The organism is Methylophilus sp. DMC14 (assembly GCF_056314085.1).
Genome location: NZ_JBQUZA010000004.1, coordinates 115,343 through 230,685, shown reverse-complemented (window position 1 = coordinate 230,685; position 115,343 = coordinate 115,343). Strand labels below are relative to the sequence as shown.

106 protein-coding genes and 1 tRNA gene (2 of these 107 running past the window's edge) are annotated in these 115,343 nt (G+C 50.1%); 50 read left to right on the top strand and 57 right to left on the bottom strand.

All coding sequences use genetic code 11. From position 1 onward, the window contains the following. Window positions 1-649: the 5' end (the start) of a tetratricopeptide repeat protein gene (locus ACT53C_RS10170; protein ID WP_476145881.1), read on the bottom strand. The gene continues 947 nt to the left of window position 1, outside the view; only the first 649 of its 1,596 coding nucleotides appear in the window; the start codon lies at window positions 647-649; its stop codon lies off the left edge, out of view. 64 nt (window positions 650-713) lie between these two features. Beyond that, on the bottom strand, window positions 714-1,079 hold the full coding sequence (gene fliE, locus ACT53C_RS10165) for a flagellar hook-basal body complex protein FliE (RefSeq protein WP_476145879.1): 366 nt from the start codon (window positions 1,077-1,079) through the stop codon (window positions 714-716). A gap of 280 nt (window positions 1,080-1,359) precedes the next feature. Between fliE and fliF the strand changes: the two genes are divergently transcribed. The 13 genes from fliF to fliR all read left to right on the top strand — a co-directional run bounded on the left by fliF (window position 1,360) and on the right by fliR (window position 12,914). Continuing rightward, the gene (gene fliF / locus ACT53C_RS10160; protein WP_476145878.1) at window positions 1,360-3,081 is read left to right on the top strand and encodes a flagellar basal-body MS-ring/collar protein FliF; all 1,722 of its coding nucleotides are present in this window, start codon (window positions 1,360-1,362) and stop codon (window positions 3,079-3,081) included. Between the two features lie 3 nt (window positions 3,082-3,084). Beyond that, on the top strand, window positions 3,085-4,080 hold the full coding sequence (gene fliG / locus ACT53C_RS10155) for a flagellar motor switch protein FliG (RefSeq protein WP_476145876.1): 996 nt from the start codon (window positions 3,085-3,087) through the stop codon (window positions 4,078-4,080). Between the two features lie 24 nt (window positions 4,081-4,104). Beyond that, window positions 4,105-4,773 carry a flagellar assembly protein FliH gene (locus ACT53C_RS10150; protein WP_476145874.1) on the top strand — a complete coding sequence of 223 codons (669 nt, stop codon included), beginning with the start codon at window positions 4,105-4,107 and terminating at the stop codon, window positions 4,771-4,773. Between the two features lie 30 nt (window positions 4,774-4,803). Continuing rightward, window positions 4,804-6,285, top strand: coding sequence for a flagellar protein export ATPase FliI (gene fliI, locus ACT53C_RS10145; RefSeq protein ID WP_476145872.1), 1,482 nt, complete (start codon window positions 4,804-4,806; stop codon window positions 6,283-6,285). Between the two features lie 18 nt (window positions 6,286-6,303). Then, entirely contained in the window at window positions 6,304-6,750 is a 447-nt protein-coding gene (gene fliJ, locus ACT53C_RS10140; RefSeq protein ID WP_194746927.1) for a flagellar export protein FliJ, read from the top strand. Between the two features lie 18 nt (window positions 6,751-6,768). Beyond that, window positions 6,769-8,145 carry a flagellar hook-length control protein FliK gene (locus ACT53C_RS10135; RefSeq protein ID WP_476145870.1) on the top strand — a complete coding sequence of 459 codons (1,377 nt, stop codon included), beginning with the start codon at window positions 6,769-6,771 and terminating at the stop codon, window positions 8,143-8,145. 150 nt (window positions 8,146-8,295) lie between these two features. After that, window positions 8,296-8,910, top strand: coding sequence for a flagellar basal body-associated FliL family protein (locus tag ACT53C_RS10130; RefSeq protein ID WP_476145868.1), 615 nt, complete (start codon window positions 8,296-8,298; stop codon window positions 8,908-8,910). Window positions 8,911-8,925: 15 nt separating this feature from the next. Beyond that, complete coding sequence (fliM, locus tag ACT53C_RS10125; RefSeq protein ID WP_194746924.1) at window positions 8,926-9,930, top strand: flagellar motor switch protein FliM; 1,005 nt, start codon at window positions 8,926-8,928, stop codon at window positions 9,928-9,930. A gap of 59 nt (window positions 9,931-9,989) precedes the next feature. After that, a complete protein-coding gene (gene fliN, locus ACT53C_RS10120; protein WP_194747501.1) occupies window positions 9,990-10,415 on the top strand; it encodes a flagellar motor switch protein FliN in 426 nt (141 codons plus the stop codon). 21 nt (window positions 10,416-10,436) lie between these two features. Beyond that, window positions 10,437-10,958 (top strand): flagellar biosynthetic protein FliO, encoded by a 522-nt coding sequence (gene fliO / locus ACT53C_RS10115; protein ID WP_476145866.1) that lies wholly within the window; start codon window positions 10,437-10,439, stop codon window positions 10,956-10,958. 111 nt (window positions 10,959-11,069) lie between these two features. After that, window positions 11,070-11,834, top strand: coding sequence for a flagellar type III secretion system pore protein FliP (gene fliP / locus ACT53C_RS10110; protein WP_379076741.1), 765 nt, complete (start codon window positions 11,070-11,072; stop codon window positions 11,832-11,834). Window positions 11,835-11,858: 24 nt separating this feature from the next. Further along, a complete protein-coding gene (gene fliQ, locus ACT53C_RS10105) occupies window positions 11,859-12,128 on the top strand; it encodes a flagellar biosynthesis protein FliQ (protein WP_379076738.1) in 270 nt (89 codons plus the stop codon). 18 nt (window positions 12,129-12,146) lie between these two features. Continuing rightward, window positions 12,147-12,914 carry a flagellar biosynthetic protein FliR gene (gene fliR / locus ACT53C_RS10100; RefSeq protein WP_476145863.1) on the top strand — a complete coding sequence of 256 codons (768 nt, stop codon included), beginning with the start codon at window positions 12,147-12,149 and terminating at the stop codon, window positions 12,912-12,914. Window positions 12,915-13,068: 154 nt separating this feature from the next. On the opposite strand, the gene flgL is transcribed toward fliR, so the two are convergent. The 11 genes from flgL to flgB form a co-directional block, all read right to left on the bottom strand. Continuing rightward, on the bottom strand, window positions 13,069-13,977 hold the full coding sequence (flgL, locus tag ACT53C_RS10095; RefSeq protein WP_476145861.1) for a flagellar hook-associated protein FlgL: 909 nt from the start codon (window positions 13,975-13,977) through the stop codon (window positions 13,069-13,071). Between the two features lie 41 nt (window positions 13,978-14,018). Further along, a complete protein-coding gene (flgK, locus tag ACT53C_RS10090; RefSeq protein WP_476145859.1) occupies window positions 14,019-15,662 on the bottom strand; it encodes a flagellar hook-associated protein FlgK in 1,644 nt (547 codons plus the stop codon). Window positions 15,663-15,764: 102 nt separating this feature from the next. Continuing rightward, entirely contained in the window at window positions 15,765-16,841 is a 1,077-nt protein-coding gene (gene flgJ / locus ACT53C_RS10085; protein WP_476145857.1) for a flagellar assembly peptidoglycan hydrolase FlgJ, read from the bottom strand. 13 nt (window positions 16,842-16,854) lie between these two features. Next, complete coding sequence (locus ACT53C_RS10080) at window positions 16,855-17,940, bottom strand: flagellar basal body P-ring protein FlgI (RefSeq protein WP_476146055.1); 1,086 nt, start codon at window positions 17,938-17,940, stop codon at window positions 16,855-16,857. An 87-nt stretch (window positions 17,941-18,027) separates the two neighbouring features. Beyond that, the gene (locus ACT53C_RS10075) at window positions 18,028-18,678 is read right to left on the bottom strand and encodes a flagellar basal body L-ring protein FlgH (protein ID WP_476145855.1); all 651 of its coding nucleotides are present in this window, start codon (window positions 18,676-18,678) and stop codon (window positions 18,028-18,030) included. Window positions 18,679-18,718: 40 nt separating this feature from the next. After that, window positions 18,719-19,501 (bottom strand): flagellar basal-body rod protein FlgG, encoded by a 783-nt coding sequence (flgG, locus tag ACT53C_RS10070; protein WP_476145854.1) that lies wholly within the window; start codon window positions 19,499-19,501, stop codon window positions 18,719-18,721. A gap of 53 nt (window positions 19,502-19,554) precedes the next feature. Further along, on the bottom strand, window positions 19,555-20,298 hold the full coding sequence (gene flgF / locus ACT53C_RS10065) for a flagellar basal-body rod protein FlgF (protein WP_476145852.1): 744 nt from the start codon (window positions 20,296-20,298) through the stop codon (window positions 19,555-19,557). A gap of 44 nt (window positions 20,299-20,342) precedes the next feature. Next, complete coding sequence (flgE, locus tag ACT53C_RS10060; protein ID WP_476145850.1) at window positions 20,343-21,575, bottom strand: flagellar hook protein FlgE; 1,233 nt, start codon at window positions 21,573-21,575, stop codon at window positions 20,343-20,345. 38 nt (window positions 21,576-21,613) lie between these two features. Continuing rightward, the gene (locus ACT53C_RS10055; RefSeq protein ID WP_476145848.1) at window positions 21,614-22,282 is read right to left on the bottom strand and encodes a flagellar hook assembly protein FlgD; all 669 of its coding nucleotides are present in this window, start codon (window positions 22,280-22,282) and stop codon (window positions 21,614-21,616) included. 20 nt (window positions 22,283-22,302) lie between these two features. Further along, window positions 22,303-22,710 (bottom strand): flagellar basal body rod protein FlgC, encoded by a 408-nt coding sequence (gene flgC / locus ACT53C_RS10050; protein WP_194746913.1) that lies wholly within the window; start codon window positions 22,708-22,710, stop codon window positions 22,303-22,305. Between the two features lie 19 nt (window positions 22,711-22,729). After that, the gene (flgB, locus tag ACT53C_RS10045; RefSeq protein ID WP_476145847.1) at window positions 22,730-23,152 is read right to left on the bottom strand and encodes a flagellar basal body rod protein FlgB; all 423 of its coding nucleotides are present in this window, start codon (window positions 23,150-23,152) and stop codon (window positions 22,730-22,732) included. Between the two features lie 262 nt (window positions 23,153-23,414). Here flgB and flgA point away from each other — a divergent pair, with 262 nt between their 5' ends. The 3 genes from flgA to ACT53C_RS10030 all read left to right on the top strand — a co-directional run bounded on the left by flgA (window position 23,415) and on the right by ACT53C_RS10030 (window position 25,152). Continuing rightward, entirely contained in the window at window positions 23,415-24,182 is a 768-nt protein-coding gene (flgA, locus tag ACT53C_RS10040) for a flagellar basal body P-ring formation chaperone FlgA (protein WP_476145845.1), read from the top strand. Between the two features lie 161 nt (window positions 24,183-24,343). Continuing rightward, window positions 24,344-24,664 carry a flagellar biosynthesis anti-sigma factor FlgM gene (gene flgM, locus ACT53C_RS10035; RefSeq protein WP_476145843.1) on the top strand — a complete coding sequence of 107 codons (321 nt, stop codon included), beginning with the start codon at window positions 24,344-24,346 and terminating at the stop codon, window positions 24,662-24,664. Window positions 24,665-24,669: 5 nt separating this feature from the next. After that, the gene (locus tag ACT53C_RS10030; RefSeq protein ID WP_476145841.1) at window positions 24,670-25,152 is read left to right on the top strand and encodes a flagella synthesis protein FlgN; all 483 of its coding nucleotides are present in this window, start codon (window positions 24,670-24,672) and stop codon (window positions 25,150-25,152) included. 72 nt (window positions 25,153-25,224) lie between these two features. On the opposite strand, the gene ACT53C_RS10025 is transcribed toward ACT53C_RS10030, so the two are convergent. The 11 genes from ACT53C_RS10025 to ACT53C_RS09975 all read right to left on the bottom strand — a co-directional run bounded on the left by ACT53C_RS10025 (window position 25,225) and on the right by ACT53C_RS09975 (window position 39,392). Further along, window positions 25,225-27,132, bottom strand: a complete 1,908-nt coding sequence (locus tag ACT53C_RS10025; protein ID WP_476145839.1) for an ATP-binding cassette domain-containing protein — start codon at window positions 27,130-27,132, stop codon at window positions 25,225-25,227. Between the two features lies 1 nt (window position 27,133). Further along, window positions 27,134-29,050, bottom strand: coding sequence for a polysaccharide biosynthesis protein (locus tag ACT53C_RS10020; protein ID WP_476146053.1), 1,917 nt, complete (start codon window positions 29,048-29,050; stop codon window positions 27,134-27,136). A 17-nt stretch (window positions 29,051-29,067) separates the two neighbouring features. Next, complete coding sequence (locus tag ACT53C_RS10015) at window positions 29,068-29,643, bottom strand: sugar transferase (protein WP_476145837.1); 576 nt, start codon at window positions 29,641-29,643, stop codon at window positions 29,068-29,070. Then, window positions 29,633-30,520: an NAD-dependent epimerase/dehydratase family protein gene (locus ACT53C_RS10010; protein ID WP_476145835.1), complete on the bottom strand. Its 888-nt coding sequence runs from the start codon at window positions 30,518-30,520 to the stop codon at window positions 29,633-29,635. The genes ACT53C_RS10015 and ACT53C_RS10010 overlap by 11 nt, the downstream gene beginning before the upstream one ends. Further along, on the bottom strand, window positions 30,517-31,416 hold the full coding sequence (locus tag ACT53C_RS10005) for a glycosyltransferase (protein WP_476145833.1): 900 nt from the start codon (window positions 31,414-31,416) through the stop codon (window positions 30,517-30,519). Before ACT53C_RS10005 ends, ACT53C_RS10010 begins: the two co-directional genes overlap by 4 nt. An 11-nt stretch (window positions 31,417-31,427) precedes the next feature. Further along, window positions 31,428-32,393, bottom strand: a complete 966-nt coding sequence (locus ACT53C_RS10000; protein WP_476145831.1) for a glycosyltransferase family 2 protein — start codon at window positions 32,391-32,393, stop codon at window positions 31,428-31,430. Continuing rightward, window positions 32,383-33,711 carry an MATE family efflux transporter gene (locus tag ACT53C_RS09995; protein WP_476145829.1) on the bottom strand — a complete coding sequence of 443 codons (1,329 nt, stop codon included), beginning with the start codon at window positions 33,709-33,711 and terminating at the stop codon, window positions 32,383-32,385. Before ACT53C_RS09995 ends, ACT53C_RS10000 begins: the two co-directional genes overlap by 11 nt. A gap of 5 nt (window positions 33,712-33,716) precedes the next feature. Then, entirely contained in the window at window positions 33,717-35,579 is a 1,863-nt protein-coding gene (locus tag ACT53C_RS09990) for an acyltransferase family protein (protein WP_476145827.1), read from the bottom strand. Next, a complete protein-coding gene (locus tag ACT53C_RS09985) occupies window positions 35,579-36,334 on the bottom strand; it encodes a glycosyltransferase family A protein (RefSeq protein WP_476145825.1) in 756 nt (251 codons plus the stop codon). The genes ACT53C_RS09990 and ACT53C_RS09985 overlap by 1 nt, the downstream gene beginning before the upstream one ends. Next, a complete protein-coding gene (locus tag ACT53C_RS09980; protein WP_476145824.1) occupies window positions 36,331-37,269 on the bottom strand; it encodes a hypothetical protein in 939 nt (312 codons plus the stop codon). Before ACT53C_RS09980 ends, ACT53C_RS09985 begins: the two co-directional genes overlap by 4 nt. An 83-nt stretch (window positions 37,270-37,352) precedes the next feature. Then, window positions 37,353-39,392: a UvrD-helicase domain-containing protein gene (locus ACT53C_RS09975; protein WP_476145823.1), complete on the bottom strand. Its 2,040-nt coding sequence runs from the start codon at window positions 39,390-39,392 to the stop codon at window positions 37,353-37,355. Window positions 39,393-39,538: 146 nt separating this feature from the next. Here ACT53C_RS09975 and ACT53C_RS09970 point away from each other — a divergent pair, with 146 nt between their 5' ends. Continuing rightward, on the top strand, window positions 39,539-40,804 hold the full coding sequence (locus tag ACT53C_RS09970) for a GGDEF domain-containing protein (protein ID WP_476145822.1): 1,266 nt from the start codon (window positions 39,539-39,541) through the stop codon (window positions 40,802-40,804). A gap of 31 nt (window positions 40,805-40,835) precedes the next feature. On the opposite strand, the gene ylqF is transcribed toward ACT53C_RS09970, so the two are convergent. Beyond that, window positions 40,836-41,771, bottom strand: a complete 936-nt coding sequence (gene ylqF / locus ACT53C_RS09965) for a ribosome biogenesis GTPase YlqF (RefSeq protein WP_476145820.1) — start codon at window positions 41,769-41,771, stop codon at window positions 40,836-40,838. A 162-nt stretch (window positions 41,772-41,933) separates the two neighbouring features. After that, window positions 41,934-43,016 (bottom strand): DUF481 domain-containing protein, encoded by a 1,083-nt coding sequence (locus tag ACT53C_RS09960; protein ID WP_313988880.1) that lies wholly within the window; start codon window positions 43,014-43,016, stop codon window positions 41,934-41,936. A gap of 276 nt (window positions 43,017-43,292) precedes the next feature. On the opposite strand from ACT53C_RS09960, the gene ACT53C_RS09955 reads away from it, so the two are divergent. After that, the gene (locus tag ACT53C_RS09955; protein WP_338657473.1) at window positions 43,293-44,123 is read left to right on the top strand and encodes a class I SAM-dependent methyltransferase; all 831 of its coding nucleotides are present in this window, start codon (window positions 43,293-43,295) and stop codon (window positions 44,121-44,123) included. Between the two features lie 119 nt (window positions 44,124-44,242). On the opposite strand, the gene ACT53C_RS09950 is transcribed toward ACT53C_RS09955, so the two are convergent. From ACT53C_RS09950 to ACT53C_RS09930, 5 genes are all read right to left on the bottom strand, one after another. Then, window positions 44,243-44,944, bottom strand: coding sequence for an OmpW/AlkL family protein (locus tag ACT53C_RS09950; protein ID WP_338657474.1), 702 nt, complete (start codon window positions 44,942-44,944; stop codon window positions 44,243-44,245). Between the two features lie 216 nt (window positions 44,945-45,160). After that, window positions 45,161-45,472 (bottom strand): hypothetical protein, encoded by a 312-nt coding sequence (locus tag ACT53C_RS09945; protein WP_476145817.1) that lies wholly within the window; start codon window positions 45,470-45,472, stop codon window positions 45,161-45,163. Window positions 45,473-45,571: 99 nt separating this feature from the next. Beyond that, window positions 45,572-46,867, bottom strand: a complete 1,296-nt coding sequence (locus ACT53C_RS09940; protein WP_476145815.1) for a cytochrome-c peroxidase — start codon at window positions 46,865-46,867, stop codon at window positions 45,572-45,574. A 66-nt stretch (window positions 46,868-46,933) separates the two neighbouring features. Continuing rightward, on the bottom strand, window positions 46,934-47,530 hold the full coding sequence (locus tag ACT53C_RS09935; RefSeq protein ID WP_476145813.1) for a PEP-CTERM sorting domain-containing protein: 597 nt from the start codon (window positions 47,528-47,530) through the stop codon (window positions 46,934-46,936). Window positions 47,531-47,541: 11 nt separating this feature from the next. After that, entirely contained in the window at window positions 47,542-48,732 is a 1,191-nt protein-coding gene (locus ACT53C_RS09930) for a metallophosphoesterase family protein (RefSeq protein WP_476145811.1), read from the bottom strand. Between the two features lie 239 nt (window positions 48,733-48,971). Between ACT53C_RS09930 and ACT53C_RS09925 the strand changes: the two genes are divergently transcribed. Further along, window positions 48,972-50,027, top strand: a complete 1,056-nt coding sequence (locus tag ACT53C_RS09925; protein ID WP_476145809.1) for a succinylglutamate desuccinylase/aspartoacylase family protein — start codon at window positions 48,972-48,974, stop codon at window positions 50,025-50,027. 23 nt (window positions 50,028-50,050) lie between these two features. Here the strand turns inward: ACT53C_RS09925 and ACT53C_RS09920 are convergent, their stop codons facing one another. From ACT53C_RS09920 to ACT53C_RS09855, 14 genes are all read right to left on the bottom strand, one after another. Next, window positions 50,051-51,319 carry a DUF3526 domain-containing protein gene (locus ACT53C_RS09920; RefSeq protein ID WP_476145807.1) on the bottom strand — a complete coding sequence of 423 codons (1,269 nt, stop codon included), beginning with the start codon at window positions 51,317-51,319 and terminating at the stop codon, window positions 50,051-50,053. Then, window positions 51,316-52,722, bottom strand: coding sequence for a DUF3526 domain-containing protein (locus ACT53C_RS09915; protein ID WP_476145805.1), 1,407 nt, complete (start codon window positions 52,720-52,722; stop codon window positions 51,316-51,318). Before ACT53C_RS09915 ends, ACT53C_RS09920 begins: the two co-directional genes overlap by 4 nt. After that, a complete protein-coding gene (locus ACT53C_RS09910; RefSeq protein ID WP_476145803.1) occupies window positions 52,719-53,429 on the bottom strand; it encodes an ABC transporter ATP-binding protein in 711 nt (236 codons plus the stop codon). The genes ACT53C_RS09915 and ACT53C_RS09910 overlap by 4 nt, the downstream gene beginning before the upstream one ends. Then, window positions 53,426-55,483, bottom strand: coding sequence for a TonB-dependent receptor (locus ACT53C_RS09905; protein WP_476145801.1), 2,058 nt, complete (start codon window positions 55,481-55,483; stop codon window positions 53,426-53,428). Before ACT53C_RS09905 ends, ACT53C_RS09910 begins: the two co-directional genes overlap by 4 nt. 318 nt (window positions 55,484-55,801) lie before the next feature. After that, window positions 55,802-57,916, bottom strand: coding sequence for a TonB-dependent receptor (locus ACT53C_RS09900; RefSeq protein WP_476145799.1), 2,115 nt, complete (start codon window positions 57,914-57,916; stop codon window positions 55,802-55,804). Window positions 57,917-57,979: 63 nt separating this feature from the next. Then, on the bottom strand, window positions 57,980-58,324 hold the full coding sequence (locus ACT53C_RS09895) for a hypothetical protein (protein ID WP_476145798.1): 345 nt from the start codon (window positions 58,322-58,324) through the stop codon (window positions 57,980-57,982). A 101-nt stretch (window positions 58,325-58,425) separates the two neighbouring features. Continuing rightward, window positions 58,426-59,130 carry a DUF1826 domain-containing protein gene (locus ACT53C_RS09890; RefSeq protein WP_476145796.1) on the bottom strand — a complete coding sequence of 235 codons (705 nt, stop codon included), beginning with the start codon at window positions 59,128-59,130 and terminating at the stop codon, window positions 58,426-58,428. A gap of 1 nt (window position 59,131) precedes the next feature. Beyond that, a complete protein-coding gene (gene zigA, locus ACT53C_RS09885; protein WP_476146051.1) occupies window positions 59,132-60,370 on the bottom strand; it encodes a zinc metallochaperone GTPase ZigA in 1,239 nt (412 codons plus the stop codon). Between the two features lie 11 nt (window positions 60,371-60,381). Then, a complete protein-coding gene (locus tag ACT53C_RS09880) occupies window positions 60,382-61,362 on the bottom strand; it encodes a CobW family GTP-binding protein (RefSeq protein WP_476145794.1) in 981 nt (326 codons plus the stop codon). Beyond that, window positions 61,359-62,150, bottom strand: a complete 792-nt coding sequence (locus tag ACT53C_RS09875) for a ZIP family metal transporter (RefSeq protein ID WP_476145792.1) — start codon at window positions 62,148-62,150, stop codon at window positions 61,359-61,361. Before ACT53C_RS09875 ends, ACT53C_RS09880 begins: the two co-directional genes overlap by 4 nt. Window positions 62,151-62,349: 199 nt before the next feature. Next, window positions 62,350-63,459, bottom strand: a complete 1,110-nt coding sequence (locus ACT53C_RS09870; RefSeq protein ID WP_476145791.1) for an aminomethyl transferase family protein — start codon at window positions 63,457-63,459, stop codon at window positions 62,350-62,352. Window positions 63,460-63,678: 219 nt separating this feature from the next. Beyond that, complete coding sequence (locus tag ACT53C_RS09865) at window positions 63,679-65,367, bottom strand: APC family permease (protein WP_476146049.1); 1,689 nt, start codon at window positions 65,365-65,367, stop codon at window positions 63,679-63,681. A 337-nt stretch (window positions 65,368-65,704) separates the two neighbouring features. Next, a complete protein-coding gene (gene narL / locus ACT53C_RS09860; protein WP_412010824.1) occupies window positions 65,705-66,346 on the bottom strand; it encodes a two-component system response regulator NarL in 642 nt (213 codons plus the stop codon). A gap of 14 nt (window positions 66,347-66,360) precedes the next feature. Continuing rightward, window positions 66,361-68,205 (bottom strand): histidine kinase, encoded by a 1,845-nt coding sequence (locus ACT53C_RS09855; RefSeq protein ID WP_476145789.1) that lies wholly within the window; start codon window positions 68,203-68,205, stop codon window positions 66,361-66,363. Between the two features lie 41 nt (window positions 68,206-68,246). Here ACT53C_RS09855 and ACT53C_RS09850 point away from each other — a divergent pair, with 41 nt between their 5' ends. Then, window positions 68,247-69,626 (top strand): PAS domain-containing protein, encoded by a 1,380-nt coding sequence (locus ACT53C_RS09850; protein WP_476145787.1) that lies wholly within the window; start codon window positions 68,247-68,249, stop codon window positions 69,624-69,626. A gap of 55 nt (window positions 69,627-69,681) precedes the next feature. Here the strand turns inward: ACT53C_RS09850 and ACT53C_RS09845 are convergent, their stop codons facing one another. The 4 genes from ACT53C_RS09845 to ACT53C_RS09830 form a co-directional block, all read right to left on the bottom strand. Then, the gene (locus ACT53C_RS09845; RefSeq protein ID WP_476145785.1) at window positions 69,682-70,719 is read right to left on the bottom strand and encodes a heme-dependent oxidative N-demethylase family protein; all 1,038 of its coding nucleotides are present in this window, start codon (window positions 70,717-70,719) and stop codon (window positions 69,682-69,684) included. An 11-nt stretch (window positions 70,720-70,730) separates the two neighbouring features. Then, complete coding sequence (locus tag ACT53C_RS09840; RefSeq protein WP_476145783.1) at window positions 70,731-71,684, bottom strand: PDR/VanB family oxidoreductase; 954 nt, start codon at window positions 71,682-71,684, stop codon at window positions 70,731-70,733. Continuing rightward, on the bottom strand, window positions 71,681-72,286 hold the full coding sequence (locus tag ACT53C_RS09835) for a dimethylamine monooxygenase subunit DmmA family protein (RefSeq protein WP_476145781.1): 606 nt from the start codon (window positions 72,284-72,286) through the stop codon (window positions 71,681-71,683). The genes ACT53C_RS09840 and ACT53C_RS09835 overlap by 4 nt, the downstream gene beginning before the upstream one ends. A 97-nt stretch (window positions 72,287-72,383) precedes the next feature. Beyond that, window positions 72,384-73,850: an NAD(P)-binding domain-containing protein gene (locus ACT53C_RS09830; protein ID WP_476146047.1), complete on the bottom strand. Its 1,467-nt coding sequence runs from the start codon at window positions 73,848-73,850 to the stop codon at window positions 72,384-72,386. Between the two features lie 332 nt (window positions 73,851-74,182). Between ACT53C_RS09830 and ACT53C_RS09825 the strand changes: the two genes are divergently transcribed. Continuing rightward, window positions 74,183-76,507 (top strand): DUF1989 domain-containing protein, encoded by a 2,325-nt coding sequence (locus ACT53C_RS09825; RefSeq protein WP_476145779.1) that lies wholly within the window; start codon window positions 74,183-74,185, stop codon window positions 76,505-76,507. Between the two features lie 93 nt (window positions 76,508-76,600). On the opposite strand, the gene ACT53C_RS09820 is transcribed toward ACT53C_RS09825, so the two are convergent. The 3 genes from ACT53C_RS09820 to ACT53C_RS09810 all read right to left on the bottom strand — a co-directional run bounded on the left by ACT53C_RS09820 (window position 76,601) and on the right by ACT53C_RS09810 (window position 79,208). Further along, window positions 76,601-77,017: a thiol-disulfide oxidoreductase DCC family protein gene (locus tag ACT53C_RS09820; protein ID WP_476145778.1), complete on the bottom strand. Its 417-nt coding sequence runs from the start codon at window positions 77,015-77,017 to the stop codon at window positions 76,601-76,603. Between the two features lie 123 nt (window positions 77,018-77,140). Continuing rightward, complete coding sequence (locus ACT53C_RS09815) at window positions 77,141-77,614, bottom strand: Fur family transcriptional regulator (RefSeq protein ID WP_476145776.1); 474 nt, start codon at window positions 77,612-77,614, stop codon at window positions 77,141-77,143. Window positions 77,615-77,621: 7 nt separating this feature from the next. Then, window positions 77,622-79,208, bottom strand: a complete 1,587-nt coding sequence (locus ACT53C_RS09810) for a protein adenylyltransferase SelO (RefSeq protein ID WP_476145774.1) — start codon at window positions 79,206-79,208, stop codon at window positions 77,622-77,624. Here ACT53C_RS09810 and ACT53C_RS09805 point away from each other — a divergent pair, their 5' ends adjacent. The 9 genes from ACT53C_RS09805 to ACT53C_RS09765 all read left to right on the top strand — a co-directional run bounded on the left by ACT53C_RS09805 (window position 79,209) and on the right by ACT53C_RS09765 (window position 90,247). Next, on the top strand, window positions 79,209-79,889 hold the full coding sequence (locus tag ACT53C_RS09805; RefSeq protein ID WP_476145772.1) for an archaeosortase/exosortase family protein: 681 nt from the start codon (window positions 79,209-79,211) through the stop codon (window positions 79,887-79,889). Then, on the top strand, window positions 79,874-80,434 hold the full coding sequence (locus ACT53C_RS09800; protein WP_476145770.1) for a hypothetical protein: 561 nt from the start codon (window positions 79,874-79,876) through the stop codon (window positions 80,432-80,434). The genes ACT53C_RS09805 and ACT53C_RS09800 overlap by 16 nt, the downstream gene beginning before the upstream one ends. 137 nt (window positions 80,435-80,571) lie before the next feature. After that, the gene (locus tag ACT53C_RS09795) at window positions 80,572-82,695 is read left to right on the top strand and encodes an IPTL-CTERM sorting domain-containing protein (protein ID WP_476145768.1); all 2,124 of its coding nucleotides are present in this window, start codon (window positions 80,572-80,574) and stop codon (window positions 82,693-82,695) included. 93 nt (window positions 82,696-82,788) lie between these two features. Continuing rightward, a complete protein-coding gene (locus tag ACT53C_RS09790; protein WP_476145766.1) occupies window positions 82,789-84,690 on the top strand; it encodes a ribonuclease catalytic domain-containing protein in 1,902 nt (633 codons plus the stop codon). Then, window positions 84,683-85,474, top strand: coding sequence for a polyamine aminopropyltransferase (locus ACT53C_RS09785; RefSeq protein ID WP_338657498.1), 792 nt, complete (start codon window positions 84,683-84,685; stop codon window positions 85,472-85,474). Before ACT53C_RS09790 ends, ACT53C_RS09785 begins: the two co-directional genes overlap by 8 nt. Next, the gene (locus ACT53C_RS09780; RefSeq protein ID WP_476145764.1) at window positions 85,467-86,618 is read left to right on the top strand and encodes a THUMP domain-containing class I SAM-dependent RNA methyltransferase; all 1,152 of its coding nucleotides are present in this window, start codon (window positions 85,467-85,469) and stop codon (window positions 86,616-86,618) included. Before ACT53C_RS09785 ends, ACT53C_RS09780 begins: the two co-directional genes overlap by 8 nt. A gap of 291 nt (window positions 86,619-86,909) precedes the next feature. Beyond that, window positions 86,910-89,153, top strand: a complete 2,244-nt coding sequence (locus ACT53C_RS09775; protein WP_476145763.1) for a putative bifunctional diguanylate cyclase/phosphodiesterase — start codon at window positions 86,910-86,912, stop codon at window positions 89,151-89,153. Window positions 89,154-89,187: 34 nt separating this feature from the next. Beyond that, the gene (locus ACT53C_RS09770; protein WP_379076575.1) at window positions 89,188-89,562 is read left to right on the top strand and encodes a nucleotide pyrophosphohydrolase; all 375 of its coding nucleotides are present in this window, start codon (window positions 89,188-89,190) and stop codon (window positions 89,560-89,562) included. A 190-nt stretch (window positions 89,563-89,752) separates the two neighbouring features. Then, complete coding sequence (locus ACT53C_RS09765; RefSeq protein WP_476145760.1) at window positions 89,753-90,247, top strand: aminoacyl-tRNA deacylase; 495 nt, start codon at window positions 89,753-89,755, stop codon at window positions 90,245-90,247. Window positions 90,248-90,355: 108 nt separating this feature from the next. Here ACT53C_RS09765 and ACT53C_RS09760 read toward each other — a convergent pair whose 3' ends face one another. Continuing rightward, complete coding sequence (locus ACT53C_RS09760; protein ID WP_476145758.1) at window positions 90,356-90,796, bottom strand: hypothetical protein; 441 nt, start codon at window positions 90,794-90,796, stop codon at window positions 90,356-90,358. Here ACT53C_RS09760 and ACT53C_RS09755 point away from each other — a divergent pair. From ACT53C_RS09755 to ACT53C_RS09710, 10 genes are all read left to right on the top strand, one after another. Beyond that, window positions 90,795-90,998 carry a hypothetical protein gene (locus ACT53C_RS09755; protein ID WP_194746865.1) on the top strand — a complete coding sequence of 68 codons (204 nt, stop codon included), beginning with the start codon at window positions 90,795-90,797 and terminating at the stop codon, window positions 90,996-90,998. The genes ACT53C_RS09760 and ACT53C_RS09755 overlap by 2 nt on opposite strands. Before the next feature lie 9 nt (window positions 90,999-91,007). Beyond that, entirely contained in the window at window positions 91,008-91,847 is an 840-nt protein-coding gene (pabC, locus tag ACT53C_RS09750; protein ID WP_476145756.1) for an aminodeoxychorismate lyase, read from the top strand. Beyond that, window positions 91,834-92,838, top strand: coding sequence for an endolytic transglycosylase MltG (gene mltG / locus ACT53C_RS09745; RefSeq protein ID WP_476145754.1), 1,005 nt, complete (start codon window positions 91,834-91,836; stop codon window positions 92,836-92,838). Before pabC ends, mltG begins: the two co-directional genes overlap by 14 nt. 30 nt (window positions 92,839-92,868) lie before the next feature. Continuing rightward, the gene (tmk, locus tag ACT53C_RS09740) at window positions 92,869-93,474 is read left to right on the top strand and encodes a dTMP kinase (protein WP_338657505.1); all 606 of its coding nucleotides are present in this window, start codon (window positions 92,869-92,871) and stop codon (window positions 93,472-93,474) included. Then, window positions 93,468-94,478 (top strand): DNA polymerase III subunit delta', encoded by a 1,011-nt coding sequence (holB, locus tag ACT53C_RS09735; RefSeq protein ID WP_476145751.1) that lies wholly within the window; start codon window positions 93,468-93,470, stop codon window positions 94,476-94,478. The genes tmk and holB overlap by 7 nt, the downstream gene beginning before the upstream one ends. 124 nt (window positions 94,479-94,602) lie before the next feature. Then, on the top strand, window positions 94,603-94,965 hold the full coding sequence (locus ACT53C_RS09730; protein WP_275355029.1) for a PilZ domain-containing protein: 363 nt from the start codon (window positions 94,603-94,605) through the stop codon (window positions 94,963-94,965). Window positions 94,966-94,990: 25 nt separating this feature from the next. Beyond that, the gene (locus tag ACT53C_RS09725; protein ID WP_476145750.1) at window positions 94,991-95,767 is read left to right on the top strand and encodes a TatD family hydrolase; all 777 of its coding nucleotides are present in this window, start codon (window positions 94,991-94,993) and stop codon (window positions 95,765-95,767) included. Continuing rightward, the gene (locus ACT53C_RS09720; protein WP_476145749.1) at window positions 95,758-96,522 is read left to right on the top strand and encodes an MBL fold metallo-hydrolase; all 765 of its coding nucleotides are present in this window, start codon (window positions 95,758-95,760) and stop codon (window positions 96,520-96,522) included. Before ACT53C_RS09725 ends, ACT53C_RS09720 begins: the two co-directional genes overlap by 10 nt. 137 nt (window positions 96,523-96,659) lie before the next feature. Then, window positions 96,660-97,028, top strand: coding sequence for a hypothetical protein (locus ACT53C_RS09715; RefSeq protein WP_194746858.1), 369 nt, complete (start codon window positions 96,660-96,662; stop codon window positions 97,026-97,028). 159 nt (window positions 97,029-97,187) lie between these two features. Further along, window positions 97,188-97,775, top strand: coding sequence for a hypothetical protein (locus ACT53C_RS09710; protein WP_313988986.1), 588 nt, complete (start codon window positions 97,188-97,190; stop codon window positions 97,773-97,775). A 147-nt stretch (window positions 97,776-97,922) separates the two neighbouring features. Here the strand turns inward: ACT53C_RS09710 and ACT53C_RS09705 are convergent. Beyond that, window positions 97,923-98,007 (bottom strand) — tRNA-Leu (locus ACT53C_RS09705). A 35-nt stretch (window positions 98,008-98,042) separates the two neighbouring features. Here ACT53C_RS09705 and rnr point away from each other — a divergent pair. The 3 genes from rnr to ACT53C_RS09690 all read left to right on the top strand — a co-directional run bounded on the left by rnr (window position 98,043) and on the right by ACT53C_RS09690 (window position 103,258). Then, window positions 98,043-100,520, top strand: coding sequence for a ribonuclease R (rnr, locus tag ACT53C_RS09700; protein WP_476145747.1), 2,478 nt, complete (start codon window positions 98,043-98,045; stop codon window positions 100,518-100,520). A gap of 188 nt (window positions 100,521-100,708) precedes the next feature. After that, on the top strand, window positions 100,709-101,461 hold the full coding sequence (gene rlmB / locus ACT53C_RS09695; RefSeq protein ID WP_194746855.1) for a 23S rRNA (guanosine(2251)-2'-O)-methyltransferase RlmB: 753 nt from the start codon (window positions 100,709-100,711) through the stop codon (window positions 101,459-101,461). Window positions 101,462-101,479: 18 nt separating this feature from the next. Continuing rightward, window positions 101,480-103,258, top strand: coding sequence for an ABC transporter ATP-binding protein (locus ACT53C_RS09690; RefSeq protein WP_476145745.1), 1,779 nt, complete (start codon window positions 101,480-101,482; stop codon window positions 103,256-103,258). Window positions 103,259-103,305: 47 nt separating this feature from the next. On the opposite strand, the gene ACT53C_RS09685 is transcribed toward ACT53C_RS09690, so the two are convergent. Continuing rightward, window positions 103,306-105,054, bottom strand: coding sequence for an adenylyl cyclase (locus ACT53C_RS09685; protein ID WP_476145743.1), 1,749 nt, complete (start codon window positions 105,052-105,054; stop codon window positions 103,306-103,308). Window positions 105,055-105,155: 101 nt separating this feature from the next. Beyond that, window positions 105,156-106,643 carry a malate dehydrogenase (quinone) gene (mqo, locus tag ACT53C_RS09680; protein ID WP_476145741.1) on the bottom strand — a complete coding sequence of 496 codons (1,488 nt, stop codon included), beginning with the start codon at window positions 106,641-106,643 and terminating at the stop codon, window positions 105,156-105,158. 535 nt (window positions 106,644-107,178) lie between these two features. Between mqo and ACT53C_RS09675 the strand changes: the two genes are divergently transcribed. The 5 genes from ACT53C_RS09675 to cimA all read left to right on the top strand — a co-directional run bounded on the left by ACT53C_RS09675 (window position 107,179) and on the right by cimA (window position 112,938). Then, window positions 107,179-107,670, top strand: coding sequence for a urate hydroxylase PuuD (locus ACT53C_RS09675; RefSeq protein ID WP_275355042.1), 492 nt, complete (start codon window positions 107,179-107,181; stop codon window positions 107,668-107,670). A gap of 62 nt (window positions 107,671-107,732) precedes the next feature. Further along, complete coding sequence (locus tag ACT53C_RS09670) at window positions 107,733-108,923, top strand: aspartate aminotransferase family protein (RefSeq protein WP_228518627.1); 1,191 nt, start codon at window positions 107,733-107,735, stop codon at window positions 108,921-108,923. A gap of 21 nt (window positions 108,924-108,944) precedes the next feature. Beyond that, window positions 108,945-109,859: an ornithine carbamoyltransferase gene (gene argF, locus ACT53C_RS09665; RefSeq protein ID WP_313989006.1), complete on the top strand. Its 915-nt coding sequence runs from the start codon at window positions 108,945-108,947 to the stop codon at window positions 109,857-109,859. A gap of 269 nt (window positions 109,860-110,128) precedes the next feature. Then, window positions 110,129-111,352, top strand: coding sequence for an argininosuccinate synthase (locus ACT53C_RS09660; RefSeq protein WP_275355048.1), 1,224 nt, complete (start codon window positions 110,129-110,131; stop codon window positions 111,350-111,352). A gap of 5 nt (window positions 111,353-111,357) precedes the next feature. Further along, window positions 111,358-112,938, top strand: coding sequence for a citramalate synthase (gene cimA, locus ACT53C_RS09655; protein WP_476145738.1), 1,581 nt, complete (start codon window positions 111,358-111,360; stop codon window positions 112,936-112,938). 22 nt (window positions 112,939-112,960) lie between these two features. Here the strand turns inward: cimA and ACT53C_RS09650 are convergent, their stop codons facing one another. Further along, complete coding sequence (locus ACT53C_RS09650) at window positions 112,961-113,749, bottom strand: helix-turn-helix transcriptional regulator (protein ID WP_194746848.1); 789 nt, start codon at window positions 113,747-113,749, stop codon at window positions 112,961-112,963. A 150-nt stretch (window positions 113,750-113,899) separates the two neighbouring features. Between ACT53C_RS09650 and leuC the strand changes: the two genes are divergently transcribed. Beyond that, window positions 113,900-115,306 (top strand): 3-isopropylmalate dehydratase large subunit, encoded by a 1,407-nt coding sequence (leuC, locus tag ACT53C_RS09645; protein ID WP_275355054.1) that lies wholly within the window; start codon window positions 113,900-113,902, stop codon window positions 115,304-115,306. 12 nt (window positions 115,307-115,318) lie between these two features. Further along, window positions 115,319-115,343 carry the beginning of a 3-isopropylmalate dehydratase small subunit gene (leuD, locus tag ACT53C_RS09640; RefSeq protein WP_194746846.1) on the top strand. The gene runs 614 nt beyond the window's last position, so 25 of the gene's 639 nt are visible here — the first part of the coding sequence; its start codon is at window positions 115,319-115,321; its stop codon lies off the right edge, out of view.

Here is a 115,343-nt window from a genome sequence, read left to right as displayed (position 1 = left end):
GTTCAAGTGTCAGCGCCTGACGATAACAGTCGCTGGCCATGTCAATGTCCAGCATATCCAGATACAGGTTGGCCAGATTAAGGTAAAACAACGCGCTCTGCTGATCGGCTAGCGGGATTTGCTGGTAGCTGGCCAAGGCCTCATGATGGCGGCCAAGCATGTGTAAGATGCTGCCTCGGCATAATAAAGCCGGTGCCAGCGTGGGTGCATAGCCGACCAGTTGGTCTGCACTGAGCAAGGCTTCTTCATAGCGGCCGAGCCGACTCAGGATCAGGCTTTTGCTGTGCAAGGCGGCAACGCAAGCCGGGTTTAACTGTAAGGCAAATTCATGATGGGCGAGCGAAAACTCAAATTGCTCTAATTCAAACAGCAAGTTGCCGCATTCGATAAGCGTGGGTTCGTGCTCAGGATCAAGATGCAGGGCCTGGTTGAAGCAGTGCAGGGCCTGCGGGACATTTTTTTGCTGCTTGAACAGCATCCCCTTGTGAAACCAGGCTTGAACATTGGCGGAGTTCCTGGCTAATATGGCGTCAGGTGACTCTTGGCAGGCGGTGCTGCCTGACTGCCGTAATATCGGTGTGCCATTGAGGCGCATCAGGGGGGGAGAGGCGGTGTCTTGTATCAAGCCAGCCAATTGTTTACCCAGCATTCTTCTTTTCTCTCTGTTAAAATGGACCGATGGGCGGGCCCAGCCGCCAGCGGGCTACTTAACCCTAGACTTGCATATTCATCATATCCTGGTACGCTGTGACCAGCTTGTTGCGGACCTGCACTGTGGCCTGAAAGGCGATATTCGCTTTTTGCCCGGAGATCATCACATCAGACAGGCTGACGTTGTCATTTCCCATGGCAAAATCCTTGCCCATTTGATCAGCCTGCAATTGCATATTGTTGACCTGGTCCAGGGAAGATTTCAGTGCATCACTAAAGCTCACTTGCGTCGTCGGGCTTGCCTGAGGAGGCTTGGCGACCGGATTGGCAATGGTACTGTTGCCCAGCCCCTCTGGTTTTTGAGCCGCCGCCCGCAATTGCGCCAGCATGGAGGAGATGCGTTGTGCATCAATACCGCCTGCGTTCATAGGTGTCTCCTTTCATCCTGTAGTCATTAGTTTGTGGGGGGAGGCCATTGCCTCTTATCTCATGGTGAGCACTGTAACATTGCACCAGCTGGACTGCTTTGCAAAATAGGCAACATTAATCCGTCTTATTTGCTGATTTGAATAGGCAGGCTCAGCGCATAATGTGATCCATGTGAAAGTGTCCTGACAGGATATTGAAGTTTAAAAGGGGTGGCAGCATGACCGGCAATCAACAGGCCGGGAGGCAGGTCACTGCAAGTAGGTAATATTGGAGGTTCAGATGGCTGCTGATGCTGCCTTATTAACAACAAGCAATGAGTCTGGCGGAGCGTCCAACATGTTTGGACAGCTCGGACAAAAGTTAATGCTGGTCGCCGGGATTGCTGCCGTGGTCGCGGTGATGGTGGTGTTCTGGCTGTGGAGCCAGAAGCCGGATTACCGGGTGTTGTTCTCCAACTTTGCTGACAAGGATGGCGGTGCCATCGTCGCCGAGTTGGATAAATTGAATATCCCTTATCAATTTGCCGATGGTGGGGGTGCCATTCTGGTGCCTGCTGACATGGTTCATCAGGCACGTTTGAAACTGGCGGCACAAGGTCTGCCCAAAGGCGGCAACATCGGCTTTGAACTGCTGGAAAACCAGAAATTTGGCGTGTCGCAGTTTGTTGAGCAGGTGAACTTTCAACGCGGCCTTGAGGGCGAGCTGGAGCGCAGTATCCAGTCTATCTCTGCTGTGCAGGCTGCTCGTATCCATCTGGCGATTCCCAAGCCCAGCGTGTTTGTGCGCGAGCAACAATACCCAACCGCTTCTGTGCTGCTCAATCTGCACAATGGCCGTCGGTTAGACGCGCAACAAGTGGGTGCTGTTGTGCATCTGGTAGCAAGCAGTGTGCCTAACTTGTCTGCCGATCACGTCACCGTGGTCGATCAAAACGGCAATTTGCTGTCTGACAACGCCAACAAGCTCAAGCAAAGTGGCCTGGATCCAGAACAGATGGCCTACGTGGAGAACATGCAAAGCAGCATTGCTCGCCGTGTTGAATCGATTATTACGCCTATCGTCGGTGCGAAAAATGTGCATGCCGAAACCAGCGCCGAAATTGACTTCTCAATGACGGAACAGGCCAACGAATCCTATAAACCAAATGCCAAGCCTGATGATATGGCGATTCGCAGTGCGCAAAGCCATGAGGCGCAAAACACCGGCGCCAACAACGGTGCGGTGCCTGGCGCCTTGTCCAACCAGCCGCCTGCAGATGCGACTGCTCCAATTAATGCCCCTGGTGCGCAGGGTCAAGGGGGAAATGCTGCACCTGCTGCTGCCCCAACCCCGCCACAAAATACACAAAAAGATACCACTACTAACTACGAGCTGGACAAGACTGTGAGCTATATCCAGCAGGCCAAGGGCGGCATCAAGCGCCTGCATGTGGCGGTGGTGGTCAATCATATTCCTGTGGTCGATAGTACCGGTAAAACGACTTACCGTGCACTAACGGCGGCCGAGAAACAACAGGTAAGCGACCTGGCAATGCAGGCCATGGGCTACAACAAAGAGCGTGGCGATACTATCTCTGTGGTGAATACCCCGTTTGTGGCCGAAGCACAGGAAAAACTGGTTGAGCCACCGCTGTGGAAGGACCCTGTCATGATTGAGTATGGTAAAGATGCCTTGCGCTTCCTGGCGGGCGTGGTGGTGTTGATGATGATTTATAAAAAGCTGCTCAAGCCGATGGCCACCAAACTGACTGGCGCGGATAAAAAACAACTGGCTTTGACTGCAGCACAAAACGCGGCAGCAGGCGGTGAAGCCGTTGCCGGCGCGGCAGGCAGTGCAGCTGAAGGTGAAGATGCACTGGTCACCTTGAGTGGCGATCCTCCTGCGTTAACGGGCGATGATGGCCGTATGGATCAAACCTTGCTGGCCGTGAAGCAGGTGGCCAAAGAAAACCCACGCATGGTCGCGAATGTGGTTTCCAGCTGGGCGACTGCGGAGAAATAAACCATGACTGAAGGCTTGACTAAAAGCGCGATTTTGATGCTTGCCCTCGGTGAAGACGAAGCGGCGGAGGTGATGAAGTATTTGTCGCCCAAAGAGGTTCAGCGGCTGGGCATTGTCATGGCTTCGATGAAGCCGGTGCCACGCGAAGAAGTGACTGAAGTGCTGGAGTCGTTTATGGTCGACTTTGCCGGCAGCAGTGACTTCGGGCTGGATTCGGACGCCTATATCCGCTCGGTTCTGATCAAAGCTTTTGGCGATGACAAAGCCTCTAACCTGTTAAGCCGGATTCCGCAATCGCAAGATGCCGCGGGGATTGAAAGCCTGAAGTGGATGGATGCCTTCAGCGTGTCCGAGTTTATCAAGAATGAGCATCCGCAGATTATCGCAACCATCTTGTCGCATCTGGAGGCAGATCAGGCCGCAGAAATTATCGGGCATTTTACTGACCGTTTACGCCAAGATGTGATTTTGCGGATTGCCACGCTCGATAGCATAAAACCGGCCGCGCTCAAAGAGCTCAATGAAGGCATGATGAAGATGCTGTCAGGCAATGAAAACCTCAAGCGTCAGCCGATAGGCGGCGTAAAAACTGCGGCTGAAATCATGAACTACCTGAGCGGCGACAATGAAGCCAAGTTGATGGAAGGCCTCAAAAGCTACGATGACAATATGGCGCAGGAGATCATGGACCAGATGTTTGTCTTTGATAACGTCATGGAAATTGACGACAAAGGCATTCAAACACTGTTGCGTGAGGTGCAATCTGATATGTTGATTGTGGCATTGAAGGGAACCTCTGATGAAATGAAAGAGAAGTTCCTGCGCAATATGTCTTCGCGTGCAGCCGATATGATGCGTGAAGACATGGAAAGCCGTGGTCCGGTCAAGTTGTCGGAGGTTGAGGCACAGCAAAAACAAATTCTGCAAATTGTACGCAGGCTAGCCGATGAAGGCCAGATCATGCTGGCTGCCAAAGGCGACGGCGAGCAATATGTTTAAACCCAGTCAGTGTAAGGAAGCATAATGGTGGCTGCATCAATCCCGAAAGAACAAATGAGTGCCTACCAGCGCTGGGAGATGGCCAGTTTTGATGACGCCAACAGCAGTGAGAGCGTGCGCCGTAAACAGGCACAGGCGGATGAAGCCGCACGCACGGTGAGTGAAATTCTCAAGCAAGTCCGCCAGGAAGCCTATGAAGAAGGGTTCAAGATTGGTTATGGCGATGGCATGCAGCACGCGCAGGCACAACTGGAAAACGAACGTGGTCAGTTGTTGCAAATGGCGCAGAGTTTCCAGCAGGCGCTGGCGTTTCAGGATAGCCATGTTGCCGAGTCTGTTTTGAGCCTGGCGCTGGATCTGGCCAAAGCCATGATGAAAACCAAGCTGCAGGCTGATCCGCAGGCGGTGCTCCCAGTTGTGCTGGATGCGATGCACTATTTGCCCCAAGTCAGACAGCCCGCGCGCCTGATTGTGCATCCGGATGATGCGCAGGTGCTACGCAGTCATATCGGCGACACACTCAAAGAGCAAGGCTGGCAAATTGTGGAAGAACTGCAAGTCGAACGTGGCGGTTGCCTGGTTGAAACGGCAGATAACCAGATTGATGCCAGCAATGAGGTCCGCTGGAAGCGTCTGGTACAAGGGCTGTCACGCTATGATGACTGGCATAAACCTACCTCCACCCACGAATAAGTTTTTCACTTTCTAGTTTAAGCCTACGTCATGACAATTTCAGATTCAGGGCTGCCGACGTTAGACGCGGTTGCTGACAATAGCCCCCAAGTCACCAATGAGCCTCCCAAGCAGCCCAATGTGCATGAGCAACGCTGGCAAAGTTATTTGCGCGATTGCAGTGAACTGATCAATATGGTCGACCCGCTTGAAGTCGCGGGGCGTATCGTCAAGGTGACCGGCCTGGTAATGGTCGCTACCGGTATCAAAATGCCGATCGGTGGTGCCTGTTTTATCCCGTTACAGGATGGTGGCCGGGTAGAGGCCGAGGTGGTGGGATTTGATGGCGAGAACCTGCTGCTCATGCCACAAACTGCGGTGGAGGGGGTGACCCCAGGCGCCAAGGTGTTCAGTATGGAAATTGCTGAAACCGTGCCAAAACCACAAATTGGTCGTCCGCCACGTCGACGTGCACAGGATAGAGCGCGCCATTTTCCGGTAGGGGATGGCTTGCTTGGACGCGTGGTTGATGCAGCCGGTAATCCGCTGGATGGTTTGGGCCCTATTTCGGGAGATGTGACCGCGCCGCTCAATGGCCGCGTGATCAACCCTTTGCAACGGGCGCCGATTGAAGACACCCTGGATGTTGGTGTGCGTGCGATCAACGCCATGCTCACCGTGGGCAGGGGGCAGCGCATGGGCCTGTTCGCCGGTTCTGGTGTGGGTAAGAGTGTACTGCTGGGTATGATGGCCCGTTACACCACTGCGGATGTGATCGTGGTCGGCCTGATTGGTGAACGGGGCCGCGAGGTACAGGAATTTATCGAGCAGATTCTGGGGCCGGAGGGGCTGGCACGCTCTGTGGTGGTCGCGGCGCCTGCCGACGTCTCGGCATTGATGCGCTTGCAAGGCGCGAGTTATGCCACAGCCATTGCCGAGCGTTTCCGCCAGCAAGGCAAAAATGTGTTGCTGATTATGGATTCACTCACCCGTTATGCCATGGCACAACGCGAAATTGCCCTGGCCATTGGTGAGCCACCCGCAACCAAGGGCTATCCGCCTTCTGTGTTTGCCAAATTGCCAGCGCTGGTCGAGCGTACCGGCAACGGCGCCAGGGGTGAGGGCTCGATTACAGCGTTTTATACCGTGTTGACCGAAGGCGATGACCAGCAGGATCCGATTGCGGACTCTGCGCGCGCGATTCTGGACGGACACATCGTGTTGAACCGCAGCCTGGCCGAGAGCGGACATTACCCCGCCATTGATATCGAGCAGTCGATCAGTCGCGCCATGCACAACATTACCAGCAAAGAACATCAACAGGCCGCCCGCATGCTCAAGCAGTGGTACTCACGCTACCTGCGCAATCAGGACTTGATCGCGGTAGGGGCTTATCAGCCAGGATCAGACCCCATGCTGGATATCGCGATTAGAAAACGTGACGACATCAATGCCTTTTTACAACAAGACATTGATGAGTGTGCGGATATGCAGCATAGCCTGCAGCAATTAGCCAACACACTGACCTTATAGTCCCTTTAAAGCAAGCCTATGGCCAAACAATCCACCCAAACTTTGACCTTGCTTAACCAGTTGGCTGCCGACGAGGTGGAAGCTGCGATGCAGGCGCTGGCCCAGGCCATGCAACAGCTGGAACAGGCGCAACAGCAGCAAGTCATGCTGGCGCAATATCAGCAGGAATATGAGCAGCAATGGCAGCAGGTAGTGCAAAACGGCCTTAAAGCCGATTTATACCGTAATTTTCAGGGCTTTTTCTCGCAATTGGAATTGGCGGTACGCACGCAAAATGCTCAAATCGAACAATGTCAGGCGATTGTACAGCAGCAGCGGTTGCGGTTGCAGGAAAAACAGCGCAAGCAAAAGTCTTATGAAGTTTTGATTACGCGGGCCCAAACCTCACAGGCCAAGGCTGAAAACAAGCGTGATCAGAAAATGATGGACGAATTTGCCAGCCGCGCCAGACGAGCACGTTGGTAAATAGCCGGGAGTAATGTGATGGCCTTGATTAATTCACCAGTACTGCCTACCCAGGCGTCAGAGGCGCTTAAAGCGCCCATGACGTCGTCAGGTGGCCAGGAGCCGGTGTCACCCGATGCGTTTTCACAAACCTTGCGCCAGCAAATGGCCCAAGCCCAGCCTTCTGCGCCTAAAGACAAGCCTGCTGCGCCCAAAGCGGAGAACAACACTGAGCAAGGCGCTGTGTCGAGTGCAGCAAGCGAACCGACTGAACAGGATGGCAAAGGCACTGCTGCCACGGGGACAGAAGTGGCCCCTACAGAAAAAAATATTCCCCATCGCACAGGCAAAACCACGGCCAAATCCAAAGCAGACGAGAGCGACAGTCAGGCAAACAGTGTTGCCAAAGAGGCTTCTAGCGTGGTCTCACCTGCCGTTGGAGGGATTGACCCTGCCCGTTTGACCGATGCCAAACCAGACCAGAAAAAAACCGGTGTTGGCACGACTGAGGATCCCAGTGCTGCGGCTGCCGGCATCATGCCATGGATGCAGACCATGCTTGCGATGCGGGCTAATCAGCCCGCAGAGGCTGTCAAAGGTGGCGCCGAGGGGAGTGGCTTGACGCTCAGTAACGGTCGTTTTACGGCCGCTGGCCAACACGGGGTAGGCAATGAGTTGCAGACCACGCCAGCCACCGACAAAGACTCGCTGACAGCAGCGACTACGACTGTGCAAGGCGGTAAGCAGCTCTCGGGTCAGTCCACCAAATCAGACAAGGCGGTTGAAGGCTTTACAGCGCTGTTGAATAACGCCAAATTGACCAGCGCGGAGATTGGCTTGCCTAAAGGCATGGAGCAGGCAGTGCGTACGCATGAAACGACGCAGGGTGCCAGTACATTGACTACGCCGCCCATGATAGAGGCCATGCAGAATACGCCCTGGTTGCAATCGGCTGGTGTGACTGATCTGAGCCAGGTGGTCACCACCCAGATTACGACACCGTTTACCGATGACCGTTGGCAAGCGGCAATTAACCAGCATGTGATGCAGATGGCCAGCAAGAGCGACGAAGTGGCTAGTCTGACCCTGTCGCCCCCGGATTTGGGGCCCATCCAGGTGGTGTTAAAGGTCGATAACCAGTCGGTGAATCCCAGTTTTATCACCGATAACCCCCTGGTGCGTCAGGCGCTGGAAGATGGCATGCAGGATCTGCGTGATCGCATGCAGTCCCAGGGCTTGGAACTGGGACAGACCTTTGTTGGCAACGGGCAGCAGGCACAACAGCATTTTGAACAGCAATCCAGCCGTGATTCTGCAAGGACTGCAGCCCCTGCGGCTGAGTCAGACACGGCGATCGTACCGCAAACGGCAGTCCAGTCACGTGTGGTACGTGGCCTGGTGGATACGTTTGTATAAGCACTGCTCCAGATTGGCTAGCATGCCTCACCCAGCATAAAGGTTGATTTAACGCTGATTTTCCCCTTTTATCCGGCAATGTTTTGCTGGGCGCCCTCCGCATAATGACACCATATATCGTCAAAGTTTTACAGTAAGAAAGGTAGTGTCATGGCTCAAGAACCAGCAAAAGCAGACGGTGCAGCAGAGGCCGCCCCCAAATCCAAGAAAAAACTGATTGTGATCCTGGCCGTGGTGCTGGCGTTAGCCGCTGGCGGCGGCGCAGCAGCCTTCTTCCTGATGAAAAAACCTGAGGCGCATCAGGCCAAAGATAAGCATGGTAGCAAGGCCGGCAAGGAAGATGGCCATGAAGAAGGGGCTGCTGAGGGCGAAGAGGAAGAGGCCGCAGCCGATGAAGAAGAGGAAGAGCATGAAAGCGGTGGTGGCGGTGGCCATGGTGAAGCGGCTGCTGGCCCGGCCTACTTGCAATTTGAAACGTTTACCGTCAACTTGCTGCCTGATCCCGATGAAAAGTTTTTGCAACTGGACCTGACGATTGAAGCCAAAGACACTGCGCTGGCCGACAAAATGAAGGCACAAATGCCGCTCATGCGTAACCGTGTATTGATGTTGCTCACCAGTAAAAAAGCATCGGATATTGCGACGCCTGAGGGCAAAGCTCAGCTCAGCGAAGAACTGCTGGCAGAACTGAAAAAACCATTGAAAAAGGGGGGTAAACAACTCAAGATCAAACAGGTGTTGTTTACTTCATTTGTGATCCAGTAATGCCTGAGAGTAACCATGTCTGCAGATAAATTTTTATCACAAGACGAAATCGACGCCTTACTCAAGGGTGTCGAGGGCGACGATGACAGTGATGCCTCCAGCAAGGATGAGTCTGGTGTCCGCAACTACAACCTAGCCACGCAAGAGCGCATTGTGCGTGGGCGCATGGCCACGCTTGAGATCATTAATGAGCGTTTTGCCCGGTTGCTGCGTATTGAGTTGTTCAATTTTCTGCGGCGTACGGTCGAAATCTCGGTAGGGCCGGTCAGGATCATCAAATACACGGACTTTATCCGTAATCTGGTGGTCCCCACTAACCTCAATTTGATCCATATGAATCCCTTGCGCGGCACGGGTGTACTGGTGCTGGATCCTACCTTGGTCTTTTTGCTGGTGGATAATATGTTTGGTGGCGATGGCCGCTTTCATACCCGGGTGGAGGGGCGTGATTTCACCGAAACCGAGCAGCGGATTATTCAACGCGTGCTGAATATCTTGTTTGATGCCTACCAGAAAGCCTGGGCGCCTATTTATCCGGTGCAGTTTGAGTATCTGCGCTCCGAGATGAATACCCAGTTTGCCAGTATTGCCACCCCGAATGAAGTGGTGGTGGCGATTACGTTTAATGTGGAGCTGGGACCTAACAGTGGTGAAATCCATTTCTGTGTGCCTTATGCCATGGTGGAGCCGATCAAGGACTTGTTGACCTCGTCCCTGCAAGGCGAGAACCTTGGCGGTGACAAACGCTGGGTAAAAATGATGACCCAGCAAATCCAGGCGGCAGAAGTCGAAATTGTGGCCAATCTGACCACACGCAAGATGATGGTGGCAGACCTGCTTGCGTTAAAAGTGGGGGATGTCATTCCTGTGAATATTCAGGATACGGTAGAAGGACAAATCGATAACGTGCCCATTATGGAGTGTCGTTATGGCGTGTTTAACGGGCAATATGCGCTCAAGGTGGAAAAAATGATACGTGCTGACGGTAGTAGTCAGGAACAATTGCAAGGAGAGTCATAATGGCAATGGATCCCGCGACAAGTAGTAATGAAGAGGAATTGGATGCCGCACTGGCCAGCATGGGGATGCCTGAGTCGGAAGGGGTGCAAACCATTGCCGAGGATGACTGGGGCGCGGCCCTGGCCGAGCAAACCAAAGCCGAGTCCTCTGCATTGCAAGAGCCGATAGGCAAGGCCGCCGTTTTTAACGAGTTTAGCAGCAGCAACAAACTCGAAGGCACCCAGAACGATATTGATTTTATTCTGGATATTCCGGTACAGCTGACTGTAGAGCTGGGCCGTACCAAGATTTCGATCAAGAACCTGTTGCAATTGGCGCAAGGTTCTGTAGTTGAGCTGGATGGCATGGCGGGTGAGCCCATGGACGTATTAGTGAATGGCTGCCTGATTGCACAAGGTGAGGTGGTGGTGGTGAACGACAAGTTTGGTATCCGCCTGACCGATATCATTACCCCCGCAGAACGTATCCGTAAACTGAATCGCTAACTGCCCGAGATACTGATGCGTATGATGCATGCATGCAAATGGCTGCTGGCCGCCGTGGCTAGCTGGACTATTTCGCCACTCGCCCTGGCTGCCGCGACAACAACGGCTGCCACGGTAGCCCCTAGCACCGGCGATACCTTGGGCCGTATGGTGTGGGGCACGGTGATCGTCTTGCTGGCGATTGCGGCGGTTGCCTGGTTCTTGCGCCGCGTCCTGCCTGGGCAAGGCTATTCAAAAGCTGGTGTGATCAGGCAGGTTGGCGGCTTGCAATTGAGCCCACGCGAGCGGGTGGTGGTGCTTGAAGTGGGTGGCCGTTGGCTGGTGGTAGGGCTGCATGGTGGGCAAATGACCGCGTTGGGTGAGGTGAGTCCGACTGCCACTGAATCGGCTGCATCCGACAGCACGCAGGCGGCAGAGCCTTCTGCCCAGGCGATCTCTGCTCAAACGATTGTTGATCCGCAAGCTTCTTTTGCCGTGCGTTTGCAACAGGCGATGCAGGCCACCTTGCAAGACAAAGTCAAATCTTTCAAAAGCAAGCCTTGAGTGGCTTATTTCCAGCCTTTGATTGGGCTGTCCCAAGCGTACACTGTCCTTAACTTATTTTAGAGCTTGTGCTGTCTGATGATGGCGCAAGTCAGTGACGGGTATTGTTGCATGCGTTTACATTCCATCCTCAAGTCTTTGCAAGTCTTGCTGCCAATCGCACTGCTGCTATTGTGGTCATCAGGCAGTCTGGCGGCAGAGGGCTTGCCCATCGGCACGGTGACTCCTGCGCCAGGGGGGGGGCAGGACTATACACTGAGCCTGCAAACGCTGATTCTGCTGACTGCGCTCACGTTTATTCCAGCGGCCTTGCTCATGATGACCGGCTTTACGCGCATTGTGATTGTGCTGTCGCTGTTACGTCAGGCGCTGGGGACACAGTCTGCCCCCTCTAACCAGGTGTTGATCGGCCTGGCCTTGTTTATTACCTTTTTTGTGATGGGGCCGGTGTTTGACAAGATTTATACCGATGCCTACCAGCCGCTTTCCGAAAGCAAAATTACCATGCAGGAGGCGCTGCAACGCGGTGTTTTGCCGCTTAAAACCTTTATGCTCAAGCAAACGCGCGAGACTGACCTGGCCATGTTTGCCAATATGGCCCATAGCGAGTCCATCAATACGCCAGAAGAAGTCCCGCTCAGAATTCTGGTGCCTGCCTTCATGACCAGCGAGCTTAAAACAGCGTTCCAGATCGGTTTTGCCATTTATATTCCTTTTCTGATTATTGACATGGTGGTGGCCAGTATCTTGATGGCCATGGGCATGATGATGATGTCACCTTCTGTGGTGTCCTTACCATTCAAGCTGATGCTGTTTGTCCTGGTAGACGGCTGGCAATTGATCCTGGGCTCTTTGGCGCAAAGCTTTGCCCTCTGATTGTTCTCTTTTCTGGAGTATTCTATGAGTCCCGAACAAGTCCTGACCTTGGGTAGTGAAGCCATGCAGACCACCTTGATGGTGGCGGCGCCGGTATTGGGCACTGCGCTGATCATTGGTCTGGTGGTAAGTATTTTTCAGGCGGCCACACAAATCAACGAGCAGACCTTGTCTTTTATTCCCAAGCTGGTCGGGGTGATGGCGATCTTGCTATTGGCTGGGCACTGGATGCTGATGACGCTGGTGGATTACATGCACCATATCTTCACCATGATTCCACAGCTGGCCAATTAACGAGGGCTGCCTCGCCAGATGCTGACGATTCATGACTCAGACCTGCGGCAGTGGGTGGTGCAGTTTCTCTGGCCGCTGACACGTATCCTCGGCTGCATTGCCGTGGTGCCGTTGTTTAGTCATCCCTCCATTCCCAACCGCATTAAACTCACAATCGGCTTTATCATTACGCTGGCACTGGTGCCTGGCATCCAGGTGCCTAATATTGCCGTGCTGTCATGGCAAGGCTTGTTCTCATTACTGGCGCAGTTTTTGATCGGCATCAGCATGGGCTTTGTCATGCGGCTCATGTTCACTGCCGTTGAGCTGGCTGGCTTTATGATGGGGATGAGTATGGGGCTGGGCTTTGCCAGTTTTTATGATCCGCATACCGAAGGGCAGACTATTGCAGTTGCTCAGATGCTGACTATGCTTACCTTGTTGGTGTTTATGAGCCTGGATGGGCATCTGATTGTCATTGCGGTCATGATGCAAAGTTTTGAAACTATGCCGATTAGCATGGCGCATTGGCAACTCAATAGTCAAACCATTGCCAGCATAGGTGGCCATATCTTTTCCCAAGGTTTACTCATGTCTCTGCCGGTGATTGCCAGCTTGCTGATTACCAATATGGCGCTGGGTGTGCTGACCAAAGCCGCACCACAACTTAACCTGTTTGCGCTGGGATTTCCTATCACGATAGGGGTAGGATTTATCATGATCCTGCTGGGATTACCTGCTGTAGTTCATCCTATAGAGGATTGGCTGATCGATGCGCAGCAGTATATGCTGCAAGTGATCCATTAATGCTTTCCTTGGTCACTTGCTCTCGCTAAGCAAACAGCAGTGTTAACCGCCCAGCGCTCTCTTGAAATATCATTAAATCGCTGATGGTTGGGCCTGGCTAAGTATGCATCGATATCAACGAGTGGTATTTAAAATCGGCTTGCGTTTAAGGCTATCAAGAAATAAATTGGAATAGAGACAATTGAGTGGTCGAAACAAATGATTTCTGGGCGGCTTCCATCGTAGTATTCATTTTAGCAAGGTCAGATAACGCTTGCGTGTAGTCCAAATCTTGCAGATTGGATAACACTTTTGAATACTGCAAATCAATATCACTGCCGGTATCGTCCAGAATCTGGATTTCATTCATCTGGCTGCCAATTTGGGCACGGGTGTTCAGGATACTGTCCAATGAGTTATCTGTATTTTTTAGTGCGGTTGCCAGGCCATTGGTAAAGTTTGTCCGCGATGTTGCATCAGTGATCGGTGTATTGAGTAAGGTAATCGCTTGTTGCATGTTAGCAAACAAGTTATTGCCATTGGCATTAAATACACTATCACCTGTAAAAGTGGTCGGCATTGTCCGGTTGTCATCAATCTGCAGGTTCATTCGGGACGTCTCACCCTGAAACACACCGGTATTGGTAAAGGCTGGCTTATCCGTTGCGAATCCCGAGTAAATAAAGTTGCCCATAGAGTCTTTGGCGTTAGCAAGGCTGATCAAGCTATCTAGTCGGCCTTGTAATTCGGTCGCAATACTTTGCCGTTGCGAATCGTTATAGGTGGCATTACCAGCCGCCGTCAGCGAACTTTTGATGTTCAATACCAGATCCGTGACCGATGATAAATTGGTCTCGTAGTTTTCTAGCATGCTGTTGGCGGTTTTTCGTGTCTCAGCATACGTGTCTTTCATATTCTGGGCGTTGGTAACCTCAATAATCCGAGCATACGCAACTGGATCATCCGCAGGCGAGCCGACTTTTTTGCCGGAAGAAATCTTTTGGTTTAGGTCGTTGACGACACTCTGTAAGTCCATGAGGCGGTTAGTGCCATTGGCATAGATGGTATTTGTGCTCAGTCTCATACTGACATCCTCAATTTCTGTGATTTATTGCTGCCTGTATTTTAATGACCCAAGCTTAATAAAGTGTCAAACATATTGCTGGCGATTTGCATCATTTTGCCAGCGGCCTGATAAGCTTGCTGATAGCGAAGCAAGTTGGCTGCCTCTTCATCCAGATTCACCCCGGATTGCGATTGCATCGCTGCGGTGGCATCATTCAGCGCCGTTTGATCTGCCTGGTTCATAATGCTCATCTGGTTGGCTTTAATCCCGACCGCACTGGTCGTGAGTGCATAAGCTTGAGCAAAGGTTCTATTGGTCGAGCTGGCATTGACTCTGACAAAGTTCTGGTTTTGCAAATTCGCCAGTTTTAAAGCATTGGTGTTGTCACTTTCACCCTTGGACGGATTGTCTGCCAGTGCTAGTTTTTCCACATCCGTAATCGCCAAGCTGAGGCCACTGGCCGCATATTGGGTAGGTTTAATTAGGTAAGAGTCACCATTCACTGGCGAGCTAGTGTTGGTATTGATGGTGATGCCATCTTGATTAAAGGGCAGCGTGACATTCGTCCAGACATACTTGTCATTTTGGCGAGTCACATTGTATTGGCCATTGACGTAATCCAGTGAGTAGTTGCTGCTGGTCAGTTGTGAGGGGTCTGTAATTGCGACTGAGGCTTGTTTGGTTTGGTCCGTATTATTACGGTTACTAATCGCGACCGGCCCTGCAATGGTAAACATGTCCTGGCCAGCGGCACCAGTCAGATCTGTCCCTTGTTTGTGCTGGTTGTTAAAGGCCGTGGCAAAAGTAATCGCAAGCTGCCCGAGCTGGTTTTGTACCGTGTCTAGCGTTTCGTCTCTAAATTGCAATGCGCCACCTAAGGCCCCCCCGGTCAGAGAACCACTGATGGGTTTAGGGGCACTTGCCGTACCATAACCCACTTCCAGACGGCTACTGTCTGTGTCATTGGGGACCGCATACAGGTCTTGAGATTGATTACCCAGTACAATAGGGATGCCATTGCCGATAGAAACGTTGTAAGTATGATCGTCCTGAGGCAAGACTGAGGTTTTTATCTGCGCACTTATTTTTGTCACCAGCAGGTCGCGCTGGTCCATCAGGTCATTCGGTGGATTGCCTGTCGAGCTATAGGCCTGTTTGATTTTTTCATTCAAATCCGCAATTTCACTGGCATAACTGTTAATGGTAGCTACACTGGTGGTCACTTGCGTGTTGATATTTGAGCGCATCTCATCTAGGCGCGAGTTCACCGACGCGAAGCGGCTGACCAATGATTGCGCATTCGAAATCGCGGTTTGCCGGGTGGCAATATCCGAGGGGTTGGCTGCGACTGCACTGACAGACCGGAAAAAATCTGTCATCACGGCACTGATACCTGCCTTGTCATCGGACAGCAGGCTATTGACCTCATTGACGCCTTGTAGATATACAGCGCTTGAGCTTTGATTGCTGGTGGTGTTGATCACCTGCTTGGCAAGTACATCATCATAGGAGCGCACAATGGTTCCCACCTGAGCCCCTTGGCCAAGGTAGCCATTGCCAAAACTTTGTGCTTGTGCCGCCGTTTGAACAATAGACTGACGGTTATATCCAGGCGTGGATGCATTGGCAATATTATGGCCTGTGGTCGCGATGCCCAGCTGCGCCACTGTCAGCCCACTTTGGCCAACGTTTAATATATTCATATGCTATAGACCTTTCGGACAGGCGGATGAATGACAGCTCAAAAATGGCCATCAACATCGCAATTAAATTGCCTAACGGCAATGTTTTAAAATACTTTAATTTCAACTTCGCAAATGATTGATCACTTGCGTTAATTTTTTGCCATATTGTGGATCAGTCGCATAGCCTGCACGCTGCAGCGCATGTGCATAAGCACTGGCATCATGCGTATTATTCATGGCTTGTTGATAGCGCGGATTTTGAGAAATCATGTTGGCGTAATCTTTGAATGCATCACTGTAACTGTCGTAGGCGCGGAATTTCTCCACTTTGGTTTGCTTGACGCCATTCACGTACTCGGTAGTGGCACTGCTCACAACTTTGCCTTTCCAACTGGCATCTGCCTTGATGCCGAACAGGTTATGGCTGTTGACGCCATTCTCTGTTTTGATTTCATGTTTACCCCAGCCGCTTTCCAGTGCGGCCTGGCCGATCATGAATTTGGCTGGAATGCCAGAAGCGTTGCTGGCCGCCTGTGCATGGGGCCGCATGCTTTGAATGAATTGCTGGGTTTTGCCAGCGACTTCACGCATCGCGGTCGCCAAGGGCGCCTGGGGTAGGGTGAGTTGCTTCACATTGGCTTGTGTTTCCTCGATCAATGGTGGCAATTCCGGGATACCACGTGCCCAGGCGGTATCGCTGGCCGGCGCTGTGGAATCAGTGTCTGCCGCTTCCCATTGTTGATACGCTTCACGAATTTTTTGTGTTGCTTGTGCAAGTACAGTTTTGGCATTGGTGGGCGCTGCGCTCTGCACCGATGCACTGCTGACTTTATCAGCGGCTTTATTTGCCTTGCCCGAGTCGTTGCCAATTGTGGAGGTGTTGGTATCCACGGGATGTCCGCTGAATTTACTCAATTGCCTGACCAGCACATCGGTGAGCCCCAAGCCTTTCTGGCTCAAGTGTGTACTCAATTGTTGGTCCAGCATACCCGTAAACATTTTGCTTTGTTCGTTATCGGCAAAGCCATCTTGCGGGACGGTATCACGCATGCTTTTGAGCATCATGTTCATCAAAATACCTTCAAATTGACGTGCCACTGCGCGAATGGATTCAGGCGAGTCATTTTTTGCTCGCTTGAGACCATTCAGCGCGTTGCCGTCTATGGCCAGGCTATTTGGATCGACACGTGGTTGCATGAGCGCCTCCCGTTTAAATCACCTCAAGCTCGGCATTCAATGCACCGGCCGCTTTCATGGCCTGCAGAATTGCCAGCAAGTCCTGCGGCGTCGTGCCAATGGCATTGAGTGCTTTGACCACATCTGCCAGGTTGGCCCCATTGTTGAGCTTGAGCACTTTGCCAGGCTCTTTGTTGATATTGATTTCAGACACTGCAGTAGACACCGTTTGGCCGTTAGAGAATGGGCCAGGCTGGCTGATCACTGGTGAAGTATTGATCACCACTGACAGATTGCCATGCGAGACGGCACAACTATCCAGTGTTACGGCCTTGTTCATTACCACGGAGCCAGTACGTGCATTGAGAATAATCTTGGCCGGCGTGGCTGCCAGTGCCACATTAATGGTTTCGAGGTTGGCCAGAAACGAGACGCGGCTCATGGTTTCTGGTGGGCGAACCTGGATTACGCGGCCGCTTTCGGCTTGCGCAGTCATCGGGCCAAACTTTTTGTTGATGGCTTCTACCACGTTATTCGCGGTTGAGAAATCACTTTCCTTAAGCTCAAGCCTGACGACATCTTGACTGAGCAGGGTGTTTGGCAGCGAGCGTTCTACGGTCGCGCCTTCAGAAATGCGGCCCACGCTTAAATGATTAATTTGCGCCTGACTGCCGTTGGCAGAGGCACCGACACCGCCGACCACTAGGTTACCTTGAGCCATGGCATAGATTTGTCCATCTGCACCTTTGAGCGGTGTCATCAGCAGGGTGCCTCCCCGCAGGCTTTTGGCGTTACCCATAGAGGAAACGGTCACATCCAAGGTTTGTCCTGGTTGTGCAAAAGGGGGCAGGGCGCTGGTGACCATGACGGCGGCAATATTTTTCAGCATCAGGTTAGTGCCTGGTGGAATCGTCACCCCGAGTTGGTTCATCATGCTGATGATACTTTGGACGGTAAACGGGGTTTGTACTGTCATGTCGCCTGTGCCATCCAGACCGACAACCAGGCCATAGCCAATCAACTGGTTGCTACGCACGCCCTGAATGTTGCTGATGTCCTTGATGCGTTCTGCGTGGGCATTATCTGTGTTGACGATGGTCACACTGAGCAACAACAGCATGCACAACAGTTCTTTTCTGTTGTCGTAGAAATAACGTAACAGGGTGCGTGCGTTGCGGGGGGATGTTTTTTTCATCATGTGTGTCCCCTACAACGGAATCATGCTAAGAAAGAAGCGGGAAAATATCGATAAAGCCTCTGCTGCATCCAATTTGCTATTGGTCCGGTATTCAATTCGTGCATCTGCCACTGTGGTCGAAACGACCTGATTACCCAGCGTAATTTTGTCCGGGTTCACAATACCTGAAAAACGCACAAACTCGGTCCCTTTGTCAAAGCCAATCTGCTTTTCACCACTAATGACTAGGAAGCCGTTCGGCAACACATCAACCACCGTTGCAGTTACCGACCCGCTAAATGTATTGCTTGCGTCTGCAGTCGCCTTGTCTTTAAATGAGAGAGCAGAGCTGGCATTGAAAGAAGCTTTAGGCACGTTATGACCAAATAAGCCAGTGACGCCAGCTGTGGTTGCACCATCTTTGGTTTGTTCATTATCAGTAGCTTTGTTGGCAGTCGTGTTTTCTGTAATCAACACAGTGACAATGTCGCCGACATAACGTGGTCGACGATCTTCAAATAGGGGGCGGTAGGCGCCACTGTTAAAGATGGATCCTTCTGTACGTGTATCCGGGCGGGCCACAGCAACACGGGGTGTTTCAGGCTTTTGAACAATCGTGGACGGCGTGATTGAGCAGCCATTCAGTAATTGCGAGAATGCCAGACAAAGTAATAAGCTCATGATCGTTCTATTCATCATTTGAGTGCCCCTCAACCAGGGATTAAAGCTGTGCTAGTTTTTGCAGCATCTGATCCGAGGTCGTGATTGCTTTGCTATTAATTTCATAGGCGCGCTGCGTCTGAATCATGCTGACCAGCTCTTCCACCACATTGACGTTGGACGTTTCAACATAGCCTGAATTCAACAGACCTGCACCATTTGTGCCTGGGGTGTTCACGCCAGGGTTGCCAGAGGCCGTGGTTTCTACGTAAAGGTTTTCACCTTTGCCCTGCAAACCGGCTGGGTTGATAAATGTTGCCAGCTGAATCTGGCCGATCTGCGTCGTGCCAGTGGTGCCGGGAGTCGTGATTGAAACCACACCATCGCGGCCTATGGTCAGACTTTGCGCATTGGCCGGAATACTGATGGCTGGTTGCACTGGATAGCCGCTAGCAGTCACCAGCTGTCCCTGGCTGTCGACCTGGAAAGAGCCATCACGAGTATAGGCTGTGGTGCCATCAGGCAGTAAAATCTGGAAAAAGCCTTGGCCTTGAATCGCCACATCTTTGTCGTTATCAGTTTGTTGCAAGTTGCCTTGGGTAAAAATACGCTCAGTGGCGACCGGTTTTACACCTGTACCCAGTTGTAACCCACTTGGCAACTGGCTTTGCTGCGAGCTTTGGGCTCCAGCCTGGCGCAAATTCTGGTAGAGCAAGTCTTCAAATACTGCACGTGATTTTTTAAAGCCGCTGGTACTCACGTTGGCCAGGTTATTTGAAATCACGTCCATCTGCATTTGTTGTGCATCCAGACCGGTTTTGGAAATCCATAATGAGCGTATCATTGTTCACTCCTAGGGCATTGAGTCATGTTCATAGTGACATCTTAGTCCTGGCCTTAGCCATTCAAACCAAAGAGTTGATCAGCTTTTCCAGCGTTGTTTTGGGCGTTATCAAGCATTTTCATTTGCATATCAAACTGCCTGGCCAGGCTGATCATATTGACCATGGTATCTACTACGTTGACGTTACTGCTTTCCAACGCCCCTCCAACCAGGGTAACATTGGCATCTGCTGGAGCGGGTTGGCCATTTGACGTTACAAATAATCCATCGTCGGCCCGTTTCAGGCTTGACTCAGGCGGGTTTGCCAATTTGATGCGGCCAATAATATTGGTTGCACCAGGCGCTGTGAGGTTATTCACGCTAGAGACGGTACCATCCTTGGCAATCGTGATAGTCACATCCGGCGGAATACTGATCGGACCACCATCGCCCATCACATTTAAGCCAGATTCAGTTTGTAATTGTCCATTCTGGTTAATTTTGAGTGAACCGTTGCGCGTATAGCCCTCAGTGCCATCAGCGCGCTGTACTGCAATCCAGCCCTCACCTTGTACTGCGACGTCAAGATCGCGTCCTGTTTGCTGAATGCTGCCTGCCGCATAGTTGGTGCCCATGGTGGCGTCCACAACGAATGCGCGGGTCGGCAGGCCATCTCCCAAAATCGGTACCGCCCGGAAGCTGTCTATCTGTGCTTTAAACCCGGTTGTGGTTGCATTTGCTAGATTGTGTGCAGTAGTGGCCTGCTGCTCCAGGATATGTTTGGCGCCGGTCATGGCGGTATAAATCAGACGGTCCATCGCGACTCCTTCAATCAGTCAACATTCAGCGTTTAACAACTCAATTAACGCATGTTCACCAGTGTTTGCAGTACCTGGTCTTGCGTTTTAATGGTTTGCGAGTTGGCCTGGTACACCCGCTGAGCCATAATCATGTTCACTAGTTCAGCCGTTAGATCCACGTTGGAATCTTCCACTGCTGAAGATTGCAGCACCCCCAAGGTGCTGCTGCCTGGCGCGCCTATCAAGGCTTCTCCTGAGTCATAAGAAGATTGCCATTGGTTGCCACCCAGAGAGTGCAAGCCGTTAGGGTTGACGAAGTTAGCGAGTACGACCCTGCCCAGTGGCTGGGATTGACCATTACTGTAACGGCCAACAATAATTCCGTCGCTACCGATACTGAAGTTGGCAATCCGGCCTGAAGTATAGCCATCCTGGGCTAACTTGTTGACACTGAAGCCAGAGCCGTATTGTGTGCTGGTGGTGTAATCCAGATTCAAATTGACGGCACCAGCACCGCTTGAAGGTGTAAAACTTACATTCAAAGCGGCCGAGTTTGTAGTGTCATAAGCACCGGAGGTCGTGAATTTAATCGTAGGTGCTGCTGTAGGCGGCGTCGTTACTGCTGGAGAAATTTGAGCGCCGTCTGCTGTAGTGTAGACCCCCCAGGTATTGGCTGCGGTTTTGACAAAGTAGTTTTGCACGGTATGGCTGTTACCGAGGGCATCATAAACGGTAATCGACGTGGAGTTGGTATAAGTCGTGGCATCAGATGCATTAAAGGGTTTGACTGTCTGATCAATGACCGGGCTATCAGAGTTCAGATTGAGTTTTCCTGTGACCTGGGTCGAGTTTTTTGGAGGAAGGTCGCTCGTGTTAATCTGAATATCCACGGGGGAAGAACCGTCCAAATTGTTGGCGCTATTGCCTCTGAGGCGCTTACCTTCACTATTTACAATATAACCATCTTTGTCCATTTCAAATTGGCCATTGCGTGTGTAGGTCACTACGCCATTCTGACTCATAATAAAAAAGCCATTGCCGTTGATGGCGACATCCAGTGTATTGTTGGTATTGGTGATGTTGCCTTGCGTGAACTCTTGTGCCACCTTGGCCAACTTGGTACCAATCCCGATTTGTGTAGCACCGCCGCCATTCAATGATGCGGCGTACACATCAGAAAATTTGGAGGTGGATTGTTTAAAGCCCACAGTATTGGCGTTGGCAACGTTGTTCCCAATCACTGACAATTGTTGAGAGGTGGCATTTAAACCGCTAAGACCTTGTTGAAAACTCATGCTATTTCTCCTTGCGTAAGATTACATTCTGTAGGGCTTTAGAATACTTCCAGCACGTCGGCCAGCGCGACGTCATTGCCTGTGCTTAAGTTCAGTCTGGATGAGCCGTTCGTTTGGGAAACACTTTGCACCTGGGACAGACTTAATGCAGTGCTGGTTGTATTTGCATCTGCCAATTTTGCAGTTGTTTCAAATGTATACGTGCCGCTAGGGGCGGGCTGACCACTTGCGTCTTTTCCATCCCATGACAGGGCATTGATCCCGCTAGCCTGTTTGCCGAGTGTTAATGTTTGTACGACGGCACCCGCGCCATTCTTAATAGTGACGGTTAAGCTGTCAGCGCCATTCGGAACATTTACGCCAAATAGTGCGCCTTTGTCACCCAGTGACATCGTATTGCCCGCAGACAAGATATTGCGGCCTATCATGCTGGTTGCTTGGTAGGATTGTCCCATCTGCACATTGTTGATAAGGCTAGTCATGGAGTCATTCAGTTTGTTGATACCGGTCACCGTATTCAGTTGCGCGATCTGGCTGGTAACCTGTGCGTTATCCATGGGATTAAGCGGATCCTGATTTTGCATTTGGGTTACTAGCAGCTTCATGAACTTATCTTGAGCGTCATTGGCGCTTGATCCGGTCTGTCGATTGTTAACCGTGTTTAATAAGTCCTGAGGCACTTGGTTGTTCGTATTAACCGTGGTCATATGAGATTCCTTTCTGCAGGTTATTGACCAATATTGAGTGTTTTAAGCAACATGGTCTTGGCCGCATTCATGGTTTCCACGTTGTTTTGATAAGCTCGGGAGGCAGAGATCATGTTCACCATCTCTTCAGTAACGTTGACGTTAGGCATGGTGATATAGCCTTCACTGTTGGCCATCGGGTGTTTGGGGTCGTAGACCACTTTGCCGGGGCGGTTATCTTCAATCACGCCGTCAACCGCAACCGTGCTGGCGTTTTGATTCGCTGCATCTTGCACGGCCTTGAACACGACCTGTTTGGCCTGGTAGGGTTTGCCGTCAGAACTGACCACGCTGTCCGCGTTGGCCAGGTTGCTGGCAACCGTATTCAGGCGCATGGATTGGGCGCTCATTGCAGAGCCGGAAATCTTGAATACATTAAACAAAGACATGTCAGTACTCCTTACTCAATTACTGGCCATTGATTGCGGTCAGCATTTTTTTGATCTGGCCGGTGATCATGGTTAAGCTTGCTTCATAGCGGATGCCGTTATCGACATAGGCATTACGTTCTGCATCCATGTCTACCGTATTGCCGTCTACAGAGGCTTGCGTCACCGTACGGAACAATGGATCACCCGGGCCTGCGTAGCCTTGATTCGGCTGACCTTGCATGTGGCCCGAGTCGGTTTTTTGCAAACCATCTGTCGCTGTACCCGTGCTACTGGCTGGGTGCATGGCGGCCTGCATGGCGGCTTTAAAGTCGATATCGCGTGCCTTGTATTGCGGTGTATCCGCATTGGCGATATTGGATGCCAACAGCTCTTGACGTTCATTGCGTACACGCAATGCCGTCTGATGAAAATTCAGTGCGGCGTCTAATTTGTTGATCATCATTGATTCCTTTCAGTTGCCTGAATCTCTGCCCCGTCATTGCTGTTACCGGATATCAAAAGCACGGTATTCAACAATGTGCTAAAGGTTTGCCAAAGACTGCCGTTAATCCTGATAACTCGGTCTCAGTTGCTGCTCGAGTCACTTTTACTAGCTATGCCTAGTCTACGCCGCAGGTTGATGAACAATTTCTGAATTAAATGCGGTAAATCCCCTTTATTTGAGCATTTGGCGCTAGCGGTTGTGCGTAGAATGGGTGCTCATGAAACCTCGTCTGCTTACATTTTTTTGTGCCATGCTGATTGCCCTGACCGGGCTCTTCAGTCATGTCTTGTACGCAGCTGACCGTACGGCGACAACCGCTACGCTGGTCAATCAGCGTGCCGCTGAGCCGGCGGTCGCAGACATGCACAGCCGCGTGTATCAAACTGCTGTGCAATATGTACAGAGCCAGACGCAAGGCTATCCAGGCAAAGTTAATGTTGACATTCAGCCACTGGACAACCGTGTTCGTATTGCTGCCTGCGACATGATGGAAGGATTTACCGTCCCAGGCTCACGGCTGTGGGGTAAAACACATATAGGTGTCCGTTGTCTGCAAGCCGAGACCAAATTGTGGACGTTGTATATGCAAGCAGACGTGCAAGTGTGGGCTGAATATGCAGTGACGGCAGTGCCAGTCAGTCAGGGCGCACTACTGAGCCCGAACGATGTGGTGTTGCAGTCAGGAGATTTAAGTAAATTGCCGGCTGGCATTATCACGGACTTGTCCATGCTCGAAGGCAAACAAGCTGCCTTGAATATGCCTTTGGGCACAGTGTTGCGCCCCGAGCTGCTCAAGTCTAGACCTGTGATTATGCAGGGGCAGACTGTACAGTTAAACAGCCGTGGCGAAGGATTTGTTGTGACTGCCGATGGGACTGCGCTGCAAACTGCCAATGCTGGCCAGGTGGTGGATGTCAAAGTCAGCAGTGGCCAGGTGATTAAAGGGGTGGCGCTGTCGAGTGGAAAAGTCGATGTAAGATATTAGGCAGACTCACCACGACAAACATGAAAAAACGCTTCTCGATCAGAATCTTGAGATAAAAACTATATTAACAACTAAAGTTCGCTTAAACTATGCCGATAGAACTGTTAATCAATGAGGGTTTAGTCACCCGACAAACTCAGACATCAAGGCAGAGGGATAGCATGAATATTTCAGATTCGATCAAGAAACTTGGGATTGGTGTAGATAAACCAGTATTAGATAAAGGTACCAGCAGCAAAAGTACCGAAAAAACAACAGCATCGGCAACGCCCGCCAGCAAAGACAATGTGACATTGTCCGCGGCATCGGTGCAGATGCAGTCCATAGAAGCGGGGATCGCCTCGTCAGAGGTGTTTGATACGCACAAAGTGGACGAAATTAAAAGTGCTATTGCGCGTGGAGACTTTACTGTCGACACGGGTAAAGTGGCTGACGGCTTATTGCAAACCGTTAAGGACTTGATACATTCGAAAAAAGGATGATGTTTATGACAACTGCAAATCGCAACGCTATCCCTGAGATCAGTTTTGAAGCGGATGCCAATCTGGTTGAAGCGCTCATTGAAGATTTGCAGAATGAACAAAAAGCCCTGGTCAAAGCTGACCTGGACACCATAGAACGGATTATTGATCAGCGTGTAGAATTGCTACAGGCGCTGGGTGAAGCCGCAAAACAGCGTTACGCTGCCTTGTCGGCCGCCGGCTTCGAAGCCAATGAAAAAGGCATGGCTAAATGGCTGGAGTTAGGTCATGGCAAAGTGATGGATACTGCATGGCTGGAGTTCCAGAAAAAGCTGGCGCAGGCAAAAGAGCTTAACCGCATCAACGGCATCCTGATCAACAAACATTTTCAACGCAACCAGGAAAAACTGGATGCGATTCAAGGCAAAGCACCCAATGCCACGCAGTTCTATGGCAAAAATGGTCAAACTCACGGTGCTCACAGCTCTCGCACCAGTTTTGCGGTATAACTCGCATTAAAATCAAACGATCACAACCGTAAATGGCAATTCATCATTGCCATTTTCAAGCTTGAGCGTTGCTTACTGGCTTTCCAGCCATTCCCAGCGCTCCAGTTTCTGCAAGATTAACGCTTCAATTTCATCCAGTCTCTCTTGTCGTTGCTTGACCTGCTCAGGCGCTTGCTTGTAAATGTCGCCTTGTGCAAACTGTGCCTGGATATCAGCTTGCTCTTGCTCTAATTGTTCAATTTCTGCAGGCAGCGCTTCAAGCTCACGCTGTTCCTTAAAGCTCAACTTTTTTCGGGTTGAGGTGTTGGATGAGGCGTTCGGGCTGACGGGGGACGAGGCTGCAGGCACCGGTTTTTCGACTGGTTTATTTGCAGCTTCGCGCTGCTGGCTAAAGCGCAGCCAGTCATCATAACCACCGCTAAATTCGGTGAGTTTGCCCTGGCCTTCAAAAGCAATGACTTGTGTTACCGTATTTTCCAGGAATGCCCGGTCATGACTCACCAGAAACAGGGTGCCCGCATAATCTTGCAGCAGGTTTTCCAGCAGTTCCAGCGTATCGATATCCAGATCGTTGGTGGGTTCGTCTAGCACCAATACATTGGCCGGACGCGCAAATAATCGGGCTAGTAACAGACGATTGCGTTCACCGCCAGACAGAGATTTGACCGGGGAGCGTGCACGTTGCGGTGCAAACAGAAAATCCTCAAGATAACCAATGACATGGGTGCGTGTTTCACCGATTTGCACATACTCCGATCCCGGACTGATCGTGTCCATCAGCGTTGCTTCCGGGTTGAGCTGTTCGCGCATCTGGTCAAAGTAGGCCACCTGGATATTCGTTCCCAGTTGCACCTTGCCCGCGCTCGGCGCCAACTCGCCCAAGAGCAGCTTAAGCAGGGTAGATTTACCGACTCCGTTCGGGCCTAGCAGTCCGATGCGGTCCCCCCGCATGATGCGGGTACTAAAGCGATTAATCAGCACTTTGTCACCAAACGCCATGCGCACTTCTTGCAGTTCTGCAATCAGCTTGCCTGAGCGCTCGCCCGCATCCAGTTGCAAGTGCACCTGACCTTGACGATCACGGCGTGCAGCGCGGTCAAGCCGCAGTTGTTCCAGTCTTCTGACGCGACCTTCATTGCGCGTGCGCCTGGCTTCAACCCCTTTGCGGATCCAGACTTCTTCCTGCGCTAGAAACTTGTCAAATTTGGCCTGGTGTTGTGCTTCTACGGTCAGCAATTCAGCCTTTTTCAGTTGGTACTGGCTATAGTTGCCTGTAAATTCGGTTAAATGACCGCGGTCAAGTTCGACAATACGGGTAGACAGGCGGTCCAGAAAGCGACGATCATGCGTAATCAGCATCACGCTGCCTTGATAGCCCAAGAGCAGCTCCTCTAGCCAGACGATTGCTTCCAGATCCAGATGGTTCGTCGGTTCATCGAGCAACAAGACATCGGGGGCTTGCACTAATGCCTTTGCCAAGGCCACGCGTTTGCGCCAGCCACCTGACAACGTTGCGATTGGGGTGTCTGCCTGTAGCCCGAGTTTGGACAACACTGACTCAATGCGGGATTGTAGCGCCCAGCCGTTTTCAGCTTCCAGGCTGTGCTGTAATACTTGCATGCGATCGAGCAAAGCTTCAGTCTCTTGCGTCTGCGACAACTGCAGTGACAGGTCGTGATATTCTTTAAGTTGTGTCACGACATTCCCCAAGCCTTGGGCGACGGCAGTAAACACATCATGCGCTGCATCCAGCTCGGGCTCTTGCGGTACGTAGGCAATCTTGCTGCCAGGGTCGCGCCAATATTCGCCATCATCCAGTTTGATCAGCCCGGCGACCACTTTAAGCATGCTGGATTTACCGGTTCCGTTACGGCCAATGATGCCGACACACTCCTTGTTATCCAGCTGAAAGTTGACTTGGTCCAGCAATGGCACATGACCAAAGGCCAGGCTGGCCTGTTTGAGTGTGATTAAAGGCATATCAGTGTATCTGTTGTGAAGGCGAGGGGAGGGTCTCTAAGGGCGCCAGAGCGGCACGTAAAGAGACAGAGGGGGCGGGCCGGGTATCTGGCTGATACTCCTCGACCCAGCGCTGCAAGTCTTGCTTGATTTGAGACTCTGGCAAATGCGGTATGGTCGCCAACCACTCGAGCAACTGCGTCAGCCAAAGGCTATCTGCACTGCGCGCTTGGGCAATCCGTAGTTTTTCATGGCTCGTCGGCAAGGTGTTTTCATCATCTGCCAGCAACTCTTCATAAAGCTTTTCACCCGGACGCAGGCCGGTAAACTCAATGCGTATTTCTTGCTCTTGCAGACCGGATAGTTTAATCATGTCGCGTGCCAGATCAATGATTTTGACCGGTGTGCCCATATCCATTACAAAGACTTCACCGCCGTTGCCCATGGTCGCTGCCTGTAATACCAGTTGAGCGGCTTCCGGGATGGACATAAAGTAGCGTGTGATCTCCGGGTGGGTAATCGTGATCGGACCGCCGTGCGCAATTTGCTCGCGAAATTTTGGAATCACGCTGCCACTGCTTCCTAGCACGTTGCCAAAACGCACCGTGATAAAACGGGTGTGATTTTGCTTGTTTTGCAAGCCCTGACAAATGAGTTCGGCCAGACGCTTGCTGGCGCCCATGACATTGGTCGGATTTACTGCTTTATCAGTGGAGACCAGCACAAAGGTGGGCACATTAGCCGCCTGGCACGCCGCTGCAATCTGGTAGGTGCCGTAGGCATTGTTCTGCAAGGCCTCTACCACGTTAAAATGCTCCATCATAGGCACATGCTTATAGGCCCCGGCATGTAACACAACCTCAGGTTGATGATTTTGCAAGATGCGTTGTATCCTGGCCTGATTTTTCACATCGGCCACCAGATAGACCAGCTCGGTATTGGTGACAGACTGATTAAATTCTTGCTGCAAGGTATACAACGCATATTCCGAGATATCCAGACAGATTAATTGTGCCGGGTGAAAACTCAAAATTTGTCTACAGAGTTCAGAGCCAATAGAGCCCGCAGCCCCCGAGACCAGCACTACCTTGTTAGCCAACATCGTACTCAAGCCATGGGTATCCAGCCGCACCACATCTCGCCCAAGCAAGTCCTCGACATCAATTTTGCGAATTTGAGAGAGGCTGACCCGGCCACTGATCAGGTCAGACATGGCTGGCAGGGTCAAAACCTCCATCTCGGGAGATTTTCTGGCGGCTTCCACCGCCATCCTGCGTTTCTGGTGCCGGCTACTTGGCATCGCGATCATGCAATGCTGACAGCCATAACGTGCAGCAATTGCTGGAATATCTTCCAGACCACCTTCTACCTTGGTGTGCATAATTTCGCGGCCCACCAGCCTGTTCGCTGGATCTATCATCGCCACCACACGCCACTCCGGATTTTTACTGAGCTCTTTAATCAGGTTAAAAGAAGCATCTTCAACCCCGATTACAATCACAGGTTTGCCTTGCAGCGCAACCGTATTAAATAAGCGCCGCTCTTTCCAGGCACGGTATAAAAAACGGCTCCCGCCCATGGCCAAAATGAGCAACATAGGATTCAGGATCAGCACCGAGCGAGGGATGATGATCGTTGGGTGGACCAGCAGGGCATACGCTGCGCTAAGCAAGGCAGCAAATCCTACTGCGCGCATAATCCGTTTTAAATCGGGCAGGCTGGCAAACCGCCAAAGTCCTTTATAAAGGCCAAAGGTATAAAAACAAATGGCATGAATAGCAAAAATCACTGGCAATGTTTGCCAGATATACTGCACAAAAGTGGAGGGTATCTGAAAGTTAAAGCGTAAAGAGAAAGCAAAGATCCATGCAGCGACCAGGACGATCGAATCATGAGCAAACGCAAAAAAAGACAAAACGCGTGTTGGTAGCCTGAGCATAGCAATCAAACAAACAATCAATGCGTGATGTTATCACGCCTTAATACCTTGATCACTGTTAGCACAATAATCTTGATATCAAGACAGAGGGATTGATGTTGCAAGTAATACGCATCTAACGCTACTTTTTGTGGGATTGGAATTTCGTCCCGGCCATTCACTTGCGCCCAGCCTGTGATGCCTGGTTTCAGTGTATGGACGTTTTTTTCAGTGCGCAATGCAATCAAATCGTCCTGATTGAACAGTGCAGGGCGCGGGCCGACAATAGACATGTCGCCTTTCAGCACACTCCATAATTGCGGTAACTCATCCAGGCTGGTTTTGCGGATAAAGCTTCCTACTGGCGTTAAAAATGCGTTTGGATCTGTTTGCTGATTCATTAAATGGGTGGCCATTTGTGGCGTTCCCACACGCATGGACCTGAACTTTGGCATGCTAAAAAGCTGGTTATGCTGACCAACGCGCTTGCTCCAGTACAACGCCGGGCCTGTGGAGCTGAGTTTCACCAATAGATAAGTCGCTAATAACAAAGGACTCAAGCATGTTGTTGCGATCAGCGCCAGTACAATATCTAAAACTCTCTTAATCCACATAGTCTGCCACAGTACGTTTAATGCCTTCGTCAAAGCTGATGACCGGCTGCCAGCCCAACATTTGCTTTGCCTTTGCGGTATTCACTTGTAAATTGCCCAATAAGCGATCACTCAAGCTTTGTCTGCCAAACAAGCTAAACATCCATTTCATCAGCAAAGGTGGAAATGGTAATAATAAGGCTTTGAGCCCTAGCGATTTTTTAATTGTTCGGATTAACGTCATTGTGGAAACATCGTGATCATCTGAAATCAAGAATATTTGATTGGCAGCATGCGGATGACGGCAGCATAACGTAATAAAATCATTCAAATTTTCCAAACTAATCAGGCTGCGCTTGTTGTGAATACTCGCAAATGGTAAGGGCACGGGTTTTTTACAAAGGATAATCAGCGATTTAAAGTTGGCTTTGACGCCTGGTCCATAAATGAGCGGTGGGCGTATGATCACCCATTCGATGCCATTCGCTGCACAAAAGCCCTTCAATGCAATCTCAGCCTCAAGTTTTGATTTGCCATACGCATCAAGCGGCGCTGGTTTATCCTCAGGTGTAAAGGGCGTTTCAGTGCTTTCGCCATTGACTTTGACTGAGCTTAAAAAAACAAATCTTTTAATGCCCAGATCTTTGGCCAGTTGCGCCATTTTTATTGTGTAATTAATATTTATATCTGCGTAGTCTTGATAGACGTTCGCTGCGGTTTCTTGCATGACATGTGCCCGTCCAGCTAAGCTCACCAGACAGTCGTAAGGGATGCCTGACCGTAAGCTGGTAAAGGGCGAGTTGCGATCAATTTTTGTAACAGAATGTCCGGCCTTTTTTAAAAAAGCACATAAAGCTTGGCCGACAAATCCAGAGGCGCCTGAGACCAGAATATTCATTTTTTTGCCAGAAAAAGCACATATAACGCGAATGCTGCCTGGTCGCGAAGTCTACGTCTGAACTGATGAGCATGCCAAGCAAGCTTGAAGCGATCAAATACATTCAAGCGCACAAAACTATTGATTGGCCAACGATTTTCATATCCTAGTGCTGCGGCAATCAGCAATATTTGTTGGCGATACCAGCCTTGTCTCAGTTTTATTAATCTGGCGATCATCGGCTTCAGTCCCAGGTTTGCACCGATGACATTATGTACATGCTGTCTATACATCATGCTGGGGTAAGGGTCTATGTACCATTGATAACCTTTAGAGCGGGAAAATGCATAGATAAACCAGTCGTGTAAGAAAATTCCCTGTGTCTGCAACACATTTTTTCTTAAGTAGGATTGCAATTCGACTGCAAGTGTTTTGGAGAGCACAAAAGTACATCCAGGGCCAGCAGACTCAAACATGAAGTCATAATTAGTTTGAGCTTGTGCTTTATCAATTAGCACCTGTTTTCCATCCTGCCAGAAAGCGGTCACATTGCTGGAGTAAGCGTGTGTATGGTGTTGGGAAATCATGACGATTGCATTTTTTAACTTGGTTGCGTGCCAAACGTCGTCCTGATCGGAGAGGGCAAGATAGTCAAATTGCTGCAGCTCAACTTCTCTCAACAAATGAAAAAAATTTTTTGCTGCACTGCCTAACACACCTTGATTAGGTAGCTTATACAGCGTCGGATAGGTATCTTTAAGTGTATCAACCAATGAACTGGTATTGTCTGAGGATAAATCAACACTAATTGCAAGCGTAACTTCAACTTCTTCCTGAGAGTAAATGCTTTTAACTTGTTCCTTTAGCCAGTTTTCTCCATTATAAGCAGCAAGTAGGACTAAAACTTTGGGGTGCATAAGCGTAATGTTTAGTTGGGCTCAATATTGGATTTTGGAATGGCGATACAACTGGATGACTCTGTTATTAGTTTACCATCTATCCCGGTCAATCCATGAAACAGCCCTAACAATAACATGCGTATACGTAACAATCTATTTGGGGCAAAAATGATGAAAAACAAACAGAAGTAAAGTAGCCTGAGCAGTAAAAAAAGTTTGATCGGGTAAAGACCTGAAATGTTCTTGATGCAAAAAACAGTATTCCTGAACATATAGTAATCACGGTAAGGTGCATGGTGAGAAACTTGCCTGCTCTTTATAAATGGAATGGCTTGGGCATGGTCACCGATCGCATGAATCAGTCTTGCATCATTAACTCCATACAGTTTGTAGCCCTTACATAGGGCGCGCATGCACCATTCCGTATCGACATGGTCAATAAAGTAACCACTTCTATTCCCACCGATTGCCTGAATAGCCTCTAGCGAGACTAATGAGCCAGACGATATTAAAAAACAAGCCTCTGTTACATGGCTGGTTTCATTGGTGTCTTTTTTTGCTTCTCTGACAGGATAACCATTTCTAAGCACTAAAAACGGTGATTCAATCTTGGTTCTTGCATCAATGGTAACCGGCGCTGTAATCGCTACTTTATTCCCTGTAGCACAGAACTCACAAAAACACTTTAAAAGTGTATTCACCATGTGTGGTGTTGGAATACTGTCTTGGTCTAGAAACAATATATAGTCAAATTTTTGTTTTAATGCATATTCAATTGCAATATTTTGTGCGTAGGCGATGCCCATATTATCCGTAAGATGAATAATTTTTAAACTCATCTCTTTGGGGGGATTTAGATTAAAAGGGTGCAGTGGACTATTGTCGATGATGACCATTTCATCGACCTGTTCTTTAGTCTCGGAAACCAATTTGGAGAGTGAATCGTTACAGGGATTGTATGTTACTACCGCTGCAAGGACTTTTTTATTGTTCATTTTTTCCTAAAATCTTGGTATGGAACTGATGTAGAACGTAAATAGCGCCAAGCATGCCAATCAACACAGTATTGATTAAATAGATCCCAAAAATATAACTGACCTCTTTGAGTACGTAAATAACGCAAATCGAGGTAAATAAAAAAATAATTCTTAGCAGGTTTAATTTGAAAAGAGGATCTAGCTTAAATGACAGCAGATAAGTATTGATGGATGTGTAAACATGTATTCCGATTGCTGTAATCGAAAATAGTAAAATATATTTTGCGCTTAAGAATCTGGATAAGTATGGTGAGTTTGTTTGGTTGAGCGCAAAAAATAATGTCCACAGTATTAATAGCAATAAGATTAATACAAGCAATGACGTCCCAAATAAGCTTTTAAACTGAGCGTAAACTTTTAAACGCTCTCCTTTTGATATCGAAGCGCCAAACAGGGCAAGTTTGGAATTGATCCAGGTAATGGCAAATCCATTTATTGCATTAAACGCTTGTAGGGTGACGCCTAGTTTACCTGCCAGTTCAACTTGCCCGAGAGCAAACATTAACGGAACATAGACTTGTGCACCCATGTAGATAGAGAGAAAAGACACGCTCAGTCTTTTTTGTAAGGGGAAGACAGATTTTAGGTATGAAAAAAAATCTTTGATTGAGATGTGTTGGTTAAGCGCTTGCCGAATAAATAAGCCGTATTGACTGAGCAGCCATGCGCTTAATGTTATGACATTTGCAATTGCCTGTATGACCAATGCATAAACGCCGAGGTGAGAGGATAAACAAAGCCATAAGGTCGGAATGGAGACGAGAGTCGAGAGCATTCTTGCGATTGCAACATCATTAATTTTTCCTGTGCCCTCAATGATATTAATGGCTGTATTGATGAAAAAACTTAAACAATAAATCAGTACCAGTAAAAGCCAGGGCAGATAAAGCGTAGCGGATTTTTCGAGGAGGATGCCGCCTAGCACACCTAATGACAGCGCCATGAATATGGCAAGAAAAAACGCATGTACTAGAATGTTCTTAACCAGAGTCAGAAACTGATTTAACGATGATTCATGCCCGACCAACCTCTGCTTCTGAAAATAAGTGTCGCGCACATGGTGACTTATTAACTGGATGATTAATGTACTGAGACCAAACTCAAAAAAAACACTGAAACCAATCAAATTTAAAAAGGTGTAGTAGTGTCCCTGAAGTTTATCGTTTAAGTAATGGAGTACAAAGTAGATTGTGACAAAGCCACCAAGGCTATTAATGACTCTGCCTGCAAGAATCAGCAATACTGTTTTATCAATGAGATGTGTTTTGTTAAACATAGTATCTAATGATAAAGGTCACTCAGTACGCTTGGATCCAGATGGTCTAGTAAGAACTGCCCGCCAGCTTCGGAAAGGTGTGAGCTATCCAGATACAATATTTTAGAGCCATTTAAAACCGGGCATCTGTCTTCATGACACATGGCAGGCATAGGGTCGATGACTTTTAGGCCATATTTTTGAACGATAGGCGTTATTTTTTCCCGGTAGCGCTGCTCATTCTGTGTCACAAGCGTTTTGGGTAAATCACACCCCTTTAACTCGAAAGACAATCTTTCAAAACATCTTCTGGGTTCTGCACCTAAGGGCACTGAATAAACAATATATATTTGATCGATGGTTTTTGAATATGCAGCAATAGTGTTTTCAAAAGACTGCCAAAAAAAATCTGACGTAAACGTCTGGCCGTTGACCGTGATGCCATCAGTGTATAACGGCCATTGTGCAGCAATAATCAGCGTTTTAAATGTATGCCGCTGCGTGATGTACTCAAAAGTTTTTGCCGCAAAATGACGGCAGTCATGAGTACCATACCCAATCAGCGCAGGGCACATACCCATGCCCAATTGAAGGTAGTTAGATTTTTCAGAAGATTCAAATGCGTTAAGTACCGTCGTGAAGGCATTTGATTGGCTATCCCCAATGACAGTCAACTTGGTTCCGCCCTCTACATAGTGATCATCATTGCAGCGGTCTTCTTTATGAGGCTTCCCAATATATTTCTCGCATGACCTTCTGTAAGTCATGACTAACGTATTGTTTTGATTAAGTTCTGCGTTATTAAGATGAACGGTTCTTGATGTGAAGCCTTTGTTGATGATGACGAGCACAGAAACGGCTGCGGTTGCGAGCAGGAGCGTGATCAATAGCTTAAGTTTTTGGTCTTTCCTTAGCCATTTTTCATAGTAGAAAGTCGTCACAAAGGCTAGCGCCATGGATACTATTAAGAGTTTGATTCTGAACAGAGGGGTGAGTCCTCCCCAAATCAATTTGGAGTATTCTAGTAATGGCCAATGCCATAGATAAAGCGCATAGCTCATTTCGCCGACAAGGGTTAGTGGATAGAGCGAAAGGGATGTGGTCACAATGTTGGGTCTTGTTCGCACTAGCAGCAGTGCGGCGGCCAACACTGGTAATATCGTGATGAGCCCTGGGTGTGTTGACTCACTGGACATAAGAGATAATGCCAGGGCGAGTAAAGCCACTCCCAGATAACTCAGGACCGGAGTAGATTCGTTATCTTTTTGTAGCAATGCAGCGATCGCGCCTGCCAAAAACTCCCATAGTCGAAACGGCGTAAAGAAGAAAACGGCAGAAGGTGCGCGATTGACCAAGATAATATCAAGCAAAATAGATACTGTTGTGCACCCGAGCAGCAACAACAGCATGTTGTTTCGCTTGCGACATAAACTGCAAAGTAGTGCAATAAAAATATAAAACTGAAACTCTACTGCCAATGACCATAGGTGTAGTAGTGGGCGAATATTAATCGCATTATCGAAATATCCACTTTTGGAAAACTCAAAGTAGTTGGATTGTGCCAATAAAGACGCTAAGACTGAGGTGGATAAATCAACATACTCTCCTGCCAATAATACACACCCACCTATCGCCAGGGTACAGATGAGGATTAGCAGAAATGATGGAAATAGTCTTAGAAATCTGCCTTTTAGGAATGCTTTTAAAGGGAGTTCGTAATTATTTTTTGAAATAATTTGAAAAATCAGATATCCGGAAATGACAAAAAAGATATCCACCCCAATAAAGCCAGCCTTGAGATAGCTGGGGAAATAGTGGTAAATCAGAACAAAAGCAATGGATAATGCTCTCAGACCACTGATTTCTGGACGGTAATACAGCTTATTCATCAATTTCTATACAGAACGTGTTTTTTGATGAGGTTTCTTAGCTTGATGTAGGCGCGGGCGAAGAAAGCACTTTCCCATTCCTGGGGAATATGGTCTCCCCATCCAATGTGCTTGACATATCCACCAGGATGAGTCGTGATGGCGGCTCTAAATCCCAGTCGGTCATAGTAAATCGACAGGTCAATTTCTGAAGCAACGCTTTGATTTTTCTTACCAATCAGGATTGGTTTTTCTGCATAAGGGGCCAGTAGATGGTAGTCTGCCAATCGCCTTAGCCCCGGATTAAATGTAAATCCGCTCCATGCGCCGCGATACTTTCTTTGCATTAACTTGTTATCAAAACCTTCGACCGATTCGGATTGCGAGATTGGATGCGTGTTCGTATCGTCGTGAGCTCTCAACCAAACAGTAATGATCTGTTGATGACGCTCAAGGATAGCTAGCGACTCCTCAATGAAGCCTTCCTGGTAAAACTCCCAATCATCTTCGCAATGAAATACATAAGGCGTGGTAATGCTGGAATAGAGCTTATCAATCGAACGAATCTGCCCGATATTTTCTGTATTCAAAATAAACTCGTAGCTATTGGGAATGCAGGCACTAATACGTTCAGTGTCAAACCCACCGCAGCTATCATCAATAATAATGGTTTTAAAGATAGGGTACGTGTTGAATTTGTAGAAGCTTTTAAGCGTCTTTTCCAGTAAGTCCATTCGGCCACAGGATGTGATGGCTAGGGTGATCGGATGTGTCACGCGTGCTGCTCCCATGGGTAGTCAAAACCGAATTGTTCTCGAAGCGCTGTTCTTAATTTCAAGTGATCATACATGGATTTTCCTATCCCCTGATCAACCCATACGGAGTGGCCGGTTTTTCCATCTTCCCAGTGCGAGTAAAATTTAGACTTATCTTTTCCTGCAAGCGGATCTGTAAAGCTCATGCCGTCTTCAATCAACTTTGAAAACCAATAAGCGGAAGTATCTCCTCTATCATCAAAGTTACCAAAAAATATTTTATGTTTTTGCGTTATTTTTTTAGCTATACCGACTTTTAGTAAAGCGGACCATTCATTTATCCGGCATGCCCATTTGTGGTCATTTTTATCCACTTTGGTATTTGGCCATTGTTGAGAAGGGCGATATCCGGCACAAATTTTTTCAGGAGTACAGCCAACCGCTTGATAGGCACAGCGCCAGCATTGACCTAGGTCTCCGACAATTCCAGGGTTGGGGAGATTTTTAATAGCGTTGAGATAGAGTGCAATAATGTCCCCATTAAAGCTGATGTCATCATGCATGATAAACAGATATTCTTTGTCCGTATTTTCGATGGCCCATTGATAACGTAAATCCTCCCTGCCTACAAAAAAAGATTTATTTTTATAGAAGTTCCATAGCATTCTGAAAAACATATAGCGATATGTCAGATACGTCGGCTTGTAGCCTTTGACGAATGAAAGCCACCACCCCATTCTGTGATTGTTTCTTCGAACGTTTATTTTCCAGGGATGCAATGCTTTTAAAAGCGCATCGGATTTGTAAGCTTTGAGTGTTTCTGGCGGAGATTGATCATCATTGATCCAGACCGTATCTACCAAGTCTTTTGATTGTTGGTGAAGGGTGAGCAGCGAGTAAATTAGAGATTCCGGTTTTTTAAAAGACTGAATGGCAACATCGACTTTGTTTAACATGGTGAAATCCCGCCTATTGCATAGTTCCGGTCATTTTAGCTGTAATAAGACTGCTTAACGGTTTGGTGTTAGCGAGCTAGTAGCTACGATTGGATTGATGTGGTTTTAGTCGCCAGCATCGCCTTAATATTTGCCATCTTACTCTTGCCATAATCTTTACTCAGCACTTGATCCGGCCCGTTAAACGGGTTGCCAAAGTGCTTCACATCATCCTTAGGCAGTTCGCTAATAAAACGGCTAGGCTCGCAGGCTTGCATTTCCCCCGCGCGTTTGCGTTTTTTACACCAGGTGATGTTGAGTGATTTTTGGGCGCGGGTGATGCCTACATACATGAGTCGGCGTTCTTCTTCAATCTGGTCGGCGTCGATGGAGTTGGTGTGAGGCAGGATGCCTTCTTCACAGCCGATCAGAAACACATGGCCGTATTCCAGTCCTTTTGAGGCGTGCAGGGTAGAGAGTTTGACGGCATCCGGTTCGCCATCTTCGCGGCCTTCTAGCATGGTGATGAGCGAAACCAGTTGTGTCAGTTCGATGAGATTCTTACCGTCGGATTCATGGCCGAACTCGGTCGAGGCTTCGCCTTTTTTGCCTAGCCAGGCGACGAATTCTTGTACATTGCCCCAGCGCGTCTCGGCAGATCTGGCTTCTTCACCGTCGTACAGATAGCTTTCATACTGGATGGCGGTGAGTAAGTCGCTGAGCACTTCGTTAGCAGGGTCTTTGACAGCACGACCTTGCAGTGTTTGGATAAAGCGGCAGAAGGTCAGCAGGTCATCGAGCTGCTTGGCGCCGACCTCATGCTGAAAGCCACCTTCAAAGGCGGCGGCAAACAATGACATCTTGTGTGCGCTGGCGTATTCGCCCAGCCGTTCCAGCGTGGTGTTGCCTATGCCTTTTTTCGGCGTGGTGGCGGCGCGGATAAACGCAGGATCATCATCTTCGTTCATGATCAGGCGCAGGTAGCTGATGATGTCTTTGATCTCAGCCTTGTCAAAAAAGGATTGGCCCCCCGAAATTGTGTAGGGGATTTTGTGGTTACGCAGAAATTGCTCAATAATCCGCGCCTGGTGGTTGCTACGGTAGAGAATGGCGTAGTCTTTGTAAGTCGTGCGATGCTCGAATTTGTGCGCTTGCAGCTTCATCACCACGGTTTCTGCTTCGTGCTCTTCACTTTGCGTCGCCGTGACGTGGATCAGGTCGCCGGTGCCGAGTTCGCTCCACAGTTTTTTCTCAAACAGTTTGGGGTTGTTGGCAATGACGTGGTTGGCCGCGCGCAAAATCCGCACGGTAGAGCGGTAGTTTTGTTCGAGTTTGATCACCTTGAGTTTGGAAAAGTCTGTGGTCAACTGACGCAAGTTTTCCACGTCGGCACCACGCCAGCCATAAATCGCCTGGTCATCGTCGCCTACGGCGGTGAATTGTGCTCTCAGGCCGGTTAGCTGTTTAATCAGTTTGTACTGGCAAGCATTGGTATCCTGATATTCATCCACGAGCAGGTAGTGCAACTTGCGTTGCCATTTTTCCAGCATTTCACTGTGCTGATCAAAAAGCTCCACCGGCACCTTGATCAGGTCATCAAAGTCTACCGCCTGATACGCGCGCAGGGTTTGCTGATAAAGCTGGTACACCCGGGCTGCGGCATGGGTGAGCTCTTCATCGGCTTGTGATTTGGCCTGATCCGGGCTGACAAAGTCATTCTTCCAACTGGAGATTTGCCATTGTGTTTTGCGCAACAGTTGCTTGTCGGTGGTGGCTAAAATATCACTGAGGATTTTAAAGCTGTCCGAGGCGTCCAGAATGGAGAATTGCGGTTTATAGCCGAGTAGCGCCGCTTCCTGGCGCAAAATCTGCAAGCCTAGCGAGTGAAAGGTGGTGACGGTGAGTCCTTTGCCACTTTTGCCTTCCAGCAAGGGGGTTACGCGTTCCTGCATCTCACGCGCGGCCTTGTTGGTAAAAGTGATCGCCGCGATTTGATGACCCTGGTAACCCGCCTGGTTGATCAGGTAGGCAATTTTCTGGGTAATGACGCGGGTTTTACCACTGCCAGCGCCTGCCAGTACCAGCAACGGGCCGTCAAGGTAGTGAATCGCTTCACGCTGGGGAGGATTTAACAGATGCTGCATGAGCGGATTGATAAAACGTGTTCAGTACAAAGTGGAGAATAATGGGAAAACAGAGAATTATTAGCCTAGATGGACTATTCAACCCTTTCATTTATATGGGTATAGTCCTGTAACCATAGTATGATGTTTCTTCAGGTTAACTAACTTTGTCCGTCCCTGTGTTTGATCTCAATAGCGCCATTCTATCATCAATTGGACTCACCCTAACGCTGGTTCTGGTCTTGATGATTTCTGGTGCCTATCAGCAGCGCCGCCTGATCATGGATTGGGTGCGAGGCTTGCTCATTTTTGGCTGTGGACTAGCCGCCTATTTCTTTTCGCAAACCAGTCTTATCATCGGGCCACAAAGTATCTATATTGCGGCGGCGGTGACTCTGGTGGCACAAGGCTTGAGTCATTTCGTCAATGGGATACGCATGTTCAGGGGCTACCGCGTTTACCGCTATTGGACCTTGCTCGTGATTACCACCTTGCTGGCCTGCAATGCCGTGATGTTGAACATGCATATTTCCAATCGCTGGTTGCTACTGAGTAATTTGGCGGTATTGCTCTGGATATTTGCTTACGGCAGTCGCAGTTTGGTGGGACATGGAAAAGATTTTGTCGCTAATGTCTTTTGGCTGTGTTGCAGTCTGTTTGCCATGATTGGCTTGACCTTGGCCATTGTCGCAGTCAAGGTTGGCTTGGCGGATCAGGCGAGTCTCGATGATTTTGCCGACTGGAGTATCCATGCTTATCTGGTGTCCTTTTTCATGCTGGTCATCACGGTGGTGGTGAGCTTGCTGTTGTTGGTCATGCATGTCAAGGCGCAGGCCGGGTTGCAGGCGATTGCGACCCTGGATGGCCTGACTGGCGTGCTGAATCGGCGTGGCCTGCAAGAAGCCGCCAGTCGCATGCAGGCGGTTTCGCAACGCATTCAGCTCCCCATGGGCATGCTGATTGTCGACCTGGATTACTTTAAAAAGGTGAATGATGTGTATGGTCACCTGGTGGGCGATGTGGTGCTTAAGTCTTGCGCCGAGACCATACGTGCCGCCTTGCGTGGCGGCGATGTCATCGGGCGCTATGGTGGTGAGGAATTCTGTATCCTGATGCCCAACACCGGTGAGCAGGAGGCCATGGTGCTGGCAGAGCGCATCCGCCGGATTATTGAGGTGACGCCCGTGAGCATTGCCGGCGTGGAGAGCATGAGTCGTGAGACCCAGGCGATTAAATGTACGGTCAGTGTGGGGGCAGTGAGTTCAGAAACCATGGGCTATGTGATTGATGCCTTGTTTGCAGCGGCTGACCAGAATCTCTACCGTGCCAAGCAAAACGGCCGCAACCGTATTGTCAGCAATATAGAGCAATTGCTTGATAAGTCCCCAGTGAAAGGTAAACCTGCGAAACGGCATGCCAGCGTGATTGCCTAACTTCAGAGCGCTCCTGCCGTTGACGCAGACTTTACGCTTGGTCTGATTCAGAGGCGGGTACTTCTTCCTGAGTCGGACTGCTTTGTTGCTCAGCCGCTTGTGCCAGCATTTCGGCTCGGCTTTGCGGGGACTCCAAGCTGACGCGGCCAATCGCGCCACTTCGATAGTCTGTGAGCAAGGCCATGGCTGTCCGCTCCATATCCCACTCTCCATCATTGCGTTTGTAGCTTCTGCGTTTGGCAATGGCTTGCAATAAGTCGATGCCATCTATTTTAGCCACATTCAGCTTCATCACGTCCAGCTTGTAGCGTGTATTCATGAGCGCTGGGTATTGCTTCAACAACACATTGCCCAAAAACTCAGCCACATCCTCATCAATCACTGCATTGCGTCCAATCGCATGGCTGGCGGCCAGCATATACCCATCTGAGGCGTGTTCGATTTTGGGCCACATCATGCCCGGCGTATCCGTGATGTTGAGGCTGTCGCTCAGTTCGAAACGTTGCTGGCTTTTGGTCACGGCCGGTTCATCGCCGACCTTGGCTGCACGCCGGTTGAGCAGGGCATTCATCAAGGTGGATTTGCCGACGTTGGGAATCCCCATGATCATCATGCGCAAGGGCTTCAGCGGGGTGCCGCGATGCGGGGCCAGTTGACGGCATAGACCAGGGATTTTTTTTGCATCACCAGGCTTTTTGCAGGAGAGGGCAACCGCTTTGGTATTGGGCTGGCTGTTAAAGTAATTCAACCAGGCTTGCGTCACATTCGGGTCAGCCAGATCGGCTTTGTTGAGGATTTTGAGGTTAGGGCGCTGGCGGAAATTACGCATTTCCTCAATCATGGGGTTGTGGCTGGCGGCGGGTACGCGGGCGTCCAGTACTTCAATGACGACATCAATGTGCTCCAGTGTCTCTTCTGCTTTTTTGCGGGCAGAAGTCATGTGCCCCGGAAACCATTGTATCGCCATATTTTTGCTCCATGCTTAACTCAAAAAATACGGGCTCAATGTCTTTGCCGTACCCGGTTGTGTGAGGGAGCTCTATGCCGTTATCAGCTGCGCACCTCACCATCAAGCGCGTATTTTAACATTTAAGCGGCCAGCCACTAAATACGATTGTCTTTTTAGCGATTACTTCCAGCTGTAACCCAGCGTAAACAGCGCGCGCGTATCGCCTTTACGCCGTTCATCGACAGGGCGGCTGTCATAGTTATAGTCGACTTGTGTAGAGGCACTCAAGCCGAAAATAAACGGAAAACGCAAGCCAGTGGAGCTGTAAAGCAGGATTTGTGACGGCGAGTTCGGCGTGTAAGTGACTTCATGCCGGTGGAATGCTTGCACAAATGAATCAAACAGGTATTGGTTATAGTTGACCGCCCAACGCAAGGCCGCATGATTCTCGTTACTTTCCTCGTAATAATCCTGGGTGATGTATGACAGACCGCCTTCCAGTGAAAGATTGCGTTTTTCGCTTTCAAAAAACTGGTAACCCGTACCCACACTGTAGGTGCTGCGCAAGCGAATGTCGCGGAAACGGTCTTTTTCCTGAATCGTGTTCAAGTAGCCATACCATTTTTTGGTGAAAAAGTGATCGTACTGACCACGGACTCGCCCATTATTCTGAGTCTGGCGATCTTTATCTGCAGCCCAATAGTAGTAGCCCTGTACGGTATAGCGCGTATCAAAGCCGCGCAAAATCGACTCGCCATTAAACTGCATGTTGCGGTTTTTACTGTTACCGTTGTTAAAGGCACCACCCAGGCTCATGTTCCCGGTCCAGACATAGCCTTCGCCAATCAGATCCAGGGTCGGATTGATGTAATGAATTTCGCCGAGTTCAGTATCCACCAGCCGTGTATTCGTTTCCTCATCCAGAATGACCTGACCCTCAGTACTGTGTATCAAACGTCCGGTAACGATACTGCCATCTGATAGCTGCATCAGGATAGACTTTTCGGCATCAATGCTGTGGATGTCATCCCAGTTGATTTTAATCTCGTCTGCATAGCTGGTTTTAAAGGTGAGCTTGTTTGAGATTTTGACGCCTAGCGTCCCGGTGATTTTGTCCCCGTTTTTGAGCCATACCGTATCTGCTTGCGCCAGATGTGTCGTTAGCAGGAGCAGTAACAAGGCCCATTGCAACCATCGCCACGGTTGTGATGGCGCGGTGTAGGATAGATATCGGCGTGCCTGAAGCATGGATTGTTGCGGCATTGGTACTACTCCCTGATTCGATTGAACAACAGCGCTGCGTGGCAGCGGATTGAATGCAGCGGTTGCGCTGCAAAGGCGGGTGTTTTTTATAAAACTGACCACCCTGTCTCTTACATGATTGCAAAACCAGCCTGAGAGTTCCCGCTAAAATGGGACTCGAAGACTGTAGCAGACGCACTTAGGCACATGCCGTTCATCTCATGCAATTAAACTCACGTGCCGTCAAACAATTGTGCTGTTAAACTGGCGTATTAGCATTTTAAAGTAGTCCGCAACATGGTCCAAACATTATTGCCCCCCGAGGTCAGGCCTGGCCAATCCTTGCCCTTATTGCAGGCCTTACATATCCTCACCCGCGACGGTAAGCTCAATCAGGATAGCCGCCGCAAACTTAAGCAGGTCTATCATCTGGTCAATTTTATCGAACCGCTGATGCAGACGGTGATGGAAAAACAACCTTCGCCCGTCTTGGTTGATCACGGCGCCGGTAAATCTTACCTGGGCTTTATTTTGTATGACTTGTTGCTGAAACAACATCAGGCAGGCCAAGTGATTGGCATTGAGAGCCGCGGTGAATTGATTGAAAAGTCGCGTCAACTGGCGCAAGCATGTGACTTTAGCCGCATGCAGTTTGAGCATTTGACGGTGGCAGAAGCCATGCAGTCCGAGCAACTGCCAGAACAGGTTGATATTGTGACGGCCTTGCATGCCTGCAACACCGCCACCGATGATGCGATTGCGTTTGGCTTGCAAAAGCAGGCACAGTTTATGGTGTTGGTGCCTTGTTGTCAGGCGGAGGTGGCTGAAGCGCTACGGCAACATAAAGCTGAGGCCTTATCAAAAACCTTTTTAAGTGAGTTGTGGCGTCATCCTATCCATACGCGTGAGTTTGGCAGCCAGGTGACCAATGTGCTGCGCTGCCTTGCGCTGGAAGCGCATGGCTATCAGGTGACCGTGACCGAGCTGGTAGGCTGGGAGCATTCTATGAAAAATGAACTGATCATTGCCAAGTATACCGGCCAGCGTAAACGCAGCGCGCGTGAGCGCGGCTTGCAATTGCTGGAGCAGTTGCATTTGTCTGGCCTTGCGCCAAGGTTTCACTTTTAGCATTTGATTTTTAGGCTACGCTCAGTCAGGCGCAGATAAAAAAACCTCTGACACTGGGAGAGTATCAGAGGTGAATGGAGCTAATGCTTTGCCCCAGGGAAGAGACGTTATGCGCCTAACTAGAAGCGCTTGCCGAAACCCAGGCTGATCACCCATGGATCGATATCCAGGTCATCAATTTTTGTCCAGGCGTTGCCATTGAGCGGGTTTTGCATTTTTACGGTGGTATTCATCCAGATGTATTTCACATCGGCGTTCAGCATCCAGCCATCTTTGAGGTTCACATCCAGGCCCGCTTGTAACGCTGGGCCAAAGCTGTCGCGATCAATTTTAATTTTTTGACCGGCTAATGGGCCTTGGCGCAGGTCCAGACGGCGGTCCAGCATAAAGGTTGCGTTAATGCCGGCACCCACATAAGGGTCAAAGGTTTGATCTGGGTTAAAGTGCCATTGGGCGGTCAAGGTCGGGGGCAATGCATCAATGCTGCCCAATAATTGATTTGGCACGGTAGAGCCTGGCTCTTTGGTAATGCTCACATCATGCTTGGAACCCAAGGCCAGGATCAGTTCTGTCGCAATGTTTTTGGTCCAGTAGTAGCTGATGTCCAGCTCAGGAATGGTATTGCTGTCAGCCTTTAATTCTGCACCGCTAGACATCGCGCCTGCCGCAATATTTTTGTTTACATACTTGCCCAGATCGCTACTTTCGTTCGGGCTGATATTGGTGGCACGCAGACGGACGACCCAGTCGCCTTGCTCTGCCTGAGCATTGAGGGCTGGCAATAAAGCAGCCAACATTAAACTGATTGCGGTTTTTTTCATTGTGATCACTCCATTAGTGCATTGAACTTGGAGCCATTGTAGGTCTGCAAGTCATGTCAGGTATTGACGCAGGTCAACTTGAAATGATTTGGCAATCGTCGTTGGAATGGTGCAATGTTTGGCCAGGTAAACCTTAGTTACCTTGGCAGGTTTTAGAGTAGACAAAAGAACACCAGTCCACAGACTGGTGTTGGGGGAAGTGGACATTGGGTGGAATCAGTAGTCTGTACGCTGCTTCCAGGCCTCATCCAGCAATTTGGATTTTTGCTCAAAAATTGCTTTTTTTGCTTCCAGGTCTTTTTCGGTTTGGGCTTTTTCAGCCTGATATTGCTTCAGTTTTTCTTGCTCTTGCGTCAGTAGCGCTTGTTGCCGCTGGATTTTCTGCTCGATATCGCTCAATTTGCTCATGGCATCGCCCACGGCATCACGGGCACTGGCGGCCTCTGATTGTTCATTGCTGATATTTCGTGCGAAGGCAGGCTCGCTTAAGATCAACATCAAAAGAGCGGTGATGGTCAATATACGCATAAAGAACTCCATAATAAAACAGTGTAATGATTAAGAAGCGTTGAAAAGGCAGAGCATGGGCATTTCAATCGGTTCAGTCAATCTTCATAATGAAGATTATTATCTAGTAGACATTTTTAATGGAATTGGTTTAATTGGAGGCACATATCCATCATTCAATGTTTTTAAAAACGCGATAACATCTTTGATTTCACGCGGTGACAATCTCGGTAAATCACCTTTTAGCGGTTTAAAAGGAATCTCTTTATTCACATTTTGATGATATTCTTCAGGCAAGTCATTGAAGCGGATAGGTTTCCCTTGATGATCCCGGCCATACCATCTGGCGGGCTTAAGATCCCGTGTCACATAAAACTCCAATACCTCCTGCAAGCTATGAAAAATGCCGTTATGAAAGAAACGATGGCGTTTTGCGACATTCCTTAATGAAGGCGTTCTAAAAAGCCCACAATAATTCTTTCTGGTTTTCAAATCCGTTCGTAATGGACCGCACATTCCCAAATCATAAAAATTAATCTCTGCATTGGCAGGGATTTCTTTATTTCTGGGTACGCCAAGCGCTGCATATCCAAAATCACTGAATACGGGCGGATGACTTTGTGGATCTTTTTGTGAACTGGTGTGACAACTCGCACAATTGCCTTTTTTCGGATCGTTAAATAAAGCAAATCCTCTTTTCTCACTTGCTGTGAGTGTCACCTCATCGCGCATATAAGCATCGAACTTACTGTTAAATGGATAAAACTCAGTGGCCGATTGCTCAAAGCTCTCCAGTGCAATACCCATCCAATTTACAACATCATCAACATTCTCAAAGACATCTTGATTAGGTGCGCTGACAATGCGCCGGAACTCGTCTGCATAGGCACTCCGGCGTAATTTTTCTGCAATTTCAACGGCAGACTGGTTTGCCATTTCATTCTCATCCAGCAATGGAATCATGGCTTGCGCATGGCCCGTATCCACGCGCCCATCCCAGGTATGTCCCCCCGTCGGGCCTTCATCATCCTGGCCACCGGTTGCTTCTGCAACCATAAAGTGCTCAGTAAATCTTGTCACTGCATTTGTGTAAGTTAATGAAGGCGTGTTGCGGAAACCAGTTTTTTGCAGATGATCGCCACCCATTTGTACCGAGAGGGCATTTCCCGGCGCATATGCATGTGACGGTTGATGGCAGGTCGCGCAAGACATTTTGCCAGACGCCGATAAACTGGCATCAAAGAAAATTTTTCGCCCTAAGCGCTGTAAGTCAGGCGGGGCCGGATAGCTTCCATACACCAGGGGATAATAGCTATCGGAGCCGACGGGCGCAGCCAATACGCCTGATGCTGACACCTGACCAGAGGAAAAGCAAAGCCAGGCAATGATGACGAAACGAAGAAATAATTTATACATTGGTTACAAGCCATCGCTGGGTAGATCCAGCGTATTGAAGGTCGCCCGTAGGGCGACCTCAGATATTTAAAACGATTTGATTGCACTGCGGCGCCGAGCGACACCCAGTAATCCTAACCCCGTTAACAGCATCGCGTAGCTATCTGCTTCCGGTACTGCAGAAACAGTGAGGCCGAATGCTAATGGTGTTGAGGTGGTTTGATAACTCGCACCGTCAAAAAAAGCGGTATGTAACAACGGTTGAGTCACCTGTCCAGGCACAATAAAGTTAATGCCATCCTGTTGTTCTTCGATGGCAACCCAGTAGGTTCCGGCACCCACACTCCAGTTCAGGTTGGATACACCGTTCCAACCATCTGCACCAAAGGAGGCAAGAGTCGTATCCCCATCAATCAATGTCCCGACTTGGTTTCCTTTGTCAGAGTATAAAGAGATGGAAAATGTATCGCCTGCACCTGTGCCGAGATCAGCTTGCAAATAAACCTGAATACGGTCAATCGTCAGGCTCTGTGCAAAACTCACTTGGCCTGCAATATATTGCGCTGAATTGACACTCAGCAGGCTTGAGGTGTTATCAGGTGTACCTGTATCGACGACCATTGCAGCATTGGCTACCTGACTCCCGGCCAAGCCGAGGATCAAAAATAGAGTATTTAATTTCATTTAGTTGCCCCTTATTGCAACAAATTAACGGTTGCAAATTTCGCTGTTGGTCCAAAATTCGCATCAAAGCCGTAGGTATTAATGTCTACCAATCCACTCTGATGAATTTGAACGGTTGCCCAGGAGTAAGAGCGATCTGTGGCAGGACTGTAAGAGGTGGTATTTGCTGGAACATCAAATGGTGAGCCACCTGCACCGACAATGACCTGATAAGCATTGCCACCGATGGTCGATTGGGTGCCATTGGTATTGGTGACTGTAAATACTGGGCGAGACACATTGTAAGTGTGCTCATGACCACAGAAATAAGTTGCTTTGTACTGCTCAATGATGGCCCAAAATGCAGCCGCAGAAGTCGTACTTAACCCGCTAGGGCTGACTCCTGCAGCATAAACATAAGGTTTGGCCGGTTTGTGACCAAATACAAAAAAGTGACGTGCCCCACGATTTTTTGCAGCAGCCATGTCTGCTGATAACCATGCCGTCGGTGCAGTTCCATCTTTTCCGACTGGATCAGTATTGATGACGATAAAGTGAGAATCAGCGACATCAAAGCTATAAGACAATTTATTCTGGCTAGTGGCTAGGCCATCTGCCGTTCCAGGGAATTGCAAGGTAGCGTCACTGGCATCTCCTGAAAAATTCAGCTCTGAGTTGTCTACCGGAAACGGAAAACGCGACTTATCAAGAATGATGTCTGCCATATTGCTACGCCATGCATTTTCATTCTCAACCTGTGCCACTTTGCCAGAGGCTTTAGACTGGACCTCATGGTTGCCTGGTACAGGCACAACATACGTACCCGTCTCTTGTAAACTGGTCACCATGCCGCGCCAGAACCCGTATTGCTGACCATATTTATAAATATCAGTCTTGGTAATATCTGTTGCCGTGGTTGCGCCACTGATCTGGCCTATGGTTGTGCTTGCTTTGCCATATCCCATGATCATGTCACCATTAAAGAACAGCAAGCTCGGTTTTTGGGCTTGTATCGAGCGAATAATTCTTGACCAAGCTTTGGTATTTTGTAACCAGATAGCATCTTGTGCTGTCAGCGTTGGAGTCGTGGGATCTTCTCTGGAGTCACCCACGGTAGAAAAAGTAAGTACGACCGGATCAGAGGCCGCTACGGCACTTAAGCTGCATGCCGTCAGCGCGCCAACGATCAAGCGTTGTAGCCATGTATGTAATGTATTTTTCATGAAATCCCTCTAAAAAAAATCAGCCTATATACGATGAGGTAAATCAGGATTGAAATTCCTCGCAGCGCAGCATATCTAGGATTTATGACAAGTATATTTAGCAATACTTACACTCTCTAGAAGCGCTACTCAGCGATTACCGATCACTCTCACTATAAAATGCACCTTTTTGTTTGAATGGCTGTTTACAGATGTGATGTAATCCACAACAATGCCGTGTTTTGTGTGAGTGAGGAATCATGCGTTTTTTATGGGTGAGTATCATGCTGATGCAGTTTGGCACTTTACAAGCGCAAGAAGCGTTCGAACTTGCTGGAAAGTCCATTCCGACTGGCACAGTGGCATCTTGGATGATGGATGTCGCGTCCACGCACATCCCAGTGACGGTGATTCATGGGCAAACGCCAGGACCGGTATTGACCCTGACAGCAGGCATCCATGGCGATGAGTTTCCTGCGATTCTTGCCCTGCAGCAATTGCGCAAACAGATACAGCCCGAACACTTGAAAGGCACCGTGATTCTGGTTCATTTGGCGAATCTTGAAGGGTTTCATGCACGCCGTATTGCGCTCAGCCCGGTGGATGAAAACAATCTGAATCGTGTGTTTCCCGGTAGCGAACAAGGCACTCTGACTGAACAAGTGGCCGCTTTTCTAACGGCAAAAGTCATTAGCAAAACCGACTACCTGATCGATATCCATTCAGGCAGTGCCAACCAGCATTTATTGCCACATGTGTATTCGCCGGTGTTGCATGTGCCGGCGCTGGATGCCAGAACGCAGCAATTTGCTGAGAGTCTGGGATCGCCAGAGATCGTGCTTTATGATGGCAGGCCGAATGATCCTGATCATTCCATTTCCTACCCGAATACTGCACAGACCCGGGGTAAGCCTGGATTAACACTTGAAGTCGGGCAGTTTGCACAAAGTGATGCCGCTTTTGTGGCCATGATCATGCAAGCGTGTGCACGGGCCATGCATGGCTTGGGGATGATTGATGCGCCAGAGACCATAGTTATCAGCACACCAGACACTGCACAGGTGGCCTCGCCAATTCACTATTACAGCAAACTGATTGAAGTACGCAGCACGCAAACCGGCTTGTTTACGGCTAAATCCAGCATCGGCGATTGGGTATCAGCGGGGCAGGTGGTAGGCGAGGTGACGGATTATTTTGGCGACAATATTGAAACCTTGCGCGCGCCCGTGGCCGGGCGCATCCTGATTCAAAATGCCACGCCACCGATACGCGCGGGCGAAGTCACCTTATCCATAGGCGTGTTGAAGACGCCTTAGCCATTAACGGCAGGGTGCGGACTTTACTTACCAGCATCGTCTGCGCCAAAGACGGGCATGGACTCGAGATCTTTGCGATTTAATGCCCGCTCCTCAAACAAGAATGGATAGATGGCTTCACGTAGGTGGGTGTGAAATTGCGCTATCTGCTGTCTGTGTACAAGCAGATGGCGAACATCGCTGCATGCGACGGCTTCCAGTTGCGACTGCGCCCAGACCGTGGGCAACCACCACCCCATCTTTGCTGTCGCCTCTGCCCTCAGTTGTAAGGCGCGTGTCCGGGCAGCTACTTGTGCTTGCAAGTGGACATCCCCCATATGCTGAAAGGCGTAGTACCATTTCCAGTGAAAGCGGCCTGTGACGGGCGACGTGTCTTTCCATTGTGGATACAATGCGTAGAAGGGTTGCAGCGTATCGTCTTTTGGTAAATCCCAGGCGCCATGTACTAATTGCCGATGCTGCATGGCAAGCTGGCTACCGTCTTGCAAGGGATAATGGGCGTGCAGCCATAGCTGGCAAAGATTCGGTAAGACCACGCATAACATGACCCAAATGCTGCTCAGCAACATGGCATTGAAGTTGGCGTTGAGCGCTCGCTTGCGCAGGCTGACTGCACTACACAATGCAGACCATAAAAACGTGTATAAGGCTGTAATGGTCAGCACGCGTAACAGCGGCGACCAGGAAAGCGAGTGTAGCCAGGCAAACAGTAAAACCGGTAGTATGAAGACAAGCGTGACAAGCAGCCAGCGGCATAACACGCGTTTAAGCCAGAACTGGCCAGGCGCTTTTACCAGGCTGTGCAAAAACAGTAAACGTTGCGCCTGTTGCTCGCTCGCTTTCAGGTCATGCATCAGGGCGATACAGAGCAAAGGGGCAAAAAATACCAGCAAAAATGTGTAATCAAAGGTCCCCAGCATCACATATTCAGGGTGATGTGACTCCCCATCGTAAAGCTGGCTCTGCAAGCCAAGTAAACGTATCCGTTGCACATACGGCACCACCAGCCGGTTGCCTAGCGCAATAAAGCTCCATTCGCCAGGTTGGTAATAGACGTTGTGGAACAGGTAATAGCCAACTTCGCCTGCCTCCAGGGTCCCTTCATGGCTGAAGCGCTGGATAAAGTCCTGCTTGCGCAAGGTCTCTTCCTGTTGCGCATGCTGAATCTGAGACTGGATATGACGGATATTTTGCCAGCCATTTAACAGGCTAAAACTAACCAGTAACAGGCTTAGCCAAAGCAACAGCGTCATGCTGCGTTGCTTGAGCAGCAGGGTGAGTTCATTTTTCATAGTCGGTGCGAAACCCTCACAAGCAAGGAGCCAGGCAATAACAGCCAGCCAATTAACACCAGAAAAGCTGCAGTCAGGCTGGCATGGCTGACTGCCATCGGTGGCAGATTCACTGGAGGACGGGGCGCCTTCTTCCACAAATCCGCAGAAACACGTGTGTTCTTATCATCATGCTGATCCACTTTGTAAGTGTGGATCTGGTTCAGATATTGGATTAATTGATATCGCCGGGCTTCAGACTGCCGGATAAACGCCTGGTAATGTGGCAGGTCATTGCCGCTAGCCGCCATCTGTATGTATTGCAGCGCCAAGGCCGGTGTCAGCCATAACCAGTGCCGGATACTTTCATTCTGTTTTGCCAGCTGCGCATCATGCAGTGCCTGTTGTTCGCGGTAGACAGCTGTGGTCAGACGCTCGCCTTCCTGCATTAGCAGGCCATTGTAGTTGACAGGCAGCTCTTCCACGCTACTGACATGATACTGGCCGAGAATGCTTTTTTTAAAGGTGGCAAAATGCGGATCGTCAGGGTTATGGCTGTCGCCTATGCTTTGCAGCTTGGTTTCCGCATGGAATTCAGCCTCGACGCGCGGTTGTGTGGGATAGGCGATCTGAGCCAGATTTGCCAGCCCGCGCGGGAAAATAATGCAGATACAGACCCAGCAAAGCAATAAAGTCAGCAAGGCACTATGTAGTTGCCGACTGTACCAGGACACGGTGACGACCAGCAGACACCAGCCGCCAATGTAAAGCACTTGCGCCAGCAACATGATCCCCAGCCTGGACCATAACTGATCACTGTGCCAGCTCCATACCAGCGTTAACAGTGCTTGCAGGCACAAAAGTAACAGTTGCGGTAAAAACAGTGCCAGCCATTTTCCAGCCGCAATCACCCAGCCAGGCGTGCCATTGCCACGCATGAACGCCAGGATACCGGTGATTTTATCGGCAGTGACGGTGGCATAGGCAATCATGATCAAAAACAGTGGCATCCACCATTGCACGATCATGGCTGGTGTAATCAATGAAAAGCGCCCCAGTGTAGTGGCTTCAGTCGCCGGGTTGAAGTTGGCACTGTTCAGGCGATGTGCTTCCAGATACACCAGATGGCCAGACTGGTCGAGGATGCCGGGTTCGATCACACTGAGCGGATGGACCGGTTTGGCGACGAAATCGCCAAAATGCGAGACCCTGTGCGGGTGACGGTCGGGTTGCGATTGCCAGTCATGCTGGCTACGCGCCGTCACCTCGGCCACCGTCTGTGCATGATCTTGCCAGTGGTGATGGGCGGCCAGGGCGGCAATGCCCCACAATGTGACCAGCACTATCATTAACAATGCCGGAACGCGCGCATGCCATAACCTGCGCCATTCATTGCAGGAGATTTTCCAGATCAATGCGCTCATACTTGCCCCTGGTACAGCTTTTTCAGGCTATCCAGTGTCAGTGCTGACTGGTCCAGGACTACCGCTTGCAACTGCCCATTGGTCAGCATCAGCAAACGGTCAGAAAAACCAATGGCAGACAACACATCATGCGTGACGACCAGCACGCCCATGCCGCTTTCTTTGCATTGCATAATCAGTTGATTCAAATCTTCGGTCGCTTGCGGGTCCAGGCCAGAGTTAGGCTCATCTAGTAACAGCAAGGTTGCCTGTTTGGCCAGCGCAAATGCCAGCATCACCTTTTGTTTCATGCCTTTGGAGTATTCACTGCAAGGCCGATGCCAGGCTGTTTCCGGTAAGCCAGCCATGGTCAGGCAGCTGGCAATATCCTTTCCATGATCTATATCGGCCAGGCTTAAGAAATAACGGATATTCTCTATCGCAGAGAGATGTCCATATACGGCAGGTTGCTCTGGCACGTAGGCAAGGTGCGATAGCGCCCGCTGGCGGTCCTGTGCGATATCAATGCCGGCAATCAGGATATTGCCTGTTTGCTCGGCGTTGGCATGTAAGCCTAAAATACTTTTCAGCAGCGTTGATTTACCGGCGCCATTGCTGCCCAATACAGAGACGACTTCACCTGCCTGTAAGTTGAGCTCAAGCTGATTTAGAATTTTCCGCTTGGAAAACCCCAGGCTTAGCTGTTGAATCGATAGCAATGCAGTCATAAAAAATCCACCGTTGCTGTGAGCATAAAGTTACGGCCAGCACCGGGGGCGAAGTTAAGCTGGTTGGTCGCACCCGTGGATGAAAAGTCATACACATACTCATAGTACTTGTCGAAAATATTGTTAGCTAACAAGCTGACGCGTCCCCAGCTGGTTTTATAGTCAATATTGGCATTGGTCAACGTATAGCCGCCGTATTTGCCGCCCTGATTACTCTCATTGACGTAGTAGTCGCCTTGGCTGTCCACGTGAAGGCGCGCAATCCAAGTTGCATTGGGCGCATATTGCAGGCCCAGCGAGGCGGTGTAAGACGGGATGCTGCGAATTGAATTGTCTTTGAATTGCGGGTGTTGAGCATCTGGCTGAACAATGTTTGCATCCACGCGCGACATATTACCCCAAAAGTGCCATTGCTCGTCCAGCGCATAGTCAAAACTGGCATCTATCCCTTGCCTGCGGGTTGAACCGATGAGTTGGTTAATGTTGTCGATATTAATAAATTCGTTTTCAGCTTGTTGTTGCCAATAAGACAAACGCGTATTCAAATCAGGATGCCATTGGCTCTTTATTCCTAGCTCCCAACCATCGTTGATTGCTACCTTTACGTTGGTCGGGCCATTGGTACTATAAAGATTAAGGTTAACGCCAGTGGGCGTTTGAAAACTGCGCCCCGCATTTACAAATAAAGTTTGCTGCGCATTCAGGTTGGCAAACAAGTTGAATTTGGGTTGTACGATGGTCTGGTTATCCAGCATGCGCGTCCTGAGAGTGGACCCATTAATCACAAACTGATTTCTCGGGTCACTGTTCAAATAATCCACGCGATAGGCCAGGTTCCAGCGTAGCCAGTCTAGCGGCGTGTTTTCAAATTTGGCGTAAATGCCTTGTGCTGTAAAGTCGTATTGGGCATTGCGCCGGATAGTGGTCAAACGTTGACGGAATTCATCGACATGCTGGCGTTCAATATCGTAGCCAGTTTCAAAAGCCCAACTGGGATTGATTTTCCAGTTTAACTTGCTGACAAAGCCAATCGAAGTCTCGTCCTCCAAGCGATGTTCAAGGCCTGGCGATCCAAAAAAACGTACATTTCGTTCACGATCAAAATTCTGCCAATAGGCTTTCAGACTTAAATCCAGATCGTTATTAAAAAAGTAATCGTAATGCAGGCTCAAATGCTTGAATTCTTTTTCACCGCTATCGTTGAGTGCATTGGGGGCTACGCCTCTGCGATCATCCCGCGCCTGTTGTTTGGACATAAAACCCGGTGCTTCAGGCGAGTTGTATTTGCCATACTTGGCGCTCAATGCCAGGCTGGACTGCTCGAAATCCAGCTGCCAGCGACCGGACAAGGCAATTTTTTCATTTTCGGTATGGGCACGGAAGCCATTGCCTTTGCGGTAGCCGATTGCATAGTTTTGTGTGAAATCACCTTTTTTTTCACCATAGTAGCCTTGCATTTCGCGGGTTTGAAAGCTGCCATAGCCAAACTGCAATTGCTTGCCGATATCTTTACGGGTTTCCACCTTGTAGTTGCCTGCGGTGGCAAACAGGCCGGTTGAAGCGTCGCTGGTCCCTTTAAACACTTGGGCGCTCTGAATATTGGTCGGGAACAGGTAATCCAGCTCGCTGAGACCTGAGAACAAGTTAGACGGAATGCCATCTACCAGCACTTTGGCATTCGGTGTTTCGCCATTGCCACTAAAACCGCGGATAGAGACTTCTGTATTGACAATGCCCTGGCTAAAACGTGACAGCACCACGCCTGGCGTTTTGCTAAACAATTCCAGGGTATCGGTGACGTGTTCATATTCCAGCTCTTGACGCGTAATGACATCTACCGAGCCAGCTAGGCCTTTATCAGTGGCCGAGACCTGCTCTTTTTTGCCGAGCACCACGACGCTATCCAGCTCGACGCTGGTGACTGGAGCTTCACTTTTCTTGGCTTTACTACTTTGCTTGGAAGGGTCCAGTTCTACCGTGTCTTCAGCATAAACCGCTACCGCCGGGAACAACATGACTGCCAGCAGGCTGGCAATCGTTTTTGGGTACATCATGATTTATCTTCCCTGTGTGTATACGTATTCATAATCTGGTTCGGTGTGTTCTCTTCGCGCCTCATTGCAGCCAGTGGCTGAGGCAATATATTTTATTTTTATCGGGGTAAAGCTATTAAATAAGAATCATTATAAAGTGATCTATGCGACTTCTCCTTAAAAAAATACTGCCTGATGTAGAAAAAAACACAGCAGGCAAATAGTGAAAAAATGGTGTGACGGACTGTCACTTTTTTGATGCTTTAATCATGGCAAAGACCACCGATCAGCCGGTGATCAGCGGTCCGTTGTCCATCACATGAGTAGCGGCGCAGTAGATTAAAAGTATTTATTCAGACCAATAAACACCCCTCTGCGCGGGCCAAATTGTGGCGCATCAATGCCAATGCCAGAGCCATCTCGTAATTCATACTTCTTATCAAACAGGTTGATGATGGCCAGTCTGGTTTCCAGCTTGCCCAGGGCGCCTGCATTGATCATGGTGGTAGCACCCAGGTTAACCTGGGTGTAGGCGGGCATGTGTTCGGTATTGGCAAAGCCACGGCGCAGGCCGCTGCCAAAGAACGCATCGGCGCTGAGCTGATAGCCTTGCCATAAATAACCCACGCCAGCGGACGCGGTGTAGCGCTGGTCATGGTCGGTATGCACCCAATGATTGGCGGTATAGTCCAGCTCATCTTGCTCAAAGTTATATTGTGCAGAGACGACTTTTTTGGCCAGGCTCATGGAGCGTGAGAGGTTGGCATAGGCAGAGAAGGCTTCGTCTTTATAACTCGCGGTCAATTCAAAGCCATAAATTCTGCCTTTGTCATAGTTAAAAGGCGTGTAGACCAAGGCTTCACCAAAGCGACCCTCATCAATCAGGTCCTGGACAATTTTGTAGTAGCTGTCGAAGCCCACGGTGAGTTTGGGCGTTAACTGGTGACTGACGCCGACGTCAAAATAATGTGAGCGCTCGGGTTTGACCGCACCATTGAGGTCACTGGTGGCAGCATTGGTGGTATTGCTAAACAAGGCCAGTGTTTTAGTGCCGACCAACTCCGTCGGAGGCGGTGTAAAGTATCTTGAGTAGGCCGCATGGAAGGTGGTTTGAGGTGTGGCATTCCATACCAGGCCCAGGCGTGGGCTGAGCTGGCCGCCGCTGACATAGGCATTCATTTTGTCAGCACGCACGCCATAGTTCATCACCAGGCTGTTGTTGATTTTCCATTCATCCTGCAAGTAAAGCGCCAGCAAGGTGTTGCCGTTTTTGTGATTGTTATCAACAATGGTGGCCTGGGTGTTGGTCGTCGTGCCGCCCGAGGTCAGGAACACATTGGCGGTATTGTCGCTGGTGATATCTTCGGTGCTGGTAAACATCCCCATGCGGATGGTGTGGCTATCGCCCCAGTGATAGCTGCCATCGGCTTGCAAGCCATTGCTCATGCTGTCTCTAAACACGCGCGAGGCCACGCCATTAAAGGCCAAGCCCCCCGTGATATCCGGCGTATAAGTGGTGCTGGTATAGCGTGTGAACAGCGAAACCTGGTAATCGAAATCAGCGCCAATGGAGCTCTGCACGGCCAGTATGCCGTACTGGTTACGCTCGTTCTGGCGATCTCTCAGGCTGGAGGAGTTATAGCCAGACAAACCCAAGGCCGAGAGATAGTCGCTGTTGGCCGCCTGCGCCGGGTTATTGGGGATTTGAAAATTACCATAGTAGGAGCCCAGCATCGCCACAATTTGCGTTTCCGGATTCAGCAAATACGACATGTAGGCGAAGCCTTTGGTTTGCTGGGTATTATCATGAATCGGGTTGTAGCTATCGGTGGTATTTTCGATGCCGCGATTATTGGAGAGATAAGAACCCGTGACATAGTAACTGAAGTCACCCGTGGAATTGTGCATTTGAATACTGGGGTTGACGGTGTCGCTGGTGCCACCATAAAAGCCAACATTGCCGCCCGGTTTAAAATTTTTCTTGGTCTCAATCTCAATAACCCCGGCCGTTCTGTAGCCATACTGCGCAGGCAAAGCACCGGTGAGCAGATTGATTTTATCGGCAAAGCGCGTATCCAGAATCTGACCAAAACCATTGATGCCCTCCGGCAGAATGACGCCGTTAATCCGGTATTGGATATTGCCGTGATCGCCACGGATATGCAGTTGCCCATAAGAGTCATTGGCGACGCCAGGGGCGCGTAACAAAATCTGGTTAAAGCTGTTGTTTTCACCGCCTGGAATATTGCTAATATCTTTCTGGTCAAAGCGGTATACGCTGCCGCCCGTGGCGGGTGACAGGCTATTACGGATTTTGCTGAACCGTTCTGCCGTCACTTGCACGCTATCGAGCTCGAGTGCGCTTTCATCCACCGGTTCTGCCAGTACAGAGATTGCAGGGTAGCTGGCAAACAGGCCGCCCACCGCTACAGAAATGATGCGTTTGATCTTCATAAAGTTGTCCTCTTGGCCTCACGCTGAGGCCTTTTTCGTCTGATTGTGTTGGGGTGTCAGGGCTCAGACAAAAAGAGGCGGTGCACGCGCGGCGTAGCGGCGATAGGACGGTTTTGCATGTAAAACGGTGCGGCTGGTTTGGGCTGATGTGATGAGGTCTGGTGCATGTAGCAGTAGCGGACGCCCTGGCAGCAGCGTGTCAGGGAGATTGTCCAGGCACAGGCATTCTTCACACAGATTGTCCTGGCTGGTTTTATCATGTTTGAGGGTGTGATTAATCTCTTCAGACAGGTGAGAGATGGCGTGCGCAATCGCATGCTGCTGCGCAAATACAAAAAACAGCAAGACTGCCAGCAGGGCGCCTAGCAGCCATTGATTGAGTCGGGTCCGTATGTAGTGATTTAGCATGCAGTCTGGCGATTAAAAAACCTGCGATGAGCGCGTCCGCTATCTAGCCATGTTCTGATGACACACTCATGAATCGGGCAAGTCATTTTCATCACAGCGCGTTAATCCCTGATGGCATCCAGCGCGAGTACGACGCGTGTCTGCCCCTCTGGCACCACAGGCGAGCGATGAATAGCGCCGCCTACGGTGTTCCCTTGCCACTGACTGCCTTTGAGCAATACGATATCAAAGGCATCTGCCTGTCTGATGCCACGCGCATCGAGTACCACGTCTGCACGCTGTTGGTTGTTGAGTCCTGGCGGGTTTAAGTGACTGCGGTGCTTTAAATAACTGCGGTCGGCAAATGCTTCCTCCAGCCATTCGGTGCCCGGCCCCATGTAGGTACACAGCAGCCGAATTCCGGTATGGTCAACATGAAATTGCGGGCACATGGCTTTTTGCAATACTTCCAGCCGCAGGCCCACGGTCTGGCAATCCAGCAGCTCGGCAAACACCGTCACCAATTGTGCCAGCTCTTGAATAAACGCTTCGCGGCCCGGCTGTGCAGGCAACGGCAAAGCACGCAACTGTGGCGCAAGTGCGGGCTGCAATGAAATCACGTTGCGCAGACCAGGCGCCAAGCTGCGCGCTGCCAGCTGCAGGTAGTCGCTGATTGCAGTTTGCGCCTCCCGGCGTACGAGACAGACTTGCTGCTCGGGCTCAAAGATCGGCAGCATCTGCAGTGGGTTAAAGGTTAACGGCTCGCTTGCTGGTGTCAGCGTAGGCGCAAGTGAAGCAGTTTGAGGGGAGCTGGCAACCGACAACATGCTAGACACTTTCCAATATCTGCATATCGTCCTTGGTTTCAACGGTTTCTTCTACCGCCCAGCGGGGGAATGGGTCCTCAAACTTGCGCCAGGCGTCCATGCCCAATGCCAGCTCGCTTTCTGTCAGCAGGCAGGCATCAAATTTTGCCGTTAGCGCCGCTTTATCCATCTCCATGCCAATAATGACCAACTCTTGTTGACGATCACCATAAGGTGCTTGCATGCGTGAGCGGATGTGCTGCAGGCTATCTGTATCCTGCGGCCAATACTTGGCCGGTGTTGCCGCCCACCAGATGCCCGCCAGCTCGGTGCGCGTGACCGCCCCGGCCTGTGACCACATGGCACAAAACTCCGGGCGCGAGGCGATCCAGTAGCGGCCTTTGGAGCGGATCACGCCTGGCCATTCGCTATTGAGCCACTGCCACAAGCGTTGTGGATGAAAGGGCGTGCGTGAACGGTAAACAAAGCTAGAAATCCCGTATTCCTCGGTTTCTGGCACATGTTCGCCACGCAGCTCCTGCAGCCAGCCAGGCGCTTCTGCAGCCTGGTCGAAGTTAAACAGGCCGGTATGCATGATACGGTCCAGCGGCACCTTGCCAAAGCTGCTGTGCAGGATCTGTGCACGCGGGTTAAGCGTTTTGAGGATACCTTCCAGCCGGGCGATTTCCTCCAGTGTCATCAAGTCGGTTTTGTTCAATACCAGCACATCGCAAAACTCAATCTGGTCTACCAGCAGGTCAACCACTGTGCGTTCATCTTCTTCGCCCAGCGACTCTCCTCTGTCGGTCAAGCTTTCTTGCGAGCTATAGTCCTTGAGAAAGTTGTAGCCATCCACCACCGTGACCATGGTATCGAGTTGTGCCACATCGGCCAGGGATACGCCTTCCTCATCGGCAAAGGTGAAGGTTTCAGCAATCGGCAAAGGCTCCGAGATACCGGTGGTTTCAATCAGCAGGTAATCAAAGCGGTTTTCCTTGGCCAGGCGGGTGATCTCGACCAGCAGGTCTTCACGCAAGGTGCAGCAGATGCAGCCATTGCTCATTTCGACCAGTTTTTCTTCCTGACGTGATAGCTCAGCCCCGCCGTCGCGTACCAGCTGGGCGTCAATATTGACTTCAGACATGTCGTTGACGATCACCGCGACACGCTTGCCTTCTCGGTTATTGAGCACATGGTTGAGCAGCGTGGTTTTACCCGCACCCAGAAAGCCAGAAAGTACGGTCACCGGAAGTTTTTTAATGGCAGAAGTGCTTAAACCAGACATAAATGTAGTCCTTCGTTAAAGTAGTCTTGAGGGAGGTCCGTACCGATAAACACCAGCGTGGACACTTTGCGCTCATCAGGCTGCCACTGTGTGATGTGGTCACCACTCATGAGCATATGAACACCTTGAAAAACAATACGTTGCGGATCGTTGTAGGCATGGATGATGCCTTTGTAGCGTAGCAACTGCGGGCCGTAATCGGCGATGATGGATTCGAGAAAGGTTTCCAGCTTTTCCAGATTAAATGGCCGTTCGCTGCTAAATACGAACGAAGTCACATCGTCATCGTGCGCATGGCTGACGTCACGCAAGAAGTCCGGCTCAATTTGCAGGATGGCATCCAGCGAAAAACCATCAATATCCAGAATCTGTCTGAGATCTGTTTGGCCAAAGTGCACGCTGTGAATCGGGGCTCTCAAGTTGATGTTGCGCAGCCTTGCCGAGAGGGCGGTCACTGCTTCTGCTGTGACCAGATCCGTTTTTGATAGCAGAATACGGTCAGCAAACCCGACTTGTTCTTGTGCCTCGTGGTGCGCATCCAGTTGCTGCATGGCATGCACCGCATCAACCACCGTGATAATCGCATCTAGATGATAGCTGGCATAGACGTCATCTTCGACAAAAAAGGTTTGTGCGACTGGGGCCGGGTCGGCCAGGCCTGTGGTTTCGATCATCACGCGGTCAAAGCTAATTTCCTGCGCTGCACGTTTTTGCGCAAGATCGCCCAGTATGCGTACCAGATCGCCACGCACGGTGCAGCAAATGCAGCCGTTGTTCATTTCCACGATTTGCTCGTCGCCTTGAAGCAGTAGCTCACCATCGATACCGGCCTCGCCAAATTCATTTTCAATCACGGCAATGCGCTGGCCGTGTTGCTCCTGCAGAATGTGGTTAAGCAAGGTGGTTTTACCCGCGCCTAAAAAGCCGGTCAAAATCGTGACAGGTATTCTGGGTGTGGCTTGCGTCATGCGGTTCCCCAAAGTGTAATGATCTGTTGCTGAATAAACGGTGAAATCCAGGCCACGCCGAGACCACAAGCAATCAACAGGCATTGCACCAGTAAATCCTGTGGGCGGTATTGCGTTTGCAGCGTTGGCACTAAGTCTGCCAGGGCGATATAGATAAAACTGGCGGCGGCCAGTAACAAGGCGTACGGAATCAGCGGGGCAATATGCGTAAAACTCAACCAGCCAACCAAACCACCGACAATCATGGCTGAACCCGAAAGCATATTAAGCAGGAGCGCACGGCGTTTACTCAAGCCAGCATTGATCAACACCATAAAATCTGAAATCTCTTGCGGGATTTCATGCGCGACAATCGCAAATGCCGTCACCCAGCCCAGTTTGATATCAGTTAAGAAACTGGCCGCCAGCAAGATGCCATCGACAAAATTATGGATGCCATCGCCGATTAGAATAATGGCCACTTGGCCGCCGGATTGCTGTTCTACCGCTTGAGTAGCAACAGGGGCAGTGTCCGCATGATGGAAATGCCGCCACAATGCCAGCTTCTCCAGAATGAAAAACAACAACATCCCGGCTACCAGCATCCAGCCTGCGTTGGTCAGGTTGATACCTTGATTCAAAGCTTCCGGTAATAAATCAGTAAAAGCAAACCCGAGCAATACACCCACGGCAAATGCCACCATGCGCCTCGCATGATTGGCGAACAGGGTATTGGATAACCAGCCGGCGATCAGTACCGAAATCACACCACCGGCGGTACAAGCCAGCATTAAACTGGGGAATAACATGCTTGAACTTTAAAATGCAATTTTGTTGCATTTTAAAGGGTGGTGGATTTAATTGCAATAATGTTGCAATTTTGGGTGTAAAAAAAGCAGGCTCCCATTCATAGGCACCTGCTATTTAGGCAATACGTATTTTTACGATCTCATCCTCAGTAGATGCGCATGCAACATCGCCAGCCTGATATCGCATGCACTATCGTCATCAAGCGTGCGTCCTCAGTCTCATGGGATCATAAAAGGGGGTGGGTGCCACATAGGCGGACACTTTTTGATGGCTGCACACCACTTCAACAGCCGTTCCAACCGCTGTGTATTCTGGCTTTAAATGCACCATGGCTAAAGACTGCATTAAATAATTGCTAAAAGAGGCGCTGGTGACCACACCGATTTCTACCCCATCTTTGACTATTTTTGCGCCAGCCTCAACACTGGTTGCTGATTTGCAGATTAAACCAGCTTGTTTCACCCGCTCTTTGCCTTTGGATGCCAATACAGCCGCTTTGCCGATGTAGTCTCCCTTTTTATCCAGGTCCACGCCCCAGCCCATGTTGATCTCCCATGGCGTAGTATCACCTTCAGGCATTTCGAATGGAAAAAACAACAGCGCTGCTTCAATGCGTGTCAACTCTAGTGAGTTCCAGGAGGCTGGAATCGCGCCCAAAGGCTTGCCAACCTCTAAAATCTTATCCCATAGCTCAATGGCATCTTGCCCTTTACAATAGACTTCGTAGCCACGTTCCCCTGAATAACCGCCACGAGCAATGACAACATTTTTACCAAATAGGCTGGTGGGCTTGTGCTTAAAATAATCCAAGCTTGCCAGGTCAAAGTCGATGACATGCGGCGCTAATATCGCTAAGGAATGAGGGCCTTGTAAAGATAAAATATGCGCATCAAGATCGGGCGCGATGGTCACGTCTTTGCCAGCCGCAAGCATTTTTAAGTTTTCCGGTGTTTTGCCTGAGCCGTGGGAGAGCCGAAAGCTGTTTGCACTGTCTCTGATAATCATGATGTCATCACAAATGGCACCGGATTCATCCGTTTCTGCAGCCAGGACACTGTGGCCGGGTTCGAGTTTGGTGATGTCCTTAGCCACCAGCCTATCCAGGACCTTTTCTGCATCTGGGCCATCGACATTGATGATGTTTAAGCCAGATACATCGTATAAGCCAGCACGACTCCTCACCGCGACCACTTCATCATGGACATCCGTATGATAGCTCCAAGGAATAGGCATATTGTTCCAGGTGTCGCCATCTAAATTTGACCCTAATTCCCGGTGTCGAATATTGAGTACTGAGTTTCTAGACATGATGACTTTTCTCCCATTAAATTGATGATTCCGAATACTATAAAATTTAAGATTTGCTCAACACTCTCTTTAGGATGTACTACTTAAGAAGTAAAGTTGTCTTCAAGTGACAGCTTCAAAAAGTTGAGCCTCCCAGAGCAGGTATTAAAAAAGGGTGAGCAATCAAACATGCTCACCCTTGCTTAGGCCACGCGTCCCAATTTGAACTAAATAGTTGAACTAAATGCTATGCAGCCAGAAGACAATGAAGACGCCCGCTAGCAACGCGATGTAAGGGAGCACGCCAGCGCGTTTCATGACGCCATCCTTGGCATTGTCTAGTTGCATATCTTCTAGCATGGCTGCTGGAAATACACCTTTATCCTGGATGAAGTGCCGGTAAATAAATACCGGCACAATCAAGGTTGCAAAAAGCAGTCCGGCATTGAGCGTGCCTGCCCCCCAGACGTCAGCGCCTAATCCCATCAATCCCAAGTTAACAAAACCGAGCAAGCCGCCTAAAAACAGTAGGATAGTAGGCGCTTTGTATGGGCGGTCCCAGTTCGGTCTGTCCATGCGGTGTATCCAGCCGGAATTCAGATTGAGGAAGTTGAAAATGATGTAGCCCACATTGGAGGCAGCCAATACAAACACATAGTCCGACATCAGCAGTAACAGCAGGTTGAAACACAAGTCTGTCCACATCGCTTTGGTCGGCGCGCCATGCTCATTGACTTGAGACAAGTATTTGGGCAGCCAGCCATCGACCGAGGCTTGATAAAGCGTGCGAGAAGAACCGGCCATGGAGGTCATGATTGAGAGCAAAAGCGCCAAAACCAGCATAATCATTAATATGGTCACAATCAGCTCGGAGCCGCCCAACATACTCGACAACACCCCGGCAACGCCCATGCCACTGTAAATCTCAGGTGCCAACATCCCATCGTATACTGCGCCGGTCGTTACGTTACCCGCGGCATCTGTCACCGCTGGCGTCACCAAATGGCCTAAGCCTAAATGCGCTTGAAAAGCGATGGGCACCAGTGTGTACACTGCAATACACAACAAACCTGAGTAGAAAATGGCTTTAAAAGTATCCGTTTTAGGGTTCTTGAATTCTCGTGTGTAACAGACGGCAGTTTCAAAGGCATACGTTGACCAGGCAGCAATAAACAAGCCCGCCGCCATTAATTTCCAGCCTTCAATATTCCAAATACCATCAATCACATTTCCGGCTGTGTCATAACTTAAAGGTGCCAAGGGAAAGAAATTCGCCATAGGCATGTCGCCGGTGAGGATAGGCACCAGGCCTATGAGCATGAGTGGAATTAACGCGGTGACCCCCAGGATCATGGTTGCTTTGGCAGAACGTAAAATACCACCGTGCTGTATCGAAAACACTGTCAGTAAAACAGCAGCCCCGAGAATAAACGTTGCGTTAATTCTTAGGCTTAAGCCGGCTTTAATGGCACTCAAGTCCATGAGAGTAATTTGCCAGGTATTGATGGCGGCATCTGGGGAAAATAAGGCACTTAAAATGTAGCCTGCAGCGAGTCCAGAGCCGATAGCCAATACTGGAGACCATGCGAACCAGTTACACCACACTGACACCGGCGCGATAAACTTGCTGTATCTTACCCATGCAACCGCGCCATATACTGATGCACCGCCAGATTTATGTGGAAACAAGCCTGCAATTTCTGCATAGGTAAATGCTTGAATAAAACCAAATGTGATAGAAATCGCCCATACCAACCAAGCCGGTTTGCCTACCGTTGCCGAAATGGCGCCCATAGAAAACAATACAAGCGCTGGCACACCACTGACGACCCAAAAGGCACCTTGCCAACCAATCTTGCGATGCAACGTGTGCTTGCTTTCAGCTCCACCAGCGAAGCCGGCTTGAGATATATCAATCGAAGAATTAATACTCACCTTATTTTCCCTTCCCTAAAAGCCTTCTTTTTTTCACCTATCTACTGACTTCAAGAAAGGCTAATAAGAAGGTTAACGTTCAATGACAATCAGATATCAACTGCACATGGGATTAAGTCAATACATCCACAATGGAATCTATTTTGATGATTTGCAGCTGTTTACTAAATTCTCACTACGGATTACTCCTTAAGGGGTAGCTGGTGAAGATTTCAAAGGAGCGTTGGAGGAGGGAGGTGTTGATAGGTGCGTATGCAAAACTTTGCGCCTACGCACGATGTGAAACATTTTTGCCAAGCGCTAAAAAGGCAAGCGGTCTGGCTAGCAGACCTTATTTTTGATTGTGTGCCCAGACGGCGGCTTCTAAGCGGCTACTTAGTTTAAGTTTGCTCAGTAAATGTTTGATATGCACTTTCACGGTGGTGTCGCTAATGCCAAGTTTGCGCGCAATGGTTTTGTTGTTGAGCCCGTCACTGAGACATTGCAATATTTCTCTTTCACGCTCAGTGAGCGAAGCCTGCTCATCTTTACGTTGAGGTTTGGGCTCTAAAAGGGCTGTTCTCAGCACTTCTGTGAGCGTATCTTGAATAATCGTCATGCCGTTAGCGACTTTTTTTAAGTTGGCACAGAGGTCTTCCGGCTCCATGTCTTTTAACAAGTAGCCATCAGCCCCTGCGCGCAAGGCCTCTAATAAATCGTCTTCAGCATCTGACACCGTCAACACCACATATTTGGCAGTGAGATCTAACGCTTTAAATTGGCGTAAGGTCTCTATGCCATTCATTCCTTTCATGTTGAGGTCTATCAACACAATGTCTGGTTTAAAGCCAATGGCAGTATCCAAACCCTCTTGCCCTGAGGCGGCTTCACCGATCACTTTGAATGCAGGGTCTGCATCTATGATTTGTCCTACCCCTTTGCGGAAGAGGGCGTGATCATCAATCAAGAACACTTTGTATTGGGTCTGTATCATTTTTAGATTACTTTCTATGATTGAGGCAACTGTGGCGTGAAAATCAAGCGCACTCGCGTGCCCCCTTGTTTGCGTCTGAGAACCGCAACATTTCCGCCCAGGCTTTCTGCCCGCTCTTGCATGATGCTCTGTCCATAATGGCCAGACGCTTCAGTGGCGGTGTAGCCAATCCCATCATCATCAATGATGACAATGATGGTGCCACTGCTTTGAAAATTAAGAGAGATTTCCACTCTACTTGCGTTTGCATGGCGCACTACGTTGGAGAGTGCCTCACGCAATACATGTAAAATATGAAACTCTTCATTGACAGTCAAGCGACAGTTTATCAGGCGATTATCCAGAGAAATGGAGAGGTTGGAGCGCTGGCTAAACTCATCAATGGCAGTTTGAATCGCCGAATTTAATCCCCGCACATCCATATGTACGCGGAAGGTTGCCAATAACTCGCGTAGCTCCCGATAAGCCGTATTCAAGCCATCGCGCAATTCGTTGACAATGCCGCGAAATTCATTTGACTCTAATTGGTTGTTGCTTGCACTTTGCAGCCGTGAAATTTGAATTTTCATGAACGACAATGATTGCGCCAAGGAGTCGTGCAATTCACGGGCAATGGCCGCGCGCTCTTCTAACAATGCCAGTCGCCGACCTTCTTGCTCCCGTCCTTGGAAACCCATCACCATAGAAAGTAAATGGGCCGTCAGTTCGATCAACTGCGTTTCTGTTTCATCAAACACATGCTCAAGATCCGCCTCGACTTGTAACACGCCCAATGCCCCCGTGGGGGTGACGAAGCCGACTGCAATACATTGAAAGCCATTACCATGTGACGAATTATCATTGCTACAGAATCTCACCAGATTGGTTGTGGTGAGGTCTTCTAAAATGGCGTCACTGAGTTTTTCTGGTTTGTGATTGGAAAATAAAACGCGTTCTGTCGAAATGCCCAAGTCATTTTCGGTAAAAATGAGAGAGACATTTAAAATGTTTAAGGCCTTTTCAAGCGAGAATAAACTTTTGCGTAAGACCGTTTCGCTTAATAAAGTGTTGTTGATAGATTCTACAAACTCATGCAGAAAGTCTTGTGATCTAATTAATCGACGCAGGCGTTCACTGCTATTTTGATTGAACCATTCGTTTTCTGCTTTAAACCCTTCTAGTCTTGCTGAGGTTTCGTAGACCAGGCGTTCAATTTTGACAAACTCATCTTCATCCTGCTCGCGCTGTTCATTTTGCGCGTCTAGGCCAGCAAAACTGACTAGCGTATCCATACGATCAACCAGGAGCTTTCTGGCGTTAAACGCGATGGTGATCAAGCCACTAATGGCTAAATAAATGCTTAGCAGCTGCAGCAGTGAAATCACTGATTGCTTTGCCTCGACCTCTTGCAACAATAGCGCGACCAATTGCTCATAACTTGAGATTAAGGTCTGAACCGTGAGTCGTTGCGAGGTGATGGACGCTTGTTGAAAGTGGCTGTCACTGATTTTTTCTCTTGCGTCTCTGAGTTTCTGCAACAGTGGATTGACTTGCGTGGCATCATGGTTGTTAATCTGTGCCACCATGTTGCCGAGATCAAAGCGTAAATGGGGATCGGCCTTAAGGATTGCTTCGGTCAATTTCTCGGGTGCTTCTCCGATGGCGGTGTCTGAAAAATGTTGCCAGAACATCTGCTCTTTGGTGATGTCTTGAATCACTTTTTGATTAGTAGCCGTGTAGTCGAGCAAAAAGAGAGAACCAGCTTGCATGAGTATCAAGCTGGAAGCAATACAAAAAATTAATATGATAAGCTTTGCATACAATGTGTGTATTGTCAGATCTTTGATGCTTTTGATCAGGTTTGCAAATTGAATGCTCAAGGATGACTCCGGAATTGAAATTTCCCGTGAAAGGCGCTTAGATGAGTTTGTTTGTTTTTAGCACACTAATATTGAGTGTCATTTTTTTTATCGTCTTTAACGCATGGTGGGTGACTGGCGCCTCATTTAACACGCATTTATCTGCATTGATGATCGCTGCAACCACTGCATTGACTTCCTTGTTGTTAATTGCCATCTATCCCATCTTTCGTAAACATTATACGCGTCATCCCAATGCATCGATGGATCATACTGTGACTTGGGCCAACGATGTATCTAGCAATCTTTCTACGCCAGCCGCTGTCATTGATGGCTACATTGTTAAGTTTGCGAACAAAGCATTTCTGATGGAAATTGGCATGTTAAGCATGCAGGAGCAAGTGGTCGGGATGCCGCTGACCAATATTATTCACCCTGGTGACCATCAGCTACTAGCTTCTTTATTTGCAAAGACAACGGCGACCCAAGATAAAAAAAATCACTTACGCATTCGTCTGCTCTGTCTGGATGGCAGCATTTTACCGACGCACGTCTCCATTTCTCCCATACAAGAAGACAGTCGATCTGTGGTCAATTTACTTCAGTTCTCTTCCAGCCTGTCACAAAAGATGGAAGCGTCCAGTGAGTTTGAAAACGCAATCCATGAGCAACTCATCAATCACATAGAACAAATTGTGTTTTATCTTAAAGTGAATCAAGAAATCATATACTTAAACCATTCTTGGGAATCAATGTTAGGTTACAAAGTACAAGAATGTCTCAATAAAACCTTACTTACTTTTGTGCATCCAGAAGATAAACCGTTGGCTGAGGCGAGAATTACTTCTCTGATTCAAGGAAAGCGCAATAAAACCGTTGTCGAGTTTCGTCTGATTGCCAGAAATGGCGATTCTCATTGGGTGGAGTTGCGTGCGAAAAACACCACCGCATACAAAGGCGAACGCTCCAGCATCATCGGCACGCTGACCGATATCAGCCAAATGAAGCTCACGGAGTCTACGAAGAGAAGCCATCGTCATCTGCTGAATGCGCTCATCAACAATACGCCTGGCATGATTTATCGTTGTAAAAATGATAAAAATTGGAGTTTTGAATTTGTCAGTGAAGGCGCGGTGGATATTACCGGTTACGAGCCGTATGAAATGATAGGCAACCCCAACTTTTCCTTTGCCCAGATTATTCATCCTGAGGACCGCAATATCGCTTGGGATCATGTGCAAGAGAAAATCCGGCATCAACAAAAATTCCAATTACTTTATCGTATTTATACGCGTTCTGGCGCGGTTAAATGGGTACTAGAGCAGGGTAAGGGAGTATTTTCAAGTGCTGGAGAGTTGTTAGCACTTGAAGGCTTCATTACCGATGTGGCTCAAGAGGATGGATCGCAGGCCATACAAAGTTTACAAAAGTATTTCATGTGATTTTCAAGGGTTGCCTGTTAAACCTTCGGCAACCAGAGACAAAGGCTATGCAGCGTTATGGGTGCGTCCCTAATGCCACTTCTGCGCCATCATCTTTTTTAGACAGCCATTCCACCGTTAAATCTTTAAACTTGGTTAAGCCTTTGTACTCCACTAAATCCGGATGTAATGACTTCAGCACGCGATGAAAGCGTTTTGCCCAGCGTGCGGAAGTGGACAACTCATTCATATTGATTAAATAGCAGCGAATACTGAACAGTATGGCATTGCTGCGTGGCAATCTGAATAAGCTTTGTAACTCAACACGTAAATGTACCAGCTCGCCCACATTGTCGATGGTCACTTTATTACGGTCGCTGCCCCACAAGGGATAGTTTTCGGGAGAAGTGTCTAGCCTTGGGTTAATTGTCATGGTCCAATTTAAACGCCGTACGGGTGCACCCAATTGTAAGGCCATGAGGAATTTTAAAGCACGATCCATGACACCTAGTTTCGTCACTTGCGGGACAGGGCCGTGCCACTCATGCCACGCCATGCCGACATCAAAGGCCAGCGACCAATCTGCTTGGCTGGTAATAAAGCCAGCATCAGCATACAAAGTACCGTTGCGTTGATCCAACAGCACAAAGTCACCTTGCACCTGTCTCCCCATATATTCCATTGGATCCATGTCAAACGAGGTGCTATCGCCAAAGGTAAACGAGTTTTTAATCCCAAGCGGTTTATTTTCCCAGGTCCACAATAGGCCATCTTTTTTGAGCGAAAATAGCTCAGGATAGTCGTTCGATAAACTTTCCATCGTCAGCGCTAGAAAATCCCATTGCGCCTCCGCCATATGTGGCAAGGCCTGATACCGTCCCGCATCTAGCGCTAATGTTTTGGCTTTATCCTCGCATTCAGCGACGTAGTGCTCATCAATATCAAAGGCAAATTCAGTCACAGCACCCACCGGCCCCTTGGTGTGAGGCTCAATATTCACTGAATACATGTAGCTGTCTTCTGCAAACGGAAATGGAAACCGCTTAATGGCTTCGGCTGAGTTTTGGTAGGTATAGTCATCGCGAAAGGTTTCTTTTTTAAAAGCTAAGCTCATAGCGTTTCCTGTTAAAGATTGATTTCTAAGGAGTGGCATTTTGCGCGCGAGACGCAAGGCATAATTTTTTTGCCAGCCGCCTTGTCTGCTTCTGATAAATAGTGATCTTGATGCACCAGTACGCCATCAGTACGGATGACTTCCAGCTCGCAGCGGCCACATGCCCCGCCACGGCAAGAGTAGGGCGCATCCACCCCTGCCGCTTCAATGGCTTCCAACATACTCATTTCTGCGGGGACATGAACTTCAATGTTAGATTTTGCCAGTTTCACTTTGAATGGTTCACCTGAAGGCGGCGCTAAAAACTGTTCGCTATGGATATGATTTTCTGGCCAACCCAGTGATCGCGCCGTTTCAATTAAAGCCACCACCATCGCATTCGGTCCACACACATAGACGTGGGTGCCCAGGGGTTGTGTGCTTAATAGCGCTTTGAGATCAATGCTGAGCCCCTCACTTTCGACATAAACATGGACTCTTTCAGCGCATTTTTCTTTCAGGGTGGCGGTGAATGCCGCGTGATCCTGAGAGCGATAGGCGTAATGCAATTCGTAATTGGCTTTGGTCCTGATTAAATCTTCAATCTGCGACATGAATGGGGTGATGCCAATGCCACCAGCGACGAGTAGATGTTTACGCGCTCTTTTATCCAGTGCGAATAAGTTGTTTGGATACGTGATTTCTAATTGAGAGCCAACCTTGACCTCATGATGGAGGTAAGCCGAGCCGCCGCGTGAGTGCTCTTGTAGGCGCACGGCAATGTGATAAGCATCAGGTGCCTGCGGAGAGCCCATTAGTGAGTAAGGGTTGCGATGGAGTCGGCCATTGATGTTCATCGCAACCACCACATGACTTCCCCCTGAAAATGGAGGGAAACTTGCGCCATCCTCCCTGATAAAAGAGAACTGTTTAATCAGCGGAGTGATTTGCTGAATATTTGAAACAACAACTTTAAATGTACTCAAGGATAAATCTCCTCAATGCTTGGAATCTGCCCCGGGTCTTCAGCGTCCACCATCAGCCCCATATAAGCACCAAGGCGTCTAGAAAAGTGGTCTCTGACAAACAGTTGTTTGCCGCAGCCATCACATTTTTTGATATTGGTATGCGCTTCATAAGAGATGGTCTTGCAATGAACGCAATAGATAGGCCGAGCTAAGGTGCCAACGAGCTCTTTGACGATGTCACTGTCATCAATGCCATACTTGTCAGCCATTTGAGCCACCTGCCAGATAAAGCGCTCAGAGCCTGCCACGTAGATGCGTAAGCCCATGCATGCACTGGATAAATGGGCCTCAAATGCAACGAGAGACTCCTCTGTCGTTTCAAACATCAACAGCGCATCCGGCACGACCTTGCTTAAGGGGATGCTGAAATCCTGTTGCACCACTGGGTTTCTTGCGTAGAGTACTTTGGTAGGGTGCTCTGGATGCATTTGCTGGAATAACTTCATTGCCGCCAGGCCCCCGGCACTGCCTTCAACCAGCACAATATGTGCGTTTGCCTGTTGTTGCCAGACCAAGGTTGAATAGACCGGCTTACTTCGAATCCAATATCCGCGTTCCATGGTATTTTTCCGTCGTATTTTTCCGTTAAATCATATGCTTAATAAGGGTGCTTCTTGCATAGGATGAAGTGAGCACTTAGAGAACATATCGGTTAATTTAAGCCTCTTTCACCGCAGGCAATTCGCTTTTATCGGAGAGATACGCCTCCAAGGAGTCGTCCAACGCTTCTAGCCAAGGTGTGTGATGGGATGGGGACATGGTGCCCGTCATCAAGGAGCGATAAGAGTGATCACGGAAAGTCATGATGTTTTGTTTTTTATGATACTTCCATTCCAGGAAGGTCTTGTTGACCGCAGGAATATCAAATGACGGATAATCAGTGGCGTCTATCAGCTCCTGAATATAGTCGCCTTGGTAGGTGTACATTTCTTCCGCTGTTTGTAGCGCCAGTTCTTTTTCACGCCATAGCATGCTATGCGCTTTCATCTCGGCTTTTGCCGGTAATTCAATACGTCCCAAAATAATGTCTCGCACGTACCAAGCCTGCGCATCAAACATATTGAAGGAGTACCACTGATCCTGCATGCCGATGTAGAAGAATTTTGGATTGTCTTCCCATGCAACGCCTTTATACAGGTTGAGTGGCCAAAGTCGATTGTTGGTTTTTAGGCGTAAATCATCTGCGAGGAATGGAAAGTGATGTAAATAGCCGGTGCACAGAATAATTGCATCCACTTTTCGCGAGCTGCCATCGAGAAAATAAGCAGTATCCGTATCGACTCTGACCAGATTGGGTTTTTCTTCCCAGTTTTTTGGCCATTTATAATTCATCGGTGCGGTGCGGTAACAGCTGATGATGCTGCGTGCCCCATATTTGTAACATTGCGAGCCTATATCTTCTGCGGAATAGCTGCTGCCGACCAATAGAATGTCTTTGTCTTTAAACTCCAGGGCATCCCGGAAATCATGGGCATGCAAGATGCGTCCGCCAAACTTGTCAAAGCCTTCAAAACTCGGGATTTTTGGAGTAGAGAAATGCCCGGTCGCGCAGACCACGTAATCAAATTCCTCTGCGTAAACGGTATCCGTGGTGTGGTCTTGCACCGTCACGGTGAACTTCTGAGTCGCCTCACTAAAGACGACATTGCGTACGGCCGTATTAAAGCGAATATAATCGCGCACACCTGCTTTTTCTACGCGACCTTTGATGTAATCAAACAACACTTCACGAGGTGGGTATGAGGCGATTGGCCTGCCAAAATGTTCTTCAAACGTGTAGTCGGCAAACTCCAGACACTCTTTGGGACCGTTAGACCAAAGATAACGATACATACTGCCATGGACAGGCTCGCCATGTTCATCTGTTCCAGTACGCCAGGTGTAATTCCATAACCCACCCCAGTCGCTTTGCTTTTCAAAGCACACAATTTCTGGAATTTGAGCGCCTTTTGCCTGGGCTGATTGAAAGGCTCTAAGCTGTGCGAGGCCGCTAGGACCCGCGCCGAGTATGGCTATTCGCGTTGACATTAGGATTCTCCATAAATCTGATTGATTAGATTGCGCCGCGTTTAGAAGCGCGATGTCGCTAAAGTAACCTGCTTCACCAAGATGAAAAATCCTCATCAAGAAGTACTCCCAATTGGGTAAGTGAGGGTGAGGTCCTCACGTTGATGAGGCCGTAGCTGGAGGTATTTTTGGTCTGTTTTGATGACCGCGCATAACTCAGACCTTGTCGATGCACCAGCATCGCTGGCGCTTATGCACTGAGGACATGACTGAGTGAAGGCGAAGCCTAATACCAAAGAGGTACGCCATGAGGGTAATTGAATCTCATGCCGTCAAAGTCAATATTAGCGCATTGGATAACGGCTTATTGGTGAATATCAACCTCTTAATAGATATCCATAGGATAGGCAAGTTCTTAACTTGGACTCTTCGTAAGACATGGTGAATCGATGCAAGCAATCAAAGAACAGCAGTGGGGGGAGGACTATTATTTTGGCGCTTCCTTCACCAAGCCTATTAGCAAGTACCGTCTGGATGGACAACAGGCCATTCAATTATCCCTGAGCGCGGGCGACCGGCTTGAAATTCTAAGTCCAGACCAAGCGCAAAGCACCGAGCTGATTGTATTGGATGCTCATGGCACATTGGCACCCGCTTTACTCGACAAGCGTCCGCCAGTCGTCGCGGTAGGTATTCAACAGCAACTTCAGCAGCGTGGTGCGGCCTCCAAAAGGCTGCGTAATCAATTAAACACATGGCAGCTGGATGAGCCTTCTTTACAGCAAGCAATCAAAGTGTCAGGTGCAGAGCATGCCAGATTTACAGCGGCAAATGCTTTGACTGTCGTGATTGCCGCGGCTGGCCCAAACATGTCTGTTGAAGCGCACACGCCAGTCACCGAAGTGGACATTACCGTGACTTACGCCAATCTGGCAGAACCACCCTTGCCAGCACCATTGGCGCCAATCAAGCACGAGTTGAGGGTTGACCGCGCCACGGCACAGACCTATGAAGTCAAAAAAGGCGAATGGATCCAGATTATTGATGTGTCTGGCAAGCAGTGCTCGGATTTTATTGCGTTTGATAAACAGGCTTTGGAACAAGGCATTGTGTTGGGACTGGATGCGACAGCGACCCGAACGGTGATGGGTTTGAGCAATCCTGTACCCGGATTGCACTCACGATACCTTGGTTCAGATCTGAAACCGATGATAGAAGTGGTGCAGGATACCGTGGGTCGACATGATAGTTTTCTACTGGCTTGTACCCCCAAATATTACGAGGACAGTGGCTATTTCGGCCATGCAAGTTGCACCGACAACTTTAACCAACGATTGGCTAAATATGGCATTGCACCACGGGCTGGCTGGCCTGCGATTAATTTGTTTTTTAACACCTTTATTGACGCCTCGGGCGCCGTGCTGATGGATGAACCGTGGTCACGGGCGGGGGACTATATTTTAATGCGAGCTGAGCGAGACCTTGTCTGCGCCTCTTCTGCTTGTCCTGACGATATTGACCCTGCCAATGGCTGGCATCCGACCGATATTCATGTACGTATTTACGATGCTGCACAAGACTTTGCCCGCGCCATTGCCTATCGCAACACTTCTGAGGAGCTGCCTCGCATGACCAAACCTTCTGGTTTTCACCCCCGAACTTCCGCAATGACTAAAAAGTTTATCGACTATGCAGGCTATTGGGTGGCCACTGAATACGATGGCTGGGGGAAGAATGCCGAATATCTCGCCTGTCGTGAACGCGTGGCACTGCTAGATTTGTCGGTGATACGCAAATTTGAAATCGTCGGCCCAGATGCGGTGGCTTTTTTGCAGTATGTATTAACGCAGAACATCAGCCGCATGGCCATCGGTGAAATTGCGCACTCGGCGATTTGTCTTGAAACCGGCGGTATGATCGATGATGGCACCATATTCCGTATGGGGGAACAGGCTTTTCGCTGGTGTTGCGGTGCGGAATACACGGGTATCTGGATGAGGGAAAAGGCCCAAGAAAAAGGTTTTAAAGTCAGCATCCGCAACGCCAGCGCACAGCTAGACAATCTCGCTGTGCAGGGCCCGAACAGCCGCGAGTTGTTAAGCAAGCTGGTTTGGACCCCGGATAGTCAGCCCGCGGTTGAAAAACTCAAATGGTTTCACTTTACGATTGGCCGGCTAGGAGGGGCTGCAGGGGTGCCTGTGATGGTTTCCAGAACAGGTTACACAGGTGAACTGGGCTATGAAATCTGGTGTCACCCCGATGACAGCGAAGCACTATGGGATGCTGTGTGGCAAGCGGGTCAGCGCTTTCAGATTGCCCCTATGGGTTTGAATGCGCTTGACATCTTGCGCATTGAAGCCGGCTTGAGTATGGCTGAGCACGAGTTTGACCACAGCACCACTCCATTTGAAGCAGGCACTGGCTTCAGTGTGCCTTTAAATAGCAAACAGGAAAACTTTATCGGCCGTGAAGCCTTGTCGCGGCAAGCGCCAGAGAGCCGACATCGTTTAGTCGGCATGATTCTGCAAGGTGGCGACCCTGCCAGTCATGGCGATCATGTTTATCATGGGCGTTTCCCAGTTGGCATCGTCACTAGCGCTACTTATTCGCCATTGATGGGAAAACAGATTGCCATCGTGCGCGTGGCACCCGATTTTTCCAGCATAGGTACGCGCCTGGAAATAGGTAAGCTGGATGGGCAACAGAAACGTTTGGCGGGAGAGGTCGTGAAATTGCCTTTTTATGACCCTAAGCGCGAGAAACTGCTCGCATGAGGCTGACGAGATATATAGATCCTGTGTCGTACATGGTCTTAATGCCTTTGGGTTGCTGGGAGCGTTTCTCCGAGCTGCATTGTGATGAGCCAATTAGCGTGGCTTGGCATTTTTTGAGATGAGCTTATGCAGCAACCACGGTAAGGGTGTTTTGCTGAGCCACTGCCGGTGGTCAGCGACCCACGGATAGGCCCGGCTCAAGATGGGCCGCAGTATCCGGCTTGACCAGAATTTGCCCATCTTTGAGAAGCCTGTCACAGTATATGCCGCGGCAAACACATCGACACCAGTGATCCAGCATCCCATGGCGTCTTGCGCATGAATCCTGCTCATCAGGGCGTCACGCGTGACCGGGCAACTGTCGGGTAACTGCATTGCAGTCTGCGAACAGTCGACCAGTATTAACTGGTTTGTATTATCAGCTTGCTTCAGCGTCTCCATTTCAGTCCGACACAAGGGACAAGAGGCATCGTAATAAATGGTCAGCGGAAAGGTAATTTGTGAGCGCATGATTAAGTTCTCAAAGGAATTCTGCTGGATTAAAGCGCTGGTCTTAGCCCTTGAATCCACTCACTTATGAGCATCAAAAATCACGCAAGTTCGCGCGCTCATTGCGTCTACAACACCAGCAGGTTAAGCGTGTGCGACTGCAGTTGCTTTCTGGCAATCCGGACACAATCCCTTCAAGCTAATCTCAATATTTGACACCTGATAAGTATCAAAAATCGCTTGTGGAATATGCGCAGCGAGTTCGTGTATGCATAACACGGTGCCGCAGGACTGGCAGAGCAGGTGGGCGTGGCCGTGGTTGTTAAGCATGCCCGGAGAGGAGGTGCTCGGCGTTTTAAAACTACGTTTTGGGCTGTTTAACTGGTATTTCCAGGCACGGTCTTCGGTGGAGATTTTGTGAATGAGGGCGTTTTCCTGCAACCAGTCGAGGACGCGATACACCGTGACCCGGTCGACTTCTTTCACGCCTTGCAAGGCGTTGAGGATTTCAGGCTGACTCAAGGCAGTATGCGAGTTGATCAGCGTCGTGAGCACGGCCGTTCGTGCTTGTGTGGGGCGTAACCCGGCTTCTATCATCAGTTGTTCAGCAGTAACCATGGCAAAATTATGAACTACACGACAGCATGGAGCAACCCGCCTTTTGTCTTGCCCAGTCTGGGCGCTTTTCCGCAAACTTTTCTTTGCCAGGTTGCAAGGTATACGGCTGGCGTAAGACTTCCAGTAATTCCAGCAGGCGGCTATTGTCGCCAGTTGTGGCTAAATCAATGGCTTCTTGCGCCAGGTAATTGCGCAACACATAGACCGGATTGGCGGCAGCCATGCGTTGCTGACGTTGCGCTATTGTTTGCTGGGATTGCGCCAGACGCTGGCAATAATTCATCAGCCAGGCCTGAATATCCTGGTTAAAGTCCTGCCAGCCTTTTTGCGTATAAAAAGCGTTTTGCAGCGTGCTGACTTGCGGCTGTTGCAGGTCAATCTGGGCAAGGTGGGTAAAAAATAACGTCTGGTCAATTTCGGCCCGGGTCATGATTTCAAAAATCTGGTTGATGAGCTCGCCATCTCCGTCGCGCCACTGGTCAAAGCCAAATTTATTGGCCAGCGCTGAAGTCAGTTCGCGGACATACACCTGGTCAAAGACGCGCAGGCTATCCGCTAAACCATGGCTTTCGGGCAGAATGGTGTTTAACGCCTCTGCCAGGCGCTCCAGGTTCCAGCGGGCAATATCGGGTTGGCGGCCAAAGCAATAGCGGCGCCCTTGCGCATCGGTGGTGTTGGGTGTCCAGCCAGGGTCAAAATTGTCTATCCAACCATACGGGCCATAGTCTATGGTCAGACCCAAGATAGACATATTGTCGGTATTCATCACGCCATGCACAAATCCTACGCGCATCCAGTGCGCGATCATGACTGCCGTACGGGCACACACTTCTTCAAACCAGGCTTCAATCAGATCTGGGGCTGGGTCATTCACATCCAGCATCAGCCCGGTTGTGGGCCACCAGTCGGCAAAATCGCGGTCCAGCGTAAAGCCAATCAGGCGTTTTAACAGCGCAAGCTCTTCGCGACTGGCCAGCAGTTCAAAATGCCCAAAGCGCGTGAATGAGGGCGCCACGCGGCAGACAATCGCGCCTGGTTCCAGCTGCGGATTACCGTTGTAAAACATATCCCTGACCACTTGATCGCCAGTGGTGACCAGGCTTAATGCGCGCGTGGTCGGCACACCCAAATGATGCATGGCTTCCGAGCATAAAAATTCGCGTAGGCTGGAGCGTAATACGGCACGGCCATCTGCCGAGCGCGAGTAGGGGGTCTCGCCTGCACCTTTAAGTTGCAACTCAAAACGTTTGCCACCATGCACCAGCTCACCCAGATAAATAGCTCGCCCATCGCCCAATTGTCCTGCCCAATGTCCAAACTGGTGGCCGCCGTAGCGGGTGGCATAGGTAAACATGCCGTCCAGCATGCCATTGCCACCCAGCGTTTGTATCAGTTCACGGTCTAGCATGTCGGCGGCTGTGAGGCCCAGCATGTCGGCCACTTCCGCGCTGTAGGCGATCAGTTGCGGATTTTTAACGGGCGTCGGTTGTACAGCAGACCACAAGCATTCGCTGACTTGTCTGGTGTAGTTGTGGCGGATAGGGTCGCCCGGTAGTTCTCGGACAAAACGATTATCAAAAGTTAAAGGGCGCATATGAAATGGACAAGGCCGTGCATCAATAGTGCTTTAATCATAACATTTTCATCCATGCTAAACTCTGGCGCATCAGATCCCGTGCCTTTACATTGTTTGCACAAAACTGTTTTTGAAAGTCGTTTTTCCCCTATGAGCCATCTGCAAGGTTTCAGTTTTCAAGACATCAAAAAGTTGAAGGGTGTGCTGATATTTTTTTGTCTTTTTATCATCATGCAGCAAATATGGCTGAGTGTTGCTAATACCGGCCTGGGTGCATGGTGGATCAATGAGGTGATTACCCGGACATTGGCTTTTACGATAGGCTGGCTGGCGGACGAACAAGTGACGGTAGCAGGCAGCCTGTTAACAGGCGCACATGCCAGCATGAATATTGCCAATGGCTGTGATGGGGTGGATATGATGTTAATGCTGATAGCTGCATTGTTAAGCTCAACATTAAGCCTGAGGCAAAAGCTGCTAGGCGCCTTCATTGGGTTACTGTTTTTATTTTTAATCAATCAACTACGGTTACTGCTGTTGTTTGAAGTATTGCAGCACTCTCGTCAGCACTTTAACTTAACACACGGCATTCTTGCGCCATTTTTGATGTTGGGGGCTACCGGCATATTTTATGCATGGTGGCTGGCGGTTTCTCGCCAACCTCTGTCAGGTGATGAGTCCACATGCGCTTTGCAATAAGGTTTTTTTGTTATGTGTTGGGCATTGGGCTGGCACTTGATGCCTTCTTCGGTCCCTGTATTCAGGCACTTCTGCCACTTTTTAAAGGGCTATTGACCTTGATTGATAGCCATTTTGAAGTGATCTCTGCCCAAGTGATGCAGGTAGGCGATGCACAAGTCATCGATTTTGAGGTGAGATTGGCAAAGTCTTTCTGGTTGGGAAAACATTTTATTGCAGTGGACCCCAGCGGCGTTGCGCATGCCAGTACGACGCTGGTGCATCTTTGGCAAAGCCTGGCGGTATGCCTCGCGCTGATTTTGTCGTGGCCAGGGATCCGTATGCATAACCGCCTGCTGGCACTCGCTTACGGCTTGCTAGGTACACTGCTGGTATGGTGTATTGATGTGCCCTTTGTCTTGCTGGCGGTCTTGTGGCAAATGATTTATGCGCATTACGCCATTCCGGATTTTTCAATGTTGACTGATTGGCAGCAGGTACTTGAAAACGGTGGTCGATTGATATTGGGGTTGATGATCGGCTGTTTAGCCATTTTTTTGACCTAGCAGCTTGAGTGTATAGCGCGTACTGGCAGTACCTTGATGGCTAGCATCCTGCTGGCTATGGTTCTGCCTTCATCAAGCTTTCATAAATAAAAATTAGCATCTGTAAGCTACTTATCATTTATGCTTGATAGCGAACGATGCCTCACTTACTGCTGTATTTTCTCATCATTTTTTCTACCTTTTCTCATGCAGCAGAGATTGAGCAGGAAATCCTGACCCGTTTTAATCAGGGCCAGACACAGGATTTAATTGTTGAATATGATGATGCGTCTGTGAATAAAAGCCTGATCGCAACCCGCTTGAATAAGCGGCTCAAGGTCGATAACGATGACATGTTGGCAATCAAGCGCAAGGCATATGCTGCACTTAAAAGCCAAATCAAAACACTAGAGCTGCAGCAGGGTATCCAGGCGGTGAAAGACTATCCATACCTGCCATTAAGCTTAAAGCGTTTTCAGTCGCTCAGGTCGCTTAAAACCTTCATGGCCAATGGCAACATCAAGGCCGTGTATGTTGACCGGATCATGCACAAGGTGCTCACGCAGAGCCTGCCTTTGATCAATCAGCCTGTTGTTAGCCAGGTTAATTACAAAGGGGCAGGGGCCACCGTGGTCGTGATCGATGATGGCATCGACTTTACAAACTCGGCTTTTGGTCCTTGCACAGCAGTGGCGACGCCCGCGGCGACCTGTCGTGTGGTAGTGGCTAACACCATCGTCAATTCTGGCACAGTGAACACAGATACCAGTCATGGGACCAATGTCGCGGCCATTGTGTTGGGGGTGGCACCACAGGCTAAAATCGCGGCTATCAATGTGTTCAATAACAATGGCGGTGCCTACACAAGCAATATTTTAAGTGCGATCAACTGGGCGGTGGCGAATCGGTCAACTTACAATATTGTGGCCATAAACATGAGTTTGGGGGCGTCTGATAAAAATACCAGCCCTTGTCTGTCGAACCCTTTTACCAGCCCGATTCAACGGGCAAAGGATGCTGGCATTAATGTGGTGGTTGCCGCCGGGAATGATGGATACCTGGATGGCATCAGCACACCAGCTTGTGCGCCAGCAGCCATTTCAGTCGGGGCAGTGTATGACAGTAATGTTGGAGGCTTGGCTTATAACAGTTGTACCGATTCGACGACGGCAGCAGACAAAGTCACTTGTTTTTCAAACAGTGCTAATTATTTAACCCTGCTGGCGCCTGGGGCCTTAATTACCGCAGCAGGGATCACGATGGCAGGCACTTCTCAAGCGTCTCCACATGTAGCCGGGGCGGTGGCGGTTTTGCGGTCAGCATTTGCCAATGAAACAGCAGATCAAATTCAAACGCGATTATCCAGCTTCGGCAAAGCTGTCACAGACAGTCGTAACAGCATTGTCAAACCCAGGCTGGATTTAAGCGCGGCAGCCCGCCCACAAAATGATGCTTTTTCCAATCCAACCTTAATGACTGGTGCTGCTGGCAGTGTCAGTGGTACGAACATCCTCGCGACGGCAGAAGTGGGCGAGCCAGCCCATGCCGGTTTGGCCGCACAAAATACAGTCTGGTTGCAGTGGATGGCACCGGCCTCCGGTCAGATGATGCTTGCCATGAATGGCAGTGTTGCGAACCCTAGGCTGGCTGTATATATCGGGTCAACAATCAACGCCTTAGCATCCAAAGCTAGTATTGATAACGCGAATTCACCACTCTATTTTCAAGCGGCCGCAAATACCCAATACAACATCGCCCTCAACACCAATCAAACGGATGCAGGCAATTATCAGTTGCAATGGCAGTTGGACACGCAGGCGAACGCCAATTTGTCCGTTGGTTTTAGTGGCCCTAACCAACAGCTGGCTTTGGCCACGCCTTATCTTTATACCTTAACCGTTGCCAACGCTGGACCCTCGAATGCCACCAATCTCGCCGTGCAGCTGAGTCTGCCAGCCGGTGCGGATTTTGTCAGTGCCGATCAGCGCTGCCAGTTACAGGCCAGAACATTGACTTGCCGCATTGCACAGCTGAATGCCGGAGCTTCAAGCAGTTTTAATGTACAACTTTCCTGGAACAACATACAGGATGTACCACCGCTGGTGATATCTGTGAGTTCTGACTTGCCGGACGCTGACACGAGCGATAACTCGGTCACGTTTTCGTTACCAGTCAATCAAGCACCGACAGCCACTGATGTGCCAACGCTGCCTGAATGGGGGCTGGTTATCATGGCTTGCATGCTCATTTTTCTGAACCGTCGTAACCTCGGACGTTTCTGATCTGCCCTTTTCTTTTTTGATCTCGGCATTTCTTGCACGCTGAATCAAACGCGCTAAGGTATCATTACGACTGTATTTTAAAGAACCAGTTGAATGAACGTATTTTATGAAGAAGATGGGGGCTTTAAAGTCGCCTCCATCATGTCCGAGGCCGACAGCAGCATGCAGGTCGAAGCGAGCTCGGGCAAGCGCAGCAAAATCAAAACCGCCAATGTCTTGATGCGGTTTGAGGGGGGGCTGTCCGGTTTTCTGGAGGCGGCTCAGGCCGAAGCCGAGACCTTGGATACCGATTTTTTATGGGAATGCTGTGGCGAGGACGAGTTTGGCTTTGAAAGCCTGGCCGAGGAATACTATGGTGGCAAACCCAGTCATCAGCAAGCTGCTGCGATTGCCATCAAACTGCATGGTGCGCCGATGTATTTTTACCGCAAAGGCAAGGGCCGCTACAAGGCAGCACCTGATGACACTCTGAAAGCTGCATTGGCTGGGATGGAGAAAAAGCGCCAGCAAGCTGAATTGTTGGTGCACATGGTCGAACAGCTAAAAACACATCACTTGCCAGAAGGTTTTGCCAGCAAGCTGGACCAGTTACTTTATGCGCCGGATAAAAACAGCCTGGAATGGAAGGCCTTAGATCAGGCGGCCAATGAGCTCAAGCAGCTGCCGGTGCAAGTGCTACATGCCAGTGGCGCCATCGCTTCCATTCATGATTATCACCTGGGCGCATTTTTACGCGAATATTTTGCCAACGGCACGGAGTTCCCGGCCTTTACGTTGGCTGATCTCCCCGAGGCACTGCCTTTGTCAGCGGTGCAGGCCTTTAGTATTGATGACAGCACCACCACCGAAATTGACGATGCCTTATCGGTGACCGCGCTGCCTAATGGCAACACGCAGGTCGGGATTCATATTGCTGCACCAGCCTTGGGTGTGTCGCCGCATGCGTCGCTGGATAATGAGGTCATGAAGCGGCTGTCTACGGTGTATATGCCCGGGCATAAAATTACCATGTTGCCAGAAGCGGCCATCCGTCCGTTTAGCCTGGATGCCGGTCAAGTGAAACCGGCTTTGTCCCTGTATCTTGAAGTGGCGCCTGATTTCAGCATTGTTAGCCATCAAAGCCGTCTGGAGCAGGTAACCATCATCGAAAACCTGCGCCACGACACGCTGGAGCCTTATTTTAACGAGCAGACGCTGACCGAGGACAGTGGCCATCCGCTATGGCAACCGTTGGTATTTTTGTTCCGCTTTGCCGAAAGCCTGGAAAAAGCGCGCGGTAAATATGACCCGACCCGGCCACAACCGGTGGATTACAATTTTTATGTGAGCGAGGGTAAGGTCAGCATTATCAACCGCCAGCGCGGCTCTCCCATGGATAAACTGGTGGCCGAGCTCATGATTGCCGCCAATAGCCAATGGGGCCTGTTACTGGCGCAAAACGAAGTGCCCGGTATTTATCGCGCACAAAATGGTGGCAAAGTGTACATGACCACCAAAGCCGAAGGCCATCAGGGCCTGGGCGTGGCGCAATATGCCTGGTGTACCTCGCCGTTGCGCCGCGCGGTGGATTTGATCAACCAGCGGCAACTGATCAGCGTGTTGACCCTGACGCCGCCAGTCTACCCGGCCAACAGTGATGAAATTGTCGGCCATATGCGCAATTTTGATCAAACTTATAATGCCTACAACGAGTTCCAGACACGGATGGAGCGCTACTGGTGCTTGCAGTACCTGATCCAGGAAAACATCACTGAAATCGACGCAACGGTCTGGCGTGAGAATCTGGTGCGCCTGCAAAACTTGCCCTATATGACCAAGGTACACAGTTTGCCAGCGACCAAGCCCGGCAGCAAAGTCCGGCTGGCGGTACAAAAAGTCGATACTTTACTGATGGAGCTGGACTGTAAATTCCTGCACCTGATCGAAGAGACCACAGAACCCTCAAATGAAGCCGAGGCTGTGGTGGAAACAAGCATGGAGGTGCCTAATGTTTAAATTTAACCGTAAAGTGCACAAAGCCGTCTCCGACTTTGAAATGGTGGAAGTCACCGAAATGGATGGCGTGCGCTCCATGCACTTGGGCTCGCCGACCATACAGAGCAGTATGAGCGTGAAAGACCCGTTTGCGCTGGTCCTGGCCTATTCCTGGGGCGCCCTGAGCAGCTTGTTGTTCAAGCCGGACGCGCGCAAACTATTGCTGGTTGGGCTGGGCGGCGGGTCGATTGCCAAGTATGTATGGAAATATTGTCCGCAGATCAAGCAAACGGTGGTGGAACTCAATCCGCAAGTGATCCAGGTCGCCCGCAGCCATTTTTTTGTGCCGGATGACGATGCGCGATTACAGATCATCGAAGGCGATGGTATTACCTATCTGCAGCAGCATCCTGGCAGTGTCGACTGGCTGATGATGGATGCCTTTGGCAGCAACGGCTTACCGCCAGACTTTTGCACCCAGGCTTTTTTTGACGACTGTGCCGATGCACTGACGCCGGATGGCTTGTTTACGATTAACCTGTGGGGCTCGGACAAAAAGTTTGATATCTACATGCAGCGCATGGAGCAGACGTTTGACCAGCGCGTGCTCATGATGCCTACCGGCAAGCCCGGTAACATCATCGTGTTCGGCTTTAAAGCCGAACTGCCCATCCCGGATCTGGCGACGTTGCGCAAACGTTCGCAAGACGCTATGCAGACGCATCGTATCAACTTTCCCGACCTCATAGACCGCCTGCAAGGCGCAAACCCCAATAACGGCAAGGAGTTTCAACTCGGTGGCTAATTTTCTGAATCATTTTTTCGCAACCTGCCCACGTGGCCTGGAAGCCATTCTCGTCGACGAACTCAAGCAGAGCGGGGCGCGCGACATTAAAGCCACCGATGGCGGTGCCAGTTTTAGCGGCGAGTTGTCGGCGTGCTATCACGCCAACCTGCATTCGCGTGTCGCCACGCGCATTCTCATGCAAGTGGGGCGGGGCCAGTATCTGAAAGAAGACGATATTTACCAGGGCGCGCTCAAAATTAACTGGCCTAACTGGTTTGATGTCAAACACAGCATGATGGTCAAGGTCACGGCCGTGCGCAGCCCGCTTAAAAGCCTGGAATTTATTACCCTGCGCGTCAAAGATGCCATCTGTGATAAATTCCGCCAGGCCGTCGGCAGCCGCCCGAACATTGATACACGCGAACCCGCGGTGCGTGTCCACGTCTACCTGACCAGCGACAGCTACCAACTGTATGTCGATACTTCAGGCAACCCGCTGTACCAGCGCGGCAACCGCAAAAACAGCATAGAAGCGCCGTTGCGTGAAAACCTGGCTGCGGGCATTCTCAAGCTCACCGGCTGGCAGCCGGGCCAGGCCTTGCTGGATCCCATGTGTGGCAGTGGCACCTTTTTGCTTGAGGCGGTGATGATAGCTCTCAATATTGCGCCTGGTTTAAATCGCAATTTCGGCTTTGAAAAACTCAAAAACTTTGAATCTGATACTTTCCGTAAAATCCGCAATGCCGCGGCCAAAGCTGCCAAGCCGGTCAGTTTCCAGAGCATTTACGGCTCGGATATGGATTTACGTGCCGTACGCGTCACCAAGCAGAACCTGGAAATGGCGGGCTGGCTGGACGCCGTACAACTGACACACTGGGAATTCACGCAAGTGGTGCCGCCCGCTGAAAGCGGTGTTCTGGTCGCCAACCCGCCTTATGGCGTGCGTATTGGTGAAGATGAGACCTTGGCCGCCTTGTACCCCGAAATGGCCGCTGCGCTCAAACAGAAGTTCTCTGGCTGGAATACCTATTTCCTGACCAACGACTTGCGCCTGCCCAAGCTCATGCGTCTGAGCCCCAGCAAGAAAACACCACTGTATAACGGCCCATTGGAATGCCGGTTGTTTGAAATTAAGATGGTGGCAGGAAGTAACCGTAAATAGGGCAGTTGTATTCTTATCCGTCGATGCCTTATGCATCAATGTAGCTAGCATGTATTCATCCGCTGCAATCTCTAGTGTCTGTGAAGGACGACAGGTGCTGGCAGATTGCATTGCAGTCTCAAAGTGCACGCTTGGATCAAATGTTAATGATTGTTTTATCTGAACCGCATTTCTATTGTTTAGTATAAATTATAGTGGCAAATATTATCGTTAGCATTTCTTATGCTGAACGTGATTAAGCAGATTTAAGTCGTCACATTTCAACAATTAAGAATCAACTAAGAGGCTGCTATGGATGCTTTGTTGAGTTTGTTGGTCCCTGATAACTTCATGCCCCATGGCCATTGCTATTTATGGACGCCCGTCCTGTTGTGGATGTATGTTGTTTCTGACACTGTCATTGCGATTTCTTACTATACGATTCCGATGGCATTGCTTTACCTGGTTAAAAAACGCGCTGACTTGGAGTTTAACTGGGTATTTTTCATGTTTTCCCTGTTTATCTTTGCCTGTGGAACAACGCATTTGATTGCAATTGCAACCATTTGGGAGCCAGCCTATTGGCTTGATGCCACAATGAAATGCTTAACAGCAGTGGCTTCAGGGATCACGGCAGTGATGCTTTGGCGCTTGATGCCAGTTGCGTTGACGATTACCAGTACCAAGCAGCTAAAAACAACCATTGCCAGGCTAGAGTTCGAAGTGCAGAAACGATTGCTCGCAGAACAGGCCTTGGCAAAATTGAATTTGAATCTTGAGCATCTGGTCAAGGTGCGTACGGAAGATCTGAGTAATATCAATGCGAGTTTAAGGCAGGAGATCGAACAAAGAAAACGCACAGAACTTGAGCTGTTTAACCAGAAACAATTGGCAATTGTCACGCTGGAGTCCATCGGCGATGCGGTGATCACCACCAATATGCAGTCCGAGGTGACTTATCTGAATCCAGTGGCCGAAAAAATGACAGGCTGGAGCAAAGCCGAGGCAATGGGGCGGCCGATTCTGGAAGTATTCAGGATTCTGAATGAAAGCACCCGCAAGCTGGCAGCCAACCCGGTGGATGTGGTGCTGGCGCACAACAAGGTCTGCGGACTGGCCAATCATACCTTGCTGATCGCCAAATCTGGCGCTGAATATGCGATTGAAGATTCTGCGGCGCCGATTCGTGATCAGGATGGCAACATTCTAGGGGTCGTGCTGGTGTTTCATGATGTGAGTGATGCACGTCAGATGGCACAAAAAATGACCTACCTTGCCGAGCATGATTATCTGACCGACTTACCGAATCGACTGTTACTGACAGACCGTATTACGCAAGCGATCAGTGCAGCGAAAAGAAGGGGTTCCAAGCTGGCCATTCTGTTTTTTGACATAGATCATTTCAAGCGGGTGAATGATACGCTGGGCCATGAAGTGGGCGATCAATTGCTCAAAGTATTGAGCAAAAAGCTGCAAATGTGCATTCGTGCCTCTGACACGCTCAGTCGCCAGGGCGGGGATGAGTTTGTAGTGTTGTTGCCAGAGTTAACAGATGATGCCGTCCCAGCCGAAATTGCACAAAAAATACTGTTTTCCATCAAGGACCCGATCAGCATCGCAAATCACGAGTTGTTTATCACGGCCAGTATTGGGATTGCCGTATATCCTGATGATGGCGACAATGTCGATGTGCTGACACGACATGCGGATGCGGCAATGTATCATGCCAAAAATTCAGGTAGAAATAATTACCAGTTTTTTACCAAGGAAATGAGTGCACGTGTCGCGGCTCAGCTTACGATGGAAAACAGTTTGCAAAAAGCAATAGCAAACAATGAGTTAATGCTTTTTTATCAGCCAAAAGTCAGCATCAAAACCGGCAAGATCATCGGCGCTGAGGCTCTGATCCGATGGGTGCATCCGCAATGGGGCATGATGATGCCAGATCGTTTTATAAAGATTGCCGAAGACTCTGGCTTGATCAGAGGCATTGGTCATTGGGTATTGCGCGAGGCGTGTACGCAAAATAAAAAGTGGCAAGACTCCGGTTTGCCCGAGATTCCCATCGCGATTAATGTTTCGGTGGTTGAGTTGCACCATGCGCACTTTACACAAGAAGTGACTAAAGTGTTATTACAAACAGGCCTGCAACCCTATCATCTCGAACTGGAGGTGACTGAAAGCGTTGCGATTCAGACTGAGGTGACCGTGATTAACGATTTGAACAAGCTCAAAGAGATGGGTGTCCGGTTATCAGTAGATGATTTTGGGACAGGATATTCCAGTCTGTCATATCTCAAGCTATTGCCGGTAAATACCATTAAAATCGATAAAAGCTTTATTCGTGATATACAAGTGGATGCTAACGATGCGGCAATTGTCACTGCGATTATCAAAATGTCACAAAGTCTGGGATTAACAGTGATCGCAGAAGGGGTAGAAACCCAGGCACAGCTCGAATTTCTGCAATCGCATGACTGTGACGAGATGCAAGGTTATCTATTTAGCCGTCCCTTGCCTGCCGATGAATTTGCAGCGCTGCTTGCGCAGCAATAAAGCTTCCTATCTTATTGTTTTATTTAGTTTATTTATGACTGAACACCAACACCAAACGACTGACTCTTTACTGAAATTGCGTGAGCGCATTAATGCATTTGTGCAGGCACGTGACTGGGCGCAGTTCCATTCCCCAAAAAATCTGGCCATGGCCATGATAGTTGAGGCGGCAGAAGTGGTTGAGCATTTTCAATGGATGACTGAGGGCGACAGCCGCCAGTTGGATGCCGCCACGCGCGAAAAAGTGGGGCAAGAGCTGGCCGACACCTTTGTTTACCTGCTGCGGATTGCCGAGGTGTGTGACATAGACTTGATTGCGGCCACCAACGCCAAGATTGAGTTGAATGCGCAAAAATACCCGGTTGAAAAATGCAAGGGGAGCAATGCTAAATATACAGAATATCAATAGGGCACTTCAATAAACTCAACTTCCGTCGCCATACTGCGTTGCGCATAAAAAAATTGCTCGTTATATATCCACTATATGTGGCGTCAAAATTTTTTAGTCGCGCCTTGTCTGGCTTAGCAACTTGAATTGATAGAGGCCCCACGCATTTAAATGTTGAATTTAATGTAATTTGTTATATTAAGGAGCAGCCATGCGTGTGACTTTAGATTCCCCGGTGACCCGTTTGCTCGAGCAGCAACAGATCGCGTTCGAGGTCATCGAAATTCCGCTCAGCGAAGACAAAAAACCGATTCGCAGCCTAGAAGAGCTGCTAACAGCACAAAGCCTGGATCCACAATCGGTTGTGCGTAGTGTCGTGTTTAAAGGGGAGCATACTGGCTTTAGTCTGCTCGCTGTGGCGGGCGCTGGCCGTGCCGATTGGGCCTTGTTGCGCGCGCACTTGAGTGAGCGTAAGTGCCGTATGGCAGAATATGACGAAGTACCTGAGGCCACCGGCTATGTGGTTGGTGCAGTGCCGCCGATTGCTCTGCCAGCTGGCTTGCGCGTGCTGGTTGACCAAAGCGTGTTGAGTTACGATCGGATGGTGATTGGCAGTGGTGTGCTGGGCTATGCACTGGCGCTGAGTGGCAGTGATTTGCAAGCCTTGTTGAGCGCATACCCGGTTGGGCAGTTTGTGAAGGTTTAACTTCAGCTTAGAAGCGCGCAGCATTAAGCGCCTGGCGTCGCAGGGACGTTAAGACTCGCCCACTGTGTGGTGAGTCCAGTCGTCAGTCAGGCTGAACGGCTTGCCGACTTATTTGTTGTTGAAGATCGTATTCAGGGAGTTACTTTTACTGCGCTCGACCATCACGGCTGCCTGACCTGGGTTCTTGCTGATGGTGCTAGCCCAGTCCTGACTGCTGCTGTCTGACTCCTCAGCGTTATTGCCAAGCATACCGGGCAGCGCATCCTGGTTGGCGTTGTCACTGCCGTCCCCAAATATTAATGATGTATTGTCGAGCTGGTATTGACGCAACTGTTGCATCAAGCCTTGCGCTGTGTAGGTTTGTGGCGCCTGTTGGCCCCCCAGAATCACTTTCGCGCTTTCAACAGCGGCTTCTGCTGCTGTTCGCGGGGTCTCTGCTTCTGTGCTGTCCGTGGTTTGCACCTTGCCAGTCGCAGCACTGTTATCCGTGTTGTAAGCCTTGTTCAATAACGACGACACATTGCTGTTTTGTATACTTGAAATAGACATGATCGAAGCCCTTAATCATTATTTCGCTCACATTACCGCGTATCTTGTTAACGGCATGCCAGAAAAAAACTTTAGAACACCCTTTAATTCTTTTAATTTGCCGCATTTTTCCAGTGTGCTGGCCTGCATTTTTGGCCAGCCACCCGTCAGTGCCAGCAGATTTATGGTAAGGTTCAGCCTTGTTAGAAACACAGATATTTAATGGCGAAACATGAGTTTGGTGCGTTACTGCGTGAATGGGAGACTGGTGAGCGGCGTGAGCCCGACCAACCGCGGTTTTGCTTATGGCGATGGCATATTTCGCACCATGCGCCTGCTCGATGGTGAACTGCAAGACTGGCCCCTGCATTATCAAACCCTAGTTGCGGATTGCAGCAAAATCCTGATGGTCTGTCCGTCGGCTGAATTGCTGATGCAAGAATTCAAAAGCCTGATGTCTGCCGGTGAGGATGAGACCAAATTATCCGGCGTAGTCAAAATCATCATTACGCGTGGTGATGGTGCCCGCGGCTATGCGCCCCCCGCCATTTCCGAACCAACCCGCGTGTTTGTCTGGAGCCCTTTGCCAGTCTATCCTGAGGCCATATATACCCAGGGGGTCGCGCTCTATCAGTGCCAGACCCGACTGGCCAGCCAGCCTTTGTTAGCGGGCATCAAGCACTTAAACCGGCTGGAAAATGTCTTGGCCCGGGCCGAACTGAAAGACCCCCGCTTTTTTGACGGCTTGATGCTGGATTACCAGGATCAGGTGATCGAAGCGGTGAGCGGCAATCTTTTTATTCACAAGGCCGGGCAGGTCATGACCCCGATATTGGACCAGTGTGGCGTGGCCGGGGTTATGCGGCAAAAAATTCTGGACTGGTATAAAACGCAAGGCCAGCCGGTCAGCTTGACCCGGTTGACCGTACAAGATGTGCTCACTGCCGATGCCGTGATTATCACCAACAGTGTCTATGGCGTATTACAGGTGACGCAGCTTGATGCGCAGCCATTGGCACACAATGATTGGGCACACACCCTCAGAACCCAGTTGCATTATGTTGTTCATTAAACGTTTTTTTCAATACAGTCTGGCCTTGTTGGGCCTGACGACACTGGCATTAGCCATCTGGATCGTGATCTTTTTGATCCGCCCGCTGCCCATGGCCTCAGAAACCATAGGCATGCAAATTCCTGCCGGGGCCAGTGTGCGTGCGATTGCCGACCAGTTGGTGGCTTCAGGCGTGCTCACCGAGCCTTACAGTTTTTTGCTGGTGGTGAAACTCACGGGCAGTGCCAACAAGTTGCAGGCGGGCGATTATGCCTTTAATACGCCCTTGCAAGTGATGGGCCTCATTGATGTGCTCAAGCATGGCACGTTTGACCAGTTCAAACTGCAATTGACCGAGGGTAAAACCTTTGCCGACTTCAGGCAAAAGCTGGCGCAAATGCCGGGTATCCGCCACGACACGCTCATGTTGTCCGACCAGGAACTGATGCAGCAGGTGAGCGGCCAGAACGATGCCCCCGAAGGCTGGTTTTTCCCGGATACGTATTTTCTGGATGCGCAAAGCAGTGACCTAGATTTGTATAAGCGCGCTTATCAAAAAATGGTGCAGCACTTGAATCAGGCGTGGGAGCAACGCGCATCGGGCCTGCCTTACCGTACCATGTATGAGGCCTTAATCATGGCCTCGATTGTAGAGAAAGAAACCGGTGTGGAAGAAGAACGGCCGCAGATTGCCGGTGTGTTTGTAAACCGCTTGCGCAAGGGGATGCGCCTGCAAACGGATCCCACTGTGATTTATGGCATGGGCACTCGTTATCAGGGCAATATCCGGAAAAAGGATTTGTTGGCTGATACCCCGTATAACACTTATACGCGCAGCGGTTTGCCGCCGACGCCGATTGCATTGCCAGGGCTGGCTTCAATTCAGGCAGCATTGCATCCGGCCAATACCAACGCCTTGTATTTTGTTGCCAATGGCCAGGGCAGGCATGTGTTTACCGCGACGCTCGAAGCGCATAACCAGGCAGTGCGGGCGTACCAGTTAAAAAAATAATTGTCGTAAAGTTAAAAGGGAAATCGGGACATGGCAGGGTTGTTTATTACGCTGGAAGGCATGGATGGCGCGGGTAAAAGTACGCATATCCCCACTATTCTTGAGTTGCTGCAAGCGACCGGCAGAGAAGTGGTGTCCACGCGCGAACCCGGTGGCACGCCTTTGGGCGAAGAGCTGCGTGCCTTGCTCTTGCATCGTGAGATGCATGTGGAGACAGAGTCGCTGCTAATGTTTGCGGCGCGCGCCGAGCATTTGCAGCAAGTCATTCTGCCCGCCTTGCAGCGCGGCGCGATTGTGCTATCAGACCGTTTTACCGATGCTTCTTATGCGTATCAATGTGGCGCTCGTGGCCTGGCCATGGAAAAAATGCAGCAGCTTGAGCAGTGGGTGCAGGGCGACTTGCAACCAGACCTGACCTTGCTGTTTGATGTGCCGGTAGAGGTGAGTCTGCAACGGTTGGCGGGCGCACGCACCCCGGATAAATTTGAAGCGCAGGGCGCGGCGTTTTTTGAGCTGTTGCGCGCGCAATATCTTGCGCGGGCTGCCCAATATCCGCAACGCTTCAGAGTCATAGATGCCAATCGCCCCCTGCTTGACGTGCAGCAGAGTGTTGCAGAAATCATCCGCCAATGTTGATGACCCAAGAGTACCCATGGCAGGCCACGTTATTTGCACAATGGATGCAAGCAGGCCAGTCACGCCACCATGCGCTGTTGTTGCATGGCAAAACTGGCATCGGCAAACTGGCTTTTGCGCGCGCGATGGCCGCTGCCTTGCTGTGCTTGCAGCCTGAACACGGCCATGCTTGCGGTCAGTGTCAGTCCTGTCACTGGCTATCCGAAGGCGCGCACCCTGATTTTAGGGAGATCACGCCAGAAGATGAAGACAGCGCTGAGGGCAGCAAAAAGAAAACCCGCAAGCGGCAGCAAATCCTCATCGACCAGATTCGCGCCTTGCATGATTATTTATCGCTGAGCAGTCACCGTGTTGAAGGCATGCGCGTGGTGTTGATTCACCCGCTGGAAGCCATGAATGTCGCGGCGTCCAATGCCTTGCTCAAGTTGCTGGAAGAACCGCCGCAGCGCACGCAGTTTTTGCTGGTCTCACATCAAAGACAAGCGTTGCTGCCGACCATCCTGAGCCGCTGCATGCAGGTGGAGATGCCGGTGCCCAGTGAATCACAAGGCTTGCAATGGATGCAGTCACAAGGCATTGCTCAACCTGAATGGCTCTGGCACTACAGTGGCGGGGCGCCGATTACCGTGCTGCAAGACGACCTGGACTGGTATGCCTGGTATCAGCAGTTTCAACCGCACTTACGCCGCGGTGCCGAGATTGACGTGGTGGCTGCGGTGCCGGTGCTGATCAAGCAAGGTATGGAAGCGGCGATACAAGTGCTGCAAAAGTGGTTGCTGGACGTTTGGTTGTCCTGCCATCAGCAACCTTTGCGCTACCATCCCTCAGAAGCAGCTGCTTTGCAGGGGCTGGCCGGGCGTGTGCAATTATCGCGGCTGCTGGCGTTTCAGCAACAGCTAAATCGTTTTAAAATGACCGCACAACATCCGCTCAATCAGGAGTTGCAGTTGGAGCAGCTGTTGTTGCAATACAAAAAAATATTTGAGGATAAACCGAATAAGTGAGTGCGCGAGATCAGATGCAAGGCGCGCGGTGTTAGAAACAACAACGTGCAACTCAGTATTGTGCTCAAGTAGTCACTATCCCTGTATCCTTCATTAACCGCTCACGTACTCTGGAGCTGATGTCATGACCGAGATGCAACCTTCTGCAGCGGCAAAACCTGGTGTGTTGTCGCTGGCGATTCGAGAAAAAGCCGCCCTGTTTGCGGCGTATATGCCTTTTGTCAAAGGCGGGGGCTTGTTTATCCCCACCAGCAAGTCTTTTAAAATGGGCGAAGAAGTGTTTATGTTGCTCACTTTGCTCAATGATCCAAACAAGCTCAAAGTGGTAGGTAAGGTGATCTGGATCACGCCGCAGGCGGTCAACAACAAGCCGCAAGGCATAGGCATTCAGTTTAGTGACAAAGATGGCGGTGCCGAAGCCAAAAAACGGATTGAATCTATCTTGGGTGCCGCACTCAAATCTAGCCGACCGTCGAATACCATTTAGTGATTAGCACGCAGACAGAAAGAATATGTTAGTAGATTCCCATTGCCACCTGAATTTTCCCGAGCTGGTCCAGAACATGGATCAAGTATTGGAGAGCATGCGCAGCAACCAGGTGGGGCATGCCTTGTGCGTCTCGGTCACGCTGGATAAATTCCCCGAAGTACTTGCCATTGCCGAGCAGTATCCCAACATTTATGCCTCAGTCGGCGTGCATCCTGATTACGAAAACATTACCGAGCCTACCGTACAAGGCCTGGTTGAACTGGCCAATCATCCACGCGTGGTGGCGATTGGCGAAACCGGACTGGATTACTTCCGTTTAACTGGTGATTTGTCCTGGCAGCGCGAGCGCTTCAGAACGCATATCCGGGCGGCAAGGCAGACGGGTAAACCCTTGATCATCCATACCCGTAATGCGGCCGAGGATACTATCAAGATTATGCAGGAGGAGGGCGCGGCCGAGGTTGGGGGCGTTATGCACTGCTTTACAGAAAGCTGGGAGGTGGCCCAGGCCGCGATTGCCATGGGTTTCTATATCTCGTTTTCTGGCATCGTGACGTTTAAAAATGCCCAGACGCTCAAAGACGTCGCGCAAAAAGTGCCGCTGACATCCATGTTGGTCGAAACAGACTCCCCCTATCTGGCACCTATCCCATTCCGTGGCAAAACCAATCAGCCCGCTTATGTGCGGCATGTGGCAGAAGAAGTTGCGCGTCTGCGCGAGCAGCCATTACAGCAGATCATGGACGCAACCACCGCTAACTTTTTTAAACTGTTCAAGCACGCCCAGCCATGCAACTGACCATACTAGGCGTAGGCTCCAGCGCTGGCACGCCCGCGATCGGCTGCCAATGCGCCACCTGCAGCTCGACCGATACGCGCAACAAGCGCACACGTTGCTCCAGTATGGTCACACTTGATGACGGCCGCGTGATCCTCATAGACACCTCGCCAGACCTGCGCCTGCAAGCCTTGCGCCAACAGATGCGCAGGGTGGATGCCGTGCTGTACACCCACACACATGCAGATCACCTGCACGGCATTGATGATTTACGCGCGTTTTGCCAGATTAACCGCTGCCAGATTCCGCTTTACAGTTATCCCGAGGCGGTTACCCATATTCAGGAAAAGTTTGGCTACACGCTGCGTGACCCCATCCCCACTTACTGGGACTTGCCCGTTTTGGCTGCACATACCGTCGAGGGCCCGTTTGAAGCGGCTGGTCAGCAGATTATCCCCATCCCCATCATGCACGGCAAAATCCGCATCTACGCCTACCGTATCGCTAACTTTGTCTACATGACCGATGTCTCCGATATCCCGGAAAGCGCGTATGCCTTGCTGCAAGGGGTAGACCTGTTGCTCATAGATTGCCTGCGCGAAAAACCGCACCCCACGCATGTCAACGTTGAGCAATCACTGGCCTTGATTGAGCGCATAGGCGCCAAGCGCAATGTGCTCATTCATATGACCCATGAGCTTGAATACCAGGCCCTGCAAGCCAGGGTGCCTGCCAATGTCCAGGTCGGTTATGACGGCATGCAACTTGATTTTTAAACGGTGCACCAAGGGCTTTAAATCTTGCACTGAGGCCGACTGGCTCTTTAGCCAGGTCAACCAAAGCCAGATATAAACAGTTATACTTGCACAAAACAATAATTCAGCAATTTGATTTTGGATAACAGGAAGTAAACATGAAGGTATACACCCATCTTATGACCGCTTTGGTCACCGCCACACTCGCTTTGGCTGCAACCAGCGCACTGGCAGGCAAAACCTACGATGAAAACGACTTTATCAACGGCTTTAGCGGCAAATCCAAAAAAGTGGTGCTCGAAAAACTCGGCCAACCCTTTAAAAAACAGCAATCCGTCAAGCCCACCAACGCCAACAGCATGATCGCAGGCATCGGCAAACAACAAGACAGCTCAAAACCTGTACAGGTTGAGATGTGGTACTACAAAAACCTGGTCAAATACGACAAAAAGAACACCTACAAAGAAACCGAAGTCACTTTTGTGAATGACAGAGTGATGAATATTGGGTTCTTTAATAATCGCTAGGCAATTCAGTTGCTGGATTAAAAAAAGCCTCGGCAGACCGGGGCTTTTTTATTTTTCCATTAACAAGTAATGATTATGCGAGGTTTATGTTGCAATGCCATGCCGCTTAAATTTTGCTTATACTTTTGACAATTAAATAATCAATGATGGATGATTATTATGAACAGTCTAATTGATTTCTTTGAACGGCTACTAACTAACTTCACATGGTCTCGACTCACATTTACATTCGTTTTGCTGTTTCTTCTGATTAGTGCAATCTTTGCATATGAAGCGTATACACAGCACTTTGCTCTGGAGAGGCTTGATAAGCAAGTTAAAATTTTCGATCAATTAGTAACATTATCTGAAAAGCTAAACTTGGAGGAAAATGACAAGGTGCTAAATGAATCCTTTAAAAGCCTAGTAGCTGGGTTTAACTCTCAGGTGAATTATAAAAGCTATGTAGGTGTGGATGGGGCAAGTTTAACTACAAGGTATTCGTTCCCTGAGTGGTTTACAAAGAGTATTTATATTTTATTTCCTTGGCTGGTTTTAAGCTTTTTTTTGGTAGTCACCATGACCTCTGGTAGGGCAAGTGCGATGGGCGGAATAATGTTCGTGTCTTCATTTTTCCTACTCATAGGACTAATTTTACCCAGCTTTAAGGAGACACCTTGGGTGATGAAATGGGCCTACCCATGGGGTGCTATGATAATTTCGGTTTTTCTAATTGTTATTTTTGATAGAAGAAAAAAAGGAATATAGGTTTTGAAGTTTAAACAGAGTCAATTACCAAAGAGTGTTAAACTGACCACATGTTGATTCAAAAAACAGCCAAGAAAATTCTTTGTAATACACAAAAAACATTGTTTGCTTGGGAGTCTAATTTGGCACAGCTGGAAAGCTGCTTGATGGTGCCCAGAAGAGGACTCGAACCTCCACGTCGTTAAACACTAGTACCTGAAACTAGCGCGTCTACCAATTTCGCCATCTGGGCTAAAGAAGCTGTGCATTTTAAAGGAAGAATAAATATTGTCAACCAGAAAAACTAAAAAATCCCTGCGTGCAAATGACCCGCAGGCCCAGCGTGAAGCTGAGTTATACCAAACACCGTTGCCTAGTCGCGAGTTGGTGTTGCAGTTGTTGTCAGACCAGGGAATTCCCCTGAGTGCTGAGCAGATTTATGTGATGCTTGATATCAGCCATGATGAGCGTGACATTTTTAACCGCCGGTTGGGCGCGATGGAGCGCGATGGCCAGTTAATGCGTAACCGCAAGGGTGCGTTTTGTTTGCCGGATAAAATCCATTTGATTGCGGGGACCGTGTTCGGGCATACCGATGGTTATGGTTTCCTGGTCCCCGATGATAAAACCAAAAATCCTGAAGATATCTTTTTAGGCCCCAAGGAAATGACCTTGGTCATGCATGGCGATCGCGCCATGGTGCGGCTGGCCGGGCTGGACCGCAGAGGTCGGCCTGAGGGCAAGCTGGTTGAGGTGCTGGAGCGGGCGAACAAGACGCTGGTAGGGCGCGTGATCCGTGCCCAGGGCGTGACCATCGTTGCGGCTGAAGACAAGCGTATCAGCCAGGATATCCTGATTCCCTACCATCTGGATATGGATGCGCAAGTGGGACAGGTGGTGACGGTTGAGTTAACCGAATATCCTTCTTCGCACTCTAACCCCATGGGCAAGATTGTCGAGATTTTGGGCAATTATGCGGATAGCGGCATGGAGATTGAGATTGCCTTGCGCAAGCATCATTTGCCGCATCAATTCAATCCTGCGGCGCTCAAGCAGGCAGAAGACTTTCCTAAAACCGTACAAGCCAAAGATTATAAAGGCCGCAAGGATTTGCGTGATTTGGCTTTGATTACGATTGATGGTGAAACCGCACGTGACTTTGACGATGCTGTGTTTGCTGAGCCGCAAGGCAAAGGTTGGCGCCTGGTGGTGGCGATTGCGGACGTGAGTTTTTATGTGCAGCCTGGGGATGCGCTGGATAAAGAGGCGTTTGACCGCGGCAACTCGGTGTATTTTCCGCGTCGTGTGATCCCGATGTTGCCAGAGGCTTTGTCTAACGGGCTGTGTTCGTTGAACCCGGATGTTGAGCGATTGTGCATGGTGTGCGATATGCAGGTGGACGGGCAGGGCGTGGTCAAGCAATACCAGTTTTACCCGTCGGTGATGCGGTCTAAAGCGCGCATGACGTATACCAAAGTCGCTGCTTTATTGCAGGGCGAAGATGCTGCGTTGAGTGAGGAATATACCTGGCTGTTACCGCATTTGCAGAACCTCAACAGCGTGTTTAGGCTCATGCTGACACAACGCGAAAAACGTGGTGCGGTGGAGTTTGAATCCACTGAAACCATGATGGTGTTTAACGATAATGGCAAAATCGACAAGATTGTGCCGGTGGTACGCAACGATGCGCACAAACTGATTGAAGAGTGCATGCTGGCGGCCAACGTCTGTGCCGCTGACTTTTTGCTCAAAAACGAGCAGACCTGCCTGTTCCGTATCCATGAGGGGCCTACGCCAGAAAAACTGGAGGCCTTGCGCCTGTTTATGGGCGAATTTGGTTTTGGTGTGGGTGGGGGCGAGAGCCCGCACGCCAAAGACTACGCCAAACTCATGCAGCGTATCAAAGAACGTCCGGATGCGCAGTTATTACAGACGGTCTTGTTACGCTCGATGCAGCAGGCGGTGTACAGCCCGGATAACGTCGGCCACTTTGGCCTGGCGTATGAGGCGTATACGCATTTCACTTCGCCGATCCGCCGCTATCCTGACTTGCTGGTGCATAGAGCGATCAAGGCAGTGGTTGAGGGTAAACGTTATCAGGCCAAAGACTGGCATCACCTTGGCGTGCACTGTTCCATGACCGAGCGCCGTGCCGACGACGCAACCCGCGATGTGACGAACTGGCTCAAATGCTTTTACATGCAGGATAAGGTGGGTGAGGTGTTCAGTGGCACAGTGGCAGGTGTCACCAGCTTTGGTTTGTTTGTGGCGCTTGATGAGGTTTATGTGGAAGGCTTGCTGCATGTCACCGACCTGGGCAATGACTACTTCATTCATGACAAAGCTCGGCATGAGATGGTGGGCGAGCGCACTGGCGTGCGCTATCGTTTAGGCGACCGCTTAACCGTGAAGGTGGTGCGTGTGGATCTTGAAACCACGCGTATTGACTTTACACTGGTCGGCAAGTCAGAGGGCGTGGTTGATCCGGCAGATGGTACTGTCGCTGAATCGTTGGCCGTGTCCAGCGTGAAAAAGACACGGTCTACCAAGCCGGTTGAAAAGGTGGTGCCCGCAGTGTGGGAAGCTCCCAAAGCGGCTAAACAACCAGCCAAAAAATCAACCAGATCCGGCACCAGCACGTCTCGCAGCGCCGCAGAAAAGCCCGCTGCGAGCAAACCTGCTCCGGCCAGAAGCCGCTCAGCCAAAGACAAGGGCCGCCATTCTGCGCAAAAAAATAAAGGCAAACCCAAGGCGAAAGCCCGATAATCCTAGCCGTTCAATCAGATTGAAAAATCGCTTTATGAAAAATCTGGGATAATAGCGGTTAATGCAATATTGCCCTGCTTGGGGCATCTCGTCGCGCACGGGGCAGTGAATGTAGCTGCCTCTGCGCGATTCGTATTTTCACTTTTGCCAAAGCATAAGCAAAAGAGATCAAAAATTTAGGAGTGATTATGTCGGAAGCCCGCATTTTGTTTGGTTTTCATGCGGTGTTGAGTCGCATGCGTCAGCATGGTAGCAGCATTCAGGAAATTATTATTGACCAGGATCGGGTAGACGCGCGGATGCGTGATTTGCTTGAGATGGCTAAAGGGCAGAATATCCGCGTGATTCAGGCGGATCGCCAGCGCCTGGATGGCTTTATCGGCGCGCATGGCCGCCATCAGGGCGTGATTGCGCGCGTGATTGAAACGCCCATGCCTTACAAGGATATCCACGATGTGCTGGAGTCTGATCTGGATGAACCGCCGTTCTTCCTGGTGCTGGATGGTGTGCAAGACCCGCATAACCTCGGAGCTTGTTTGCGGGTGGCTGATGCCATGGGCGTGCATGCGATTATTGCACCCAAAGACCGCTCTGTTGGCCTGAATGGCACGGTGCGCAAGGTAGCCAGTGGTGCGGCCGAAACGGTGCCATTTATTGCCGTGACCAATCTGGCGCGCACTTTACGGGAGCTGAAAGAGGCGGGGGTGTTTATTGTCGGCACCACCATGGATGCGCCGGGCTCGTTGCACAATACCAAGCTGCAAGGCCCTATTGCCCTGGTGATGGGGGCTGAGGGCGATGGCATGCGTCGATTGACCGAGGAAACGTGTGATGCCTTGATTACCATCCCCATGTTTGGCACGGTACAAAGCCTGAATGTGAGTGTGGCCAGTGGCATTGCATTATACGAGATTCGCCGTCAGCGCGTCTTGGCCGTCTAACTAAAGACCTCAATCCCCATGACCCTAAGCTTGCAGGATTTGTGGCAGCAACTGCGCCAGCAGGACCGCCGTTTGTGGTTGGGGCAATGCCTGGCTTTTTGCGGGGCGATGGTAGCGGTGCCGATTCCGCTATTGATGCCCTTGCTGGTGGATGAGGTATTACTGCACCAACCGGGCAAACTCACGAAATTAATGACGGCGCTGCTCCCCGCCGAATGGCTGGGGCCGATTGCCATTATCGTGGTGGTGACGGTGTTCACGATCAGCTTGCGCTTAAGTAGTGTGTTGCTCGGCGTGGCGACCACCCGTATTTTTGTCGGCTTATCCAAACAGGTGACGCTGGGGGTACGGCAAATGCTGCTGGATAAACTGGGCAGGATACGCATGCAAGTCTATGAAAGCCTGGGTGCAGGGCAAGTCACTGCCAGGCTGCTCACCGATATTGAGACGCTGGACAAGTTTTTAGGTGAAACCATCGCCAAAGTGCTGGTCGCCGTCTTAAGCGTGATTGGCGTGGCTGTTGTCTTGCTCTGGATGCATTGGCAACTGGCGTTGATTATCCTGTTCTTGAATCCGTTTGTGATCGCGCTGACCATGGTCTTGGGCAAAAAGGTCAAAGCCTGGAAGCAGCGAGAAAATGGCGCATTTGAGGTTTTGTCGCAATCTGTGAACGAGACGCTGGAAGTGATGCAGCAATTGCGGGCCAGCAATAGCGACCGCCGCTTTCTGGATAAAGCCAAGCAGGCGGCTGAGGCAGTCAGAGCCGCCGCCACGGCTTCCGGCTGGAAGTCTGACGCCCTGGCGCGTTTGTCATTCGGCGTGTTTTTATTTGGCTTTGAGATTTTTCGTGCCGTCGCCATGTTGATGGTGGTGTTTTCCAACTTGTCTGTGGGCCAGATGATCGCTGTGTTTGGCTACTTGTGGTTCATGATGGGCCCGGTGCAAGAGCTGTTGTCGGTGCAAGTCTCTTATTACGCCGCCAAGGCGGCGCTGGGTCGGATCAACCAGGTTTTGGCGGCGGATGAAGAACCCCATTATCCTGCCACCGTACAAGCCCTGGATGCACATTCACCCGCAGCAATCCGCCTGCAAAACGTGACCTTTGCTTATGGCGAAGGCGATCCTATTCTGGCCGACGTGACGCTGGATATTGCACCGGGTGAGCAAGTGGCGCTGGTCGGCGTCTCAGGCGCGGGCAAGTCCACCCTGGTGCAACTGTTGCTGGGCTTATATGCTCCCACTCAGGGGCAGATCTTATTCAACGGCCAGCCGATTGAGCAGTTGGGCTATGCACAAGTGCGCGAACACTTGGGCGTGGTGCTGCAACAACCCATGTTGTTTAATGACAGCGTGCGCCAAAACCTGAGTCTGGAGACCGCTTATTCGGATGATGCCTTATGGCAGGCGCTTGAAATTGCGCAACTAGCGCAATTTGTGCGCGATTTGCCACAAGGGCTGGCGTCGCAGCTCGGGCGCAGTGGGGTGCGCTTGTCCGGTGGCCAACGTCAACGGCTGGCGATTGCTCGCATGATGCTGAAACAGCCGCAAATCGTCATCTTGGATGAGGCGACCTCCATGCTGGATACGCATACAGAAGCTTTGCTGCATCAGGCAATGCGCACTTTTTTGCGTGGGCGGACGACCATCATCATTGCTCACAGATTATCTGCCGTGAAAGAGGCTGACCGCGTGCTGGTGTTTGATGGGGGCCGCATCATTGAGGAAGGACAGCATGACACGCTGGTGCAGCAGGCCGGCAGTGTCTATCAACGCTTGTATGGTCAGCAGGCCAGCTAATATTTGAGCCGCCTGCAGCTAAATGCAGGCGCTCAAAAGGGAATACGTTAAGGCTTCAACAGGCGAGACACTTCACTGCCTGGTTTGGCAGCGTCGCCACTGGTATTGAGCACATGTGTGATTTCGCCTGTCCCGCCCAGCGAAACGCTGGTCATGCGCTCAAACTGGATATGTTCGCCCAGCGGTGCCTCAATCGCGCTAGTCAGTTTGACTTCCGGATTGTCATTAAAAAAGCAGTACACACCCATGCCGATGGCTTTGTGTTGGGTGACGTGATCGGCTACCTTGTAAGAGGCAAAGCCATGGGTGTTGCCATTCATCCAGCTGGCCTGGTTGGGGACGTCATAGGGCGCTTCGCTCTGGTAAAAATACACCGCACCATTTTCGCCATTCCAAACCGTTTGATAGTCATGAAAATGCTCTACAAACAAGCCATACATGGTGACATCATCGCCATTCACGACAATGCCATGCTTGGTTTTATTGGTGGCCCAGCCTATGCCATTGCCATGGTCGCCACGCCAAACCCACAAGTTGTCGCCAATGACGTGATTGCTATTGATCATGACACTCTGCGTCGCATTGCCCACACTGGCGCCGCCTACCCGGAAAAACACGTCATGCAAGCTGATTGGGTTTTGAACATGCGAGATGGTCGTTTTGCTTTGTCCCACTTGCAATAACACCTCGCTGTTTTTTTCGCCTGCATCAAACAGCACACCGCCCAGAATCACGCCATCGACATCTTGCACCGTCATGGCAGGATTTCCCTGCGTCGGCAGCAGGGTGGCAATACCCAGGCCAAGCACGACGGTATTGGCATGTGAAATGTTGAGGGCTTTGTCTAGTTGGTAAATGCCAGGCGTCAGCAATAGATGCTGGCCTTTGGCGAGCGCTGCATTGAGGCTGTCAGCGTTATCTGTTGCCGCTTTGGCGATATAAAAACGGCTTAAAGGAATTGTCGTGCCGTCCAGGTGGGCATCTTGCCAGCTGATGCCTTGTGTCTGCTGGCGCAGTGGCGGGACGTATACCTGGTATTCTCCAGATTGGCTGAGGGTCAGGAATGGTTTCTCCCGTACCACCGGTGTCTGCGGGACGTCAGTATAGGGTGGGTTAGGCCAATGCGTTGCGTCTGGGGCATGCTTGACGCCAACAAATACCATATTCCAATTGGCATTGGTCCAGCTGCCTATATTGGAGTTGCGGGTAAGCCACTGCTGCTGGGTGCCAGAGTTGACTTGCTGGTCAATCAGGCTGTCGGCGATAAAGCCACCACTCGACCAGCCGCCATTGTCATCCAGCAACATATTGCCACGGACATGCAGGCGGCGTAGTGGCGAAGCTTGCGATACCGCCCATTGCATGGTGCCATTATCTGGCGTGACCGACAGGTTTTCTACGCTACGCCAGAAGTTCTGTGTTGCATCCTCTTCGTGCCAGGTGGCCTTGACCTCAATGCCACCCTGCAACATGACGTCATCGGGGTAGCGGCCCAAGCCCATCAGCTGCGTATAAAAGCCCAGTTTGATCTTGTTGTGGTAGACGCCCGGTTTGAACAGTACGGCATAGCGTTCGGGTCCAAACTGGTTGCTCTCTTGTTGCTTAAACAAAGTATCCAGCTTAGCCTGCACTTCTTCTGCAGGCATTTGTGGATCCAAGATAAAGACGTTTTCACCAAAGTCGGGGGCAGAGGCTTGTACTTTATGCGCATCCGCCTGACACCCGGCTAAAACCACTGCGGTAAGGCCTGCGCCAAAGAGATTCAATAGTGTTTTGTCGGCTATGCTGGAATACATAAACAGTTCGCTTTCTAATACAGTCCACTAGACATGACCACATGACTGTCGAGGAAATTCAACTTTTTATCAAGTTGTCGCATCACTTCGGGTGTTTGTGATTAACCCAGCTGCAAGATACTCAAGGTGTCACGACGTACGCGTGCAAGTAGCTCGGCGTCATCAATTAACGATTCTCCATAAGACGGAATCAACGACTTGAGTGTCTCTTGCCAGGCCTGGCTTTGCATACGCTTGGCAAAACAGCGTTGTAATACGTCCAACATGGCCTTGACGCTGACAGATGCGCCAGGCGATGCCCCAAGCAAGGCCGCCAGGCTGCCATCGGCACTGGCTACAATTTCAGTGCCAAACTCCAGCTTGCCCCAATGCTGGTGGCAGCGCTTGATGATTTGGACCCGTTGCCCGGCGTGTGCCAGTTGCCAGTGCTGGCTATCGCCGGCGGGCAGAAATACGCGTAATGCAGTCATGCGCTGCTCATGTGTTTGAAACACTTCCTTGATCAGGTATTTGGTCAGGTCCAGATTGTGTCGGCCCGCACCGAGCAGACTCTTGATGTTTCTGACTTTGACAGATTTGGCCAGGTCGAAACGCGAGCCTTGCTTGAGAAAGCGCGTGGTGAATCCGGCATAGGGCCCAAATAGCAGCGCAGGCTTGCCTTGTATCATGCGCGTATCCAGATGCGGCACCGACATGGGTGGTGCGCCGACCGCAGCCTGGCTGTAAACCTTGGCATGATGGGTGTTGATCAGCGAGGGTTCATTACAAATCAACCATTGGCCACTGACCGGAAAACCGCCATAGCCATTCGCTTCAGGGATCCCCGACTGCTGCAACAAGGGCAAGGCGCCGCCGCCGGCACCTAAAAACACAAACTGGGCTTCCAGAGTTTGCTTTTTACCGGTGACCAGATCCTGCACTTGAATTTGCCAGGGATGTTTTTCGCGCTTGTTCACTTGCTTGAGCTTGGTGACGCGGGATTGGGTGAGCAAGGTAAAGTTGGCTTGCGTCTTGAGGTGAGACACCAACTGCCTTGTCAGTGCGCCAAAATTGACATCCGAGCCATGGGCGACGCGTGTGGCAGACATGTGCGCGCCGCTTTCACGGCCACGCATCATCAGGGGCATCCACTCGTTCAGGGTTTCCGGCTGGTTGCTCCACTGCATCTCGGCGAATAAAGGATGCGCTTGTAATAACTCAAATCGCTGACGCAAAAAAGCACCGTCTTCAGCACCCCAAACCGCACTCAGGTGCGGGACGCGCTGGATAAATGCTGCCGCTTGCAGTGCCCCTTCTTTTGTCAGGGTAGACCAATATTGCAGAGACACCTCAAAGGCGGCGTTGATCTCCAGCGCGCGCCGAATCTGAATGTCTCCCTGCCGGTTTTTGGGGGTGTAGTTGAGCTCACAATACCCCGCATGGCCAGTGCCTGCATTATTCAGTGCATCAGAACTTTCAAGCGCAACGTCTTCGAGTTGCTCCACCATGCATATGCTTAAGGTCGGGTCGAGTCTATGCAATAGAGACGCCAGCGTTGCGCTCATAATGCCGCCGCCAACCAGCACGACATCGATGTCTGTTGTTGCCATGGTGCGAGTGTCCCCTCATTGTCGCGCCTGCAGATTGGGCGCAAATTATATTGACGCCGCGCATTATAAATCGAAAAACCACGCGTATCATCTAAACTTGATGCTTTCGTGACGCATGCCAATGAGCCTGGGGCTAACTTGTCAATAAATTGCTTTTACGGTAAGCTTGAGGATGAAATTAAAAAGGTTCAAAACCACAAAAAAATCAAGCCTGGCTTGGGTTTATCTTCAACCGGATTTGACTGGAACAAGATTTACTGGGTCGTTGATCTGAATTTCCGATTTGGTGTTGTCTCATGGCAGTCGTTATGCTCTTGAGACACCTAAATTTAGGCGCATGAAAATGTTTGCGAGTGGCTAGCCGGCATAGCCACCATGCGGATCTAGTCCGATCAGGCTTAAAAACACAAAAGGGTTGGGGTGTATATGAAAAATCCGTTGGAATCTGTTGCAGGATCCGTTCTCTCTGGTGTGTTGCTCACGCTGGCGCTGGTTTTTTTCCTCAAAAATTTTGTGGTTGCAGGAGGCTGATACGATGGAACTGGTTCCGGCACTCGCAAGATGGTTTCATGTATTGGCAGGCATTACCTGGGTGGGCCTGCTTTATTATTTTAATCTGGTGCAAATGGCAGGCTTGAAAGCGGCCGCTGCAGACGGTACGGCTGCGGGTATTAACAAACATATCGCGCCACGTGCCTTGCTGTGGTTTCGTTGGTCTGCTGTGGTGACCTGGCTGGCAGGTGCGGCATTGTTGGGCCCACATTTTACCGATGCGTTCGCCTTGCGCGGCGGGTTTGAATTGATTGGTGTGGGCGCCTGGCTGGGGACCATTATGTTGTTTAATGTTTGGGTACTGATTTGGCCCAATCAGAAAAAAATACTTGGCATGGTGGCGGCAGATGAGCAGGCGAAAAACAATGCAAGACGTGTCGCCATGCTGGCCTCACGCACGAACTTGATGCTTTCCTTGCCCATGCTGTTTTTTATGGCCAATGGGTTGAGTCATCGAGCCGTATTAGGGTTTTAGCGGGTTTAAGACGTTTACGGCGGCTTAAGCCGCCGTTTTTGTTTTTTGAAAAAGGGTTTGAGATGCATTCGGAACATTTAATGAACACCTATGGCAGACAGCCAGTGACCTTTGTTAAAGGTGAGGGCGTCTGGCTCACAGACACTGCCGGTGATCGCTATCTGGATGCGTTGTCTGGCGTGGCGGTGAATGGCTTGGGGCATACCCATCCCAAATTTGTAGCGGCGCTCAATGCACAAATCGCCAAACTGATCCATGTCTCCAATATTTACCAGATTGCAGAACAAGCTGCGTTGGCCGACAAAGTGGCCGAGTTGTCTGGCATGGATCGCGTATTTTTCTGTAACTCAGGCTGTGAAGCCAATGAGGCCGCGATTAAATTGGCGCGTTTGTACGGACACAACAAAGGCATAGACCATCCTGAAATCATCGTCATGGATCAAAGCTTTCATGGCAGGACCATGGCCACTTTGTCGGCGACCGGTAACCGTAAGGTGCAAGCCGGTTTTGAGCCCTTGGTAAGCGGGTTTGTCCGCGTGCCTTTTGATGATATTGAAGCCGTCAAAGCAATTGCAGCCCATAAAAACAATGTGGTGGCTATTCTCGTTGAGCCAGTGCAAGGCGAGGGCGGGATTCATATTCCAGCCAGTTTGAAAGCCTATTTGCAAGGCTTACGCGCGCTGTGCGATGCCAATGGCTGGTTGCTGATGCTGGATGAAGTCCAGTCAGGCATTGCCAGAACCGGCACCTGGTTTGCTTTTCAGCACAGTGGCATCCTGCCGGACGTGATGACATTGGCCAAAGGCCTGGGTTCAGGCGTGCCGATTGGGGCTTGTGTCGCGCGTGGCGTGGCCGCAGAAACCTTTACGCCTGGTAAGCATGGGTCAACCTTTGGCGGGAACCCGCTGGCCACAGCCGCTGGCATGGCCACGCTGAATATCATCGCCGAAGAACAATTGCGTGAAAACGCACAGACGGTTGGCGACTATATTCGCGAACAGTTTACGCTTGCGCTCAAAGGCGAGGCTGGTGTGGTCAATGTACGCAATGCCGGTATGATGATAGGCATTGAACTCGACAGGCCCTGTGCCGAGCTGGTCAAGCAGGCGCTGGCGGCCAAATTGCTGATTAATGTCACCTCAGAAAAAGTGATTCGTTTGTTACCACCGCTGATCATGAATAAGCAGGAAGCAGATGAGTTGGTAAGCAGGTTAACGCCCCTGATTTTAAATTTCTTAAAGGCAAATGCTTGATTACGCAAGCGTCTACACATCATGAGTATTAAACATTTTTTGCAATTTAATGACCTGACACGCGACGAGATAGAGCACATCTTTACCCGTGCCAAATGGATTAAATCGCAATTCAAGGATTACAAGCAATACTGGCCGCTGGTCGATCGCACGCTGGTCATGATTTTTGAAAAAGCCAGTACGCGTACCCGCTTGTCTTTTGAGGCCGGCATGCAGCAACTGGGCGGCTCAGCCATCTATCTCAACACCCGTGACTCGCAACTGGGGCGTGGCGAGCCGGTAGAAGATGCGGCACAGGTGATTTCGCGCATGAGTGACATCGTCATGATCCGCACGTTTGAGCAAAGCATCATTGAGCGTTTTGCGCAAAACTCGCGCGTGCCGGTGATCAATGGTCTGACCAACGAATATCACCCATGCCAGATCCTGGCGGATATTTTTACCTTTATCGAGCACAGAGGTTCGATCCAGGGTAAAACCGTGGCCTGGATTGGCGACAGCAATAACGTCTGTAACACCTGGTTGCAGGCGGCAGAAGTGCTGGACTTTAATGTGCATGTGTCGACCCCGCCTGGCTATGAAGTCGAACCAGAGCGCGCTAACTTGTACGGCACGGATCATTTCGAGTCATTTGCTGACCCGATGGAGGCTGCTCTCGGCGCGGATCTGGTCACGACCGATGTCTGGACCAGCATGGGCTTTGAGGCCGAAAACGAAGAGCGCCGCAAAGACTTCGCCGATTGGCAAGTCGACGCTGACATGATGAAGGTCGCAAAAGCCGATGCCGTGTTTATGCACTGCTTGCCTGCGCACCGTGGTGAAGAAGTTTCGGCCGAGGTCATTGATGGCGCGCAAAGCGTGGTCTGGGACGAAGCCGAGAACAGACTGCACACGCAAAAAGCGCTGATGGAATATTTGTTATTAGGTAAGGTTTGATTTTTCACCACAGAGACCCAGAGTGTTTCAAGGTGGTTTTCTCCTTGCCCTCTGTGATCTCTGTAGCAAAAAAATTGTTTTTTTATAGGTTCACTCTGACACGAAGTTGAAATTAAGCGTGTCAGACAGGCGTGACAGTAAACGTGACGCCAAAAGCATGTGTTAGCCACAGACAACACAGAGGTCGCAGAGAAAAAGCGCTTTTACAGATTTTCTCTTTATCTTGTTTGCTGTGAGGTAAAAATATTTTTTATGGAAATACAACTTCAATGAGCGATATTAAAAAAGCCGTATTGGCCTATTCTGGCGGCCTGGACACTTCCGTGATTCTTAAATGGTTGCAGGACACTTATCAATGTGAGGTGGTCACGTTTACTGCCGACCTTGGTCAGGGCGAAGAGCTGGAGCCCGCGCGTGAAAAAGCCAAAAAATTTGGCGTGAACGAAATCTATATTGATGACCTGCGTGAAGAGTTTGTGCGTGATTTTGTGTTCCCGATGTTCCGGGCCAACACTGTTTACGAAGGTGAATATTTGCTTGGCACCTCGATTGCGCGTCCGCTGATTGCCAAGCGCCTGATTGAAATTGCCAACGAAACCAAAGCGGATGCTATTTCGCATGGTGCCACCGGTAAGGGTAACGACCAGGTGCGTTTTGAGCTGGGTGCCTATGCCTTGAATCCCAACATCAAAATTATCGCCCCATGGCGTGAATGGGATCTGCTGTCCCGTGAAAAACTGCTGGCCTATGCCGAAAAACATGGTATCCCGGTTGAGATGAAGCACAAGCAAGGCGGCAGCCCTTATTCAATGGATGCTAACCTGTTGCATATTTCCTACGAAGGCCGTCACCTGGAAGACCCGGCAGCGGAAGCCGAGGAAGACATGTGGCGCTGGACCGTATCCCCTGAAAAAGCGCCAGACGCGGCCGAATATCTGGACCTTGAGTTCAAACAGGGTGACATTGTTGCGCTTAATGGCAAATCCATGAAAGCACACGAGATTCTGGCTGAGCTGAACCGCTTGGGTGGCAAACATGGTGTGGGTCGTCTTGATCTGGTGGAAAACCGCTATGTAGGCATGAAGTCCCGTGGTTGCTACGAAACTCCGGGCGGCACCATTATTCTGAAAGCGCACCGTGCGATTGAAAGCATTACGCTGGACCGCGAAGTGGCGCACTTGAAGGATGATTTGATGCCACGTTACGCCAGCCTGATCTATAACGGCTACTGGTGGAGCCCAGAGCGTGTTGCCTTGCAAACTTTGATCGACCATACCCAGGCGACGGTGAATGGCTGGGTGCGCGTGAAGTTGTACAAAGGCAACGTGATTGTGGTTGGCCGTGACAGCAAAACTGATTCGTTGTTTGACTCGACCATTGCGACGTTTGAGGATGACAAAGGCGCTTATGACCAGAAAGATGCCGGCGGGTTTATCAAGTTGAATGCTTTGCGCATGCGTATTGCAGCCAACTTGCACAGCCGTAAAAAATAATTCTTATGGCTCATCGACGCGTCATTGCCTACGACTCTACCTTGCGCGATGGCGCGCAAGCGCAGGGAGTGTCTTTTTCGGTTGAGGATAAACTCAAGGTGGTTCAGCGTCTGGACCAATTGGGCATTGGCTACATTGAGGCCGGTAATCCTGGCTCTAACCCGAAAGACCTCGAGTTTTTTGCCCGCGTCGGCGAGCTCCATCTGCAGCATGCCAAAATTATTGCGTTTGGCAGTACACGCCGGATTGGCATTACCGCAGCAGAAGACAAGAATTTGCAGTCGCTGTTATCAGCCAACACAACGGCGGTGGCCATTTTTGGCAAGAGTTGGGATTACCAGGTCACTGACATTCTGCGTACGACGCTAGACGAAAACCTGGCGATGATTGCCGATACCATTGCCTACCTCAAGGCGCAAGGCAAAGAGGTGGTGTTTGACGCCGAGCATTTTTACGATGGCTATCAAGCCAATGCCGACTATGCCATGCAGACATTGCAAGCCGCGGTAGATGCTGGGGCGGATGTGTTGGCCTTGTGTGATACCAATGGCGGCACTTTCCCGAACGAGGTATTCAGCATCACGCAAACAGTGGTGAACCGTTTCCCTGCAGTGCAGATCGGCATTCATTGCCATAACGACTGTGAAATGGCGGTCGCCAACTCGGTGGCTGCCGTGCAGGCTGGCGCCATCCAGGTGCAAGGCACCATCAACGGCATCGGTGAGCGCTGTGGTAACGCCAACCTGGTGTCGATTATCCCTAATGTGCAGTTGAAACTGGGTTTGGCCTGTATTTCAGAGTCGCAATTATCCGAGTTGACGTCCGCCGCACGCTTTGTCAGTGAAGTCGCCAATGTTGCGTTTAACGACAAGGCGCCTTATGTCGGGCAGGATGCCTTTGCGCACAAGGGCGGCATGCATATTGATGCAGTGAATAAGAATCCGAAATCTTATGAGCACATCAACCCTGGCATGGTTGGCAATGAGAGACATATTCTGGTCTCTGAAGTCGCGGGTCGCGGGGCGATTTTGCGCAAGTTGCAACAAATTGATCCTAGCCTGACCAAAGAGTCTCAAGCGGCAGTGAATATCCTGGAGCAGCTGAAAGCTCTGGAGCATGAAGGGTATCAGTTTGAAAATGCCGAGAGCTCGTTTGACTTGCTGATGCAGAAATTACTGGGCAAGTTCAAGCCGTTTTTCAGCCTCAAGCAATACCATGTCAATATTTATGAACCGTCAGCGGATGGGTTGAATTCCTCGGTGACGATACACGTCAGCGTGAATGGCCAGGAAACCAGCGCAACCGCTCAGGGTGATGGTCCCGTGAATGCCCTGGACAAGGCCATGCGCAAGGCGCTGCAGCCGTTTTATCCGGCCATCGATGAAATCAAGCTGGTGGATTACAAAGTGCGGGTGCTGGACTCCAATCTGGCCACGGCAGCGAAGGTGCGTGTGTTGATAGAGTCTACCGATCAGCAAAGCAACTGGACGACCATCGGTGTTTCTTCTGACATCATTCAGGCATCCTGGCTGGCCTTGAAGGATGCGATTGAATATAAGTTGTCGCAATCGCGGACAAGCCCATAAGCGCAGCAAACCCGAACGCTGATTAGTCAGCAGGTTGCAGCAACACCAGTTTAAGGTGTTCCTGTTCTACCGGACGTAGCGTCACCTGCTGATATTGAATCAAGCCTTGCGTCGGATGTTGAAAGGCGCGCTGTCCGCCTTGTCTTTCCAGCACATCATGCTGTTTCCAGAACGCTGCAAACTCTGCACTGGCATTACTCAGTTCGTCGATGAGTTTCTTGATTTCAGGCTCTTCCAGCCGTGTGCGGCTGTCCGCTCTGAATTCTGCCACCAGTCTACGCGCGCGCATGTCCCAGTTCACTACAAACTGTTTTGCCGCCGGATGTGCAAACACAAAGCGTAGCAGGTTGGGGTGTTCACCAGCAGGCCACTCAATATCCAGCAGTCCGCTAAACAAATCACTTGCTGCGGTATTCCAGGCCAACATGTCCCAGGTGCGGCCCATGATGTACGCCGGAATCTGGATGTGTTTCAGCATGGTCACCAGGGTTTCCGGCGCCGTATCAACTTGGTTCTGGTGTGCATGCGGGTCACGGCGGTCTGCCATGTCAAACAGATAGCTACGTTCAGACTTGCTCAGTTTGAGTGCATTGGCCAGGCGGTCCAGGGCTTCGGCCGACACATTGACTTCGCGCGCTTGCTCGATCCAGGTGTACCAGGTAGCGCTGATCCCTGCCAATTGAGCCACTTCTTCGCGGCGTAGCCCTTGGGTGCGACGGCGAACGCCTGATGGAAAACCAAAGGCTTCCGGGCTGCCACGCTGGCGCATGGCTTGTAAAAATTCTGCGAGCTCCTGGCGTCTTGAATCCATCTTTTCCTGTTGAGCATCAATTGCTTGCGTGTGCAGCGGCTGTTTAAAGTGGTAGTTTCAATACTAGTATAAATCATATTCTTGTAAGGGTATTGAAACTTAGGTATTCTGCGTAGGTTATTTATTTTGTGTGGTTTGAAAGGAACTGTCATGGCAGGTAAAACGCTGTACGACAAATTATGGGATTCGCATGTGGTGCGTGAAGAAGCAGACGGCACCTGTCTGATTTACATTGACCGCCATCTGGTGCATGAAGTGACCAGCCCACAGGCTTTTGAAGGCTTGCGTCTGGCCGGGCGTAAACCATGGCGTAATTCCAGCATTGTGGCTAACCCTGACCACAATACACCGACCAAAGACTGGGACAAAGGCATTGAAGATCCAGTGTCCCGTTTGCAGGTGGAAACGCTGGATAACAACATCAAAGAGTTTGGTGCCTTGGTGTATTTTCCTTTTAAAAACAAAGACCAAGGCATTATTCATGTGATTGGGCCTGAAAATGGCACGACCTTGCCTGGTATGACCGTGGTCTGTGGCGATAGCCATACCTCAACTCATGGTGCCTTTGGCGCGTTGGCGCACGGCATCGGTACTTCAGAGGTTGAGCATGTCTTGGCTACACAAACCCTGGTCGCGAAAAAATCCAAGCGCATGCTGGTGAAGGTCGATGGCCAATTGGGCAAAGGCGTGACGGCCAAAGACGTGGCGCTGGCGATTATCGGCAAAATCGGTACCGCTGGCGGTACGGGGTACGCGATTGAGTTTGGCGGCGAAGTGATCCGTGGCTTGTCCATGGAAGGCCGCATGACGCTGTGTAACATGGCGATTGAAGCCGGCGCTCGTGCGGGCCTGGTGGCCCCGGATGAGAAAACATCAGCTTACCTTGAAGGCCGTCTGCATGCGCCTAAGGGCGAGCATTGGGCGCAAGCTGTCGCTTACTGGAGCACCCTCAAATCCGATGCTGATGCCGAGTTTGATACCATCGTGACATTGAACGGTGCAGAGATTGCTCCACAAGTGACTTGGGGGACCTCGCCTGAGCAAGTGCTGCCCATCGGCTCCACTGTGCCGGATCCTGCCCAGGAAGCCGATGCAACCAAACGCACCAGTATTGAAAACGCGCTCAAATATATGGGCTTGACTGCCAATACCCCGATTGAGCAAATTCAGCTCGATAAAATCTTTATTGGTTCCTGCACCAACTCGCGTATTGAGGACTTGCGTGCCGCTGCCAGCGTCGCCAAAGGTAAAAAAGTGGCCAGCAATATCAAGCTGGCGATGGTGGTGCCGGGCTCTGGCCAGGTGAAGCGCCAGGCCGAAGCTGAAGGCTTGGACAAGATTTTTATTGAGGCTGGTTTTGAGTGGCGTGAGCCTGGCTGCTCCATGTGTCTGGCCATGAACTCAGACCGCTTGAGCCCTGGTGAGCGTTGCGCTTCAACCTCCAACCGTAACTTTGAAGGCCGTCAGGGTCCAGGTGGACGTACGCATTTGGTCAGCCCTGAAATGGCGGCAGCTGCTGCGATTGCCGGTCATTTTGTTGACGTGCGCAGCGCATAAGAGGAGAACATTATGAAAGCATTTACTACCTTGAATG

Excerpts from the sequence above, each read along its gene's own strand:
- ACT53C_RS09945 (WP_476145817.1), bottom strand. The coding sequence starts at position 45,472 with ATGCGTATATTGACCATCACCGCTCTTTTGATGTTGATCTTAAGCGAG.
- ACT53C_RS09685 (WP_476145743.1), bottom strand. The coding sequence starts at position 105,054 with ATGTATTCCAGCATAGCCGACAAAACACTATTGAATCTCTTTGGCGCA.
- flgM (WP_476145843.1), top strand. The coding sequence starts at position 24,344 with ATGAATATTTCAGATTCGATCAAGAAACTTGGGATTGGTGTAGATAAA.
- ACT53C_RS09920 (WP_476145807.1), bottom strand. The coding sequence starts at position 51,319 with ATGAAAAATGAACTCACCCTGCTGCTCAAGCAACGCAGCATGACGCTG.
- ACT53C_RS10015 (WP_476145837.1), bottom strand. The coding sequence starts at position 29,643 with ATGTGGATTAAGAGAGTTTTAGATATTGTACTGGCGCTGATCGCAACA.
- ACT53C_RS10075 (WP_476145855.1), bottom strand. The coding sequence starts at position 18,678 with ATGAGCTTATTACTTTGTCTGGCATTCTCGCAATTACTGAATGGCTGC.
- fliQ (WP_379076738.1), top strand. The coding sequence starts at position 11,859 with ATGAGTCCCGAACAAGTCCTGACCTTGGGTAGTGAAGCCATGCAGACC.
- holB (WP_476145751.1), top strand. The coding sequence starts at position 93,468 with ATGTTGATGACCCAAGAGTACCCATGGCAGGCCACGTTATTTGCACAA.
- ACT53C_RS09990 (WP_476145827.1), bottom strand. The coding sequence starts at position 35,579 with ATGAATAAGCTGTATTACCGTCCAGAAATCAGTGGTCTGAGAGCATTA.
- ACT53C_RS10130 (WP_476145868.1), top strand. The coding sequence starts at position 8,296 with ATGGCTCAAGAACCAGCAAAAGCAGACGGTGCAGCAGAGGCCGCCCCC.
- flgG (WP_476145854.1), bottom strand. The coding sequence starts at position 19,501 with ATGATACGCTCATTATGGATTTCCAAAACCGGTCTGGATGCACAACAA.
- ACT53C_RS09790 (WP_476145766.1), top strand. The coding sequence starts at position 82,789 with ATGAACGTATTTTATGAAGAAGATGGGGGCTTTAAAGTCGCCTCCATC.
- ACT53C_RS09730 (WP_275355029.1), top strand. The coding sequence starts at position 94,603 with ATGACCGAGATGCAACCTTCTGCAGCGGCAAAACCTGGTGTGTTGTCG.
- pabC (WP_476145756.1), top strand. The coding sequence starts at position 91,008 with ATGAGTTTGGTGCGTTACTGCGTGAATGGGAGACTGGTGAGCGGCGTG.
- ACT53C_RS10030 (WP_476145841.1), top strand. The coding sequence starts at position 24,670 with ATGACAACTGCAAATCGCAACGCTATCCCTGAGATCAGTTTTGAAGCG.
- flgC (WP_194746913.1), bottom strand. The coding sequence starts at position 22,710 with ATGTCTTTGTTTAATGTATTCAAGATTTCCGGCTCTGCAATGAGCGCC.
- ACT53C_RS09725 (WP_476145750.1), top strand. The coding sequence starts at position 94,991 with ATGTTAGTAGATTCCCATTGCCACCTGAATTTTCCCGAGCTGGTCCAG.
- ACT53C_RS09760 (WP_476145758.1), bottom strand. The coding sequence starts at position 90,796 with ATGTCTATTTCAAGTATACAAAACAGCAATGTGTCGTCGTTATTGAAC.
- flgK (WP_476145859.1), bottom strand. The coding sequence starts at position 15,662 with ATGAATATATTAAACGTTGGCCAAAGTGGGCTGACAGTGGCGCAGCTG.
- mltG (WP_476145754.1), top strand. The coding sequence starts at position 91,834 with ATGTTGTTCATTAAACGTTTTTTTCAATACAGTCTGGCCTTGTTGGGC.
- ACT53C_RS09900 (WP_476145799.1), bottom strand. The coding sequence starts at position 57,916 with ATGAAGATCAAACGCATCATTTCTGTAGCGGTGGGCGGCCTGTTTGCC.
- ACT53C_RS09795 (WP_476145768.1), top strand. The coding sequence starts at position 80,572 with ATGCCTCACTTACTGCTGTATTTTCTCATCATTTTTTCTACCTTTTCT.
- ACT53C_RS09995 (WP_476145829.1), bottom strand. The coding sequence starts at position 33,711 with ATGTTTAACAAAACACATCTCATTGATAAAACAGTATTGCTGATTCTT.
- ACT53C_RS09775 (WP_476145763.1), top strand. The coding sequence starts at position 86,910 with ATGGATGCTTTGTTGAGTTTGTTGGTCCCTGATAACTTCATGCCCCAT.
- flgF (WP_476145852.1), bottom strand. The coding sequence starts at position 20,298 with ATGGACCGTCTGATTTATACCGCCATGACCGGCGCCAAACATATCCTG.
- ACT53C_RS09830 (WP_476146047.1), bottom strand. The coding sequence starts at position 73,850 with ATGAGGATTTTTCATCTTGGTGAAGCAGGTTACTTTAGCGACATCGCG.
- ACT53C_RS09890 (WP_476145796.1), bottom strand. The coding sequence starts at position 59,130 with ATGTTGTCGGTTGCCAGCTCCCCTCAAACTGCTTCACTTGCGCCTACG.
- ACT53C_RS10000 (WP_476145831.1), bottom strand. The coding sequence starts at position 32,393 with ATGAACAATAAAAAAGTCCTTGCAGCGGTAGTAACATACAATCCCTGT.
- ACT53C_RS10020 (WP_476146053.1), bottom strand. The coding sequence starts at position 29,050 with ATGCTCAGGCTACCAACACGCGTTTTGTCTTTTTTTGCGTTTGCTCAT.
- ACT53C_RS09690 (WP_476145745.1), top strand. The coding sequence starts at position 101,480 with ATGACCCTAAGCTTGCAGGATTTGTGGCAGCAACTGCGCCAGCAGGAC.
- fliP (WP_379076741.1), top strand. The coding sequence starts at position 11,070 with ATGCGTTTACATTCCATCCTCAAGTCTTTGCAAGTCTTGCTGCCAATC.
- ACT53C_RS09980 (WP_476145824.1), bottom strand. The coding sequence starts at position 37,269 with ATGTTAAACAAAGTCGATGTTGCCATTCAGTCTTTTAAAAAACCGGAA.
- ACT53C_RS10150 (WP_476145874.1), top strand. The coding sequence starts at position 4,105 with ATGGTGGCTGCATCAATCCCGAAAGAACAAATGAGTGCCTACCAGCGC.
- ACT53C_RS09835 (WP_476145781.1), bottom strand. The coding sequence starts at position 72,286 with ATGGAACGCGGATATTGGATTCGAAGTAAGCCGGTCTATTCAACCTTG.
- fliO (WP_476145866.1), top strand. The coding sequence starts at position 10,437 with ATGATGCATGCATGCAAATGGCTGCTGGCCGCCGTGGCTAGCTGGACT.
- ACT53C_RS09880 (WP_476145794.1), bottom strand. The coding sequence starts at position 61,362 with ATGACGCAAGCCACACCCAGAATACCTGTCACGATTTTGACCGGCTTT.
- ACT53C_RS09675 (WP_275355042.1), top strand. The coding sequence starts at position 107,179 with ATGGAACTGGTTCCGGCACTCGCAAGATGGTTTCATGTATTGGCAGGC.
- rlmB (WP_194746855.1), top strand. The coding sequence starts at position 100,709 with ATGTCGGAAGCCCGCATTTTGTTTGGTTTTCATGCGGTGTTGAGTCGC.
- fliM (WP_194746924.1), top strand. The coding sequence starts at position 8,926 with ATGTCTGCAGATAAATTTTTATCACAAGACGAAATCGACGCCTTACTC.
- ACT53C_RS09660 (WP_275355048.1), top strand. The coding sequence starts at position 110,129 with ATGAGCGATATTAAAAAAGCCGTATTGGCCTATTCTGGCGGCCTGGAC.
- ACT53C_RS09715 (WP_194746858.1), top strand. The coding sequence starts at position 96,660 with ATGAAGGTATACACCCATCTTATGACCGCTTTGGTCACCGCCACACTC.
- mqo (WP_476145741.1), bottom strand. The coding sequence starts at position 106,643 with ATGGCAACAACAGACATCGATGTCGTGCTGGTTGGCGGCGGCATTATG.
- flgJ (WP_476145857.1), bottom strand. The coding sequence starts at position 16,841 with ATGCAACCACGTGTCGATCCAAATAGCCTGGCCATAGACGGCAACGCG.
- ACT53C_RS09815 (WP_476145776.1), bottom strand. The coding sequence starts at position 77,614 with ATGGTTACTGCTGAACAACTGATGATAGAAGCCGGGTTACGCCCCACA.
- ACT53C_RS09925 (WP_476145809.1), top strand. The coding sequence starts at position 48,972 with ATGCGTTTTTTATGGGTGAGTATCATGCTGATGCAGTTTGGCACTTTA.
- ACT53C_RS10005 (WP_476145833.1), bottom strand. The coding sequence starts at position 31,416 with ATGCACCCCAAAGTTTTAGTCCTACTTGCTGCTTATAATGGAGAAAAC.
- ACT53C_RS09915 (WP_476145805.1), bottom strand. The coding sequence starts at position 52,722 with ATGAGCGCATTGATCTGGAAAATCTCCTGCAATGAATGGCGCAGGTTA.
- fliG (WP_476145876.1), top strand. The coding sequence starts at position 3,085 with ATGACTGAAGGCTTGACTAAAAGCGCGATTTTGATGCTTGCCCTCGGT.
- fliJ (WP_194746927.1), top strand. The coding sequence starts at position 6,304 with ATGGCCAAACAATCCACCCAAACTTTGACCTTGCTTAACCAGTTGGCT.
- ACT53C_RS09895 (WP_476145798.1), bottom strand. The coding sequence starts at position 58,324 with ATGCTAAATCACTACATACGGACCCGACTCAATCAATGGCTGCTAGGC.
- fliE (WP_476145879.1), bottom strand. The coding sequence starts at position 1,079 with ATGAACGCAGGCGGTATTGATGCACAACGCATCTCCTCCATGCTGGCG.
- flgL (WP_476145861.1), bottom strand. The coding sequence starts at position 13,977 with ATGAGACTGAGCACAAATACCATCTATGCCAATGGCACTAACCGCCTC.
- ACT53C_RS09670 (WP_228518627.1), top strand. The coding sequence starts at position 107,733 with ATGCATTCGGAACATTTAATGAACACCTATGGCAGACAGCCAGTGACC.
- ACT53C_RS09800 (WP_476145770.1), top strand. The coding sequence starts at position 79,874 with ATGCGCTTTGCAATAAGGTTTTTTTGTTATGTGTTGGGCATTGGGCTG.
- fliR (WP_476145863.1), top strand. The coding sequence starts at position 12,147 with ATGCTGACGATTCATGACTCAGACCTGCGGCAGTGGGTGGTGCAGTTT.
- tmk (WP_338657505.1), top strand. The coding sequence starts at position 92,869 with ATGGCAGGGTTGTTTATTACGCTGGAAGGCATGGATGGCGCGGGTAAA.
- fliF (WP_476145878.1), top strand. The coding sequence starts at position 1,360 with ATGGCTGCTGATGCTGCCTTATTAACAACAAGCAATGAGTCTGGCGGA.
- ACT53C_RS09955 (WP_338657473.1), top strand. The coding sequence starts at position 43,293 with ATGGTCCAAACATTATTGCCCCCCGAGGTCAGGCCTGGCCAATCCTTG.
- flgA (WP_476145845.1), top strand. The coding sequence starts at position 23,415 with ATGAAACCTCGTCTGCTTACATTTTTTTGTGCCATGCTGATTGCCCTG.
- argF (WP_313989006.1), top strand. The coding sequence starts at position 108,945 with ATGAGTATTAAACATTTTTTGCAATTTAATGACCTGACACGCGACGAG.
- ACT53C_RS09960 (WP_313988880.1), bottom strand. The coding sequence starts at position 43,016 with ATGCCGCAACAATCCATGCTTCAGGCACGCCGATATCTATCCTACACC.
- ACT53C_RS10080 (WP_476146055.1), bottom strand. The coding sequence starts at position 17,940 with ATGCTGTTGTTGCTCAGTGTGACCATCGTCAACACAGATAATGCCCAC.
- fliI (WP_476145872.1), top strand. The coding sequence starts at position 4,804 with ATGACAATTTCAGATTCAGGGCTGCCGACGTTAGACGCGGTTGCTGAC.
- ACT53C_RS09710 (WP_313988986.1), top strand. The coding sequence starts at position 97,188 with ATGAACAGTCTAATTGATTTCTTTGAACGGCTACTAACTAACTTCACA.
- ACT53C_RS09905 (WP_476145801.1), bottom strand. The coding sequence starts at position 55,483 with ATGATGTACCCAAAAACGATTGCCAGCCTGCTGGCAGTCATGTTGTTC.
- cimA (WP_476145738.1), top strand. The coding sequence starts at position 111,358 with ATGGCTCATCGACGCGTCATTGCCTACGACTCTACCTTGCGCGATGGC.
- ACT53C_RS10135 (WP_476145870.1), top strand. The coding sequence starts at position 6,769 with ATGGCCTTGATTAATTCACCAGTACTGCCTACCCAGGCGTCAGAGGCG.
- ACT53C_RS09930 (WP_476145811.1), bottom strand. The coding sequence starts at position 48,732 with ATGAAAAATACATTACATACATGGCTACAACGCTTGATCGTTGGCGCG.
- flgB (WP_476145847.1), bottom strand. The coding sequence starts at position 23,152 with ATGATCAACAAATTAGACGCCGCACTGAATTTTCATCAGACGGCATTG.
- ACT53C_RS10025 (WP_476145839.1), bottom strand. The coding sequence starts at position 27,132 with ATGCCTTTAATCACACTCAAACAGGCCAGCCTGGCCTTTGGTCATGTG.
- ACT53C_RS09910 (WP_476145803.1), bottom strand. The coding sequence starts at position 53,429 with ATGACTGCATTGCTATCGATTCAACAGCTAAGCCTGGGGTTTTCCAAG.
- leuC (WP_275355054.1), top strand. The coding sequence starts at position 113,900 with ATGGCAGGTAAAACGCTGTACGACAAATTATGGGATTCGCATGTGGTG.
- ACT53C_RS09805 (WP_476145772.1), top strand. The coding sequence starts at position 79,209 with ATGAAATGGACAAGGCCGTGCATCAATAGTGCTTTAATCATAACATTT.
- ACT53C_RS09650 (WP_194746848.1), bottom strand. The coding sequence starts at position 113,749 with ATGGATTCAAGACGCCAGGAGCTCGCAGAATTTTTACAAGCCATGCGC.
- ACT53C_RS09875 (WP_476145792.1), bottom strand. The coding sequence starts at position 62,150 with ATGTTATTCCCCAGTTTAATGCTGGCTTGTACCGCCGGTGGTGTGATT.
- ACT53C_RS09765 (WP_476145760.1), top strand. The coding sequence starts at position 89,753 with ATGCGTGTGACTTTAGATTCCCCGGTGACCCGTTTGCTCGAGCAGCAA.
- ACT53C_RS09820 (WP_476145778.1), bottom strand. The coding sequence starts at position 77,017 with ATGCGCTCACAAATTACCTTTCCGCTGACCATTTATTACGATGCCTCT.
- ACT53C_RS10010 (WP_476145835.1), bottom strand. The coding sequence starts at position 30,520 with ATGAATATTCTGGTCTCAGGCGCCTCTGGATTTGTCGGCCAAGCTTTA.
- ACT53C_RS09870 (WP_476145791.1), bottom strand. The coding sequence starts at position 63,459 with ATGTCTAGAAACTCAGTACTCAATATTCGACACCGGGAATTAGGGTCA.
- narL (WP_412010824.1), bottom strand. The coding sequence starts at position 66,346 with ATGATACAGACCCAATACAAAGTGTTCTTGATTGATGATCACGCCCTC.
- ACT53C_RS09825 (WP_476145779.1), top strand. The coding sequence starts at position 74,183 with ATGCAAGCAATCAAAGAACAGCAGTGGGGGGAGGACTATTATTTTGGC.
- ACT53C_RS09975 (WP_476145823.1), bottom strand. The coding sequence starts at position 39,392 with ATGCAGCATCTGTTAAATCCTCCCCAGCGTGAAGCGATTCACTACCTT.
- ACT53C_RS09810 (WP_476145774.1), bottom strand. The coding sequence starts at position 79,208 with ATGCGCCCTTTAACTTTTGATAATCGTTTTGTCCGAGAACTACCGGGC.
- ACT53C_RS09770 (WP_379076575.1), top strand. The coding sequence starts at position 89,188 with ATGACTGAACACCAACACCAAACGACTGACTCTTTACTGAAATTGCGT.
- ACT53C_RS09950 (WP_338657474.1), bottom strand. The coding sequence starts at position 44,944 with ATGAAAAAAACCGCAATCAGTTTAATGTTGGCTGCTTTATTGCCAGCC.
- ACT53C_RS09755 (WP_194746865.1), top strand. The coding sequence starts at position 90,795 with ATGATCGAAGCCCTTAATCATTATTTCGCTCACATTACCGCGTATCTT.
- ACT53C_RS09785 (WP_338657498.1), top strand. The coding sequence starts at position 84,683 with ATGTTTAAATTTAACCGTAAAGTGCACAAAGCCGTCTCCGACTTTGAA.
- ACT53C_RS09850 (WP_476145787.1), top strand. The coding sequence starts at position 68,247 with ATGAGTTTGTTTGTTTTTAGCACACTAATATTGAGTGTCATTTTTTTT.
- fliN (WP_194747501.1), top strand. The coding sequence starts at position 9,990 with ATGGGGATGCCTGAGTCGGAAGGGGTGCAAACCATTGCCGAGGATGAC.
- ACT53C_RS09940 (WP_476145815.1), bottom strand. The coding sequence starts at position 46,867 with ATGTATAAATTATTTCTTCGTTTCGTCATCATTGCCTGGCTTTGCTTT.
- ylqF (WP_476145820.1), bottom strand. The coding sequence starts at position 41,771 with ATGGCGATACAATGGTTTCCGGGGCACATGACTTCTGCCCGCAAAAAA.
- ACT53C_RS09720 (WP_476145749.1), top strand. The coding sequence starts at position 95,758 with ATGCAACTGACCATACTAGGCGTAGGCTCCAGCGCTGGCACGCCCGCG.
- ACT53C_RS09845 (WP_476145785.1), bottom strand. The coding sequence starts at position 70,719 with ATGAGCTTAGCTTTTAAAAAAGAAACCTTTCGCGATGACTATACCTAC.
- ACT53C_RS10055 (WP_476145848.1), bottom strand. The coding sequence starts at position 22,282 with ATGACCACGGTTAATACGAACAACCAAGTGCCTCAGGACTTATTAAAC.
- ACT53C_RS09935 (WP_476145813.1), bottom strand. The coding sequence starts at position 47,530 with ATGAAATTAAATACTCTATTTTTGATCCTCGGCTTGGCCGGGAGTCAG.
- flgE (WP_476145850.1), bottom strand. The coding sequence starts at position 21,575 with ATGAGTTTTCAACAAGGTCTTAGCGGTTTAAATGCCACCTCTCAACAA.